This window comes from Arthrobacter sp. 01T419, from assembly GCF_056398865.1.
This window is the reverse complement of sequence record NZ_JBFTQF010000008.1, coordinates 114,725-213,173: the sequence shown is the minus strand read 5'-3', so window position 1 is coordinate 213,173 and position 98,449 is coordinate 114,725. Positions and strand designations below refer to the sequence as shown.

Genomic DNA, 98,449 nt, shown 5'->3' with positions numbered 1-98,449 from the left:
AACTTCGGCGGGATGTGCATGGGACTCGTGGCCCCGGCGAACACGATGGCCGAGATCGTGGCCGACCGGCTGCACGGCGGACAGGCAACGTTTGCGGGCTTCGACACCGCCACCAAGCTCAAGCTCTCCGGCGTGGACGTGGCCAGCTTCGGCGACGCCTTCGCCAAGACCGAACACTCCCTCGAAATCGTCTACGCCGACCCCGCCCGCGGCGTCTACCAGAAGATCGTCACCACCGACGACGCCAAGACCCTCCTCGGCGGCATCTTCGTCGGCGACGCCACCCCCTACATGAGCCTGCGCCCCCTGCTCGGCCGCGAACTCCCCGCCGAACCCGGCGCCTACCTCACCGCCGCCGGCGGCGGCGAAGCACCCGAAACCGAACTACCCGACGACGCGATCCTGTGCTCCTGCAACAACGTCCCCGCCGGGAACATCCGCGACGCCGTCAACGGCTGCGGCACCTGCGAGGGCAACGCCCCCGTCCAGGAACTCGGCGGCTGCGACATCTGCAAACCCACCATCGCCTCCATCCTCGCCAGCCAGAACAGCGAATACGTCCTGGGCGCCGGGCGCGGCACTCTGCAGGACACCAACGACCGCGCCCTGGCCAACATGCAAAAAGACGGCACCTACTCCGTGGTCCCGCGCATCGCCGGCGGCGAAATCACCCCGCAGGGCCTGGGCGTGATCGCCCGCGTTGCCGAGAAATACGGGCTCTACACGAAGATCACCGGCGGGCAGCGGATCGACATGTTCGGCGCCCGCCTCGAACAACTCCCGGAGATCTGGAAGGAACTGGTCGAGGCCGGTTTCGAGTCCGGACAGGCCTACGGCAAGAGCCTGCGCACGGTGAAATCCTGCGTGGGCTCCACCTGGTGCCGCTTCGGCGTCCAGGACTCCGTGGCCATGGCGATCAACCTGGAACTGCGCTACCGCGGACTGCGCAGCCCGCACAAACTCAAAATGGGCGTCTCCGGCTGCGCCCGCGAATGCGCCGAAGCCCGCGGCAAGGACGTCGGCGTCATCGCCACCGACAAGGGCTGGAACCTGTACGTCGGCGGCAACGGCGGTTTCCAACCCGCCCACGCCCAACTCCTCGCCCAGGACCTTGACGACGACACCCTCATCAAATACATCGACCGCTACCTCATGTACTACATCCGCACCGCCGACCGCCTCCAACGCACAGCCCGCTGGCAGGAAGAACTCGAAGGCGGCCTCCAGCACATCGAAGACGTCATCGTCCGCGACTCCCTCGGCATTGGAGCGGACCTCGAGGCCGCCATGGCCCGCCACATCGATACGTACCAGGACGAATGGGCCGAAACCCTCAAGGACCCTGAACGGCTCCGCCGCTTCCGCTCCTTCGTCAACGCCCCCGACCAGAAAGACGAAGCCATCGCCTTCGTCCCCGAACGCGGCCAGATCCGCCCGGCCACCAACGAGGAAAAAGGCGGCGTCCTCATCGCCAGCACGATCCCCGTTCGTGGCCAGGACTAAGGAGCAAGAAGCCATGCAGCTCACCATCGACCTCACAGACCGCGACGTTCTGGTCACCGGTTCGGCCAACGCCGCCCGGCAGGCCGTCCGCCGTTACGAAGCCGCCGGCGCCATCGTCTACCGTCTCAGCACGCCTGACGGTGCCGAGGGCGATGGCCCGCTGCCCGACCGCCCGTTCCTCGTCGCAGCCGTCGACGACGGTGAGCCCGGTTGGGAGCCGTTGCTCGACCGCTGCCGGGAAGCCGGGATCCCCATCGCCATCGAACCGGCGGCCGGGGAGCCAGGCCATGTCACGTTGGTCGGCGGTGGACCCGGCGCCCTGGACCTGCTCACCGTCGGCGCGGTCCACGCGCTGCGGGACGCCGACGTCGTCTTCTACGACCGCCTCGCCCCCTACCAAGAATTGGTGCGCCTCACGTCGGCGAAGCTGGTGGATGTCGGCAAGCGGCCGGGCCACCACAAAGTAGCCCAGTGCGATATTGAGAAGCTCATGGTTGATGCCGCCCTGTCTGGGAACAACGTGGTCCGCCTCAAAGGCGGCGACCCCTACGTCTTTGGCCGCGGCGGCGAGGAAGTCGCGGCCTGCGCCGCAGCCGGCGTCCCCGTCCGCGTCATCTCCGGAGTCACCAGCGCCATCTCCGTCCCAGCGGCCGCGGGCATCCCCGTCACCCACCGCGAAGTCAGCCACATGTTCACCGTGGTGTCCGGCCACGCTCCGCTGACCGAAAAGGAACATACCCATCTGGCCGGCCTCGGCGGCACCATCGTTGTTCTCATGGGCATCGGGACCCTCCCGCAGCTGGCGGCCGGGCTGCGCCGGGCGGGAATGGACGCAGGAATGCCCATGGCCGTCGTCGAACGCGGCTACCGCCCCGGACAACGCACCACCATCGCCGAACTCGGCACCATCGAAACGGCAGCCGCTGGCTGTAGCAACCCGGCCGTCCTGGTCATCGGCGAGGTGGTCCGGGTGGCCGAAGCCAACCGCAATCATGCCGAAGCCTCCGCAGAACTGAGCCGGCTCGCGGCTTCGCTCCTTGAAGCCTGAAGGAAACCCTATGACCACCCTGAACGCCTTTGATTCCGTCGATGCAGGTTCGCCGCTGGCCGCCCCTGGACCAAACGACGATGCGCCGCTGGACGGTTTCCGCATCGGAGTGACTTCGCACCGGCGGTCGCGTGACCTGATCGAGGCCCTCGAACGGCGTGGGGCCTCTGTGCTGCATGCCCCTGCCTTGAAGATCGCGCCGGTCCAGGAAGACATCACGCTCATCGAGGACACGAAAACGATCATCGCGGCCAAGCCCGATATCTGCATCGCCACCACCGCTTACGGAATGCGGCGCTGGTGCGAGGCCGCGGATTCTTTCGGCATCGGCGAGCAACTTCTCGAGGTCCTGGGCGCGTGCCGCATGTTCGTGCGGGGACCAAAAGCGCGCGGTGCCGTCCGCGCGGCGGGGCTTGCCGACGTCGGGATCAGCAGCGACGAAACCACCGCGACACTGGTGGACATGCTCCTTCAAGAGGGCGTCCGCGGAAAGACCGTCGCCGTGCAATTGCACGGCTACACCGACGTCCGCCAGCTTGAGCGCCTCCGTATGTCCGGTGCGACAGTCCTCACCGTCACCCCCTACCGCTGGGTGAAGCCCGACGGCGAAGACAAGCTGCCGCGCCTCATCGAAGCCGCCTGCAGTGGGGACTTGGATGTGCTCACCTTCACGAGCGCGCCTGCGGTAGACGCCATGTGGAGCACAGCCCACGAAATGGGCATGTACCGCCAACTGATCGAGGCCCTCAAAACCCAGGTGACCGTTGCCGCCGTCGGGCCCGTTACCGCACAACCGCTGATCGATGCCGGACTGTCCCCCCTCATCCCGGACCGCTACCGCATGGGTGCGCTCATCCGGCTCGTCACGGAACATCTGGCCCTGAACCACGTTCGCCGGCTCGACACTCCTGCGGGGAACATTGAGCTGCGTGGACGCTGTTTGAGGATCGATGGCGCGGTGGTGGAACTGGCCCCGGCTCCGTTGCTCCTGCTGCGTGCGCTCCTGGGTGCCGCCGGTGCCGTCCTGTCCCGCGAAGCGCTCTCCGACCTTTTGGAATTGCGAGGCTCCGTCCACGCCCTTGACATGACGGTGAGCCGTTTGCGGTCCTCCCTGCCGGACGGAAAGCTTGTGGAAACCGTGGTGAAGCGGGGCTACCGGCTCCGCGTCTAGGTCCTTCCCCGCGATCCTCGCTCACTTATGGGCCGGTTTCGGCCGGTCCTCCTGCAGATCTTCCGGCAAAGGCTGGCCCCCTGCACTTTTATATGCAGGGGGCTTCCGTTTCACACCGCAAATGTGCAGGAGGGTCCGGCGATTTGGGCTCATAGGTGAGCGAGGGTCTTAAGACCCGACTTCATAACCCGCGGGGACACGACTGCTACGAGCCGACGGGTGCCTGGTGTTTGTGAACCAGGTAGATGGCACCGGTGGTGACGTCTTCCTCGAGTGCTTCCAGGGTGCGGCCGCGCGTTTCGGGGACCTGCTTGACGACAAAGACCAGGGCCAGCGCCCCCACGACGGCGAAGAGGAAGAAGGTGCCCGTGATCCCGACCCCCGCGACCAGCGACGGGAAGAACAGCGAAAGGAAACCGTTGACGACCCAGAGGAAGAAGATCGAGACGCCGGTACCGAAGCCGCGCATGTGCAGCGGGAAGACCTCCGACAGGTAAACCCACACCGCGACGTTCAGGAACGTCTGCATGGATCCGACGAAGGCAACCACCAGGAAGAGAATCACGTACGGGCGGATCGGGTTGCCCACGGGCAACATCATTGAAGCGAACCCGATGAGCAGGTGGCAGCTGGTGGTCAGCGTGAGGCCGAGGATGAAGGTCTTGCGACGGTCGATCCGGTCCATCAGCGACAGGGCGATGACGCCGCCTACCACGGCGATCACGCCGGGCGCAATGTTCGCGATGAGCGCGCCGCTCTCATTGAAGCCCGACTCGACGAGCACCGTCTGGCCGTAGTACATGATCGAGTTGATGCCGGTCAGCTGTTGGGCGACGCCTAGGCCGATTCCCACGAGTAGGATGCGGAACAGGTTCTTGTTGCTAAAGACCGCGCGCCAGCCGATCTGCTGGCTCTCCTGTTCCTCCTTGGCGACGTTCTCCACCTCGCCGAGCTCCGCAAGCGCGCGGTCCTCGGAACGGACGGACCGCAGCACCGCGAGGGCCTCATCGTGCCGGCCCTTCTCCACGAGCCAGCGCGGCGACTCGGGCACGCGGAGCATACCGAAGAACAGCGCGATCGCCGGCAACGCGCAGACCGCAAGCATGATGCGCCACACCCCGGGGATGTCGCCCCACACGATGCCGATGATGGCGTTGACGACGAAGGCCGCCAGCTGACCGACGACGATCATGAGCTCGTTGCGGCCGGCCAGGGAGCCGCGGATCTCATACGGGGCCATCTCCGCCAGGAACACCGGGACCACCGCCGAGGCGCCGCCCACGGCGAGACCGAGCAGGATGCGGCCGACGACGAGCACCCCGAAACTCGGCGTGAACACGCACACCAAGGTGCCAACGAAGAACAGCACCGCCAGGAGGATGATGGTCTTGCGGCGCCCCCACCCGTCGGAGATGCGGCCGCCCGAGAGCGCCCCGATCGCCGCGGCGAAGACGAGCGAGCTGGCAACGATGCCCTCGGTGAACGGGGTGAGGCCGAGCTCGGCCGTCATTGGCCTCAGGGCGCCATTGATGACGCCCGTGTCATAACCGAACAGCAGGCCACCGAAGGTGGCGATCAGGGCGACCAGCCCAAGGCGCTTGCGATGCGGGCCGTTGGTCAGCGGAGGAAGCGCGACTGCGCTGCCGCCTCCCCTTTGACTTTGAGTAGCAGACATCAGGACTCCTTTGTCTTGTGATGCGGGTCATGTACCCGCCCTAACACCAGACTAACGCGCGAAAGATTTAAATGTAAGGTCAAACTAACAAATGACTTAATGTGGACGTCTTCGCCGTGGGAAGATGATGTCATGGGTGTTGACCGGCAGCTCCGTCCCGCAACACAGAGCGACGTGGCTCGCGAAGTCGGCGTCTCCCGCACGCTCGTGTCTTTCGCATTCCGCGATGCTCCCGGCGTCAGCGGCGAGACCAAGCAGGCCATCTTCGACGCGGCAAAACGCCTCGGGTACCGGCCCAACGCGGCCGCCGCCGATCTGGCACGCAAGCACCGCTCCGCCGTCGGACTCTACCTGATGGACATCCGCAACGAGGTCTTTGCGGACATCCTCAGCGGCGTACGGATAGCACTCCCCCAGGCCCGCAACCGACTCATCCTCAGTGTCTCCCGATCCGTCGACGGCGTGGACCCTGGGGCAGTGGAATCGCTGATCGAGGCGCGGGTGGGGATCATCATCGCCGCGACTCTGCTGGATTCCGACGAGCGAGTGCGGGAACTGGCGCAGATAGCCCCGCTCGTCAGCGTCATGCGGCCAGTGGCGGGCGTCGACAGCGTGTATTCCGACGACGAAGCCGGCGCCCGGGCTGCCACAGAACATCTCCTCAGCCTTGGACACACCCGGATCGCCCATCTCGCCGGACCCAATTATGACGGCCACACGGTCCGCCGAAGAAGCTACGAGAAGGCGATGCGCGACGCCGGAATGGTTCCCTGGACGATACCTGCCCATGACTTCACACAAGATGCCGGGCAACGCGCCGCCGCCGAACTGCTTGAGTCCGCAGACCGACCCACGGCCATCTTCACCCACAATGACCAGTTCGCCTTGGGGGCACGCGAAGCCGCGTACGCCATGGGCCTGACGATCCCCGGGGACCTGTCCTTGGTGGGCTATGACAATTCACGGACCGGCCGGCTCCACGGTATCGATCTGACCTCGGTGGATCTCCACGCGATGGAACTGGGGCGCACGGCCGGCGCGGTAGCTATGGAGCGGCTCGACGATCCCGACGCTCCCATAGTGGACAAGCGCCTCACGCCGGAGTTGGTTGTCCGCAACTCAACGGCCCGGCCGAAGAGAACCGCGAAGTAGAAAAAGAGTACGAGTTCCCGCGTAAGCAACGCATGCAATAACTCCAGATCATGGACAGATTCCCGGCCCGGTGGGAACATGGGGCCATAGTCCGCGGAGGCATCGTCCGGCTACGCCCGGGTGGCTCCAGGTCAGCTCTCCTGTGAGAGGAACGGCCATGGTTCGTCTGGGGACCAGGGAAAGTGGGGACGCGGGTTTCGGGCCTGCTTCTGATCCTCTGCGCCACGGAGATGGTGCCATCGAGACCGTCGACGCCGTGGTGGTGGGTTCCGGTTTTGGTGGCGCTGTCGCTGCGCTGAGGCTGGCTGAGGGCGGCAAGTCGGTAGTCCTCATGGAACGCGGCAAGGCTTATCCGCCGGGAAGTTTCGCCCGCACGCCCTCGGAAGTGGGCCGCAATTTCTGGGACCCGGACCGTGGCCTCTACGGATTGTTCGACGCCTGGACGTTTCGCGGGACCGAAGGCCTGGTGTCCAGCGGATTAGGCGGCGGCTCCCTCATCTATGCCAACGTCCTGCTGCGCAAGGACCCCAAGTGGTTCGTCAAGGAGTCCCCGGTGCCTGGCGGCGGCTATGAGAACTGGCCGTTCAGCTATGAGGACTTGGAACCGTTCTATGGCGAAGCCGAAAAGATGCTTCAACCTGTCCCCTATCCCTACCGGGACACGCCCAAGACCAACGCCATGGAGGCAAGCGCCGCAGCCCTGGGCCTGGCCATTACACGGCCTCCCATCGCCGTGACCTTTTCCACGGGCCCCGACGCCGAGCCGGGAAGCAACCAGCCGCTGCCCGCCGCGCCTTACGGCAGTGTCCATGGCGAGGGGACTGTCAGGACCACGTGCCTTCTCTGCGGAGAGTGCGATATCGGCTGCAACGTCGGCGCCAAGAACACCCTGGACCACACGTATCTGTCCGCCGCGAAACGCGCCGGCGCAGATCTGCGCACTTTCCACGACGTGCGCGGCATCCGCCCGCTACCCGGCAACGGACTTCAGCGCGGCGGCTACGAAGTCCGCTACGTAATCCATGATCCCCAGGACCCTGGTGCGCTGCTGCGCGAGCGGTTCATCCGTTGCCGTCGTCTGGTTCTCGGTGCGGGCACATTCGGCAGCAACTTCCTGCTCCTACGCAACCGGGGTTCCCTGCCGGGGCTCAGCGAAACCCTGGGCACAAGGTTCAGCGGCAACGGTGACCTCCTGACCCTCATCATGGATGCGAAGACCGGCGAGGCAGGCCCACCGAACGGGCGCGGTGGCACCCCGGGAGTCCGGATGCTTTCGGGCAGCCGGGGCCCGGTGATCACTACGGCCATTCGCGTTCCGGATACGGTGGACGGAGGCTCCGGCCGCGGATATTACGTGGAAGATGCCGGATATCCGGCCTTCATCAACTGGTTGATCGAAACCGCCCAACTGGGGCAAGTGGCCCGCCGTACTGCCAAAATGGCCACGCAAATCCTCAAGGACCGGCTGTTTGAAGGCCACCATTCCAACATCTCTGCAGACTTGGCCGCGGCTCTTGGTGATGGTCGGCTGTCCAGCAGTTCCGTTCCGTTGCTGGGCATGGGACGCGACATCCCCGACGGCGTGATGAGCTTGCAGGATGGCAGGCTCGCCATCGACTGGACCCTGTCCTCGTCGGAGGGCTACTTCAGCAGGGTGCAGAAAACGATGGAGGACATCGCCGGCCAACTGGACGGGAACTTCGTGGACAATCCCCTGTGGTGGGCCAAGAGGGTCATCACGGTGCACCCCATCGGGGGTTCGCCGTCCGGAAGGAATCCCTCCGAGGGCGTGTGCGATGAATACGGCGAAGTGTTCGGCTACCCCGGCCTGCACGTGGTGGACGGTGCCGCGATGCCCGGACCCGTGGGAGCGAATCCTTCCCTCACTATCGCGGCCTTCGCGGAGCGGGCGTGCCGGCACATCCTTGAGTCGGACAGCTGGCCGGGCGCCATGGGAGCCGGTCCGGTTTCCGGAGAGCGCGGAGGCATCACTCCCGTGCAGGGTCCGCCCGTGGCGGCGGCCGCCGTCGTCGACCAAGCCGAGACCGCGCCCCGTGCACTTGCCCCCGATGCGACCAAAGGCATCTCGGGCCGCAAGGAAAAGCCGGCCGCGGCCTCCGGGCCGGCGCAGCAGATTCGCGGGCTTGATCCTCATCGAGAGTTCGAAAACAAAACCACGTCCGTCAGTTTCACGGAGCAGATGCACGGCTGGTTCAGCCCTGGCATCTCCGATCCCGAAAAGGGCCGTAGCCTGGGCCGCGACCGGGGGCGCCGGATCATGTTTGAACTGACCATCACGGCGAAGGACATCGATGCCTTCGTCGCGGATCCGGCCCACCCGGCCACGGCCGAAGGTTATGTGCTGGCGGACCAGTTCGGTGGACGATTGCCCGTGGAGAGGGGCTGGTTCAACCTCTTCGTGGAAGGTGGCTCCGAAGGAGACAACGGCGACGGCACACCGAGCAGGCGCATGCTCTACCGGCTCTGGCTGCGCGATCCGGGCGGCACCCCGCTGACGTTCACCGGTTACAAGCTCATCCACAACGAGGCCGGCTTCGACGTCTGGCCGGACACCACCATCCTGTACGCCACGATTCTGCGGGGCCATGTTCCGCCGCCGGAACCGGACGCAGCGGTGAGGAAGGACGACGACGGCGACGATCCCGCCGTCGTCGGCGCCGGGATACTGCACATCAGGCCGCTGGACTTCGCCCGGCAACTCACCACTTTCCGGGCTGTGGGCCCGGCTCCCGCGGCTGGGCTCACGGCGTTTGGGAAATTGTTCCTGGGCGAGCTCTGGCAGGTCTACGGGCGAACTGTTCCCAAGATTCCGTTCCCTTTCCGGCCGCGATCATGAAGCACTGGGAGTTGGCACAACACAGCGGGGAACTGGGATTCACGCCCCGCGATACTGTCCGCTGGCTCTCGCCCATTGCCCTGGGCCGCACGGGCCTCAAGGTAGCGGCGGCAACCCTCTTCGCCGATTTCGGCGACAAGCGCGAACTCGAGGCCGGGCTCCCAGGCGAGCCGCTGTACCTTGACCGGCTCCCGCTGCCTGGCCAGGCCGCCCAGCCTGCCGTCATGGACAAGGGCTTGCCCGCGCCGGACGAACTGCGGAGCCGGGTGGAAGAACCGGCCGGAGCCCCCACGACCAAGGAATTGTGGCTTGATTTCACCGCTGACCTCGGCGACGGTTTCGACGCTACCTATTCGGTAGCGCTTCTGCTGGCCCAGGACAGGCTCGAGGTGGCTGGACATGCCCTGCCGCGGGGCAACGTCCTGGTGCTTGGCGGCGACGAGGTCTATCCCGTGGCGTCGCCGGAACGCTACGAAGACAAGATGGTGGGCCCGTACCGCAAGGCGTTTCCCGCTCCCGTGCCTGGCACTTCGGACACTCCGCCACCGAGCGCCTGTCCGCCTGCCACGTTGATGCTGGCGCTGCCCGGCAACCACGATTGGTACGACGGACTCACGTCGTTCATCCGCTTGTTCACGAGGCAGCGCAGTATCGGAGCCTGGCGAACAGTCCAGAACCGCAGCTATTTCGGCGTGCGGCTCACCGGCGGTCCCGGCAACCCGGGCTGGTGGGTGCTGGGCCTGGACAGCCAACTTGGCCAGTACATCGACGAGCCCCAGTTGGAGTACTTCTACAAGAACGTCACCACGCAGCTGCAGCCGGGCGATGCCATTATTCTGTGCTTGGCTTCTCCATACTGGATCTTCTCCGATTCCCCCTCGGCGAGCGCCTTCCGCCAGGTCAACTTCTTCGAGCAGGATTATCTGCGCCGCCGCTTCAACCCGATCACTGGCCGCTTCGAGGACACAGGCGCCATAGTCCGTCTCTGGCTCAGCGGCGACCAGCACCATTACTCACGCTTCGAACAAAGCGCCCAGGGCGCAGAGGGAGCACAAAGCAGTCCCGGCGATGGAAGCGAATCAAGCCAGCCGGGACGAACGCAGCTCATCACGTGCGGGCTCGGCGGCGCCTACCTCGCCGACACCTCCGAACTTCCCGAGGAAATCATCTTGCCGACGCACACCACGTCGCCGAACGTCTCGGCGTCGCTCCCAACGCCGGACGTCGGCTCGCTCGGCCGCAGCTTCACGCGGACTCCCACGAGCTACCCCAGTTGCGACGACGGCCGGAAAATGAGGCGTCGGCTCGCAAACCCGTTCTCACCGTTTTGGCTTCCTGCCCGGAATCCAGGCTTCGGACCTCTTCTGGGACTGATCCATGTGCTCTTCTTCCTGGCCGGATGGACCGTCTTCAGCAGCTTCCGCGGCCAGTCACTCATGGACACCCTTGGTTCCCTCGAAGGGGCCGGCCTGGCACGGCCGTTGCTCTACGGCGTGTTGGGACCGCTTGCACTCCTCGGCGCGCTGGCATTGCTCTGGAAATTGTTCGGCACCCCGTCGGTGATCCGGGACCGCAAGGGCCTTGTCACCTTCCTGCGCGGAGTGCTGTACCAACTCGCGGCGATGGGAGTGGGCCTGGTGGTCGTCGCAGTCCTGCACTGGCCTCCCGGCTGGCCTCAATTCCTGGGGGCCCTTTTCGCCCTTGCAGTCATCTTCGTGAGCGGCTGGGTCCTTGGCAGTGAGGCCTTTGCCCTCTTCATCCTGGGTACGCGAGGCGGTGAAGTGGCGTCTTGGACGATGTCCGGGCAGGCGGTGGAGGACCACAAGGGTTTCCTGCGCATCCGCCTGGCCCCGGACGGCACGCTCACGGTCTACCCTCTGGTCATCGATGAGATCTGCCGCGATTGGGCGCTGGAAACCACGGCCGACGGCGTCCGTCCAGTGCCGGCCAAGGGCGGCACTGCCGCCGGGCTCCCGACAGTCCGGCTACTTGAAACGCCCATCACCATCTCCCGGGAAGGAATTTCACCATGACTGTCACCCGGGCCGAGCACCACACCGAGGTCATCCCCTTCCTGGCCCGCGACGACACGCCGCTCAGCCTTGTGCACGTGAGTTCTCAACTGAGCCCCAGCAAGGGTCCTGTGCTGTTGGTGCATGGGTCCGGGGTCCGCGCTGAACTCTTTCGGCCACCGGTCCCCACCACGCTGGTCGATGTGCTGCTTGAGGACGGTTGGGACGTCTGGATGCTGAACTGGCGCGCCTCGATCGACCTCGACCCCCTCTCCTGGACACTAGGCGACGCCGCGGTCTACGACCATCCCGCCGCCGTCGAGCACGTCCTCCGGGCCACCGGCGCCGCGACCCTCAAGGCCGTGATCCACTGCCAGGGCTCCACATCGTTCGCCATGTCTGCCACGGCGGGCCTGCTGCCGCAAGTGGACACCATCATCTCCAACGCGGTGTCCCTGCATCCGGTGGTTCCGGCGTTCTCGCGGCTCAAGATCGACTACCTGACGCCCGTGGTGAAGCTGTTCACTCCTTATTTATCGCCGTCGTGGGCCTACAAGTCCGAGGGCTATTTCACCCGCCTCATCCGTTTCCTGGTCAAGGCCGGCCACCACGAATGCAACAACACGGTCTGCAAGATGGTCAGCTTCACCTACGGCAGCGGCAGGCCGGCCCTGTGGTCCCACGAAAACCTCGACGACGCCACGCACGAATGGCTCAAGGGCGAGTTTGCCGAGGTCCCCGTGAGCTTCTTCGAGGAAATGGGCCGAAGCATCAAGGCGGGGCACATGGTGGCAGCCGGCAACCACCCCGAGCTCCCGGAGAACTTCGTGGCCCAGGCACCCCAGACCGACGCGCGGTTCGTCTTCCTGGCCGGCATGGACAACCTCTGCTTCCTGCCCGAGAGCCAGGAACGCACTTTCGAGTTCTTCCAGGCCCACAGACCCGGCAAGGATTCGTTGCACCTCATTCCCGGCTACGGCCATCTGGACGTCTTCTTCGGCGCCAGGGCGTGGCGGGACACCTTCCCGATCATCGTCCAGGAGCTGAACTCATGAACAACGTCAACCAGCTGCTCGCATCCCTCCTCAAGCTCATGCCGTCGCCCCTCCCCCGCCGGCAGATTGACCTCACCGGCCAGTACGCAAAAGTGGACGGGATCAAGTACGTCATGCCAGTCAATTCGGACGACTCACCCGTGCTCATGGCGGCCTTCCCCATCAATAAACGCGCCGCCGCAGCGCTGCTCCCCGGAACGGAAATGCGGCCTTTCGGCCTCGGCGGCAAGGGGCTGCTGGTGGTCACCGTGGTCAACTACAAATCGACGGACATCGGCAAATACATCGAATATTCCCTGGCCATCGCCATCACCCACGGCAGCCGGCCCGTGCCGCCAATCCTGCCGCTCATTTTCCAGAAGACGTTCAAGCTCGGCCAGTTCGTGGTGGACCTGCCCGTCAGCACCGAAATCTCGGTCAAGGGCGGCAAGGGAATCTGGGGGATGCCCAAGCACCAGGCCAACCTCGATTTCGTCGTCACTGACCAAACTGTTTCGGCCCAATACGACCAGGACGGAAAGCTGGGCTGCTACATCGAAATCGAACGGCCCGAGCCGGCCGGACTCCCCTTGAAGTTGGCTGCCTCCAACTATTGCGCCTTCCGCGGGATGCTCTGGAAGTCGGATATCTACTTCGAAGCCACCGGGGACATCGCCCTTGGCAAGGAGGCCAAGGCTCGGCTCATCCTGGGTGACGCTCCCGGCGTCGCGCCCTTGAAGACCCTCCAGATAGAACCGAAACCGGTCTTCACCGCATGGCTTCCGGAAGCACATGGAGTCTTGGACGACCACTACGAGGCGTGGTTCCTCACGGCAACGACGGAAGCAGAAGCGGCAGCCCTCCGCGGCGGAGACATGATGGACAGCGTGGTAGGCCTTGGCCAAAGCCAGGAGTGGCTGGCACCCCCGGACCGCTCCCGCCCAGGCGTACGGCAATCGGCACAGCAGACGCAGACCGGCMCAGGGCAGGCATCATGAACTGGCTCCTCCTCCTGAACGCCCTGTACTTCCTCTTCGGATCCACCATGTACGTGGGCACCATGTGGGTCCTCAAATGGTTCCTCTACCCCACCTGGAAGTCCCTCTCCCGCGACAACGTGGACATGCACTTCGGCATTCCAACCCGTGCGGCCACGAAATTCTTCACAGTGGTGGTGCCCATCATGTTCGTCTCCGGGGCCATTCTGGTGTGGACGGAATGGGGCAGCATCCGGGTCGTTCCCGCCATCATCTGCCTGCTGGGCATCATCGCACTGACGGTGGTTGGCCAGGGAATCATCATCCCCATCAACATCAGGATCCGCGGCGGCGATTTCAAGGACGACGCCGAACTCCGCCAACTGCTGCTGCGCTGGATGTTCCTCAACGACATCCGCTTCTACGTCTCCACCCTCACCTGGCTCTCCATGGTCTGGCTGCTCGTAGACCGCGGCAGACTACTGGCAAGCTACTTGTGAGGTTCCCATGAGCACCGCGCACCCACAGCCGCACCCGCGCCCGCACAAAGAACACGCTCCCGGGGTCCTGAATTGGGCCACCGCCGATCCGTTGCGGGCCGTCCTGTCCGCCATCGCCATCATCACCGTCTTTTCCGGGGCAGCGCAAATTCCGTTCGGGGCGGCCATTCTCCAGCTGATCGGGGCAGAGCCAACCCCGGAGGCGCACCAACTCTTCGGCACCGTAGGGATGTTCATGGTGGTGGTAGGCGGACTGCTCCTGCACACCCTGCTCAACCCCGTAGCTTCGCACGAAGTAGTCCTGTGGTCCGGAGTGCAGAAGGCAGGCGCGTTCACCGCCGTCGGGATCGGAGTCCTGAACGGCGTCTTCGCGCCACTGGCGCTGACGGTGGCCTTCTTTGATCTTGCGACGGCGGTACTCTGCTTCATCTATTGGCGAGGCCTTGCGTCCGCCGGGAGTAGCGTTGCAGGGAGGGCTAGGACGTGAAGCGCTCCCTGGTGTTGGCCGGAGGCGGGATGCGCGTGGCTTGGCAGGCCGGAGTGGTGCGGGCGCTCGCGGAAGAAGGGCTCACGTTCGACCATGTGGACGGGACGTCCGGCGGGATATTGACGGCCGGGATGATGCTCTCCGGAGTGTCCCCGGAGGACATGTGCAGCAACTGGTCCGGCGTCAACGTCAAGGACTTCGGCTCGGCCCTCCCCCTGGGCGACTATCTGAAGGGACCGTGGTCCTTGCCTGCCATTGGCGATGCCGACGGCCTCCTCAACAAAGTGTTCCCGGCTCTGGGGATCGATGCTGCTGAGATCCGTCGCCGGGCGGCGGAACCGGGCGCCGTCGGGGGCTCCTTCAACGTGGTGGAGTTCGTGGAAAAGCGCTGCCACGCGCTGGACGCAAGCGAGATCGATCCGGAGCTCATGGCCGCCGGAATGTCGTTGCCCATCTTCCTGACACCGTTGCGGCGGGACGGAAAGATCTGGACCGACGCCGTCTGGGTGCGCGACGCCAACGTCCAGGAAGCGCTGCGGCGCGGTGCTGACGAAATCTGGCTGATCTGGTGCATCGGGAATTCCCCCTATTGGGGCGACGGTCCCCTGGAGCAATACGTCCACATGATCGAAATGAGTGCCATGGGCGCACTCCTTGCGGATTTCGAGGCGGCCAAGGCCATCGGACGCGAGTTTGTGCTCCACGTGGTGCGTCCGGAGCATCCCCTGCCGCTCGATCCCGAGTTCTACCTGGACCGGATCAACGCAGACACCTTGATCGGCATGGGCTACCGGGACGCACGGAAATACCTGGACTCGATGACCAGCGACGGCTTGGCCAAGGATTCTTCCTGTACGGCCATGACCGAGCCTCCTACCGGGGTCCGTTTCAACGACACCCTCCGTGGTGAATCCGGCGGGGAACCGCTGACGTTGACGGCCACCGTGGTGCTGCCCTCCGCCGACGCCGGAGCCGCACCACAGATGTCCGGTTTCCTTGACCACGGGCCGTTCGGAGCCCGCGTTTTCCTCGCCGACGGGCACGTTGAAACCCACGGGGAAAACGTCAGCTACAGGGCGCGAGTAAAGCTCGACGGCGGCTGGCAGGACGTGTCGGTGACCCGCACCTTCCACGACGATCCGGGACCTGACGCGTGGTCCGATTCCCGCCGCGCCCGGCTGGTGGTGGAAGGGCGGATCGATACCGAGGTCAGCATGAGCCTCGGCGACGCCGCAGGGCTCATCGCGTCGGTGGAACCCGTGGGTGCCCACGGGTTCCTTGGCCGGGCCAAAGCGGCGGAGACCTTTGTAGCCAACGGACTCCGGGACCTCCTGCAGAGGTACTGAAACGCGCGTCCTTCCCCGTGTGATCCAGCTCATTACCGGCGGGTAACCATCAGGGAACGGGCGCCTGCGAAATAGCAACAACGGGGAAACACCACCGAAAAACCCAACGCCTACGCTGGGCACAGGCAAGCACCCACAGGTCAATCCAGCGAAGGGACCCACCATGTCCATCACCCCGCCCGCAGACTCCATCCACCTCGTCATCGCAGGAGCCGGGCCCGCCGCCCAGGCGCTCGTGCGTCGGCTGACGGGGGTCAGCACACCCCACAAAAACCGGCAACAGCCGGGAACCGCAACCTTCCACGGCACCATCACCGTCCTGAGCAACCGCGACGATTGTTCCGATGCCCTCCTTGAGCTAGCTGCCCTCCCCCAGGTTTCCGTCCGTTTCGGCCAGGCGGCGAGCTTCATTGATGCCGAGGCGCGCACGGTGACCACCACCGAGGGCATGGAGTTCCCGTACGATCAGCTGGTTGTCGCCACCGGTTCCTCGCCCATGTTTCCGCCGGTCCAGGACGCTGCACGCGGCCTGAGCTACTCCACCATCGACGACGCCGAGCAAATCGGCACCGCGGTCAAGGACATTACCCGGGTCTTGGGCCGTCGCCCGCTCGGAATCCTGGTGGGCACCGGCCCGGCAGCCGGCCAAGCCGAGGCTGTGCTGCGTGCCCGCGGCGTCCGGCCCGTCCGCACCACCTTGCGCCCCGCTGCCGTCATGCCTTCCGTCGCCGGTTCGGTCTTCCCGGCCACCGGGATCGTTTTCGAAGACGGCAGCAGCATGAACGGCGATCTTGTGGTGCTCGCCGAGGAACGGCTCCCCCGTAACGAGCTCGCCGAAAGCGCCGGCCTGCAAACAGCTCCCGACGGCGGCATCAAGGTGGGGCGCGACTTCGCCACGTCCGTGGCGGGCATCTGGGCGATCGGTGACGCCGCCTCCTGGGACGGCATGCGCTTGGGCCTCGTCTTGTCTTCCGATGCCGCCGCGGCCCATTGTGCCGCCCGGCTTGAGGAAGACGCCAGGGTCCGCGCTCCGAGGTCTATACCGTCTGCAGGTTCCGCCGTCGCCGCCGCTTGAGGAGGCCTGAGGAGGCCCGACACCCAGTATTCGCGCCGGTTCAGGGCAGCCTCCACGGCGGCGTGGCAGTGTGGCAAGATGGTCATTTGACGAGCCGCGACCCTTGCGGCACGAAGCCACCGGGCCGCCACGGAAGGACCTCCATGAGCAACCAAGCCTCCACCGCACTGGACAGTAGTGCAAGCATCGCTTCCTACATCGACCACACCCTTCTCAAACCGGAGGCCAGCGAGGCCGAAGTGCGCCAGGTCTGTGCCGAGGCGGCCGAGTACAAGTTCAAATCGGTGTGCGTCAATCCGATTTGGGTTAAGACCGTCACCAAGGCCCTCAAGGGTTCCGGCGTGCTCACCTGCTCGGTGATTGGCTTCCCGCTAGGTGCCACGCCGAGCGACGTCAAGGCCTTTGAAGCGCGTGGTGCCGTGTTGGACGGTGCGGATGAAATCGACATGGTGATCAACATCGCCGCAGCACGAGCCGGGGACAAGGGCGCATTGGTGGACGACATCACGGCCGTAGCGGAGGCAGTCCACGCGGGCGGGGCTATCCTCAAGGTCATCATCGAGACCGCGCTACTTAACGACGAGCAGAAGGTCCTGGCTTGCGAAGCCTCCGTGGAGGCCGGGGCGGACTTCGTCAAGACATCAACCGGCTTCAACGGTGGCGGCGCCACAGTCGAGGACGTTGCCCTCATGCGCAAGACGGTAGGCCCGGACCTCGGCGTCAAAGCCTCCGGTGGCGTGCGTTCCCTGGCTGATGCACAGGCTATGATTGCTGCTGGTGCAACACGTATCGGTGCGAGCTCCGGAATTGCCATCGTCAAAGGTGAACAAGGTTCATCCGCGTACTGAATAGCCCCGCAGCCGCCAAAGTTTTTGAGCCCCCAGGGGCCGAGGAGGAAAGTATGTCCCAGAACGCCACGAGCCAGCCCATCGAAAAAGAGAACAACCTGGGCCAGAGCATTCTGCTCTTCGTGTTCAGCATGGTCCTGTTCCTCGGCGCGATCTATTCGCTGTCCTTCCTGACGCTGAGCAACCCGTGGCCCATGGCCGTGTGCCTCGGCCTGTTTGCGCTCGCATTCTGGATTCCACAGACCATCCTCGGCCGCTCCAACTCGGCAGGCGAAAGCTAAGAAACCAACTGCAAAAGCTGTGGCCCCGGACTTTGGTCCGGGGCCACAGCTATTTAAGTGTGACTCCACTACTTTTGACCTCCTTTCAACGCGAACGACGGCGGCGCGCCCCGAAAAAGGGCGTGTCGCCGTCGTTCCCACCAAAGAAGGTCGGAAATGGTGGTCGAGCCGGTTCGCAAACCAAGTAGTACCACTCGTTTTGACATGGGAAAGACAGGTAACACCACTCGTTGTTAGTTAAACACCCTCCATGCCAGCATTTGGTCATCGAATGAATGGGCAGTCAAAGCAGGATTGGTAATTTGCGAATTCCTTGCCGCTGTTCGCCTGTTCCGGGGAATAACAATTAACAAGGAGTCTCATCATGCGTAAATTGAGCAAAAAAGGAAAGATCTACGCGGCAGCAGCATCAATTGCCCTCGTAGCAGCAAGCGGCGGCGCAGCCTTCGCATACTGGACGAACACCGGTAGCGGTGTCGCCTCGGGCGCAACCGGCACAAATGCGCCGATCACGGTCGTCCAGACCAGCGCCGTCGGCGATCTGAAGCCGGGCGGCGCGCCTCAGGCCTTGAGCGGCAACTTCAACAACGGCAACACCAGCCCGGTTTATGTTGCCAGCGTGACGGCAAGCATCGCTAGCGTCACCCAGGCCGCCGGTGCAGTCGGGGCCTGCGACTCGAGCGACTTCACCCTCGTCTCACCGACGGTGGCCGTCGGCCACGAAGTGGCCAGCGGTATGGGTGTGGGCAGCTGGGGCGGTGCGACGATCGCGTTCAACGACAAGGCCGGCGCCAACCAGGACGGCTGCAAGGGCGCCACGGTCAACCTCACCTACACCAGCAACTAGTCAAGGGCTGGTGGGCCCGCAACGGCCCACCAGCTTGTGCTGTCCTAACAGAACCACGCAGAACAAACCCAGAGGAGGAACCGGTGCCACGCAATCCGGAGCTATTCCGCTCGCCGATCCGCACCGTTCGCACGGGAGCCAAGATGCTCCTGGCAGGCCTCCTTTTGGTGACCTTTACGTCAGGCGTCGTGCTCGCCGCCAATAGCAACGGAAATGGAACCAGCGCCCAAAACCCCGAAAAAGGCATCACCTTACAACTTGCACCTACCAGCAGGTCCGTGACACAGGGGACCTCGGCAAGCTACAACGTCGTGGTCCAGCCCACAGGCGGGTTTACTGGCAACGTCTCACTGTCAATCTCGGGGCTGCCGGCAGGCGCCATAGCAGCTTTTTCTCCCGCCGTCGTAGCCGTCGGGCCAGGATCGGCGTCGGCGGACCTCAACGTGTCCACGACGTCCGCCACGCCCTTGGGAACCTACTCCCTGAGCCTCAAGGGCAGCAGCGGAGCGGTACAGTCAGCCGTCGTCGTCGTTTCCTTGACGGTGACCGCCGGCCAGCATCAGCCGTTCACCATCTCAGGCGGTCCCGCCGAACTCCTGACGCCAGGCTCGGCCGTGTCGATTGATCTTCAGTTGGCAAACCCTAGTAATTCCAGCCTCAACGTCACCGGGCTTACTGTATCCATCACTGGAGTCACCAGAACCGCAGAGGCTGTGGCGAATAACCGGCCATGCAATCCTTCGGACTATGCGGTCACACAATTCAGCGGCAGTTATCCGATCTCTGCCCCGCCAGGCAATTCCTCGCTCTCTAAGAGCGGCATCCTGGCGGCTCGGTGGCCACAGATAAGAATGCTGGACACCTCGCTCAACCAGGACGGCTGCAAAGGCGCAACCATCCAGCTTTCCTACTCCGGAACGGGACAGGGCAACTGAAATGCGGGCAACTGACATGAAAGCGAACAGGTGGATGAAGACCGGCTCCTTGGCCGCGGCCAAGGCGGCTGTGACGGCTGCCTTGCTGAGCCTGGTGCTGGGAGTCGGATCGGCCTACGCCTATTGGTCCACCATTGGGATCGGCAGTGGCTCGGCCGCCAACGGCACCATGCAGACGGTGACCGTGGACGCTTTGGTGGCCGGTGACAGTCCCGCAACCACCCTCGTCCCTGGAGGTAGCGCGGAGGTCATCGTGCGGGCGAACAATCCAAATGCCTTCACTGTGCAGGTGTACAGCTTCATCGCCAACGGAGCCGCTACCGCGGATTCATCCCACCCGCTGTGCACTACCACGGGCGTGACGTTCAACGCCCCGGCCGCGCCACTCACTCCAACGGTGTCCATCCCGGCAAACTCCTCCGTTCTGATCACCCTGCCCGCAGCTGCGTCAATGTCGACGGCTTCGCAATCCAGCTGCCAGGGCGCCGTATTCCACCTTCCAGTGACGATGGCGGTCCGCAAATGAACAAGCCCAAGCACTCTGCAGGCCGCGGATACAGGCACGCACTCCACCGTCGCGTGACGTGGACGCTCCTGGCAGTGCTCTTCATCTCCTGGGGCGGCCCGGCAGCCAACGCCTTCTGGCAATCGCTGAGCAGCAGCAATTTCGGTGCAGCCAAAGCAGACACCATGCCGCAAGGCGGCGCACCGGCAGGCTCATTGAGCGGCACCAATGTCACGGTCAGCTGGGCTGCCGCCACCACAGCGAGCGGACACGCAGTGGCGGGCTACACCGTGGCCCGCTACTCGGCTCCTTCCGGCGGTACCAAGGTCGCCGCTGGAGGAGGCTGCACGGGGACGGTATCCGGCTTGGGCTGCATCGAGCAAAGCGTCCCCGACGGAACCTGGTATTACACCATCACGCCGATAATCTCACTCTGGACGGGTGCCGAAAGCGCGCGGAGCGCGGGCATATCCATCGATACGACTCCGCCAACCGTCAGCGTTGCGTCAATATCTCCGACGCCGAACGCGGCGGGTTTCAACAACACCAGCCCGGTGACCGTGAACCTCAGCGCCGTCGACAACCCGGGCGGCTCCGGCGTCGCGACCATCAAGTACACGATCGACGGCGGCAGCACGGTGACCGTCAACGCGGCCACAGCGGCAGTGAATGTCAGCGGCGAGGGCACCCACAGCGTCTCCTACTTCGCCTCGGACGCCGCAGGGAACACCAGCACTCCGAAGACCCAAACGGTCAAGATCGATACCATCGCGCCGGATCGCCCCTCGATCTCTGCACCGGCATGGGTGAACAACGCCAACAAGAGCAACGTTCTCGTGACTGGCACGGCGGAGGCAGGGGCCTCAGTAACCCTCACGGTCACAGACTCCGGCGGTACAAACTCGACCAGCCAGACCGTCACGGCCAACGGATCCGGTGCTTGGAGCACTAGCGGCCTAAGCCTCGCAAATCTGAATGACGGAACCATCTCGTACAGCGCCGTGGCCAAGGATGCTGCTGGCAACACGAGCCAGCCAACCACGGTTGCCTTGTCCAAGGACACTTTGGCTCCAACGGTTTCATCCATAACGATGGCCAATGGCAAATCGTCGGGCGTAGCCGATAAGGGAGACACGCTCACCATCGTCTTTTCCTCGGATATGGACGCACACACCCTGTGCAGTGCCTGGGATTCAACGTCAGCCACCCACTCCGCCACGGGCACCGTCAGCATCAGCGCCGCCAATGACACACTGACACTGACCAGCGGCGGAAGCTGCTTGGTTCCTGCTTTCGGAAGTGTGCTTCTCAACGGGGACTACAACTCGAACGCCAGCCAGGCCCGGACGTTCTCAGCCCCGATCACCTGGACCCAATCCACCGGGACACTCGTGATCACGCTCAACGACAACGGCACAAACGGAAGCAAGGGTAGCGGCGTCCCCTCGAGCCTGCCTGTTTACACCCCACCGGCAGACGCCGCGGATATCGCGGGCAATCCCCTGACAGGTACCTTCACCGCCGGGATCGCCTCCGGATTCTAGGGATCCACTGTCAACCGGCCAGGCCCAGCAAGAGGGCCTGGACGGCTGGCCACTGGCTTCGGATCAGCGTCCAGGCCGCCAAGCCAAGCCCAACCATGGCATAGCCGCCCACCGGAATCAGGACAAGCCATTCCCGACGCGAACCGGCTTTGCCGAGAAGAGGGATGGAGAATGCGCCGTTGGCCCGCCAGATTCCGCTGACGAAGGGCAGTTTGCGCCAGAATTTCGGCGGCTTGATGACGATGGGCCACAGCAGCGGTACTCCCCCGGTGGTGATCATGTCACCCACAATGTGGACAACTACGCCGGCCAGCATGGAGAGGGGCAACCAGCTCCACTGGTGCGGCGCGAACCACGTCACCAGTGCGGCCATGGCAAGGGCGAAGACCCAATTGACGAGCCAGCCGGAATTCGGGAACAGCTTGAGGGCCTTGGCGGCCAGGTTGATCATGAACATGCACAAGAGTCCGGCACCCACGGACAGACGGCCCACCGGAGTATCCAGCTGGAACTGGGCAGCCATGGCCGCGAGCACCACAAAAGCCGAGGCGCCAAGCAATGAATGGGTTCCCTGCCGGTGGCCCCCGCTGGCCTTCTCGATCCCGACGGCGATCACGTTGGACAGCGGCGGGAGCGAGTGGGCGATGGTGCTTGAGCGGTGGTCCCAGTCGCACACCAAAGCAGTTCCCGCCGTCGTCATCGCTCCGATGAGGACCCCAGTAGCGTCCAGCGGGTACCAGCCCAAGGCGTACGGGCCGGTTGAAGCAATAGCTATCCACGCCGCGGCCCCGGACGCGGCGTGGTGTCCTCCCATCATCGGTTCAGCCTGCGGTCTGCGAAGCGCTGGTTGTCGGCGAAGCCGAGAAGAAGATAGCTTCGATCACGGTGTTGGCCCACTCCAGGATTTCGGCGTCCTGCAGGTCGCGGCCGCCGATCCTCGCCGTCTTGGGCTTGGGAATCAGCACGGAGTCGAGGGCTGGTTTGACCTGCGAGCCCGGGTACATGCGGTTCAATCGCATGACCTTGGACTCGGGCAACTGTGCGGGAGAGAAGCGGATGAAATTGCCTTGGAGCGCGACGTCGGACAGCCCGGATTCGCGGGCACCTACCCGGAAGCGGGCGACGGCGATCAGGTTCTTCGCGGGCAGCGGTGGCTCACCGTAACGGTCCACGAGTTCGGCCAGCACCTCGTCGATGGCCTCGTTCGTGATGGCGGCGGCCAGCTTCCGGTAGGCCTCAAGCCGCAGGCGTTCGCCTGGCACGTAATCGTGCGGCAAGTGGGCATTGACAGGAAGCTCGATCTTCATCTCGGCCGCCTTCTCTTCGGCCTCGCCACGGTATTCGGCCACTGCTTCACCCACCAAGCGGATGTAGAGATCGAAGCCGACCCCTTGGATGTGCCCGGACTGTTCCCCGCCCAGCAAGTTGCCGGCACCGCGGATTTCAAGGTCCTTCATGGCCAACTGCATGCCGGCCCCGAGCTCGTTGTGGGCCGCGACGGCTTTCAGCCGTTCAAGGGCCACCTCGCCCAATGGCTTCTCCGAGGGATACAGGAAGTAGGCATAGGCCCGTTCGCGTCCACGGCCTACGCGGCCGCGCAACTGGTGGAGCTGCGAGAGGCCGTACTTGTCCGCGCCGTCCACAATCAGGGTGTTCGCATTGGAAATATCCAGGCCGGTCTCAATGATGGTGGTGCAGACCAGGACGTCAAAGCGCTTCTCCCAGAAGTCCACGATGATCTTTTCCAGGCGGCTCTCGGACATTTGCCCGTGCGCCACTTCAACCCGTGCTTCTGGAACGAGTTCCCGGATCTGGGCGGCGATGCGCTCAATCGAGGACACGCGGTTGTGGACGAAAAAGACCTGACCCTCGCGCATCAGTTCACGCCGGATCGCTGCGGAGGTCTGCTTGTTGGTGAACGGGCCGACATACGTCAGCACCGGGTGCCGCTCCTCCGGGGGCGTGGCCAGGGTGGACGTTTCGCGGATACCCGTAAGGGACATTTCCAAGGTACGCGGGATGGGAGTGGCGCTCATGGCGAGGACGTCCACGTTGGTGCGCATCTTCTTGAGGGCTTCCTTGTGCTCCACGCCGAAGCGCTGCTCCTCATCCACGATCACCAAGCCAAGATCCTTGAACTCGAAGTCCTTGGACAGCAGTCGGTGGGTGCCAATGACCACATCCACGGATCCGTTCTTGACGCCCTCCATGGTCTCCTTGGATTCCTTTGCGCCCTGGAAACGGGACAGCGGCTTGACGCGCAGGGGGAAGCCGGAGAAGCGCTCGGTGAACGTTTCATAGTGCTGCTGGGCGAGCAACGTGGTGGGAACAAGGACCGCAACCTGCTTGCCGTCCTGGACGGCCTTGAAAGCGGCACGGACGGCGATCTCGGTCTTCCCGTAGCCGACGTCGCCCGAGACCAGCCGGTCCATGGGGATCTCGCGTTCCATGTCGGCCTTGACCTCGTTGATGGTGGTCAGCTGGTCCGGCGTCTCGACGTACGGGAAGGCTTCCTCAAGCTCCCGCTGCCACGGCGTGTCCGGCGCGAAGGCGTGCCCGCGCGAGGCCATGCGTGCCGAGTACAGCCGAATGAGCTCGCCCGCGATTTCCTTGACAGCTTTACGCGCTTTGGACTTGGTGCTCGCCCAGTCCGCCCCGCCCATCTTGCTCAACGACGGGGTATCGCCCCCGACATAGCGGGTCACTTGGTCCAGCTGGTCCGTGGGCACGAAAAGCCGGTCGCCGGGGGCACCTCGCTTGGATGCCGCGTACTCTAGCACGAGGTACTCGCGAAGACCGGCGTCTCCCCCGGAAGGACCAGCAGAGGAGCCCGCGACCTTGCGCTGGATCAGCTCCACGAACTTCCCGATCCCGTGCTGTTCGTGGACCACGAAGTCACCGGCGTGCAGCTGGAGGGGGTCGACGGCGTTGCGCCGCTTGGAGGGCATGCGTCGCATGTCCTTCGTGGATCCGGCGGACGTGCGACCCAGGAGGTCCGCTTCCGTGAGCAGCCCCAGTTTGAGGCCGTCCAGGACAAAACCGCGTCCGACGGCGGCAGTGGTCACCTCGATGATGCCGGCCTGCGGTTCGTGGGCCAGGGATTCGACACGGGAGCACGGGATATCGGCATCATGGAACAACTCGGCGAGACGCTGGGCCGGACCGGGTCCGTCCGTGGCCACCACGATCCGCCATTGGTCACGCACGTGGGAACCGATGAATTCGAGCATCTCCGCGACATCGCCCTGGTAGCCGCGCGGTTCACGGGCGTGCAGGTTCAGGACGTCGATATCGAGGACAAGTTCTTCGTCGGTCGCCAAGGAGGTGATGGACCACCAGGAGACGCCGTGGGCCAGCGCCGCGCTGCGCGTATCAGTCAGGGATTGGAAGCTTGCCTCGTGGAGGCTGGCGGCCGCATGCGAGGCCAGATCAAGGGGCGCGGTCCCGCCGTCGGACGCTGTGGACCAAGCCGCCTCCAGGAACTCCTCATTGGTGGCCGCGAGGTCGTGCGCGCGGGTGCGGACCTTCTCCGGTTCGATGACCACACCGATGGAACCGGCCGGTAATTGGTCCACGAAAGGCACCATGGCGTCCACCAGGACCGGAGCCAGGGACTCCATGCCCTCGACGGCGATGCCGCCCGCGATCTTTTCCAACATGTCCGCGGCGGCTGGCATGTCGGCCTTGAGCTTGGCGGCCCGGGACATGACCGAGGGCGTGATGAGGATTTCCCGGCAAGGCGGGGCATGCAGTTCGGTGGGGTGATGCACGGCCGGACCGGAGAGCGACCGCTGGTCGGCCACCGCAAACCAGCGCATCTGGTCCACCTCGTCGCCGAAGAATTCCACCCTGATCGGGTGGTCCTCGGTGGGTGGGAAAACGTCTAAAATACCGCCCCTGACGGCGAATTCACCACGGTGGGTAACCATGTCCACGCGCGAATAGGCAGCGTCGGCAAGGCGGCGTACCACGTCGCTGAAGGGCATTTCCTGCCCCACCTTCAACGTCACCGGGACCAGTTCTCCAAGGCCGGCCACCACCGGCTGGACCACGGCGCGAACCGGTGCCACCACCACCCGCAGGGGACCCGCCGTCGAACTCTCCGGGTGGGCCAGGCGGCGGAGCACGGAGAGCCTGCGGCCCACCGTGTCCGAGCGTGGGGAGAGCCGTTCGTGCGGCAGCGTCTCCCAGCTGGGAAAGGCCGCCACGGAATCCGCGGGGAGGTAAGCCGCCAGCGCCTCGGTCAGGTCCTCCGCTTCGCGGCCCGTGGCCGTCACCGCCAACACCACCGCGCTGCCCTCAGGATCCCGGGAGGCCAGGCCGTCGGCCATTTCGGCGAGCAACGCCGCCCTCAAGCCTGCGGGGGCGCTGATCTGGTAGTCGCTGCTGCGTTCGCTGAACGCGCGTGCTGCCTCCGGCCTGACCCGCGCGAACGTCCGATCCTCGCCCAGGGCACGCCGCAAACCATCGAGACACGCACCGGTGCCTGTGCGGTCGATTCCGGAGTTGACCGCGGACGGCTGGCCTTTGGGGCTCATGGATGGCTCTCCTGGGGTGGGGAATGCAGCACGAAAACCCGAAATTCTCTCGAATCCCGGGGCGTTCCTAGCCTACCCCGCCCACCCCGTAGGATGTTTGGGAGCCGCAAGAGCTTTCAACCGAGATATTCCACGGAGGACCCCCATGGCCTTGAACGCATCCACCACCCTGCCCCACGGCGTCGCGCGCGTTGCAGCCACGTTCGTTGATGAAGCCTTCCTGCGTCACACCAGCGAGTACGTCGGCGGCACCTTGGAATCGTTCCAGATCGACGGCGACACCGCCGGCGCTTTCACCACCACCACGGTCCGGACCCTGCCCACCACGCGCCTGCCGGAAATCGCCCGGAAATTCGTGGGCGAGAATCTCACCGTCACGCAGACCGAAAAGTGGGAGGCCCCAACGGCCGACGGTTCCCGCACCAGCAACATTTCGCTGAAGATCTCCGGCGCCCCGCTGGATGTCACTGCAGTGCAGCGTCTCGTGGCCGAGGGCGGCAACACCCGCGTTGAGCTTGAGGGCAACGTCACGTCATCGGTTCCGTTCCTCGGTGGCAAGATCGCCGACGCGGCCGAGCCGATGGTGGGCAAGGCGCTCAACATCCAGGCACAGCAGGCCGAGGCCTGGCTCGAAAGCCACTAGCGTGCAGTTGGGACCGGTCCTCGCCACTGTGCTGATCGTCGCCGGCGCTTGGTCGCTCATCGTGTGGCCGCAGTTCCTGCGGCGCGTCATAGCGGACCCCCGTGCCCGCGACGCCAACGGGAAAGCCACCAAGTTCCTCACGGTCCACGTCGTCCTGGTCAGCATTTCCATGGTGTTTGGACTCGCGACGGCGGTCATCGGAGTAGCGGGCCTGCTCACGTAACGCTTCTTCCACACCCAGCTGACTCGCAGTCGGTGTCGTTCTGGACACTCATAGCGACGCCTACTGTTAGTTAGTTGGGTCCCTCGGCGGGGCAGCACTCCCTTCGGCTAAAGTGGAAGTCAGGTGCGCCGGGAAGTCTGGTCGGCAACAGTTTTGTCGACCCCAAGCTTCCCAACCTCCACAGGAGCCATCATGGCGAACAGCCCGCACCCGGCTGCCCCTTCCAAGGTTTTCAGCCGCTCGAGCTTCCCCGAGTACCAACGCATCCTGGCCATCCTTCGCACCGAAACCGTTGGCGGCGCACTTTTGCTCGCAACCACGGTTGCCGCCCTCGTCTGGGCAAATTCTCCCCTTGCCGACGGCTATTTCACTCTGCGCGACGTCAAGATCGGCTACGCCCCGTGGCACCTGGAATTGAGCCTGGGCCATTGGGCGTCCGATGGGCTCCTGGCCGTGTTCTTCTTCATCGCCGGGCTGGAGCTGAAGCGCGAATTCGTGGCCGGCGAATTGCGAAAGCCTGCAAAGGCGATCGTCCCGGTAGCGGCAGCCGTCGGCGGCGTGGCCCTGCCCGCGCTCATTTACGTTGCCCTCAACCTCGGTTCGGGCGCCGAAACCCTCAAGGGCTGGGCCATACCCACGGCCACGGACATCGCCTTCGCCTTGGCCGTCCTTGCCGTCATTAATACGCACCTGCCAGCGGCGTTGCGCACGTTCCTGCTGACGCTGGCCGTGGTGGATGACCTGATCGCCATCGGCATCATCGCGTTTTTCTATTCGAGTGGCCTTGAGCCGCTCCTGCTCCTGGCCGCCGCCGTGCCGCTGGCCCTCTTTACCTTTCTGGTCCAGAAGCGCGTCCGCAGCTGGTACCTCCTGCTCCCCCTTGCCGGGGCCACGTGGGCCTTCGTCCATGCTTCGGGCATCCACGCCACCGTGGCCGGGGTCCTGCTGGCCTTTGCCGTACCCGTTGTGACCTCGGGAAAGAAGGGCGAGCCTGCGGCCGGACTCGCTGAAAGTTTCGAACACCGGCTGCGTCCCTTGTCGGCAGGCTTTGCCGTGCCGGTGTTCGCCTTCTTCTCTGCTGGCGTGGCTTTGGGCGGCGCGGAAGGCCTGGGAACTGCCTTTCGGGATCCGGTGGCTGTAGGCATTGTGCTCGCCCTGGTGGTGGGCAAGACGGCGGGCGTGTTCGGCACCACGTTCCTCTTCACCAAGACCACTCGCGCACGGCTCGACGATGGCCTCACGTGGATCGACGTCGCCGGGCTCGCCATGCTCGCGGGCGTCGGCTTCACCGTTTCCCTCCTCATCGCCGAGCTCGGCTTCGGCTCCGGTTCCCCGCACGACGACCACGCGAAAGTGGCCATTCTGGCCGGTTCCCTCGCCGCGGCGGTGCTGGCCGCCGTCGTGCTCAAAGCCCGCAACGGGCACTACCGCCGCGTGGCGCGGGACGAGCAGAGGGACGACGACGGCGATGGCGTGCCGGACGTCTTTACCCGCGCCTGAGGCGCCCGGTCCACATACGAGTAGCCGACATTGCAAATCGAGTATTGCCGTTTGCAAGTGGGGTGGTTGGCACGCTATTTGAGCCCCATTGGCAGGAATACCTTGCTGCTATGGACGCGAATAGTATGGAACGAGTGTGGCATGGGGCCCACAGGAAGGCCCAAGCGAAGAACTGGTCGTTGTACTTCGTCTGGGCGGTTCTCGGTCTCATGTCGATTTCGGTGCTCATCGCAGCGGTACCCAAGTGATGCGATGGCGATGCCAACGGTACACAAAAGCTCGGACCGGCTTTCGCGGGTCCGAGCTTTTCTCTGGCTCTGCGTTCCCACGTCGTGCGGCGCGTTCCCACGTCGTGCGGCGCGTTCCCACGTCGTGCGGCCAAGCCCAGCCGTCATCGGCCCAGCTTGACTGAGTTCCAGCCTTTGCCTCAGCGGATCGCGCCCGTAAGGGCGGCAAGAATGGTTACCGCAACGAGGGCGAGCAACAATCCCACAACCACAATTTCCGCCCTGCGGACCCGATGCTGGCTCCGGCGCCATTCGCGCCTGCTCTCCAAGGTGACCATGGTTCGAGGCTAAGTCCGGCCTGCGAGTCCGCAATAGAGTGGACACTACTCGACGTCGGCCTGCCTCGCTAGAGAGCTTCGGACACCCCTTGATTGGCCTCGGCTTGGCGCAACGCGTCTTCCGCAGCCACCCATGCGAGCATGGCGCACTTTACCCGGGCCGGGTACTTGGCGACCCCGGCCAACGCGGCAGCATCCTGCAGCAGTTCCTCATCCGCTTCCAGTTTGCCGCGCGAGCGCATCAATTCGCGGAAATGGTCAATGGTCCGGCGGAGGGACGCCGGGGACATGCCTGGTGCCATTTCACTGAGTATGGACGCTGACGCCATCGAAATTGCACAGCCATCGCCATTCCAGTGAATTTCCGTGACGGCCTGTCCGTCTCCGGCGGTGCCGACACTGAGCCTCAGGGTGATTTCGTCCCCGCAGATGGGATTGAGCTGGTGACTCTGCCCTGTGCCGACCGAACCCGCGGTGCCGACCGAACCCCCTGTGCCGACCGAACCCCCTGTGCCGACCGAACCCCCTGTGCCGACCGAACCCCCTGTGCCGACCGAACCCGCTGCGGCGGCCGGCAGTTCAGCCAGGTCTCCCCCGCTGCGGATCTTGGAGTGCTCCAGGATCAGCTGTTGGTACAAGGAGTCCAGACCACTCATGACGTGGCCCCCGAAGCCGTTACTCCGAAATAGGGCCGGATCTTGGCAACCGCCTCAACCAGCAGGTCGACCTCCTCGGACGTCGTGTAGAGGTAGGTACTGGCCCTGGTGGAGGCAGTCAGGCCCAGCCTGCGGTGCAGGGGCTGCGCACAATGGTGGCCCACCCGGACAGCGATGCCCAGATCGTCGAGGTACTGCCCGACGTCGTGCGCGTGCACTCCGGCGACGTCGAACGCGGCAAGCCCGGTCCTTTCTTCTCCTGGCTCGGGACCCAACACTCGCACGCCTTGGATGGCGCTGAGGCCAGTGACAAGCCTTTGGCCAAGCTCCGCCTCACGAAGGGCCACCCGCTGCATCCCTGTCTCGCTGAGGTAATTCACCGCCGCAGCCAAGGCCACAGCCTGCGAAATAGGCTGCGTTCCAGCCTCGAAACGCTGGGGAGCGGGCAAATACCGGGCTTGCTCCATCGTCACCGTGGTGATCATGGAACCACCAGTCAGGAAAGGTGGCATCGCGTTAAGCAGTTCGCTCCGCCCGTAGACCGCGCCGATTCCCGTAGGTCCCAGCATTTTGTGGCCGGAAAATACGGCGAAGTCAACGTCCAGGGCCTTGAAGTCCAGGGGGAGGTGCGGCGCGGACTGGCAGGCGTCCAGGACCACCAAGGCACCTACTTCCCGGGCCATCTGGACCAGTACGTCCACCGGGTTGATGTTGCCGAGTACGTTGGACGTGTGGGTGAAGGCCAGGATCCTGGTTCGCGCGGTCATCAGGCGCGATGCTTCCTCGAGCCGCAGCGCACCGGCGTCGTCAAGGGGAATGTACTTGAGGGTGGCGCCGGTCCGCCGGCACAGTTCCTGCCAAGGGATCAGGTTGGCGTGGTGTTCCATTTCGGTGACAAGCACTTCGTCCCCACGCTTGAGGGCAAAGCGCTCGGCTTCCGCGCCTGCCTGGCCCACGCTGGCGTTCGAAAAAGAATAGGCCAAAAGGTTCAGGCCCGCAGTGGCGTTCGCGGTCCAGATCAGCTCATCATCCTGCACGCCCACGAAACGCGCCACGGTGGCCCGCGCGTCTTCGAAAGAGTCCGTGGCTTCTACAGCGAGGTGGTGGGCACCGCGATGGACCGCGGAGTTTCGTTGCTCATAGAATTCCTGCTCCGCCTCCAGCACACTCCGGGGGTTCTGCGAGGTGGCACCCGAGTCCAGATAGACCAGCGGCTTGCCATTGATCTCCTGCTCAAGAACGGGGAAATCATTGCGGATGCGACGGACTTCATCGTCATCGAGTGCGGAAACCTGGGCATCTCCCCACGCGGGGGTGGAAACCATCGTCAAAACCGGTGCTCCTTGATAGGAATACGTGGCAATCGCCAGCGGCTGACCGCCAGGAGTGGCGGCGTCACCTAGTAATTGTCCCACCATTTGGCTTCGCTGCCTCATCCGCGGAGCTACGCAGCCTACTCCTCCGGCTTCGCCAACTCGTCCCAGAGTTCAGAGAGCTTCTGCCGCCGCGAAACTCCGAGCTTCCCGTAAACCCGCTGAAGGTGCGCGTTGACAGTGTTCACTGCGATACCCAATCGAGCGGCTACTTCCGCGCTGCTCAGCCCGGAGGCCACCAAGGCAGTCACCTCGCGTTCACGCTGGGAAAGCTTGACGACGCCGGGAAGGATGGAGGACCCGGCCTCCGGGCCCTCCGCGTCGGGTTCGTCATAGGCAAACACCTCCTCGTGGTCGAAAGCCCGGTCTTGTTGGGGCTCACCCGTGATTGCTTCTTGTGTTCCCAGCCCTGGTCTTTGTCCCATTTCTTGTCCTGCTTCCTGTCCCGACGGCACTCCAGACTCGACACTCCACACAACTTCGGACACCCCTGGCCCCACCTGCCGGTAGCCACGGCTGCCGGTACGTGCGGCCAGGCCCAGGTTCAGCATTTCGAGGGCCCGGTGTCCCTTCTTGGCAGCCGAACCCGCAAGTTGCAAGAGCTTCCTGTGTGAATGTTCCGCACCAACCAGCACTGACCGTGCCGCGGATGAATAGCTTTCGGCGAGCTGCGACGCAAGATAGTTTCCTGAACTTCGGCGCGAATCGTAGGCCGCCAGGGCGCGACGTACCTGGTTGACATCGCCCAGCAACCACGCGGCCGCGGCAAGTCCCCCGAGGGCCGGTGGCAGAAGCCCATCGGGGTCGGCTTCGTCCAGCCGGGCCTTGGCCTGGCGGAACTGTTCACAAGCCAATTCCAGGCTCCCCTGCCTGGCAAACACCAGTGCCCTGTAGAGGTGGGCCGCCCCACCGAAATAGCTCATCCGGTTGCTGTAGCTGGAACTGCCGGCGCAGAACATTTCGGCACCACCCCATTGTCCGCGCCAGATCAAATTCGATCCGTGGATGGTCAGCACAGTGGACAGGAAGTCCACCGGGCACCGTGGCAGCCTCCCCAAACTTTCGAGGGCCGACGTCGAGAGTGCGACGGCGTCCGAGAACCGCCCGCTGACAGCCAGCCCTTGGGAGACGAGCGCCATCAAAAGCACGGCGGCCTGGGTAGGCGGTGGCGGCTCGCGCTCGGAACGCAGCCCAGGGTCGAGCAATTGGCTGCGGCAAAGCCTTTGGAACAGCTCACCACTGGCTGAAGGCCAGCTACCGTTCTGCGCATCGAGGTACAGCTGGAGGACATCCAGTTCGTCCCGGACGGCCGCCTGGTCAAGATAGGCCGGCTCGTCCGGCTGGACTGCTGCGGCGGCAGCCTCCAACCGCCGTCGGGCATCCTGTAGGACCGCCTGCAGCACCTTTGCCCCCGGAGAAGTCGGCAAAAGGGCATGCAACAGCAGCCACACGGCCTGGGCGAAGTCCATTGTCAAGACGTCAGGGGTATTGGCAACCAGACCCTTCAGGACTGTGACAGCCCCGGGGAAATCCCTTGTTTGATAGAGGGCCCTTGCCAGCTCCAGCCCGGCAACCAGTCCGAGTTCCGGCGCTCGCACCGCATCCGCGGACCGCCGGGCCCGCCGGTTATCGTGAATGTCGTTCGCCGCAATGGCCACGGCCAGCAGATCAGCGTCTGGCACCGGCAAACCGCTTTCCTGTTCGAAGTCCACCCGACGGAACAGCGTCCAGAGCGAGTCATCAGCAGCCGGGGCGGAGATCTCGTAGATGCTTCGCCGAAACGCCAGGATCCGGGCAGGTCCCAGCTGCTGCCGGGCAAGCCTCCCTTCGATGCCGTGACTGAGGGAAGCCGTTTCCCGGGTGTCCTTCTGGACACGGATGGTTCCGTCGCCCCGGAGCGCTTCGATAGCCCGCTTTTGGACAAGCTGTTCAAGGATGGCCATTGGTATCGGCTCCCCCGCTGCCAGGAGGTCCACCACCTGACGCTGCGGCACGGAGTAACCCTCAAGCCGGTGCCGGGTCAATTCGAGGGCTTGCGAACCGTCCAGTCGGATCGGTCCGGACAGCATCCAGGAATCAGCCTGTTCCACGATCTCTCCGCGCGCTGCGGCTTCGTCCAACAGCAACTTCGCGGTCTGCAAGTTCCCCCCGGTGAGGGCATGGATGTCCCGGACCAGGCTGCGCGCGGCGTGCCCGCCGAGACGGTCATCGAGGAATTCGCGAAGCTGCTCCGGCGTGAGGTCGTCGAGGGTCACCACCGAAAGCTGGCGTGAAACGACGGACTCCATCAATTCCATCCTCAACGGCCGGTCTGAGCGGTGGGTGGCAATCATGCGGATGTCCGGTTCAACAAGGAGCTGGCTTAAGAGCCAAAGGGACATGTCGTCCAGGAAATCGATGTTGTCCAGGACGAGCAAGGCCGGGGATCCGGCTGCCGAAGCGGCGCGCACTGCCTTGCGGCAAGCCGCCACAATGGAACCGGGCCACACTTTGGAGCGGGCCGGCAGCTCGGGAACAAGTGCCATGGCGATTCCAAACGGGATCTCCGCGAATGACTCGGAGACGTTGTGGGCAATCACGCTGAACGACCCGCGCAGCACTGAAGCCGCGGCGTCCAAGAGAGTAGTCATTCCCGAACCACTCGGGCCTGAGATGACTATCCCGGCTGGCTCCGGCCCTGACAGGGCAATAACAATCTCTTGAAGCTCTGCTGCCCGAATGATCGGGGGCGAGGTCTGGGTCCCTTCAGTATCGTCCATGGTCCTGTCTCATCTTTGGGCCGCCGGACACGTGTTCCTGACGGCCGCGGCACGGACCGGTGTCATTTCCAAACGTTACCCGCGGGTTTCTGTCCTGGATTGAGTGGTAACTACTTGGTTTTCCAGGGCTACTTGCACGAAATCCTCGAGCTTCCACGCGGCCTTTGGAGGGAGTTCCTGCCTCGACTCCTGACCAAATGTGTGGCCGCTGTTACCGTCCTGTGATCTGACTGTGTAAGCTGGTCTCGCAAGAGCAAGTTCAGGCTGGCTACTTCTGGGGAGTCGGAGCGCAGCCTATTTCGAAACAGCTCTGTCGTGGCACACCCCTTGGCCGTGTACGACCCTGCGGCCTTTTTGCCTGCAGATCGCCTTACCCGATTGCCTCGGTCTCATATGTCCATGTCCCCAACAGATATGTCACCCATAATATGAAACACCTGTTCACAGCACTCATCGCCGTGTTGCTCCTGGCCTTCGGCGGCCTGGCAACCATTTCAGCCGTCCAATCCTCACACAACACCTCTTCCTGGAGCGGCGACCGCGCGTCCAAGACGCCTTCCGCTTCCTCCACCCCCAAGCGAACATCGACTCCGACGCCGACGCCGACGCCGAGCAACGTTCCGGCCGCGACGCCGTCGAGCCAGCCCGCCGCGGCCACGCCGTCTTCGGCAGCAACAGCCGCCAGTGCACCCGTTGCGGCGCCTGCCCCCCTCCCAGCGACGGGCGGTACCTACCCGCTGCACACCAACATCGTGAGCACCAGCTTCTGGGTTGGGGAAATCTTCAACGCGAGCCTCTCGGATGGCTCCCAGGTCTGCTCCACGTTCAACGGCCAGTGGGCCCTCCAGCACACCGGCGTCAACCTCGGAACCACCCCCATGAGCGCGAGCGGCTGCCCCGGCAGCCCCTACGGCGGTTGCGACGGTGTCAGCTCCGGCACAGGCACGAGTTTCAAGTGCGTCACTGAAAAGCGCGTGGCCAGCAATGGATACTTCCCGTTGCACCAGCCCAAGCCTTTGCAGAACCCGTTCTACCTGGACCTGCCTTACGACGACGTCAACGACAGCGTGGCCTTCGCTGAGCGCTGCAAGGTTATTCCGTGGGCTGCCGCAGACAACGCCGCAACCGGCGTCAACCACTGCGCGGACTCGAACTACAGCTACATGAAGAACGCCTGGGTCCAGATCACCGGCCCCAATGGCAGCGTCTGCTACGGACAAGTTGAAGATGCGGGCCCCTCCAGCGGTTCCCTCTACCATGACTCCGCCTACGTGTTCGGCGCGAACAACGCCCGTCCCGCCAACAAGCAGTTCTCCGGCGACCCGAGCCAAGGCGCCGGCATGGACGTGTCCCCGGCACTGAACGGCTGCCTCGGCTTCGCTGAGTTGGACGGGGACAACGACCATGTTTCCTGGCGTTTCGTGGACCGCGCCAGCGTGCCCGCCGGCCCGTGGCTGACTGTTGTCACCACTGCGGGAGTCACCAACTAATCCCCACCGCCGCCCTCGCCTCGCAAGTCCCCGCCGGCCAGGGAACCCTGGAAGCGGGCGGACGCCCGTGTCCCAGCCGTCATGGCTGCGTGGCACGGGCGTTCGCGTGTCCGGGACCTGTCACCTCGGCTGTCCGTTGTCCTAGCCGACCCGTGCCGCCGGCGATCCGGCCACACCCATTTCCTGGGACTGGCGTTGAATCCTTCGGACCGGGCTGACCCAGACTCCGGACGAAATCGCCGAGTACGCCCTGGGCAACACCTGGAGGCAAATGATTGCATCCAGGATCCGCATCAACGGAAACAAGGGAGCCATCAGCAGGAGGCGCGGACTGCGCATCGAAACGGCGGCAAGGATTGTCAGTAAGAAATCCGGCAGGAAAACCCCGATGAGAACGTCCTGAGGCCGCAGGACACCGGAGAGGAACACAAGAACTTCCGATCGATTGCCAAAGATCCATACTTCAACGGCAGCTATGGACGATAGCAGGAAGGCTGGCACCAGGAGCACGAAGAAGATGCAGCTGGCCACGAGCTCAACGATGTATAGCCCCAGGACGAACCAGAACCTGCCGAATTGCAGTCCGTGCCGTCTGACCGTCTGCCAGAAGCCAAGGATCCACCGCCGCACTTGTTTGACGTAGTCCTTGAGATTGTCTGGATCCTGTGTGTACGCAACGGCGGCGGACGGATGGAATGCAATCCGTCCCAGTTTCTTCGCATGGATCTCAAACGTCATGTTGAAGTCTTCGATCACCAGTCCCGGCGCCAGGACCTCTATCTCGGCGAGCGCGCTGGTCCGGTACATGCTGGCGAATCCCGGAACGATCGAAACAACATTGGCGCCTCGAGCTGCTTGGCCGTATTTGAGCAGCAGTTGGACCACGATGTACAAGCGCTCCCGGTACGCCACCAGGAAGCGGCCAATCGCCGTCGGAGATGGCGGATTCATGATTGACTTGGCGCGTCCCGCGACAGCGACCACCGTGGGATCGGCAAACAGCGGCAGTCCCGTTTCGAGGTAGTCCGGGGTTGGGCGGGTGTCCGCGTCCAGAAGCATGACCACTTTGAACCGCTTGCACAGATCAAAATGGGCGATCCCCGCCGCGAGCGCGCCTGCCTTGCCCCGATTCGGTTCAAGCTCGAGGACCTTGACTCCTGCGGCCCGCGCAATAGCCGCGGTGTCGTCCGTGGACATGTCTGAGACGATGTGGATGTTGCGCCGGGGAACCAACGCTGACGCGGCAAGGATTGTCTCTTTGATGACGAGCGCCTCATTGTGGGCGGCTATGAGGACTGCGACATTCGACGGGTAGATTCGGATTCCCTTTGAACGATGACGGGCCCGTTGGCGCTGCGGGGCCGGCATCCCTCCGCCCCGCAGCAACGAAATCCACCCACGGATCCGGTTGGACCATACCTGGGCCCGCCACGACTGCTCACTCGCCAAGCGGAAGAGCCCGGCAACGGACCAGAAAATCGTGCTGATCCCCAGAACCAAAACGATTGAAAGAACTATCACGGCGACGGAGCTCCAACTGTGTCGTACATTTCGTAATCGTCGGTAGCAAGCTGGCCATCGCTGAAGAGGTTGAGTCCAAAGCTGATGGCTTCCGCTCCGGACGGAACGGGCGGCGTTTCCCAGATTGCCTGTTCGTAGCTGGTGTTTGGCGCAAACCAGGGGCTGGCTGTCCAGTAGGTCCACGTGCCCAGCTTGTTACGGTAATACAGTTCAAATTGCGTCTTCGCAGTGGACTGATACCACGCACGGAGTGAATAGCTGTGGCCCGCGGTGACACTCGGCGCGCATGCCCCTAGATCGAGGACGGGAAGCAATTTGGCGTCGCCGGACGAGTATTCGGTCACGTCCAGCCGACGCGCTATCGCACCGCTGTGTCCCGGGTTCAAGGTGCTCAGCACCACTGCATTCTTGCCGTAGGACGAAACCTGCCAGCATTGCGGCAAACCGTACTTTCCAGCGATTTCCAGCCCCGGGTTGCGAAGCGCGTTCTTGCCCTGTGCAGCCGGCGCCGCCACCGGGCCGTTCACCACCGGTTTCGCCACTCCGCCGATCACGTCATGAACCGTGCGTACAGCCATGGTCCCTTGTTGGGTCCTCGCTGCCAGCCAGGTGGCGAACTGTTCGAACAACGCGGGACTGACGGAGCGAGGACTGCCGCTGTTGTCGATGTCGTAGAAAGTCAGCTGCAACCATCCCCCCGCCTGTTCAGCTTGCACCACCGTTGCCTGGAGGTTGGCCAACGTCCAGCCGCTGCCGACCTCGGACGTTGCCCTCGTCCGGAACAAGTTGGCGGGGCGGACCGTTTCTGCCTGGGCGCAGGTGGCGCAGTCCAAGGGGCTGTGTATCTCACCGAGACCCCGGGCACTGTTGTAGCCGCACCCAGCAACGAGCTCCTCCGACTTCGCCGTTGAAGCCGCAAACGGATAGGCAAAGGAGGTGACCTTAAAGCCCCAGTCCGTGAGGTTCGCCCGATCGTCGCATATCTGGCGTGAAGCTTCATCTGGTTCCACCGCGGTCACATCGGCAAGGGTGACTGTATGGCCTCCGATTTCATTTTGGTCAGTCGCCAAACTGTGGAGATTCTCCACCGTCATGTAATCGGGTGCGCCGACAAATCCTGAGTCGATGAAGAAGGTGCCCCGAAGTCCATGGTCCTTCAGGATCCGGGCCGCCTCCATCTGGCTTGACCGGCCTGAATCAAACGTCAGGCTGACAGAAGACAGCGGGGCGGCAGAAGCCGTGGCGGCAGGCTGGGAGCCGGCCGGAGTCTGGTTTCCGTTGAGCAGCGACGTTGCGCCCGTCAACAGGAGCAACACCGAGACCCAAGAGGCGGCCCACAGGCCTGCCCGTTTCCTGGACGTGTGGACCGGGCCGGACGCGAAGTCCTTCTTCCCGGAGCTCATCGCAGAGCCTCAGTGCGCAGGCTCCCGAAGGGGCCGGTGGCGACTGGGGGAAGCCTCGGTCTCAAAGGCTTATTCACCACCGGCCCCCGTTCAGGGGCCCCCTCTATGAGGGCGTGCTGCCACGGGGCAGCACTGTCAATTGGCGATGGGTCATTGGGAGCGAACATGCCGGAACTCCCCAGAACGGGCTCGAACCCGAGCCACACGCTTTCTCGGATGATTCCGCTGGGTTCTGATGCCGCTCGGACCAGAGCATCCTTTTCCATTGTGAGACCTGTCTTCCCCCGTTGCCCTCAACCAACTGACACGTTCAGCCTAGGGAGTCGGGAGACCACGGACACGAGTAGGCTCTACCCGTCTTTACACTCAACCTTTGGGCTCCGAACAACGCGACTACTCGTGCGCCACGTACCGAATCAGCCGGAGCAAACGCCAAGACGAAAGCACGGGCGAATCCGATCTGTTCGTGGTCAAATGGTGCATCAAGGCAGTGGGGATTTCTGAGCGGGTATCAAAGGATGGCGGAAGAGAGTGTCCAAGAAACCGGGAAGCGGCACTTCCGTTGCAGCTGAGGCAGGCAACGCACGGGACGCCCGTGGCTCGTCGGACCAACCCCGCAGACGCCGCCGGCTGTCAACCGTTGCCCGTGCCTACATTGCCGCATCCTTGGTTGTAGCAGGGGCAGGGGGCTTTTTCGTGTGGCGCGTCGCCACCGACGCAAACGGCGCGTTCCAACAGCCATGGTTTTCCGGCTATGTTGATGTCACGGTGGTCCCGCAGTATCCCTTCGATACACCCCAGAGCGAGGCGACCAAGAATGTCATGCTGGCATTCGTGGTTGCAGACGCTGGTCAAGCCTGCACACCCAGCTGGGGCAGCACCTACAGCCTCGACGCCGCGAAGACTTCGCTCAAGCTCGAGGAACGCATCGCCAAGCTACGGTCAAACGGCGGCGCGATCGCTGTGTCCTTCGGTGGTTCGGTGAACAGCGAGCTCGCCAGCTCCTGCCAGAACGTCGCAGACCTGGAAGGGGCCTATCGGGCCGTCCTGGAACGCTACAATCCGGCGACCATCGACTTTGATATCGAAGGCAACAATCTGGCCGACGGCGCCGCCTGGCAGCGCCGCGCCGCGGTTGTCGCCGCGCTTCAGAAGGAGCGAAGCAATGAGGGACACGCTCTCTCTGTCTGGCTGACTCTCCCCGTCACGCCCCAAGGATTGACCGACGCCGGAACGTCCGCCGTCGATCAAATGCTCGCCGCCGGCGTCCAGCTGGCTGGTGTCAACATCATGACGATGAACTACGGCTCAAGCCGGAGTGCGTCGCAGAGCATGCTCGATGCCAGCACGTCAGCGGCCCAGGCCACCCACGAGCAGCTCAGCATCATCTATCAGCGTGCAGGAATGACACTCAACAGCGATCAGATCTGGAGGAAGATGGGGTTAACCCCCATGATCGGCCGGAACGACCTCCCGGGCGAAGTGTTTGAATTGGATGCAGCGCGCGGGTTGAACGCTTTTGCCCTCAGCAAGGGAGCGGCACGGGTGTCCATGTGGTCCCTGAACCGGGACACGTCCTGCCCACAAGACGCCGGGGAAGGGCCGGCCAGCCACATTTGCAGCGGCATCAACCAAGGAAACCAACGCTTCTCTGATTTGTTGGGCGCAGGACTCAAAGGCAAACTGCACTGACCCAGCCCCTCAACAAAGGTCACGCATGGCCGGGATGTTCCGTTCAGGCCCGTCCTTTAGCTTCGGCCGGGCGGGCAAGATGCCGGCCGTTACCGCGCCGAAACAACCTCTTAAGCCATTCCATTGATACCTCCAGTTTTCGAGCAATTATTCGTCGGGTTAAGAATCATTGGGCCTACTTCACTTGGCTGACCGTGACGATGTCCAGCCACGGCCCCGCAGGAACTTGGTCCCGCGGCACGAACTGCCAGTCGACTTTGTCCGACTCGCCGTCGAGCTCTGAAAAGCCGAGGCACCCGTTGAGCGCCGGCGAGACGTCCATACCTGCACCGTTGAAGTTCTTGTTGACGGGCCGGGCATCGTTGGAGCCAAAAACGTACTCCTTGTCGTGGTACTGGCCGGGACCGGCGTCTTCGATCTGCCCATAGCATTCATGGCCGTCCTTGCGAATCCTGACCCATTGGTTCTTCATGTAGCTGAAGGAACGGTCCTGTTCTTTACCTGCAAAGCCAGGGTCGTTGGCCCAGGGAATCACCTTGGCTCGTTCGGCAAAAGCTGTGGCATCGTTGACGTCGTCATAGGGAAGATCCAAGTAAAAGGGGTTTTGCTTCGGAGTCATACTGCTAGGCGCAAATCCCTTGGCCTGCGTTCTCGCCTCGGTGGTACAACCGTTCTTGATGACACCGTCACAGCCTCCATAGCTCTGCATCCACTGGGAATCGTAGGTGGACACCACCTGGCTGCCATCTGCCGCCTTGGGGTCGAAGATCTCCCCAACCCAAAAAGTCGTGGCCACGATCCCCGTGTGCCACGGATATCGGCCAGCCGTCGATGACTGACTCGGTCCTGGCCCCGGTGCCGGCCCGGTGCAGGCTGCCGTTAGCAGGGCCATGCAAAATGCAATGGCCACAAATGCGCGTTTTCGACGCATCTCCGTGGACCTCGCGGTGTTCACCATTCACTCCCTTGAGACCTGGCTTCGGTATTTCCCGCAGTGTACGTGGCCGTGGGCGGTCAATCTCCCGATAGCCTTCGGAGACCGGCCGCCCACACTTCCCTATGGACTGCTACCGCCGTCAGCCCTTAGGGAAATCGATGTTGTAGCGGTACAGGAACGCAGCCACGGCGTCACGGTTGATGGCGAGGGCCGGCTTGTACGTTCCGTCCGCGTAACCGGTGGTGATGCCTGTGGCCGCCAACCAGCGGATCTCGTTGTAGAACGGCGCGCCAACCGGCACATCTGGGAACGTCGGTGCGTTCGGCGGCACGGCAGGCTTACCCCTGAGACGGTAGAGGAATGCTGCCATCGCCTCGCGGCTTACAGCTTCCCAGGGATGGAAGGTTCCGTCCGGGTAGCCCGTGGTGATGCCGGCGGAAGCCAACCAGCGGATCTCGTTGTAGAACGGCGCGCCAACCGGCACATCGGAGAACGTCCGTGCATTCGCGGGAACCGCAGGGCTTCCTGAGAACCGGTAGAGGAAGGCCGCCATGGCCTCGCGACTAATGGATGTGAGAGGACGGAAGGTGCCGTCAGGCCAGCCTTGCGTGATCAGGTTGTTAGATAGCCAGCTGATCTCGTTGTAAAACGCCGTGGTGGGAGTGACATCCGTGAAATGCCTGATGCCTGATGTGTCGTAGAGTTCAAAATCGTCCGTGGTCAGGGTGCCATTGCCGAGCAGGTTCAGGCCCATGCTGATGGCCGATGCACCCGCCGGAAGCGCCGGTGAAGTCCACGTAGCGTGGCTCCACGCGGTCGACGCTGCGAAATACGGACTAGCGGTCCAGTATTGCCACGTGCCCAAACCCGTGCGGTAATACAGTTCGAATTGCGTCGTGGTAGTGGACGTGTACCAAGCCTTCATGTCATAGGTGTGGCCAGGGGTTGCACTTGGCGCGCACTCTCCCAGGTCGAGGGTCGGCAAGAGCTTGGCGTCCCCGCTGACATAGGCGGACATCACGAGCTGCTCGGCGTGGGTCCCCGCCGTACCTCCGTGGCCAGGGGTTACCGTGGTGAAGGTCGCCGTGTGGCTGCCGTAGCTGCCCTGTGCCCAACACTGTGGCAGCCCCGAGGCTACCGGCCCGGCAGTCTCCATACTGGCGTTCTTGATCAGGTTCCCCGCAGTGACCGCGGGCGGTGCCGCCGGCCCGGGGACAAGCGGTTTGGTTGCCCCGCCAAGGGTTTCCTGGACGGTTTGGACGGCGATCCGGCCAGCTGCCTTCTCTGAGGCCAGGAATTGCACAAACTCGGTGAAAAGCGCGGTCGACACCGTCAGCGGGTCTGCGATCTTAGAAACTGGATCGATGCCTGTGCCGATGTGGTGGAACGTCACTTGTACCCAGCCGCCGCCTGGCTCAGCCTTGGTGACCAGATTATGTAGGTCGGTCGTGGTCCAGGTGTTGTCCACCTCGTCCGGGGCCTTCGTGCTGTAAGGGTCAGCAGGGGGAAGTGTTTCGGCAAAGCCAAGCCCGGCGCTTCCGGGTACCTTGCTTTCCAGGTCACCGAGCCCCCGGGCGCTGTTGTATCCGCAGGCGGCCACGGCGCTCTCTACCGCGGGGGTAAAGGATGCAAAGGGGTACGCGAAGCTGGTGACGTTGTGGAAGCCCATATTGTAAAGGTTGACTCGGTCATTGCAGATCTGGCGGGCCACTTCGTCCGGACCCATCTGGGCCAGGTCGGGGTGGGTCACCGTGTGGCCGCCGATCTCGTTGCCATCCGCCTGCAGGTTGAGCGCATCCTGGGTTGTCATGTAGTTGGGAGCATTGAGGTAGCCCGACGGCGTAAAGAACGTGCCCTTAAGCCCATTGGTCTTGAGGATTCCTGCGGCAGCGACTTGATCTGCGTTGGCGTCGTCAAACGTCAGGGTGATGATGGTGTTCGGCGCCGCGTGGGCGGCCGGTGCCACTATTCCGAAGACAGACGTTGACATCAGCACGCTTACAACCCCTGCGAGCCAGCGCGATGTGCCCGGCGGCCGCAACCGTTCAGCCTTGTGACGAGGTCGAGCCGAGACCGTGACCTTTCCCTGTAAATGTTGCATTGAGCTCAACCTTTCCTTCCAAGGTACTTGTTCAGTTGAACGACGCCGCCCCAGCCGACGCGGCACCTCTTTGTCGTGCATCAGGAAGCCAGGGTGACCTTCCAACCCGAGGGATCCAGCACTTTTGCCGGCTTATAGTCAGCGGCGACGTTGAGGATGATTTCATCCAGGGTGGTCTTCGGGTCGAAGCCAACAAGCTCGAAAGACTTGCTGTTGTCCGGGACGCGCCGGCGCATGTCCTCGTACCCCTCCGAGTAAGCCTGTTCGTAGGGAACCAAGGTGATGGGACTTTCGCTCCCCAGGAGTTCAACGATCCGTTGGGCCAGCGTCAGGATGGAAATCTCGTAGCTGCCGCCGAGGTTGAACGCGTTCCCGTAAGCAAGCGGTTCCTCGGAAATACGGGTGATGGCGGGAACGATGTCACCCACGTAGGAGAAGCACCTGGTCTGGTTGCCGTCTCCATACACCGTCAAAGGCTCACCGATGAGCGCCTGGCGCACAAGTCGCGGAACGACCATTCCATAGCGGCCTGTCTGGCGAGGTCCTACCGTATTGAAGAGCCGCACAATAGCAACCGGCAAGCCGAATTGGCGCCAGTATGCATGCGCAAAGGCCTCGTCAATGCCCTTGGCCGCAGCGTAGGTCCACCTGGACTTGAGCGCCGACCCCAGGATGCGGTCCGCTTCCTCCGAAAGGCTGTCCGAAGTGTTCTTACCGTAGATCTCGCTCGTCGATGCCAGCAACAGGGAGGCGTGCGACTCCAAGACAGAGTCCAGGACCACCTCGGTGCCATGGATATTCGTGCGGAGGCTCTCCAAAGGGTGGTCGACAATCAGGTTCACGCCAACGGCGGCCGCAAGGTGGAAGACCCGGTCTGCGCCTGCCACAACTTTGTCCACTGCGTCCCGATCGAGAATGGTGCCCTCCACGAAGTGGAAGTTCCTGTGGCCGATCACGCCCTTGAGATTCTCGAGGCGCCCTGTCGACAAGTTGTCCAAGACCGCGACTTCGTCGCCAGCCGCCAACAAATGCTCAACGAGGTGGCTGCCTATGAATCCGGCACCGCCGGTGATTGCTGTTTTCATTACTCCTGCTTCCGTCGAAAACCTGCTGGATTTAGAGCCGGGTTACGTTGTCGGCCTTGGGCAAGCGGTACGTTGTGTCCAGGACTGCCGGTGCTCCGGCCAGCCAGTCAAGGTCCACCTCGCTGTGCCTCGTGTGCAGGATCACCAGATCCGCACCCCAATCAGCAGGCGACAGCTCGGAATGGAGTGTGCTGCCATGGCCGTCGGGCGCCGTCTGGCACCAGGGATCGGAGTACGCGACTTCCGCTCCGTCGGCGATCAAGGCCGCGATGATCTCCAACGCCGGGGACTCCCTGAGATCTTCGACATCGGGCTTGTAGGCAACCCCAAGCACCATCACGCGGGCGCCGGAAACACCGTGGTTGCGGTCCGACAGGATACGGCGGGCCTTTTCCACTACCTGGTGCGGCCTGCCCGCAATGCCTGCCATCGCCTGCTCAATCACTGGTGCCGTCAAGCGGGCTTTGCGCAATTGCCACAGCAAATAGTGGGGGTCGCACGGGATGCAATGTCCGCCGACGCCAGGACCAGGGGTGAAAGGCATGAATCCGTAGGGCTTGGTAGAAGCCGCATCGATGACATCCATGACCTCCATGTTGAGTTCATGGCAGATATCAGCGAATTCGTTCGCCAAGGCGATATTGACGGCCCGGAAGGTGTTTTCCACGAGCTTGGTCATTTCGGCGACGTCCGCGGACGGAACGACGTGAACCAGCTTGGTGCTGGCGCTCAGAAGCCGCTCCGCAGCTTCACCGCAGGCCGGGGTCACGCCGCCAACTACCCGGGGCACGTCTTCGTGCGAGAACGAGTCCACCCCGGGATTGATGCGTTCTGGCGAGAATGCAACGAACACGTCCCTGCCCGGGATAAGCCCCTTGGCAGCCAACGGCAAAGCCAGAAGGTCACGCGTGGATCCCACATACGTCGTCGAGGTCAGCATCAACAATTGGCCAGTGGTGGCAAAGTCGACTACGGAGGCACAGGCCGCCCGAAGAATACCGAGGTCCGGGACCAAATACTCGTCAACCGGGGTAGGAACACAAACAACTACTGCCGCCGCATGGGCAAGCAATGACAAGTCGCTGCTCAACATGAACGTCGGGTCAAGCAGTGCGTTGCTGAGCCGTTCCTTGTCGGAATCCAGAAGATCTGCCCGTTGCTCGCGGATCACGGCCAGCCGGGCATCTGACACATCCAGGCCCAAAACGCGGCGGCCGGAGGCGTTGATAGCCAAGGCCGTAGGCAGGCCTACATAGCCCATGCCTACGATCGCCACGTCGAACGTGAATGTCTGGTCTTGCGTGGTTGTGGTCTGCGTTGAGCGGCCCTCCGGCCACGCCGGTGCCGGCGCGTGCACGGACTGAGAGCTTCCGTTGAGCTCCTTCTTGAGGGTCTTTACCTTCGTGTTCGGTGCCATGGTCAGTCGACCTCCCGGTGCCTGTTGTCTCCAGTGTGAAAAAAAGCCGGCGACGAAACGGGGTGTGCCCTGGTCTCAGAAGGCACGCGACCGCGCGTCGCCGGCTCGCTTGTGGGGGTACCCGCAGAATGCGGGAGACCGGTCGCATTGGAGCTGATTTCTCGCCGGATTACCGGTTGGTTTTCCTGTAGCAAAGAATTCTTCCTGCGTTTCATCTCGAGACCCACTTATCCCCAATTGAGTGGCGGTTGCCATCAAGAAGAGCGTATTAACCAACCCCTAGGGCGGGCGCGAGTGGGCTCTACCCGTCTTTGGATGCGCTGTCCCGTCCGAGGGCGTTGACTACCCGTCCGAGCACTTTTAACCACTCGATTCAGTACTCGTTTTTGGCCCACACGGCCTCGAATCCCGCGCAGAGCGCTTCGGACAGCGCCCGCATCGCCGCCGTACCCGAGGTATCGGGAGTTTGGGAAAGGCGAACGACGGCGGAAGGAGACGACGGGAAGCGCGGTCACCGGAGTGGAGTGGCCGCAGTGCAGTGGCCCCCGGTCCGGGGGCGGCTAGCCCAGGCTCTCCATACCGTGGGCACCGTTCATCAAGTCTTCACGATGGCTAATGCCGAGCTTGGCAAACATCCGGTAAAGGTGGCCTTCCACGGTGCGCAATGACAAGCCCAAGCGGACGGCAATGTCCTTGTTGCTTGATCCCGATTGCACAAGTGTCGCGATTTCCTGCTCGCGCCGGGTGAGCTTCTGGAGATCGGGTGAGCCCCCCTCAACAGACGGACCGGCCTTGTCGAGGGCAGCGGTGCGGCGCTTGAGAAGTCGCTGTCCCTCAAGCTGGCGCGCTTTGTCCCCCCTGCTTTCCAGGATCCGGAGGGCATGGGCGGCGCAATCAGCTGCTGCAAGTTCCAGGCCCTCCCTGGCGGCCGATTCACTCAGCTCAATGAGGCGATCCGCGTCCTTGTGTGCGAGTGCCAGCCCAACACTCAGGGCAAACTCCGCAGCTCGGCCTTCACTGCCCTCGGCTACAGTTGTCAGCCGGCGCGCCACGCTCGGGTCTCCCAGTCTCAGGACCAACATCAGGATGTCGATCTCGGCGCCTATTGCTCCGTCCGCGGCTGCCGAATCCGCAAGGGACATGAGCCTCGAGATCGCCGTCTGCGAGCCGGTCTGTTCGGCTCTCGCAACTGCAACATGTCCTTGGGCCAGCAGCGACGGATGCACACCTTCCCGGATCATTGCGTCGTACTCGCTTGAGTACGACGCAGCAGTATCGCGGCGTTTCAGGATCGACGCCGCATACGCGGCGGCAGCAACGGCGTCGGGCAGGTCACTACCGATGTCGGAGACCCGCAGCATGCTGACCGCTTGGCGAAGCCGCGGCAGGGCCACGCCCAGGTCTCCCCTCCGCAGGTCCACCATTCCGGCCGCCAAGTGGAGCATCCCGCCCGAATAGATCAGCGAGTTCGGTGCTTGGGAAACATGATTCCGGAGGAACACGTCGAGGACGTCAAACTCACCCGCCTGTTGCAGGGCCTGGATGTAGCTGCGCATGACAAAGCCCGCATACTGGAGGCTCCAGTCGCCGCTCGTAGCGACCATCTCCTGTATTCCCATCAGAATCTGGAGGGCAGAGAGAGGCCTCCCCGTGACAGCCAAGGCCTCTGCCAGCAGGGTGCCCGCAACCAGCCGGGACTCGTCGTCGTCGGTTTCGTTCCACATCTGGCGGAGCTCACGTTCCGTCTCGACATAGTGGCCCTCGGCTTGAAGGCCTTGCAGGGAAAGGAGCCTGCTGCCCACCTTTCCGCGCTCCAGTTCCCCGGGGTCGATGCCTTGCGGAGACTCAGCGAGCCTGGCGAGGGCCGCCTCCCATTCGTAAGCTGCCTGCTTGATGGCGTTCGGCCCCAGGCCTTGACGCCCGGCGAGTTGGGCCGCCAACATCGATGCCTGCCGGATCGTCCGCGGATCATTCGTCCGATCCACCACCCCGGCGAGCGACGACACCGATCCGCGGATGTCGCCGCGGTACCATTTTGCCCGTGCCACCTCCACTTGCGCAGCCAGCCTCAGGGACGGATCCTTGATCGCACCGGCCACTCGTTCCACGTAACTGGGGATGAACAGCCGATTGGCCAGTTGTGTCGCTTCAAGGATGTCGGCATCCGGAACCTTGGTGCCGGATTCCAATCCCCACGAGACGTAGCGCAGCAGGCCGTCCATGGTCTGCGGTTTTGCCTCCATCAGGTCCACGATGCGCCGTCGGATGGTCATGCTGTGCGCAGTGGGAACCAACTGCCGGATGACTTCGCCGACCAGCGGCTGGGCCAGACGGACATGCCGGGCAGGGTCGGATCCGATCTCTATGAAATGCAGCTCCTGCAGTTCGTCCACGGCGTTCGAATCGCTTGCCTGTTGCACCACGCTCAGCGGAACGGGCTCTGCCAAGGCCACGGTCTCCAGAGTTTCACGCTGTTCGGGTTCCAGCATGAGGATCTGGTTCCTCACGAGGTCCATCAAACGCACGCTGGTTCCCCGAAGCTCACCTGAAAGCATCCAAGCGTCGTTACGGCAAACCAACTGGCCTAGCGATTTGGCGTGGTCAATGAGCTCCAGCAGGAACATCGGGTTTCCGCCGGAGTACTTGCAGAGGACGGCGCTGGTGCCTTGGACGACGGGCCCATCCAAGGCTTGGGCGCAAAGTTGGTTGACCTCCTGCTCGTTGAGTGGCTGCAAGTCGAATCGGTCCACGAGTCCCTCGGACCACATCGAAAAGACCTCTGCCGGCGGCGCAGGATATGGACGGCACAAAAAGACGACTTTGGCGGCTTCCGCTGCCGCCAGTTGCGCCAGGACAGCCACGCTGCTGTCATCGATGTGATGTGCGTCTTCCACGATCAGCACAGCGGGGGCAGGGTGGGGCTGGCCTGCCGGGTTCAACGCCGCGACGACGGCCCTGAGGACGGACAGCGGTTCGTTGATCTGGCTCGGGGTCAAAGCGGTCAGCAGTGGTGCCAAAGCGGCAAATGGGACCGATGACAGGGTGGGGCCGGCGAAGACCCTGAAGGGACGGACTCGCTGCCCCAGTTCATGGACCACTTCGTTAATCAAGGCCGTCTTGCCGATGCCTGCGTCGCCGAAAAGCAGCACACCCGGGCCGTTGACATCAAGAAGGCAGTCGACGACGGCGGCCATGACGCTGAATCGTCCAACCAACGGTTCGGTGGAAACCATCTCAGTCATAGCGCACCGCCTTCAACGCTGCCAAGGGCAAAGCTCAGCTCCGAGCGCTCTACGATCTTCAACTTGCCGAAGATCTGATAGAGGTGCCCCTCCACCGTGCGTACTGAAACGTGAAGCTTCGCGGCGATGCCCTTGTTGCTTTCACGTTTCGCCGCCAGTTTGGCGATCTCCAGCTCGCGTGCTGTCAGCTTCAATCCCTCTTGGGGGCCGCTTTGCGGTGTACGCAAACGCTGCCGGCACGTCTCGGCGAGCTGACGCGCCTTCCGGATAACCGTCTTGTCCAGCTGGCCCTGTTCCCGGTGCAACACAGTCTCGGCGATATCGAAGGCGAACCTGTCGTTCTGCATGTCTTCGGCCAACTGTGCCGCGTCAAGAAGAAGCTCAGTGCTTCCCGATATCGTCGCCCGCGCATACGCGGCGCACAGCTCAGCGAATCGCCCCTGGCAGCTGAGTGCCGAATCCAGCAACCGTGGAGCGGCGGCCACCGCTCCCAGCCGAACGGCCGAACTAAGGCAAAATATCTCGTGACCGGGAGCACCCTCGTTCCGGTCGGCGTCGGCCAGGCGCAGAAGCTCCTCGACGGCGGTGTCCGGGCCTTGGAGCCGCTCCCGGGCCAAAGCTGCGAGGTACTTTTGCGTCCGTTCTTTCCGCCACGTCGGCCGGCGCTGCTGGGTAGACGCTTCCTTCAGGTAGCGCAAGGCCTGGTCGTGCTCACCCTGCAATGCCGACGCGTAGGCGGCCGCGGTGCAGGCGATATCCAGCATGCCTTCGTTGTCCTGGACACGCAGCTGGCTTATCACGGGAATGAGCGCTTCCATGCCGTCTTGGGCCCGTCCTTGGAGGCAACGGAAGATCGCTTTGGGAAGGTCAATCGCCGTTGGCAGTGCCTCGGCGGACGAAACCAGGGCATCGTCGTCCGGCTGGACTATTTCCCCGGCCTTGTCCCACCTTCCGGCAAGGACGAAGGCGAACCTGAGACGCGATGTCGCACGGCGGGCTGCAGCGATCGAGACAGCAGGATCATGACAGTCGGCCATCAGCTGTTCCGCCATGTCCGCAGCCTCGGATTGCCGACCCGTCAATGCCCATGCCTCGCACAGCCAGCTTCCGGCAAGGAGACGGAACTCCGCACCGTGGGACTCAAAGTCTTGAAGTACTTCCTCCAGCTTTGCTGCCATCTCTGCGTAGGAACCCGAATAGCTGGCTGCTTGGGATTCGGCCAGGACAAGTTCTTCCCGCAGCCCGGCGAGGTCCTGTCTGGCGACGTCCTGCCCGCCACGGGCCGTCGTGGTTCCGTCGAGGCGCTGACGGACGTGTGCCAGCGTCTCGCAAGCCTGCGCGGTGGTTTCGGCTCGGGCCAGGAGGACTGAGCTTTCGGCCAGTTTGAGCCGTACCCACTCGGACAGGGTGGCTTCAGCCCCGGGTCCTTCCTGGTGTTGCTTCAGGACGTTCCGGGCCCCGGCGACGTCACCGAGTGTCAGCAACGCGTGGGTTTCCTCGGCTACTGCCACGGGCATCCGGGAGTGGTTTGGAATGGAACGGACCAAGCGCAGGGCCAACCGCGCATCAAGTTGCCGATTCGCCACGGAGGCAGCTTCAAGGGCTTCTTCCGTGCCGAGTTTGGCTCCGCAATCCAGTGCCCAAGCAGCCATGTGTAGCAGCATCGAGCGCTGGTGAAGGGATGGACTCGTCGCTTCGGACAACATATCCCGTAGTTCGTTGCTGCGACCGGGAGGAACATTTGCCCTGACCACGTCACCCACGAGTTGGCTTTGCAGCCTGGCCATCCTTGGCAGCGAATCATCGACCACAAGGACGCCCCGTTTCTCGAGGGAATCCGCATCGTCCGGTGACGCAAGCGCCAGCAGCGACTCCAGGGGGACGGCCTTTGCCAGTGAGAGGATCTCCAGGACTTTGCGCTCGCCGCTGCCCATCCGGCCAAGCCGCGTGGTGATGAGATCCGTGATTGCCCGGCCGTGGAGTTCACTCCGTGACGTGAGAACCCAGACGCCGTCGCGCTTCAAAAGTGCACCCGATTCGGCGAGCTCGGCAGCAAGCATCTTGAGGTAGTGGGGGTTGCCTCCGCTAGCTGCCCAAAGGGCATGGGCACCCGATGGCGAGACCTTTGCTCCCAGCCCTGCCTCGAGCCAGGAGTGGGATTCCTGGAAAGTCAGTGGTTTGAGGTCTATTCGATTCAGGAAGCCGTCGCCGCAGAGGCGCGTAATCTCGCCACAGAGCCGCTGCGGGTCCGTGCAGGTCAGGACAAGCTGTGCAGTGCCGTTCCGCGCGAGTTGGGCCACCGTCATTGCCGCCAGCTCATCGAGCTCTGCCGCATTTTCAATGACCAGGTAGACTGGCTTTCCCTCGGCACGCTCCCTGAGCAGAGCGGTGAGAGCTGACAGCACCAAGACGGGATGGGCCAAGTATCCCGGGTCAAGATCGCTCAACAGAATATTGAGGGCGCCGTACGGTGATCTCGCCAGCGCGGCGCTGCCACGAACGACGACGACGAATGAACGCCCGCGAATTTCGTTCACCGCGCGGGTGGTCAAGTAGCTCTTGCCGCTCCCGGACGGCCCCGTAACGAGTACGCCACCTTTGGATGCCGCGAGCGCGAGTGCTATGTCGTCAACAGCGGCCCTGGGTCCAATCGGCGGCCACGCCATCGGGACCACCGACTTGCCCTCCGCACCCTCCGGTGAGGATGGAGACGAAGAGGTGTCGAGTGCCTGGTACCGTGACCCGTTTCCGGGCCGAACGGCGTGGACCGTAGATGCACTGCCTGCTGTCAACATGAGCGAGACCCCCAGTGATCGAGTGGTGACACCCCCCAATTAACCAGCTAGCAGCCAGCCCTACACCAGTAGTGAGTACTCGACTTTCATACTGGCCGATACTCGTATGCGGGTATGAGTACCCCTACAGCGGGTGGTGGCTACTCGGCGCCGGCAGTGGCGTTCCGTCGAATCGAGAGTGCACTACTAATGCCCTGCGTCCTCTGCTGTCCCCCGCGCGCCGGCCACAGCCCCGGCGAGTTCGTCCCTGCCGGTGATCCCCAACTTGGAGTAGCACCGGTACAGATGTCCTTCGACAGTGCGGACCGAGATAAGCAGCGTGTCCGCAATCTGCCGGTCGCTGAGGCCTTGGACCGCCAGATTTACGATGTCCCGTTCCCTCTTGGTCAGTCTTGGAGTCACCGATTCGTGCTGGGATTCCTCGCCCCCTTGGCCCAGTTCTTCGTTGCAATGCGCCAGCCCCGCGCGCGCGACCGCAGTGAGCTCTTTGGTCCGGCCGCGGTCCGGGGCATCCAGCGCCAAGCTGTAGGACCGCGCGGCCAGGTGGTAGACAGCGGCCGATTGAAGCTTCTCCCCCGCGGACAAATACCGGGCAGCACCCCCGAATTTGAGTGCCATCCCGTACTCAGCGAGGGCTTGGGCCCATGCGCCCTCCGTTGCAGCCGCAATTTCACAAAACCGATCCAGCCTGCTGGTGTCTCCTAGGCCAAGCGCAAGCTCCAGGGCATGTAGTTCAAGGAAGGTGGCGCCTTCTTTCGCTGCATCGTCAGCGTTGGCATACAACCCCGAGATGCCGGAGCCGTCATCTTTGAGGAGTTCAATCGCGGCTTCGAAAAAGTTCCTGGCTTGGGCCGCAAGAAGATGCATGCCGTGTTTCCCCCAGGACTTGTATTCCGCCCTGAAACGTTCGGCTTCAGGCAATCCTGCGCCAGCTGCTGCATAGAATGCCAGGGCGGCACAAAGACCGAAGAGATTCTGCGGATCGCTGTCCCTCAGGGCTTCGAGGCCGGCCGTGAGCAGCGGCAAGGCCTCGCCGGCTTTTCCCTGCCTGATGGCAATATAGCCGAGCACTACGTAAGCTGCCCCCCCGAAGGAAGCCGTGGCGACGCCTGACGATTCGTAGTAGCTGTCAAGAAGCAACTGAGCATCGGCCCAGTCCCCGTCAGCCAAGGCGCAAATGACATGACGGGCGGCGATGAACTCGGGGATGAAGAATATGTCGTTCTCCTGGGGCTGTGCTACCGCGGCAGCCTCCAACGCCCGCTGTTTCCCTTGGCCGCCGAAGCCGAGGGCGCAGAGCCGCTCGGACTCCAGGGACAACGCCAGGGCCTTGAACAGTACTGCCAAGGAACCTTCGACGGATCCATGCTGAAGGAGGACGCGTTCCAGCTCGGGGCCCATCCGCCGGTATTCGCCGTCCAGGGAACCAGCGATCACCTTCATGAGGGCAACTGCGAGCGGCACCGCGGCTTTCGCGTCCGGTGCCTGCTGACCCTGGAGGCCTGGCTGCTGCTCGCCCCATTTACGGAATACTTCGGTATCGGCCAGGATCAAAGAGGCGGATTGCCCCACAGCGGCACGCGTGACCGCGCGAAGCAGGCTGCCGAATATTACGTGAGAAGGTCCGGCGTCGCCGTCCAGTGTTTCTTGGGTCAGGACTGCCGCAGCTTCGTCGCGGCGGCCTAGGTTGAAGTACGATCTCGCCATGACGGCCTGGGCAACCGTTTGCCACTGCATATCCTGAACTGCGGTCGCCATGCGCAATGCCGTCTCACTTTGAAGAAGCCTCCCGGCGAGGACCGCGGCCCTGATCAAGAGACGATCGGGCACGTCTGCCCCGCAGTCAAGGGACCATGTAACCATCCGGAGGAGGGAATCCGGGTTGTCTTCCAAAACATCCATCCGGGAAATCAACTGCCGGTGCAATTGCAGGCTCTGGGCAGCAGGGACGACGCTGCGAAGCACCTCTCCATAGATGGGAGAGACGAGCCGGAGGGTCGGCAACCCATTGCCGGAGGGCTTGATCAAATGCTGGTCCACTAACTCCTGGACGGCACTTTCACCGGCGACAACGTTGATCAGCTTCTCGTCCACTGGCTCGGCCAGCGCAATCAAGCTCAGGGCATCCCGGCCCGCTGCCGAAATGCGCATGAGCTGAAGCTTGACCACGGCTTCCAGCTTCACAGTGTGGATCGGAGTTGCGGCTGTCTTGAGCCAAACACCGTGTCGTTGGACAAGCGAACCCGAGCTTTCGGCTTCCCGCACAAGCGTCTTCAAGAGCAGGGTATTGCCTCCGGCCTCTGTCCAGAATCCATGGCTGGTGCTGTTCAGGACGACTCCACCCAACAATGCTTCACACAGTTCATGGCCTTGTTCGGCCGTCAAGGGCTCCAGGTCAAACCACTCGGCAGTCCCCTCGTGCCACAAACGCAAGAGTGGCCCCGGAACCCCCGGCTGGGGGACGCATGCCGCCACGATCTTGGCCCATCCTGCTTGAACAAGCTCAGTAAGCATCCCGCAGGTGGCATCGTCCAGGTAGTGCGCATCATCGACCAGGAGCAACGCTGGTCCGGTACCTATGCGGACGCTCTCGAGGTGAGCCCAGAGGGCGCGCAGCACGGCGACGCGGGAGGAAATGTCGGCAACGGAAAGTTGGGCAAGATACGGTGCCAAGACTCCATAAGGGACTGCAGAAAGCGATGGACTTCCATGAATCGGGACTTCCGCAAACTCCTTGCCAAAGATGCTGCCGAGCTGGGCTAGCAGGGATGACGCGCCGAGGCCGGAATCGCCCACGATGAAGACGGCCGAACAGTCATCCGCACGGATTGCGGCCGTGATTCCAGGGAGCAAGTGCCCAAAGTCCAGCCAAGGTTCAAGCGGCCTGGTACCACTTTCTCCGACAGGCCCATGCACCGCCGCAGCGTTGTCATGCCTGCGCGGTTCCTTCAAGCTCGCTCCTTGATGAGATGCCCATTTTCGTGAAGATCTGGTAGAGGTGGCCTTCAACCGTTCGGACGGAAACCTGCAGCTGGTTGGCCACCTCCTTGTTACTCAACCCTTGACTGGCCATCTTTGCAACCTGCCGCTCCCTTTCAGTCAGTTCGGGTCCGAAAGTATGCGGTGTCAGGGGCAGTACCGGCACCGTGCCGACCAAGCGGTCCAAGCGTTGCTGAGCGAGCCTGGCGGACGATGAATCGCCAGCTTCCCGGGCGATGTCGAGTGCCAGGACGGCACAGCGCGACTCCACTGCGTCCAAATTGAGCTCCTGGGCAACGGAAGCGGCAAGCAGCAGGGTCTTCGGGTCCTTCTTCCGGCTTCCTTCGGCCACCATCCGGTTTACGGCCGCCATCTTGCCTTGGCGACGGGATGAGACCTGCTCCAGAAGCAAAAGCTCCTCGTCTGTGCCGTGGACGGTGGCTCCGAAGAGGCTGATGGACGCCGTTGTGGTCCGCCCTTGCTCCAAGTCCCGGTTGGCCGACTCGATCAGACTCTGCTTCGCCCCGGGATCCTTCAACCAGCGCCGTGCCATCTTGACGCAGAATTCAGCCATCCATGCGGGAAACCACGCCGTTTCCCCTTGCCCTTTTTCCGCCAATTCGAGAAACGTCCGGGCTTCCTTTACGTCGCCCGCCTGCGCATAGGCGAAGGCCAACGCAGAGTAGGCCAGTGCGGGTCCGTAGTAGTTGCGTCTGATTTCCAACTGCGCTTGGGCTCCCAGCAGGGTGTCGATCGCCACTGCGGCCCGTCCGGCGTAGGTGTAGGAAACGCCCAAGGCGAGCTCTGCGGCGCCCCCCAGATAATGGATGTTCTTCGGCTGCTGGTCCAGCGTCGCCGTCAGCATACGGGCTAGTTCTTCCCACTGTCCGCTGCACAGGAGGGCGGCAAACAGGCCTTCGGACAACCAGTTGTGGAGGCGCGGCCGTGCCTTGGCGCGCTGTATCTTGTGTTTCAGCTCGCGCGCCAGTTCGATTGCTTCCATCTCCCGGCCAAGTACCGCCCAGGCCATCGTCAGCAGGCTTCCGCAACTCAATCTTTGTTGAAGGTCACTGCCTTCCCGGTATTCCTGCTCCAATGCCTCGGCAACTTCCAAATACTCACCCTGATGGACGTGAAGCTCAAAGCTGGCGAGCTTGAGCATCCCACGTGCTCGTTCAAGTTCGCCGGCGTCAGTGCCACCTTCTTGCGATCGGCGGGCAAGATCCTCCCCGGCCTCGGCGACGAGACCAGGTATTTGAAGGTGGCCACCTGGAACCCATAACAGCGCGCTGCATAGCTCCTGGACATAGTCCGCATAGTCGTACGCCGGGAGGCGCCGAAGTTGCTCGGGTGTCACGTCCTTCAAAGCTGCGACCGCAGCCTCGTGCTCGGCCAGGATGACGTGGGAAACACAGCGTTGCTGGGCCGCGGCCACCCATTCCTTGTCTTCCCGCCCAATCTGCCGGGCGCATTCCAAGGCAAACCAAGGATCGAATTGCCTGTTCGCGGCCGTCGCAGCGGCGAGGGCCACGGCCGGTTCCAACGTTTCGCGTACGTTCAGCGTGGAGGAGGCAAAACCTAGGAGGGCCTCGGCGTCCAGGTCCCGGGTAATGCTGCCGATCACCCCGGCGGCCAGCCGGCGAAGTTCGTTCCGCCGTGGCAGGTCCATCCACCCGCGAATGACCTCACCCATGTACTCGTCGCGCAGCGCCACGCGGCGGGCGCCTGAGGGTTCGATGCGGAGATAGCCGGACCACTCCATCTCGGCAACCACTTCAGGTTCCAGGACGTCCAACAGCACGGCGAGCGGGGCGGTCCGAATGAGTGCAAGCAACTCCAGTGCTTCCTGGATCGCGGGGCTCTCCCGTGCAAGTCGGGAACGGACCAGATCGGTCAGAACTTCTGCGGAAGAAAGATGGATTTCGCCTTTCATCGCCCAAACTTGCCCGGCCAGGTGCAAGTTGCCCGAGCGAAGCTGTTCGGTGACGATGGCTTGGAGCACCAAGGGATTTCCACCGCTGGACGCATGCAAGGCGCTTGCAGCAGTTGCGGTCACTCGTTTTCCAAGGACGCCAGTGAGCAATTTAGCCACTTCTGCCCGGGAAAAGACCTGAAGCTGGACTTCGTGGAGCAGTCCATCCTTCAGCAACCTGATCAGGTCTTCCGGCATGTCAGTGACTTGGCGGACAGTAACGAGGACTTTTGCCGTTCCACTAATTAACAAGTGCACTAAAACGGCCGTGCTCATGCTATCCAAAGCAGGAAGTTCCGAAAGGACCAGCAGCACTTCGCGTCCCGCAGCGTCCGAACTAATCATTTGCGATATGCCGTGGATGATGGCCCCGGGGGAATCTGCAGCTTCAACGGGCAGGCGGGCCACCAGATGTGCAAGGGACCCGAAAGGAGTTGTGGCGTCCGTTGAACCGTGGACGTGCAGTACGTGGGTCCTAGGGGTGAGCCTTGCCTCTACGGAGCGCGCGAACGTCGCTTTGCCAACGCCCGGTGCTCCAACTACCACCACACCATACAAAGATGGTTCGCCGAGCGCGTCAATAACCGTGTTCTGGAGATCCTGCCGGACTAGCGACGACCATTTCCGACGTTCTGCAGCGCCAAGGGCTTGCCGCTCCGTCGGGTGCCGCCCTATTTCAGATTCCGGTGTTGCTCGCAATTTAGATCACGCTACCTTCGTAGCTCTGGCGGACGTGACGTTCAGCGGGTCGTTTGCTTTGGTATTTCCCTTCAACCCCAGCAGTGATTTGCAAAGTATCATAGCGATCCCCCCGAATCAATTAGTCAGCCAGCGCACCATCAGCGTACTTGTTAAACAATTGAAATGAGTACTCGCGATTCACCTGAACTCCAGGAATCCCCTCGCGGGCATACTGCCAAGATCAGCGTCTCCAAAGCCACCCGGTGGGCCCACGCCGCCGGGGTTCCCTGGCCGAGCGAAGCGAGGCAAGGGGGGCGGTGGGGCCTAGGCCTTGACGGGGTGAAACTTCTGCTGGGCGGCGAGCAGCCCCTCCGTCATCAATACTTCAACTGCGTCCGCCGCTTCATCAAGGAGGAATGGCAACTCTTTCTTTTCCGTGGATCCAAAATCCCTGAGGACGTAATCCGCGGTGTCCATCCGGCCCGGCGGCCTGCCGACGCCCACGCGGACCCGTAAGTAGTCCTTGGTTGCCAAAGCCTTGGAGATATCCCGCAGGCCGTTGTGGCCACCTTCGCCACCGCCGATCTTCAACTTGACGGTGTTGAAGGGAATATCAATTTCGTCGTGCACCGCAATCACGTGGTCCGGAGCGATATCAAAGAACTTGGCAAGGCCGGAAACCGGCCCGCCGGAAACGTTCATGTAGCTCATTGGCTTCGCGAGCACCACCCGCGGGCCCCCTATTCCGAGCCTGCCCTCTACGACTTGAGCCCGCGACTTGTGGGCCTTGAAACTTCCGCCCATGCGCGAAGCAAGTTCGTCCAAGACCATCTGGCCGACGTTGTGGCGGTTGTGGCTGTATTCATTGCCGGGATTGCCAAGGCCGACAATCAGCCAAGTGTCTGTCATGGAGTCATCCTAGGGAATCAAAGAGGGTTGAACGAAAAAGAAGTGGCCGGGACCCGAAGGGACCCGGCCACTCGCAACGGCTTACGCCGCGTCTAGTCGAAACGACTACTCAACGTCCCGACTACTCAGCGGCAGGAGCGGCCTCTTCTTCGGCCTCCGAAGCGGCCTCCGAGATGTTGATGATGAGCGTCTCGGGATCCGTCAGCAGTGCCGAACCGCTCGGAAGGACGATGTCCGAAGCGTGGACGTGCTCGCCGGCCTTGCGGCCTTCGATGCTGATTTCAACGAAGGTCGGCAGGTGGGTAGCCTCGGCTTCGAGGGAAACCGTGGTGGCTTCCTGGTTGGCGACGGCGCCGATCGCAGCTTCACCAATAACGTGGACGGAAACGTCAACGGTGACCTTTTCGCCCTTGCGGACGGTCAGGAGGTCGATGTGCTCGATGATCTGCTTGATCGGATCGCGCTGGATGTCCTTGACCAGGGCCAAGTGCTCTTCGCCGTTGATGTCCAGGGACAGGAGGGCGTTCGAAACGCGGACAGCCAAGGTGGTAGCGCGGCCCGGCAGGTTGATGTGGATGGGCTCTGCGCCGTGACCGTAGATGACAGCCGGGATCTGGCCGGCTGAACGGGCGCGGCGGGCGAAACCCTTGCCGAATTCGGTGCGCAGTTCTGCTGCGAGCTTCTGCTCAGACATGTGTACTCCTTGATTACTGTGGCGCCGGCAAAATGCCAGGCAAGTCGATCAGCAAGGGCGGAGGTCTGTGGTGACCTTCCACGCCCGGCGGAATGCCAGCTACAAGAGCAGCCAGTCCGCCTTCGTTGAAGGAGATTCAGACCCAGTCGATAACGGAGACCCGCAATCCGGCATTAACCCGGATGTGCTCTCCCTCGCCAAGGTATCCCCAAGAGTTTAGCAGTCGCGCCGCGATTGCCGAAAACCAAAGAAGCCGTTAGGCCTTGCCGTCGAAGAGGCTGGTGACGGAGCCGTCGTCGAACACTTCGCGGATGGCGCGTGCAATCAACGGCGCGATCGACAGCACGGTGAGCTGGGGGAAGCGCTTGTCAGCCGGAATCGGCAGCGTGTTGGTGACAACAACCTCGCGGGCGCCGGAATCTGCCAAGCGCTGCGCCGCCGGTTCGGAGAACACTGCGTGCGTGCAGGCGATGATGACGTCCTTGGCACCGGCGTTCTTCAGGACTTGGACGGCGCCGGAGATCGTTCCACCGGTGTCGATCATGTCGTCGATCAGGACGCACGTGCGTCCTTCGATCTGCCCGACGACGGTCTTCGAGACAGCCTGGTTCGGCACCGTGAGGTCGCGGCTCTTGTGGACGAACGCCAGCGGCGCGCCGCCCAAGCGCTCGGCCCACTGCTCGGCCACACGGACGCGGCCGGTATCGGGTGAAACAACGGTGATGTTGTCTGCTTCGACCTTCGTGCGGATGTAGTCGGCCAGCAGCGGGATCGCCATGAGGTGATCCACCGGGCCATCAAAGAACCCCTGGATCTGGGACGTGTGCAAGTCAACCGACATGATCCGGTCCGCACCGGCAGTCTTGTAGAGGTCCGCCACGAGGCGGGCGGAAATCGGCTCACGGCCGCGGCCCTTCTTGTCCTGGCGGGCGTAGGGGTAGAACGGCGAGACTACGGTGATCCGCTTGGCAGAAGCGCGCTTGAGGGAGTCGATCATGATCAACTGCTCCATGAGCCAGTTGTTCAGCGGGGCAGGGTGGGCCTGGATGACGAAGGCATCAGTGCCCCGGACGCTCTCCGCGGAACGCACGTAGATTTCACCGTTGGCGAAGTCGTAGGCGTCGATAGGCAGGAGTTCCGTTTCCAGCTCCTTGGCGATTTCCTGCGCCAGCTCGGGGTGCGCCCGTCCGGCGGCGAGAACCAGTTTCTTCTCGCCGCGTGCGGTAATTTCGCTCATGCCTTTGTGCCCTGTTCTGTGGTTGCCGGAGTACTTGAGGAATCGGGGATGGCAGCGGAGCCCTGCGCGGCTTGCGCAGCCTGCGCCAGCCGGGCCGAGTTGCTGCCCTGCCGGTTGGCGATGACCCAGCCTTCGGAGTTCCGCTGAGGAGCAACACTCAGGGTGAGGGCTCCGGCGGGAACGTCTTTGCGGATAATGGCGCCAGCGCCGCTGTACGCGCCGTCGCCAATCGTCACGGGGGCCACGAAGACGGTGTTGGAGCCAGTCCGCACTCCGGAACCGATCACCGTGCGGTGCTTCTTCTCGCCGTCGTAGTTGGCCGTGATGTTGCCGCAGCCGATGTTGGTGTCCTCGCCAATCTCGGCGTCGCCGGCATAGCCGAGGTGGGACAGCTTGGAGCCCCGGCCGATGGTCACGTTCTTGGTTTCATAGAAGGCGCCGATCTTACCGGTCTCCCCCAGGACCGTGCCCGGGCGCAGGTACGTGAACGGGCCCACACTGGCCCTGGCACCGATCGTTGAGCCTGAGCCGTGGGTGCGGATAACCTTCGCGCCTTCGCCAACCGAAACATCGGTGAGGGTCGTGTCGGGGCCGACGACGGCGTCGCGCGCCACAGTGGTGGCGCCGTGAAGCTGCGTGTTCGGCAGGAGGCGGACGTCTTCGTCCAGGGTCACGGTGGCATCGATCCACGTGGTGGCGGGGTCAACCACGGTGACGCCGGCACGCATCCAGGCTTCGACGATCCGGCGGTTGTGCTCGGCTCCGAGCGCGGCCAGCTGGACGCGGTCGTTGGCACCTTCCACCTGCCAGCGGTCTTCGGTGACGACGGCGGAAACCCGGCCGCCGGCGTCGCGCGCCAGTTCGAGGACGTCAGTAAGGTACTTTTCACCTTGGATATTCTCGGTGGTCACCTTGTGCAGCTGGTCACGGAGAACCCGTGCGTCAAAAGCGTAGATACCGGAGTTGACCTCGCGGATGGAGCGCTCGGCGTCGCTGGCGTCTTTGTGTTCGCGGATGCCCAGCACAGTGGAGTCTTCGGCACGAAGGATGCGGCCGTACCCATTGGCGTCGTCGAGGATCGCAGTCAAGACCGTCACTGCGTTGCCCTGGGACTCGTGCGTTGCGACGAGCTCGGAGAGAAGGGAGCCGGTCAGCAACGGAACATCGCCGTACGTGACCACGACCGTTCCGGTGAGTTCGGCCTTCGCGTCCAGGGCGTCAAGGGCTACCTCGACGGCACGTCCGGTTCCGGGAACATCGTCCTGGTCCACAATGACGGCGTCGGGGTCGATCAGTTCAATGTGCGCGGCGACGAGGTCCCGCTCGTGGCGGACTACCAACGCCAGCTGCTGGGGCTCGATGGAACGTGCGGCAAGGATGGCGTGTGCCACCATGGAACGTCCACCGATTTCGTGGAGAATTTTGGGAGTTCGCGACTTCATGCGCGTACCGGCTCCGGCAGCTAGAACGATTACAGCAGCGGGGCCAGTAGTATCGGGGCTCACGAAGTCGCTCTCCTTGCTCGGTAACGTCCGGGCGAACCCGGCTGCGGCATCTGCTCTATCCTACTCTTGCCGATTCACAGCCTTCCGCGCAGCCAAGGGACGGCTTCGGGAGAGACAGTGCCTTCAGAGGCGGTGCCGGCAGACCACCGACAAGTTCCGCCCATAGGATTCGAACCTATACTCCACGGCTCCAAAGGCCGGGGTGCTGCCATTACACCAGAGCGGACCGTGTGCGCGGCCCTTGCGGACACGAGGCCCGCGGGGTTCCCGATCGACCGGGTCGCACACACAAGAATCTAGTTTGCCATGACCGTTGCGATGTTCGCGACTTGGCGCATCACCGAGTCCTTTCTGCGGGCGCCGACCGGCCCTCCAGGAGCCGCTTCACCCTTGACATGAGGCATGATGGATGCGTGAGCAACAGCACAGGGATTCCCCGGCAATCGACGGGTTCGAGGGTGATCAACCACGCACCCGCAGGCCAGGTTGCGCGTGCCCGGATGACAGGCTCCCAGCGCCGCTCCCAGCTCATCGAGATTGGCCGGGGCCTCTTCGCGGTCCGCGGCCTCGACGCAACCACGATTGACGAAATCGCAGCCGCCGCAGGAGTATCCAAGCCGGTAATTTACGAGCACTTCGGCTCGAAGGAAGGCCTCTACACGCAGGTTGTGGAGTTCGAATTCCGGATCCTGCTCGACGCCATCAACGAGTCCCTCGCCGCCGAAGCCAAACCACGCGTCCTCGTTGAACAGGCGGCCCTCGCCTTGCTCGGCTACATCGAAGAGCGGAGCGACGGCTTCCGGATCCTCATGCGGGATGCCCCACCATCCCAACCCGAAGGCGCCTTCTCCACCTTGCTCGCCCACGTGGCAGACCGCGTGGAAAACCTCCTCGCCGACGAATTCTCCCGGCGCGGATTCAGCTCTGCCGACGGCGCCATGTACGCCCAAATGCTGGTAGGCATGGTGGCCATGACCGGCCAATGGTGGCTGGACCACCGCGAGCCCGACAAACGCGCAGTCGCCGCCCACCTGGTCAACCTGGCATGGAACGGCCTGACTGGCCTGCAAAAGGAGCCGGAGCTGCGGAGCGAGGGCTAGGGGTTCTGGTTGCCTTGGCTTGTTGCATCTCGGTCGCCTCCGCAGTGCAACGGCCCTTCGCCGTCGCTTAGACACAAGTCATAGGGACACCTGCGGTCGCTGAGCGACCTCCGGTGCCCGATGACTCGCGATGCGCTCCTACCCGAAGGCCCGAAGCGCCGCTCGTGCCAATCTTCCGTTCGGGATTCACCCCTCTATGCGCGCCTTATTTCCGACGCCCACTAGCCCTCTCGACACGCAAAATCCCTGTCGACACCGGAATCCGCGCATCGGATTCCTCGATGTGCGTCGCGGGCACATTTGGGTGTCGAGAATCGCCCACGATTCACCAAGATGTCCCAATGGGGTCACTCCCCCAGCACCTCGGCCGCCTCGAGCCATTCGAGCTCCAAGCCTTCTTTTTCTTCGAGGAGCTCCTGGAGCTTGGCGTTGAGTTCGCCAAGGGCGTCGAAATCGCCGGATTGGGACTTGGCCGCCATCTGAACGTGGAGTTTCTCTTCTTGCTGGGCGATTTTGCCTAGCTGCCGGTCGATCCTGTTCAGGTCCTTCCGCGCTTCGCGCTTCTCTGCCTCGCTCGGGCCGGAAACGGGAGCAGCCGAGCCGCTAGCCGCCGTCGGGCTACTGCCACCGCCCGCGCCACCGCTTCCGCTCGACGCGCCGCCGGTCACCGCGCCGCTCGCAAGCGCAGCTTCGCGCAACTCCAAGTACTGGTCCACTCCGCCCGGAAGCCCGCGCAGCTTGCCGTCGCCCAGGAGTGCCATTTGGGAATCCGTGACGCGTTCCAGCAGGTAGCGGTCGTGGCTGACAACGACGAGCGTGCCTGGCCAGCCATCCAGGACGTCCTCGACGGCTGCCAGAGTGTCGGTGTCGAGGTCGTTAGTGGGTTCGTCGAGCATGAGGACGTTGGGTTCGCCCACCAGCAGGCGCAGGAGTTGGAGCCGGCGCCGCTCCCCACCGGAAAGGTCGGTCACTGGCGTCCACTGCTTTTCCTTCGTGAAGCCCAGCTGCTCCACGAGCTGGCCAGCCGTGAATTCCTTGCCACCCACGCTGAAGGAGCGCTTCTCGCGTTCGATGACCTCGATCACGCGAAGGTCCGAGACGTCGTCGAGCTCCTTGACATCCTGGCTGAGGACGGCGGTGACAACAGTCTTGCCGCGCTTGACCTTGCCGGAAGTCGGGGCGATCTCGCCGTTGAGCAGCCGCAAAAGTGTGGACTTCCCGGCACCGTTGACACCCACCAGCCCGAGCCGCTGCCCCGGCGCCAAGCGCAGGGTGACGTTGTCGAAGAGCTTCTGGCCGGCGTCGCCGCCCAGAAAATCCAGGGAGACGCCTTCAAGGTCCAGTACATCCTTGCCGAGCCGCGCGGTTGCCATCTTGCTCAAGGCCACGGAGTCGCGCGGATCCGGAACATCGGCGATCAGCTCGTTGGCGGCTTCGATGCGGAACTTGGGCTTCGACGTGCGGGCCGGGGCGCCACGACGCAGCCACGCCAGCTCCTTCTTGACGAGCTGCTGCCGTTTGCTTTCGACGACGGATGCGCTGCGGTCGCGCTCGGCGCGGGCCAGTACGTAGGCCGCGTAGCCGCCGTCGAACGGGTCAACCATGGCGTCGTGCACTTCCCAGGTTCGGTTGCAGACTTCGTCCAGGAACCAACGGTCGTGGGTCACCACAAGGAACGCGCCCTGGTTGGCCCGCCAACGGGTCTTCAAGTGCCGGGAGAGCCAGGCGACGCCTTCCACGTCGAGGTGGTTGGTGGGCTCGTCGAGCATGATCACATCGTGGTCTTCGATGAGCAGCTTGGCCAAGGCGACCCGGCGCTTTTGTCCGCCAGAGAGGGCATGCACGTTTGCGTGCCAGTCGACGTCGGCCACGAGGCCGCCCATGATTTCGCGGATTTTGGGATTGGCGGCCCATTCGTGGTCGGCTTGGTCGCCGACGATCGCGGCCCCGACCGTGAGGTCGCCGTCGAGCACGTCGGACTGGTCGAGGTAGCCGACATTCACGTCGCCACGTTTGGTCACACGGCCGGAGTCCGGCGTCGAGCGCAATGCCAGCAAGCGCATGAGCGTGGATTTACCGTCACCGTTGCGCCCGACCATGCCGATCCTGTCGCCGTCCTCCAAACCAAGGGTTACGCCGTCGAGGATGGTGCGGGTTGCGAACGAAACGGTGAGGTTTTCACCGCCGAGCAGGTGGGCCACTGGGTACTACTTTCTAGTGTGAATAATCAGGGGAATTGCTACTGGTCGAATCGCCAGCGCGAGTTGTCATAGGAGGGTATCGGAGATAATCCGGGCGCCAGGAACCGGGCCGTGAACAGCAAGGGCGTTGTGCCCCAGATGCCGCAGGTCGTCGGCGAGGCCCTGGGCCGCGGAAGGGTTGTGCGCCAGCAGGGCCACAGTGGGGCCGGAGCCGGAAACAATCCCGGCGAGGGCGCCGTTCGACTCCCCTAGCCCGATAGTGTCCCGCAATTGCGGTGCCAGCTCGATCGAGGCGCGCTGGAGGTCGTTGATGAGGACCTTGCTCAGGGCGTCTGGATCTCCGTTGCGCAGCGCCTGCAGGATCTTGGCATCGACCTCCACCGGTTCGGGGATGTCGAGTCCTTCCGCATTCCGGAGCCTGTCCAGGGTATGGAAGACCTCGGGTGTGGAGAGTCCGTAGTCGGCGCAGACGAGGACCCAGTCCATCTGCGCTTTTGCGAGGGCCGGGGACAGGTCGTCGCCGACGCCAAGCCCGACGGCGGTGCCTCCAAGCAGCGAGAACGGCACGTCCGCGCCCAACTCAGCCGCAAGATGGGCCAGTTCTTCGCGTGACAAGCCACTGTTCCAGAGGGCGTCGCAGGCCAAGAGGGTCGCCGCTGCATCAGCGGAGCCACCTCCCATGCCTCCCGCCACCGGGACGCGCTTGGTGATTTCCAAATGCACGCCCGTGGCCTTCTCCGAGACGTCCCTCATGATGGCGGCAGCCTTGTGGGCCAGGTTCCGCTCATCCAGGGGAATGTCCACCCCATCGAGGTCCAAAGTGCTTGCCGGACTAATGCTGACCGTGATTCCCGGCCCCTCAGTACTCGTAGCGGCTACTTCCTCGTACAGGGACACCGCGAGATACACGCTGGCGACCGAGTGGTAGCCGTCGGGCCGCAACGGGCCAACGTTGAGGGAGACGTTCACCTTGCCGGGCGCACGGACCCGTACAGTCCGTGCGACGAAGCGGCCGCGGTTCACACCGCTGATTGCCGGATTCATGCGTCCAGGGGGTGGCGGGCCTCGGCGATCCGGACAAACGCGTTGATATCGAGGACCTCTCCGCGGGCAGTTGGATCGACGCCGGCGGCCACAATGAAACGTTCGGCCTCGGCGGCGCTTCCAGCCCAACTTGCCAAGGCCGCCCGGAGCGTCTTACGGCGCTGGGCAAACGCGGCATCGATGACCGCGAAAACCTGCTCGCGGGTGGCGTGCGTCGCCGGAGGGGCGCCACGCGTGAAGGACACCAGTCCGGAGTGGATCTTCGGGGCCGGCCAGAAGACATTCATGCCAATCACTCCGGCCTTGCGCATGTGGCCGTACCACGCAGCCTTGACCGAAGGGACGCCGTAGATTTTGGAACCCGGGCCCGCGGCCAGCCGGTCCGCCACCTCGTCCTGGACCATGACGAGCCCGTGTTGCAGGCTCGGGAAATGCTGGAGCAGGTGGAGGACCACGGGCACCGCCACGTTGTAGGGCAGATTGGCCACGAGGGCGGTGGGCTGAACAGGAAGTTCCGTGACCTTCATGGCATCGGAGAGGACAAGGTGGAAATCATCCACGGCGTCCGGGCGCCAGGCGCGCACCGTCTCCGGCAACTTGCCGGCGAGTACCGGATCGATTTCGACGGCGACAACAGTTTTGGCGGCGTCGAGCAGGCCCAGCGTCAAAGAGCCCAGTCCTGGCCCGACTTCCAAGACGGTTTCCTGGGGGTCAATACCGGCGGCCGAGACGATTCTCCGGATGGTGTTGCCGTCAATGACAAAGTTCTGGCCCAGTGTTTTGGTTGGGCGGACACCGATTTCTTCGGCGAGCCGTCGGATGTCCGCAGCTCCCAGGAGGGGTGCGACGGCGGCGTGTTCGGAATTCGGTTCAGTCACCTAGGTATCGTATCGTCTGCCCGACTCGCGGCAGCGCCCTTCCGCCATCTTCGCTTGCGAAAAGGCCGGGCCCGGAGATTCCGGACCCGGCCAATTTCACCGATGCTTTAGCGGGAAGCTGCCCAACCGCAGCCCCAGGGAGAAAGGCCGCGCTGCGCGTAGACGCGGTTGGCGATGTCGATCTGCTGGGCCTTGCTGGCCTGGCTTGCGTTGGGAGCATACGCGCCACCGCCGGAGCCGATCCAGGTCTGGATGTCGAACTGCAGGCCGCCGTAGTAGCCGTTGCCGGTGTTGATGGCCCAGTTTCCACCGGACTCACACTGGGCGATCTTGTCCCACATGGCCTCGTTCGGCGCGCCGGTTGGTCCGGAGGCGACTGCCCCGGCGGGCTTGGGGCGCTCCTTGGTACCGACGGTCACCTTCGCGGAAACCGGGTTGACCGTGACGTCCGAGGAGACCAGGGTCCGGGATGCTTCACGACCATCGACCAGGACAAGCTTGAACTTCTTGCTGAGCAACCCGAGGACGCCTTCCTGGGTCACGGTTTTCTGGTCAGTGAACTGGGCCGGGTCTTCCGTGGTGACGGTATCGAATGGAACGTTTTCCGTCTCAGTGGCGGTCTTGCTGGTGTCCACACGGGAAACCTTGATCACCATGTTCTGGACAACGGGGGCCGAGTTGGGCTGAGAAACTCGGTCGTTGGGGCCGAGCACGACGCCGGCATCGCCGAGGACGGTGGCGACGTCCGCCGCCGTCGTGGTCTTTGCCGAGCTCTGCCCGTCCACGATCAGGCTGACGGTCTTGGGGGTCATGATCGAGACGAACGATCCGGAAACTGCCAGCTGGGTGTCTTTTGGCTGGGAGACGGCCGAAGCGCTCGCGACGCCGAGCTCGGAAACGAGCCCCTCGACGTTGGGGGCCGTTGTGTTGACCGTCCGCTGTGCCCCATCAAGGCTGACAGTGACGGCCTTGGCCAGGTTGACGTTGATGATGGAGCCGTTCTGCACCGAGGTATCCAAAGCCGGGGAAACCCGGTCTTCGGCCTTCAGATCGACCTTGGCTGCCTTGACCACTTGGTCAACGGTGTTGCCGAAGGTCTGGACGGAACTCACTTTGCCGTCGACGTTGAGGGTGACTGACTTGTTGTTGCCTGTGAAAGCAACCACTCCGAGCACCAATGCCGAAAGCACCAGCAGCTGCGCACCGACTTTGACGAAACTGAACTTGCCGTCCGTGGTGAAGAACTTAACCATGTTTGCCCGTAACTTTTGGACCATCCGGGCACGGGGAAAAGCGCACAGGGGCCTCCTGCCGCGGTCCTTGAGTACAGGCCGAAGCCATGCACGAGGACTGCAGCGGAGTTGTGCGCCGCCACACTCAATTCAACTGAAAACACCCATTGCGAACGGAGTTAGTTGTCCGAAGGCCTTCCCCGACCCCGGCTACTTGTTACCCACTGTAACCGAAGCGTTATAAAGTGACCAAGATTTTTACATACTGAGTATGCAGGTCGATTGCAGCTCAATCCCATGATCCGTAAGTTGCCACAGTGTTTTGAGCCAGTTGGGAACATAACGTGGAGAGCTCGGTTCCTGTCACCTCAGCCATGGAACGAACGGTGTAAGGCACCATGTAACTCGCGTTGGGGCGGCCCCGATGGGGATGCGGCGTCAGGAACGGGGAGTCGGTTTCGACGAGCACGAGTTCCGGATCCGCGATGGCGAGCGCGTCCCGCAGGTTTGCAGCGTTCTTGAAGGTCATGGTGCCGGCAAAGGACATGTACCAGCCGTTCATATTGCAGATCCGTGCCAGTTCCGCATCACCCGAGAAGCAATGGAATACTACCCGCTCCGGGGCGCCCTCTTCCCGGAGAACTTGGACGACGTCGTCGTGGGCATCACGGTCGTGGATCTGGAGGGTGAGATCGAGTCTCTTCGCGATGTCGATGTGGCGGCGGAAAGAATGGCGCTGGTGCACCAGGCCGTCGCCGTGCGTGCGAAAGAAATCAAGCCCGGTTTCGCCGATCGCGCGGACCCTGGGATGGGCCGCCAGTTCTTCGATCTCGGCGAGCGCTGATTCCAGCTCTCCACGGCCCGCGTAGACAGGGGCGTCGTTGGGGTGAATGGCGACTGCACCGAGGAGACGCCGGTCCGCGTCCAGCGCTCGGACCGTGAACCGCGATGACTCAAGGTCGCAGCCCACCTGCACCGCCCCTTGGACACCCACGGCCTCGGCGGCGTCCAAGGCATCCGCGACCGCTATTTCCAGCAGACCGTGCCGGAAATCGAGATGCGTGTGGTTGTCCATCACCGGGACCGGCAACGGCTCGGGAGCCGGCGGGTATTCCTTGCGGGAATCGCCGGTTTCAGGCGCGCGGTAGGGTGCCGGCGGGAGGGAATTGCACATGCTCCCACCCTATCTTTCCTTCCTGAAACCCTCCGGATCCCCCCTGTATCCCTTCCTGACCCGGCTCATATCCCTTCGCGACCCTCCTTGCGGGATCTACCTCTGTCTGCGGCGGGCCTAGGCTGGGTAGTCTGGTACAAAAGGCGGTATTTCCCGGCCAGGGCACCGCGGCCCGGCAGGGGTTCTGTCATGGCTGAGGGGTTGTCCATGGATTCAAAGCGACACGGTACCGTTGATGAGCCATTGCTGCGGGACGAGGCTGTTGTTGCCTTGCCGCCCGAACGCGAGACGTTCAACGGTCACAAGCCGCCGGTCATGGATCCTGCGCAATTCCACGCTGCCAGCGAGAAAATCTTGGCGGCAATCAACAAAGTCATCGACGGCAAAGCCGAAGCCGCCAAACTTGCCTTGACCGTGCTCTTGGCCCAAGGCCACCTGCTCGTGGAGGACGTTCCGGGGGTCGGCAAGACCCTGCTCGCCAAAACCCTCGCGCGCACCATCGATTGCAAAGTCAGCCGGATCCAGTTCACCCYGGACCTTCTTCCTTCAGACGTCACGGGCGTCTCCATCTACAACCAGTCAACACGGCAGTTCGAGTTCCGGATGGGCGCGGTGTTCGCCAACATCGTGATCGGAGACGAGATCAATCGGGCCTCGGCCAAGACCCAGTCCGCCCTACTCGAATGCATGGAAGAGCACCAGGTGACGGTGGACGGGCATTCCTACCAGTTGGCTGAGCCGTTCATGGTGGTTGCGACGCAGAACCCCATTGAGATGGAAGGGACGTATCCCTTGCCTGAAGCACAGCGGGACCGGTTCATGGCTCGAATTTCCATGGGCTACCCTGACAAGCTTTCCGAGATCGAGATGCTCGAGACGCACCAGGCGGTCTCACCCCTCGCGAAAGTCACTCCCGTGGTCACTTCTTCGGATGTCGCCGCAATGATCGCCTCGGTGCAGCAGGTCTTCGTCTCCCAATCCGTCAAGGAATATACGGTTGCCTTGGGCCGGGCGACACGGGACAGCGCCCGCCTCCGTCTCGGAGCCAGCCCGCGCTCCCTCTTGCAACTACTGCGGGCGGCCAAGGCGACTGCCGCTCTTGACGGACGGGATTTCGTCCTTCCGGACGATGTCATGTCCGTGGCCGAATCGGTGTTGGCGCACCGCATTATCCTTGACCGGAAGGCCGCGAGTTCCGGTGACACACCACAGAGCATCATCCGGGCGATCCTGGGCTCCCTCCCCGTCAGCCAGGATGCTGGCGCGGAACACCGCGGCAGCTAGGCGGGCGTCCAGAGGGGGCACACATGGCACTGATGGATCTACTTCCCAAGCATCTGTTCACCACCCGTGGCTGGGGGCTGCTGGCCAGCGGGGTGGGTTCCCTGCTCCTGGCCCAAATCATGGGCAGGCGCGACCTTCTGGCCCTCGGCATCCTCCTGATAGTGCTGCCGCTGGTATCCCTTGCCGGGGTTCGCGTCCTCAAGCCGCGCTTTCAGGTTTTCCGCGAATTCAACCCGTCTTCCGTTGAAACGTCCTCCACGGCAACGGTGCGGCTGGCCGTGGCACGGACGGGCGCAGCCACGGGGCCGGTGATCATGGAGGAGCAGTTGCCGCCGCGCTTCGGTGAACCTCCGGCCTTTCGGTTTCCGGCCCGTGCCGCTTCCGGCGGCACCAGCCGGTATGAGTACCATTTGCGTTCCGGCAAGCGCGGCCAGTTCAGGATCGGCCCGGTCACGGCTGAGTTCTGCGATCCCTTCGGCTTGTCGCTGCACCGGCACGCGATCGACGACGGCGACATCCTCACCGTGACACCTGCCGCCGTCGAGCTCCCCGCCACGGGCCTCGCGGGCGCGCGCGGAAACGACGGGGTGACTGCCACCCGAATCCGCGCGAATCCCAGCGACGACGACGTCATGACCCGCGAATACCGTCATGGCGACCCTATGCGGCGCGTCCACTGGGCAGCGACCGCGCGGCATGGGGAACTCATGGTGCGGCAGGAAGAATCCGTTACTACGCCCGAGGCGACCATCATCCTGGACCAGCGCTATTCCGCCTTTGTGTCGGGTTCCGGGGCCACGTTCGGTCCCGCCCACGAAGACGCCTTTGAACTGGTCAGCAGCGACAACTTCGAGTGGGTAGTGACGGCGGCCATGTCGATCAGCGCCCACCTTGCCGATCGGAACTACTCGCTGAGGTTCCTCGATGCAGCGGGTAATCCTGCGTTCCGTAGTTCCCACTCTGCCCCGGACCCCGAAACCGAGGAATTCAGCGGGTTGGGCGGCCTGCAGTCCATTGGCGAGAGCCTTGCCGCAATACAGCTCACTGGCCCCCGGCACGTCCATGGTGAACACCGCAAGGAAGCCTCCGGCGTCGTTGACGGTCCTGAGGCGCCCTTCGACGACCACCTGATGGACAAACTGGCAGCACACCGCTTGCGTGGCCCCATTCTCGCTTTGCTCGGCAATATGCCGCTCGCCGAGGCCCGGGCGTTGGCGCCCGCCGCTGGCTACGGAGCCAATGCCTTTGCACTGGTGGTCACAGACCATCCCCGCCATGCCCAGCCGATCATCGACGCCTTGAAGCTGGGCGGCTGGCGGGCAGTCGCCGTCAACTCGAGAACCGACCTTCCCGCCGCATGGGCCGGTTTCGATCAAGGAGAGATCCTCGCCGCGGCTGCCGCAGCGATGGACGTCAGGCGCGGAGCGGCGGTACCGCGATGACCACCACATCCCGGCACGAGACGCCGGGACGGACCCCGAGCGCGGCGTCGGCGAGCACCGGTGACGCTTCGCGCCGTGGCCGAGGACAGGCGCCCCGCACACGAAAGCCGGGGCCGGGAGCCTACCCGTGGACGATGTCCGCAGCCATCGCCATCGCCGTGCTCGGGACGGCGCTCTCACTCAATGGAGTCTTCAGGGGCTGGGCGTGGTTGGTTCCAGCGATCACCATAGTGTGCACCGTCGCAATGACGTTGGCTGTTCTCCGTGCATTGAGGGCGCATTCGTTGCTCACCACGTTGGGCGGGCTCGTCTCCTTGGCGTTCATCCTGGCCTTCACCTTCTTCCGGCAACAGAGCATCGCGGGCTTCGTCCCCTCCGGTGAGACATTTGACCAGTTCGGCAAGTTCCTGAAACGCGCGGGCGAAACGGTCGTCTCGGAGACTGCCCCCGTGGCCCCGAACGCCGGAATCGTGTTTGTCGCGTGCGCGAGCCTTGGCCTGGTGGTTGTCCTCATCGATGCTTTGGCGGTGCCGCTAGGGATGCCTGCCACGAGCGGTTTGGGCCTCCTGGCCGTCCTCGTTTTCCCGGCCACGATCAAGCCGCAAGGCGCGGGGTTGCTCGGATTCCTTGCCGCGACCATCGGATTCATCTTGATCCTGGGGTGCAGCCAGTGGTTCGCACCAGATTCGCGGTTGCAGACGGACAACGCGCGCGGCACAGGGCAGCTCAAACGATCGATGGTGATCGGTGCCGTGGCCCTGGTCCTCGGGCTCCTGTTGCCTCTGGCGATTCCAGGCTTCGAGCGCGGAACGTTTCCGGTGGGCTCGCGCCTGAACCCCTGGGGCGTCTCCAACGGCTTGAACCCGATGATCACGCTCGGCAACAGCCTGAGGAACCCCACTGGCGATGGCCGCATCACCTACGCCACGAGTTCCACGGCCCCCGTGTACTTGCGCTCCGTCACCATTGACAGGTTCGACGGCGATACCTGGGCGCCGGACGACCGTGAAGCTTCCCGGCGCCTCGGACCAGGCCGCATGGCACCGGACTACCCACTCCCCTCCGATTTGGTGCGCCAACTGACGGTGATCGATACCGGGCAGTTCACCAGCCCTTATCTGCCGGTTCCGTATGCCCCAACGGCCGTGAACGGACTGAGCGGACGCTGGTCCTGGGATCCCGAAACCCTCAGCATCCGCGCCGAGGACACCAACACGAGGAACCAGCAGTACACGGTGTATTCGGCGCTGCCCACGCTGACGTCGGCGTTGCTCAGCCAGGACAATGCCCGGCCCACCTCCATTTCGCAGGATTTCATCCAGTTGCCAAGCAATGTGCCTGACATTGTGAAGAACACCGCCAAGACCGTCACTGCAGGCGCCAATGGTAACTATGCCAAGGCGATGGCGATCCAGGACTATCTACGCTCCCCGCAGTTCAGCTACTCGCTACAGGCTCCGGTCCAAGGCGGCTATGACGGCAACGGCTTGTCCGTGCTGGCGGATTTCCTCGAACAGAAGAGCGGCTACTGCGTCCACTTCGCCTCTGCCATGGCGGTCATGGCGCGGCTCGACGGAATCCCGAGCCGCATCGCCGTCGGCTACGCGCCGGGCCATGCCACCGGGGTTACCGTCGCCGTCGCAGGACAGGAACCCCTGCCGGAGTTCGAGGTGGATGCCCGTGACGCCCATGCCTGGCCTGAACTCTATTTCGAAGGAGTGGGTTGGGTCGCGTTTGAACCGACCCCTTCACGCGGCGTGGTCCCGCCCTATGCATCCGAACCGGCGTCGGCGGGCAGTCCGAGCACCAACCTGCACGACGAAAACCTGACCCCGGGATCCTCGACCCCGCAACCGAGCGCTTCGGCGGTCCCGCCGCTTGCGGGGCCTGGCGTCGGAACGGGCACGTCCACCGGCTTCGGAACTGTCTTGTACGTCGTCGCCGGGGCGCTTCTTCTCGCCGTGATGGCAGCCTCCCCGCGGCTGGTCCGCTCCGCCATCAGGGCGCGGCGCCTGAAGCCGCCACGGGCCGGGCAGATCCGTTCCGAAGGCGGCGCCGGGCCGGCCCCATCCGGGGACGGCCCTGCCCTGGCCTGGGCCGAGCTTCAGGATCTTGCCACCGACTACGGCATACCTCCCGTGCCCAGCGAAACGCCACGGCACTTCGCGGCACGATTGCGCAACTCGGCTGTGCTTGGGGCACCGGCCGCTGCGCTGGCGGGTGCTGCTGACGAGACTGCCGCCGACGACGCCGGGCAGCAGGCGGTTGCATCGCTCACCGGCGATTTCGAACGGCAGCGTTACGGTCCCCCGGGCGATCCCGCAGCGAATGGCGCAGCGGAGCAAGCGAACGCGGCCGCAGCCCGGATCGTGGCGGTCCGTGCCGCGTTCCGGCGCAACGCCTCCTGGATCGCGGTCCTCCGTGCGGACTGGTTCCCGCCGTCCTTGATGTCCAGGTGGTTCCAGCTCTTGTGGTCACCTTTCCGCTGGCTGGGTGGCATTTTGGCGACGGCAGCACGCCGGGTGGCAGCATCCTCGCAAAGGCTTTTCGGCTCCATCCGCTGGCGGCGCTGACCCAACTGACTGGCAGCAGGTGTCGTTCTGGGCCCCGAAAACGACAACAACTGTGAGTCAGTTGGGTTTGGAACGGCAAAGGCAGGGCACCGAAACCCTGGGGTTCCGGTGCCCTGCCCTCACTCAGCGGCAGTTCCCCGTTGCGAGAGGTCCGCCGAAGTTCTACTAGTCGGCGTAAGGATCCGCGATGCCGACGTACTGCGTGGTGAGGTATTCCTCGATGCCTTCGAAGCCGCCTTCACGGCCCAGACCCGACTGCTTGACGCCACCGAAGGGTGCCGCGGCGTTGGAAATGACACCGGCGTTGAGGCCGAGCATGCCGGTCTCGATCTTTTCGCTCACGCGCAGGCCCCGGTTGAGGTCCTTGGTGTAGACGTAGGCGACCAGCCCGTATTCGGTGTTGTTGGCCAGCTTGATGGCTTCGTCTTCGCTCTTGAAGGTGATGATCGGGGCCACCGGTCCGAAGATTTCTTCCTTCAGGATGCGGGCGTCCGCGGAGACATTCTTGAGCACGGTGGGCTGGTAGAAGTAGCCCGGGCCATCTACCGGGGCACCGCCGGTGACAGCAATTGCGCCGTTGGCAACGGCGTCGGACACCAGGGCGTGCACGCCGTTCCGGGCCTTGCCATCGATCAACGGGCCGACTGTGGAGTCCGGCTCGGTACCGCGCGCTGTGTTAAGTGCCGAGATCTTGGCGGCGAATTTGTCGGCAAAGGAATCGGCGATGGAGTCGTGCACGATGAAGCGGTTGGCTGCCGTGCAGGCCTCGCCCATGTTGCGCATCTTGGCCGCGACGGCGCCTTCGACGGCCTTGTCCAGGTCAGCGTCCTCGAAGACCACGAACGGTGCGTTGCCGCCGAGTTCCATGGAACTGCGCAGGACCTTATCCGCGGCTTCGCGCATGAGGGCCTGGCCGACGGCGGTGGAACCTGTGAAGGAGATCTTGCGCAGGCGGTCGTCCTTGATGAGGGGCCCGGTGACTGCGCCTGCCGTGGAGGTCTGGATGACGTTGAGCACGCCAGCCGGGAGGCCGGCTTCCTGCATGACCTGAGCGAAGAGCAGGCTGGTCAGCGGGGTCAAGTTGGCGGGCTTGAGCACCATGGTGCAGCCTGCTGCGACGGCGGGGGCGATCTTGCGGGTAGCCATGGCCAGCGGGAAGTTCCACGGGGTGATCAGCAGGCAGGGTCCAACCGGCTTCTTTTGGACCAGGATGCGGTTCTTCCCGTCCGGGGCGGCAGAGTAGCGACCGCTGACGCGGACGGCTTCCTCAGAGAACCAGCGGAGGAACTCGGCTCCGTAGGCTACTTCGCCGCGGGCCTCGGCCAAGGGCTTGCCCATTTCCAAAGTCATGAGCAGCGCGAAGTCTTCGGCCCGTGCCGTGACCAGTTCGAAGGCACGGCGCAGGATTTCGCCACGCTCGCGTGGAGCGGTGCGAGCCCAGGAGGCTTGCGCGGCGGCAGCAGCGTCCAGTGCGGCGGCGCCATCCTCTGCTCCGGCGTCGGAGATGCTCACGAGCACCTTGCCCGTGGCGGGATCCTCGACGTCGAACGTCTTGCCGGATGCCGCAGGCAGCCACTGGCCGTTGATGAGCAGCCCCGTGGGAACGGAGGCGAGAAGTTCGCTTTCGCGATCGGCGGTAACAGTCACAGTGACTCCTTCGTCAGTTGGGGCACGTTGTAGAGATGCACCAACACTTGATTTTGTGGAATTACTGTCACGGTACTGCCCCCCGCGAAGCAGTGTCTACGCCTTCGCGCACTGCCGCGGGAGCAAGAGTTTGTGCAGTTGCACAGCTATGGCTTGAAGCGCGGACTAGCACGCGGAGAGCCCTCTCCAACGCGGAGAGCCCCTCTCCAACGCGCGAGCACAGCCCTAACGCGCCGCGAGCACAGCAGAGTACAACTCACGCTTGCTGATGCGGGCCTCTTCGGCAACGGCAGCCACCGCTTCCTTGAGCCTGACGCCCTTGGCCATGAGTTCGTTGACCGCGGCGACGTGGTCTTCAGGCTTGCCCGGCGCCTGTTCGGGTGCGCCTGCGACCACTACGGCAATCTCCCCCCGAACCTCGTTGTTTTCAGCCCATTCGAGCAATTCCCGGACGGTTCCCCGGATGACTTCCTCATAGGTCTTGGTCAATTCGCGGCACACGGCGATGCGTCGGTCCGAACCGAACCGCTCGTGCAGGGCGCGGAGCATGGGCTCAAGCCGGTGTGGTGCCTCGAAGAACACCATTGTGCGGCGTTCGTTGCCAAGGTCCGCAAGCCGGGAACTGCGTTCGCCCGCTTTGCGCGGCAGGAATCCTTCAAAGCAGAAACGGTCCGTGGGCAGCCCCGAAAGCGCCAGAGCGGTCAACACGGCGGACGGGCCCGGAAAGGCGGTGACGAGGAGCCCGGCTGCCACTGCGCCCTCCACGAGGCGGAAGCCGGGGTCGGAGACGGCCGGCATCCCGGCGTCGCTGACCATAATGATGGTCTTGCCGGCCCTGACGTGATCCAGCAGTTCCTCCGTCTTGGCGGCCTCATTGTGCTCGTGGTAACTAATCACACGGCCAGACACGGTGATACCGAGCGACTGGACCAGCCGGTGCAAGCGTCGGGTGTCCTCCGCCGCGACGATGTCGGCGGTCTGCAGCAACTCGATGAGCCGGCTGGAGGCATCGCCGACGTTCCCGATGGGGGTGGCGGCCAGAACGATCCGGCCCACGCCGTCGGGAAGCGCGGGAAGGGGCTGTGGCTCAACGGGCTCCGCGAGGGTTTCCACGGGCTCCCCAGGGGCAGGATCGAGGGCTTCATCCGGGGAGCTCAGCTGTTCAGTCACCCGTCCAGCCTAACCCCGCTTTCGATGAGCGCGACCCGCGCCCTGCGTAGGACTGGCTTCCCGGGCTCTGCGACCGGCCCCGTGCCACTTCCAGGGAGCTATCGGAGGAAAAAGGTAGCATGGGCCGAGTGATCGATACCTCCGTGCGCCCCGCACCGCAAACCTGGTTGGCACGGCCCCGCGAGGCGTTCACCGCCGAGGCCCTGCGTGCGCGGCTCATTGGCAGCATCCAGAGTTGGCGGGACTACCCGCCCTCCTTGAGACTGTGGTTCTGGTTGATCCCCACCATCACTTCCGTGCTCGGCGGGATCCTGCGTTTTGTCCGCTTGGATGCCCCGCATAGCCTCGTGTTCGACGAGACCTACTATGTCAAGGACGCCTACTCGCTCCTGGTCAGCGGGTACGAGCGGGCCTGGCCGGATAAGGCCAATGATGCCTTCAACGCGGGCAACCCCAACGTCCTGCTCAACTCCCCCGAATACGTGGTACATCCCCCGGTAGGAAAGTGGATGATCGCCTTCGGGATGTGGCTCTTTGGTTCGGATAATTCCTTCGGCTGGCGATTCTCCGCAGCTTTGACGGGTACCCTCTCCATCGCCCTGATCGCCCTGATCGCCCTGAAGCTGTTCCGTTCCCACATCCTGGGCGCGGCCGCGGGGTTGCTGCTCGCCGTCGACGGCCACCACTTGGTCATGTCGCGCACTTCCCTGCTGGACATCTTCCTGATGTTTTGGCTGCTCGCGGCGTTTGGTGCCCTCTTGATGGATCGCGACGACGGCAGGCGCCGTCTGGCAGCACGGCTTGCCGCGCTTGCGGGCACGTCGAAGGACGGCCGGCCAACGCCGTCGCAACTCGCCTCAGGGCCGTGGCTCGGTTTTCGATGGTGGCGCCTGGCGGCCGGTGTTTGCCTCGGCCTTGCGGTTGGCACGAAATGGTCGGCATTGTTCTTCGTGGCCGGTTTCGGCTTGATGACGGTCTTTTGGGACATGAGCGCGCGGCGCATCGCGGGCATTCGGAGTTGGCCGAGCTCCGCGATCCTCAAGGACGGCGTGCCGGCGTTCTTGACCATGATCCCGGTGGCCGGAGCTGTGTACTTGTCCACGTGGACCGGCTGGTTCCTTTCCAAGGACGCCTACTACCGGCAATGGGCGGAATCGAATCCGTCTGCCACCTGGGGATGGATTCCCGGACCGTTGCGCTCACTTGCTTACTACCACATGGAGGCCTACAACTTCCATCAGGGCCTCAGCTCACCCCACCCGTATCAATCGAGTCCGTGGAGTTGGCTGGTCATGGGGCGGCCCACGTCGTTCTACTACGAGTCCCCCAAACAAGGGACGCCCGGCTGCGAGCTCCCTAATTGCACCTCGGCAATCCTGTCCGTGGGCAACCCGGTGATCTGGTGGGGCGCGACGATTGCACTCTTCGTGGTGCTTTTCTGGTGGGCCGGACGGCGCGACTGGCGGGCCGGGGCCATCCTGGCAGGGGTCGCCGCAGGGTATCTGCCGTGGTTCATGTATCCGGACCGCACCATGTTCTACTTCTATGCCCTCTCCTTCGAGCCTTTCCTGGTGCTGGCCCTCGTCTATGGACTGGGGCTTGCCCTGGGCCGGAGCGACGCTCCCCCGTGGCGCCGTCGCTCCGGACTTTACGTGGTGGGCCTTGTGGTGGTTCTTTCCGTGTTGCTGTCGGCGTTCTTCTATCCGGTATGGACGGCGGAAGTGATCAGCTACCAGGACTGGCGCATGCGTATGTGGATGCCGTCCTGGATCTGAACCGCTGACTCCGCGCCGCCTGTACTCTCGCGGACAGGACGGCGCCCACGCAAGAAAGCGCCCCCGGGAACAGACGTTCCCGGGGGCGCTTTTTCGTTATTGCCGTGGTTGCTACTTCTCCAGCGTGCCCATTGCGGTGGCGTCCTCCGAAGAGGCGGCCTTCGCGTCCGCAGGGTCTTCTGCGGCTGGACCGTTCTTGGCCGGCAGTCCGCGACGGCGGCGGGTGGGCCAGGTGAAGATGAGGGTCAGCAGGGCGGCGAGGAACACCAAAGCGCCGATCACCATTCCCGCGTCCATCCAGAACTGTCCGGGGAACAATCGGATCAAGGTGTCGTCGAGCGAAAAGGTCCAGGTGCCGTTCGCGAAGAAGATCTGGTGGAACTCCGTGAAGAACTGTTGCCAGCCAAGGGCGGCAAGCGTGCCCAGCCCCAGGATGAGCACAAGGGTGACGATCGAACCCGCGAACAGGCCGCGCCGGATTCCGCCCGTGCTTCGCTTGCGCAGGTACAGCATGGCGATAATGCCAATGATGATCATGAGGGCGCCGGCGCCGAACGCTGAAAGCATCACGGTCTTGACGTCGGCCATGTGGGAGACTTCGCCCTCTTTGAACAGTTTCTCGCCGTTCCGATTGACGAGCTCGCCCAAATAGCGCGGACCTGACCAGTTGCTGAGGTAGTCCACGGCATAAGAACCGTACGTCATCCGGTCATCGGCGTTGAAGCCATAGCCGTCTCCCGGGAACCCCGGCCGGTAGTACTCCACCCACAAAAACAACGGGCTGGCCACGGCACGGATTGCCAGCACCAGAAGGACCACCGGGTAAAAGACGGCCAGCAGGACCTGGAAAATGCGCGGCGCCACGGGTTTGGCGTTGGCAGCCTGCTCGCGTTCGTGGTTGCGACGTTCCACCTCGGATTCCGGAGGGCGGACTTGAAGGGCCGACGTCGGCAGGGGCTCGGCGAAGAGCGCCGGTTCCGGTCCGGCTTCGGCCGCCTCGGCAGCCTTGCGGTCAGCCCGGCTCTCGGGCTGGCCGGACACGGATTCAGCCGCCGGCTTGCCCTCGGGTACCGGCTTCACAGAAGAGTCCTTGCCTCCATCAGCAGCCGTTGCCGGGCGTGCGTCCGGTGCCGTGGACTTGGGGGCAGGCTTCATCCAATCGAACGCCGGCTCATCGCCGTCGCCGTGGATATCCGCGTCCGGGTCTTTGGGGATCGGGCTCTTCTCGGTCACTTGAATGTCACTTCCGTAGGATTCACATGCCGGTACGGGAACGGTCCGCTGGCAATCTTCTCTATCTTCGAGCCTACAGTCCGCCTCCGCGGAGAGACGAGGAGCCACCCCGGCGGACGCCGGATTGCCCCCGGACCCGCGTGCGGCTAGGCGGCTATCTCGCGGTAGCCCGCGTCGTTGCTGTCCAGGTCGCCCGTGGCGCCGGCACGGAACGCACGTCCACCCAGCACCAGCGCATAGACCCAGTATGCCGCGAGGACCAGTGAACCGATCAGTATCTTGGCCCACACCGGAAGCGGGCTGGGCGTCACGAAAGCCTCAACGAGTCCGGAAACGAACAGGACAATCACCAAGCCCAGAGCCACTGTGATCAGTGCGCGCCCCTCGTCCGCCACAGCCTGCATCCTGCGACGCGGCCCGGGCGAAACCATGGCCCAGAAAATGCGGAGACCGCCTGCGGAAGCGATGAACACGGCGGTCAGTTCCATGAGGCCGTGCGGGAGGATGTAGCTGAAAAACACATCCATCTTGCCGGTGGCGGCAAAGACACCCGCAGCAACCCCCACGCCCTGTGCGTTCGAGAACAGCATATATGGCACCCAGAAGCCGGTGATGCCCAAAGCCACGGACTGCGCCCCGATCCAGGCATTGTTGGTCCAGACCGCCCCCGCGAAGGACGCAGCGGGATTCTCCGAGTAATAGCCAACGAAATCTTGGTCGACGTACTGTTTGACGGCGCTGCTGCTTCCCAGGGCCCTCAACGCCTCCGGCGACGTCGCGATCCACAGCGTGTATCCCGCAGCGACAAGGCAGAAGAAAACCCCGCACCACACGGTCAGCCAGCGCAACCGGTAGAACGCGGCTGGCAAGGACACAACGAAAAAGCGCGCGAGGTCTTCCATGAAATTCGACCTCGCCCCGGTGAATCGGGTGCGGGCCTGGGCCAGGGCTGCCGACAAGGACGCGGACAGTGCGCTCTCCGGGGCCACGGATCGGATGAGAGACAGGTGTGATGACACCACTTGGTACAACCGCAAAAGCTCGTCAGCTTCGCTGCCGTCAAGGCGTCGTTTGTGCGCGAGCTCGTGCAAACGGGACCATTTGGTCCCGTTCACTACGGAGAAGGCATCCATGTCCACGGCACTACCCTAATGCCAACGCTTCCAAAGCAGGGCCAGCGCTTGAAAAGCAGTGTCAACGCTTCCAAAGAGCCGCAGCAGCCCCTGCTGCACATCAGTCCTGACGGCTAGACTCGACCCAGCGGGATCCGACCGGTCCCGCCCAGATCGTCGGGGTACGTGGCAGTTTTGGGGGACGGCTTGAGTTCGATCATTACCGGTGAGGCCGTGGTCCTTGAGTTGCGGCCGGCATCGTTCGGAGCGAGGGCCCTAGGGCTCATGCTCGACGTCGTGGCGCACGTCCTGCTGCTGCTCGGTTTGCTGTTTCTGCTCAGCTTCGTGGCACCTGACGTGGACGAAGCCGCCGGCCGCGCTATGGTCCTGTCCAGCGTGGTGTTGTGCCTTGTGGTCGTCCCCATTGCGGTGGAAACGCTGAGCCGTGGCCGCTCGCTGGGCAAGCTGGCTACCGGGCTCAGGATCGTGCGCGACGACGGCGGATCCATCCGCTTCCGGCACGCGGTAATCCGCGGGTTGATCGGTTTCCTGGAAATCTACGCGACGTTCGGCGGACTGGCCATCGCGGTGGCCCTATTCAACGACAAGTCAAAGAGGCTCGGAGACGTCGTGGCGGGAAGCTATTCCCTCAGGCAGCGCGTTCCCGCTGAACGCAAGATCCTCCCCTACGCCCCGCCACACCTGCAGGCTTGGGTGGCAATCGCGGATATCGGCAGGGTGCCGGACGGCACGGCGCGGCGCGCTTCACAATTCATCCAGCAGGCGTCCCGGATGGCTCCGGAATCACGCTCCAGGCTGGCTGCGGCCCTCGCCACCGAACTGGCAACCCAGGTCGCCCCGCCACCGCCTCCCGGAACCACGCCGGAAGACTATTTGCACGCAGTGTTGTGCGAACGGCGAAACCGGGACCTGGAACGGTTGCGTCGCGCAGAGCAACGCAGCACGATGGTCGGCGCCCGGCTCAACAGGCTCCCGTTCACGCGCTAAGGCGAGCAACCGGCGTCGCGCGCTTGCTAGGCCGCTCAGCGCCTCGCGTAGCTGGACCAGGCAACATTCCAGTCCCCAAAGCCTTCAAGGGGCTCCACCGCGGGGGCACCGGTATTGAGGACCTGTACCACGTCCCCGGTCCGCATGTTGTTGAAGAACCAGGCGGCGTCAACCGGGAGCAGGCCGACGCAACCATGCGAGACGTTATACGCGCCAACGGCTCCGTAGGCTGACGGAAGGGCCTGGTGTACATAGACCCCTGAGTTTGTGAGCCGGTTGGCGTGCTCCACGACGAGCGGCGCGTAGTAGCCTTTGTCGCCGGGTTTGAGCCCGATGCTGCCTGCGTTGAACTTGGAGTGCCGTTCTTGCTCCATGATGACGGCGTACCCGGTGGGCGAGAGCCAGTCCGGGCTGCCGAGGGTGACGGGAGCCGTTTTGACGAGTGCACCGTCGATAAACACCTTCATGGTTTTGGTGGCGTCGTCCACTACCGCTATCCGCTGCGGACCGGTCTTGAAAGTGGCCTTGACGTTGGAGTTGCCGATCATGCCGTTGCCGAAATCCTTGCCGAACAGAGGCAAGTCAACGGTGACGCTCGTGTTGGCTGCCCAGAAATTCTCCGGGCGGATGCGCACTTTCCGGTCCGAATACCATCGCCAGGCCACTTCCTGGCCTGAGGAAACGCTGATCTTCACAGCCTTCTCCATGGCGGCCTTGTCCGCTACCGGCTCGCTGAAGTTGATTTCGATGGGCTGCCCCGAACCCATGGTGGATCCATCTTGGGGGAACACGGCGGCGTCGGCTTCATTGGGTGTGGACACCGTGGTGAAGGTCTGTGTTTTCCGGGTCTCCCGGCCCGCGCCGTCAACAACGGTGAAGCCGTAACGGTACTCGGTGTTGAACGCCAAGGGCTCCAGCGTCGACCAGGTGCTGCCATCGGCGCTGATGGTGCCCCCGACGGCCGTGCCGCCTCTGACCGGTACCAGTTCAACGTCCTTAAGCGTGCCGTGGACGGCCTTGACGGAAGGCCCGACGGCGGGATTCACTTCGCGGGCGCCATCAAGTGGAGTGATGCCCAGTTCCACCGCCTTGACGATGGCGGACGCCAGCCCGGCGTCCGTGCGCTGCGGTGATCCCGATTCGGACTCCACGACAGTGCCCGGCCACGTAGGCACGGTGGCCGCACCGAAACCTCCGGCCGCAACGCCAGCACAAATCCCGATGACTCCGAGAATTTTCCCGGCCTTGCGCTTCCTTTGACGCACCATAGTGCAACTCCACATCCCCCAGCAGAAGGCCAGTCCCCAAGACTGACCCGTCAATTCTAGCGGGAGGAGTGGTGCGTACTGATCAGTGCTGGCCTATCGTTTGGCGTACTGCGCCCAAGGGATGTTCCAATCGCCAAAGCCGTCATCGTAGTTGGCGTAATCTCCCTCGGTGTTGACGACCTGGACGACGTCACCGGTGCCCATGTTGTCGAACACCCATTTGGCCCCGTCCGGACCCAAGCCGATGCAACCATGGGAAAGGTTAGTGACGCCGATGTACGGCATGGCTGTGTCCGTGGCTTGGTGGATGAACTCCCCGCTGGGCGTCAGGCGCGTGGCGTAGTTGACGTCAAGCTGCCCGTAGTAGGCAGGGTCCCCAGGTTTGAGACCGATGGTGGAGGCATCCATGTGCTCCACCCGGTACTTTTCCATGAGCACCAGGTACCCCCGTGCGGAAGGGAACCTTGTGTCGCCCATGGTGTCCGGCCACTGGCCAACCTGCTGATCGTTGACGCTAACCGTGAAGGTGTGGGCGACCGCGTCAGCTATGGCGACCTTCTTGTCTCCGATCTTGAAGGTGTTCGTCTTGTTGAAGTTGCCGATCTGGCCGTTCCCAAAGTCCACACCGAACAGCTTGAGGTTCACTGTCACGGTGCTGTTCGCTGCCCAGAAGTTCTCCGGGCGGTAGCGCACCATGGTGTCGCTGAACCAGTGGAAGGCTCCGACTTGGCCCGACGTGGACGTGACCTTGATGGCCTGCTCGACGGCGGCCTTGTTGACCACGGGTTCGCTGAACGTGATCTGGAGCGGCTGCGCGACGCCTACTTTGGACCCATCCAAGGGGTACATGGCGGCGTCAGCCTCGTTCTGCGTGGAAACCGTCGTGAAGGACTCGGTTTTTGACGTAGCGCGGCCCGCAGTGTCCGCCACGGTGTAGTTGAAAGTGTAGGAGGTGTTGAATTCGAGGGGCGTAGTGGCGGTCCAGCTGAGACCGTTCGGGGTCAACGCGCCTTCGATGGTCTTTCCTTTGGTACTCGTCAAGGAGACCCTTTCCAGGGTTCCGTCCTTGACGGTGATGGTGACGGGCGCTGCGGGATTCACCTGTTTGGCCCCACTCGCAGGTGAGACAACCACGGTGGGGGGCTTCACGACGGGCAGCACTGCACCCGCCTCGCTGCGTTCCCCGGATGATCCTTCGGACTCGATCGCCGCATTGGCCGCATGCGGCGCCACGGCAGCAAAGGTCCCGCTGAGCGCAGCAATAAGGCACACAACCACAATCCAGGCCACCTTCCGGAACCTGCTTCGCTTCGTGTGCGCATGGACAGTGCCAGGGTCCGTGTGTTCTGCGGCGTCCGCGTGCTCGAAGGCGTCCCAGCGCTCAGTGGCGTCCCAGCGCTCAGTGGTGTCCCGGTGATCAGGGGCGTCAGCGTGCCCGCTGTCAGGATTAAGACCCATGTTTGATTTCTCCAAAAACTCACGCCCCCCAAAAAAGTCACGCCCCACAGCCGCATTCTAAGGGGCGTGGCTTGATATTGGCTGGGAACTCGCTGGTCTGCGCGCTCCCAGCCGGAGCTCTCAGTACCGGTAGTGTTCGGGCTTGTACGGCCCGGCAACATCAAGATCCAGGTATTCGGCCTGTTCCTTGCTGAGTTCGGTCAATTCCACACCCAACGCGTCCAAATGGAGGCGAGCGACCTTCTCGTCGAGGATCTTCGGCAGCACGTAAACCTGGTTCGAATATTCACGCTCGGCCTTGGGCTGGTCCTTCTTGGTCCACAGCTCGATCTGGGCGATCGTCTGGTTGGCGAAGGAGTTGCTCATGACGAACGAGGGATGGCCGGTCGCGTTGCCCAGGTTCAGCAGCCGGCCTTCGGAAAGTACGATGATCGAGCGCTCGTCGCGGCCATCAGCTGCCGGGAAGACCCACTCATGCACCTGCGGCTTGATTTCGACCTTCTGGACACCCGCGAGCTTTGCCAGACCGGCCATGTCGATCTCGTTGTCGAAGTGGCCAATGTTGCCCACGATCGCCTTGTTCTTCATCCGGAGCATGTCGGAGGCCATGATGACGTCCTTGTTGCCTGTGGTCGTGATGAAGATATCGCCCTGTTCCAGGACCGAATCCAGCTTGGCTACCTGGTAGCCGTCCATGGCTGCCTGGAGTGCGCAGATGGGGTCGATCTCGGTCACAATGACGCGTGAACCTTGGCCACGGAGTGCTTCAGCAGCGCCCTTGCCGACGTCGCCATAACCGCAGACCACGGCGACCTTGCCGCCCATAAGGACATCCGTGGCACGGTTGATGCCGTCCGGCAAAGAGTGGCGGATGCCGTACTTGTTGTCGAATTTGCTCTTCGTCACGGAGTCGTTGACGTTGATCGCCGGGAAGAGGAGCTTGCCCTGCTCTGCGAGCTGGTAGAGGCGGTGCACGCCCGTGGTGGTTTCCTCGCTCACGCCACGGATGCCGGCAGCAATGCGGGTCCACTTCTTGGGGTCGGCGGCAAGGCTCTTGCGCAGCACGTCCAGGATAAGTGCGTACTCTTCAGGATCGCTTTCCGTAGCGGTCGGCACCGCACCTGCGGCTTCGAACTCGACGCCCTTGTGGACCAGCAACGTGGCGTCGCCGCCGTCGTCGAGGATCATGTTGGGGCCCGACTCCGGGTTGGCGTCCGCGCCGGGCCAGCTGAGGATCTGTTCGGCGGTCCACCAGTATTCCTCAAGGGTCTCGCCTTTCCAAGCGAAGACGGGAACGCCTTGGGGATCTGTGACGGTCCCCTTGCCGACCACGACGGCGGCTGCGGCCTCGTCCTGCGTGGAGAAGATGTTGCAGGAGGCCCAGCGGACCTCGGCGCCCAGGGCTGTCAGCGTCTCGATGAGCACAGCGGTCTGCACGGTCATGTGCAGGGAGCCCGCGATGCGTGCTCCCTTGAGCGGCTGGCTCGGACCGAACTCGGCGCGCAGCGACATGAGGCCCGGCATTTCGTGCTCGGCCAAGCGGATCTGGTGGCGCCCGGCTTCTGCCAGGGAAATGTCGGCAACCTTGTAGTCGAAAGTCATGGAAGTCCTTAAAAGTACCGAATGGTTGAAGTCAGGAGGGGCTCAGGCGCGGCGGGCACCGTCGTGCTGGTCCGAGGCAGCGGCGTTGGCGGCCGCCAGCAGCTCCGGAGGCAGCAACAGGGGGATCCCATCCTGGATGGCATAGCGGATCTTTTCACCCGAGGCGGCCGCCGCCGTCGAGACAAGCTCCTCGCCGTCCTGCTCCAGCGGGGACCCGGTGACGGGGCAACGCAGGATGGACAACAATTCAGGACTGACCTTTGGCATGGTTTGAAGCTCCCTGGATGGCACCATCACAGGCGCCGCTTTGGACTGATATGCAGCTTCCAGCGTACAACCCGCTGACCCACGGAACCTTGTCACAAAGGGGGTAACGACACACTGAGTCAGACGCCGCGCGGTTCGCGCTGCGTCCAAGGCAGTTCAGGAAGGATCGCGCAGGATGCGAAGATGACGCCTAGTTGTTCCCTCGGCAGGCGGTGGTCCATCAAAGGGGGCGCGGACCGTGCGCTGTTCCGGTGCCGGTGCCGAGGCCGCTTCACGCACGGCATTGGCCAGTGCAAGGAGGTCGTCCGGTCCGGGCTGGGGCGGCGAGGACGGCATGGCGAGTCGCATGACTTCCCAGCCCCTCGGTACGGTCAGCGATTCTGCATGCTGCGCGCACAGGTCGTAGGAATGGGGCTCGGCATACGTAGCCAAAGGACCCAGCACTGCCGTCGATTCGGCGTAGACGTACGTCAAAGTGGCCACCGCGGATTGGCGGCAAGCTGATCTGGAACACTGGCGAATTGCACCCACAACATCCCAGATTAGCCCCACTTCGCCGCGGCGCGGTGCATTGCCTCTTAGCGGGCATTATGTCGCGTTGGCGTAAGCACGGGTCTAAAGTCGATATATGCAGTCACAGCACCACGTTCCGGGCTTCACAGTCCATTTGTCTGATACCGAGGACAGCCAGGAAACGACGACGGCGGGCACGTCCGTACGCGGCTTCAGGCAGCGCCGCAGAAACCGCCACGGGCGGGGGTTGCGCGGTGAAATCATGCTTCCCAACGTTCCCGGATACAGGACGCGTGGGGAAAAGTTTGACGACCTCGTGCTGGATTCCGCCGAACGGCTGCAGGACATGTGGGGCAAACGGCTCGACGGCGTCTCTTTCGCCGTGGACGAGATCCCGCCAAACCTGGAGGAGCTGGTAGCCCAAGGTACGGCGGCACCGTTGGGCTCATATACCCCGGCAGCCCACGGCGCGGGACCAGTCATCACCATCTATCGCCGCGTCGTCGAGCACACGACCGGTGGCCGCGAGGACCTCCAAGACCTGGTGCACGACGTCGTCGTCGAATACACGGCCGAGATGCTCGGCGTACCGCCGGAGACCCTGGACCCTGTCTATCGCCGTCGTTATCAGTAAGCTGCCACCCAGCAGGCCGGTGCTCAGTAACCCAGGGTGACCTGTACTTTTTCGTGGCCCGCCGTGCCATCTTGGATGGTTAGGACCGAGACCCCGGATTGATCGGCCTGACCAAGCACGAGTGCGCCGTAGGCCGCGTCCCCTGCTGCTGACACGATGTAGCCGGTGATCGTGGCGCCGTCGGATTTCTCTGGTACCCCGATGACTGAGGTAGTTCCCCCGGCGATCTCCACCGTTTCCGTCTTGTGCACCTTGCCGTCCGACGTGACCGGCGCATAGCTGACGGTGGCGCGCCCTGCCGGCACGCCGAAGCTGAGGAAGCGCGTGCCGCCTTGGGGCACCGCCATCACGTGCTGGCTGCCCAAACGGACCGCGGCGGGAGACCAGGCGAAGTCGACCGGATCCTCAGCCTTGAGTCCTCGTGTGACGCGAGTGGACGCGGCGAAAGGAACGTCCGAGGTGGCGCTGACTGTGTACATGCCAGCGGGCACGCCCGTGAGCGGCACTTGGGTCACCGAACCAGCCTTGGCAGTCACCGCTCCCCCTCCGGGAAACGCGCGCTGCCCGTTCGGCCCGAACAACCGAACATCGAGTACCGCATCCGCAGGCCCCGGGACGGTAATCTGCAGCGCTGGAACGGCGTCGGAAAAACCTGCCTTGGCGGCGAGCGACTTCACGGCGGCCGGGTCCTGGATATCCACCCCGGTCATGACTTGGGAGTCGGCGGCCGCAGCACCGGGTGTCATCAGCTCGACACCACCGGCCGTCAGGCCACGGAGAATGCTCTGCTGAATGCTTGACGCAACGGGCCCGCCGCTGCTGCGCAGGTGCACCGATAGCTGGCCTTCGTTCGGGGCCAGGCCGGCTAAATTGATAGACCTGGTGGTTCCTGGCGAAACCAGCAAGCCGCGGCTATCCGATGCTTGGATCTGGCCACGGGCACCGTATAGGTCAAGATTGACCGTAGCCGGGGTCCCCGAAGCATTGCTGATATTCAAAACCGCCGTTCGTCCCAGTGCCGTGCTGGCACCGAGGAGCCAAGCATCGTTGCCAGGTTGCTGGCAGGGTGCCGCCGCAAGCCCGCGGAGATCGCCGTCGCTGGCGGTGTAGCTCATCAGTCCTGCCACAGCGGCCTTTTGGCCGCCGATGGGATCCGCTCCCACCACAGTTACGTCATTCGCCGGCCGCTGGGCCACGACGCCCGCCTTGAGGATGGGAGGCCCCGGTACAGGAGTCTGGGCGGCGGCAGGGGCCTTGGCGATTTCGGCAATAGCGGCGCCACCCAGGGAGGCGAGGCTGCTTCCGGGAACAGATCCGGCAGCATCGCTGAGCACTACTGCATCCAAGAAGCTCTTGGCCGAACGCGAAACGGGGCTGAACTGGGTGTCGGTGCCCGCGGCGGTTCCCTCAGGGAGGCGGGGAGGCGCGGGACACACAGGGGTCGCCTTGCCTGCTGGGACATCGGCCAGGGACATGTCCAAGGTCTTGTTCCCTGCCGGTGCCGGCACTATTGATGCCGCCGAGACTATGCCCGCCCCTGCCGCAAGAAGCATTGCGGCCGAAAGCACTCCGAACACGACGGCATTGTTCTTTTTGCGGTTCTTGTTCCCGGCTTTGCGCTGGCCGCGTTCCCTTGTCCCGCCACTTCCCGGCTCCGCGCTACCCAGCCGGGCGGGCGTCCCTGACGTAGGTTCTTGGTTGTCAGACACTGCTGTATTCCTTACGGAGAGTTTTTTGTTCCTTCAGGAGGCCGGCCTTCGGCCTGCGGGCAGGCATGGGAATGGCTAGCAAGATGGTCAAACCAATCACTACGGCCTGCAGAACGCCGAGCCAAGGCTCCCAAACCGTGGTGTAACGGATCTCGACCTTGCCCCCTGCAGGCGGCAAGGCGAATGCTTGGGCCCATCCTGAGGTGGTCGGGCTCAGCCGGCGGCCATCCAGCCAAGCGCTCCAGCCGGAATCCGCCCGCTCAGCGAGCACCACCAAGCGGCCATCCCCGCCTGCCGGGATGTCACCCTCGGCAGACGTCCCGAGGGAAGGCAAGAGGGCAACAACGGCTCCCTTGGCATCCACCACCCTGACCCGGTGCGCCGTTTCGGCGTCCGCCGCAGCAGCCCGGTTCAGCGGCGTGACACGCCACAGCCACCCCGAGTCGGTCTTTCCCACAGCGACCAGGCCAGGAACGGAATCTATCCGGTTGGCGGTCAGCTGTGCAGCGGTATCGACTGACTTCAGGACAACGAATCCAGCACCGAGCTGCTCAAGGCTGGGCCGCGGGTCCACGCCCGTTCCCGCGACAATAGTAGCTACCGCGTTCCGGATGGACGCGGTCGCGTCGTCATCGGCCGCGAGGCGTTCTTGGCCAGCTGAGCCCATGATGGAACTGGCGGCGGCCACGGTGGAGAGCGAGTCCAGCGTGGTCCCGGCCCCACGCATCAGGGATGACGTGTAGCCACCGTTCTCACCCGCCGTGATAACCAGAGTGCGGGTCTGCTCAGGCCCTTGGCCGTGGTCGACGGCGGTGGCCGGAAGCGTGTTCTGCCCTGTCGGCTGGACCAGGCGCGTGGCACCGAGGGCACCGCTGGCCGACGGCGCGGTATCCGCATTGCTCATCATGTTCTGAGTTGCCCAAACGCCCATGCTGGCCAAGGGTCCGGCAACCAGGAGAACGGTTGTCAGAGCAGACAGGACCCGCACTGCAGCGCGCCTGGCCAGCCTGCCGTCTTCCGCCTTGGCCGTGAGCTGGAGGAGGTTTTCGGCTCCAATCAGCGCGGCTCCCAGCAGGGCGAACCAGGCAGCGGAAACTGCCGGTCCCGTGAAGGGTGCTACGAGCATGTTGCCGTTGGCGGCTGTCGCCACGTGCCCGGCGAGCCAGGCCCAGGCCAAGAGCAGGAGGGCCCCCGCCCAAAGGAAACGCGTGACGCGTGAGCGCCGTCCGGGCACGAAGAGGGCTGCGATCGACAGCAGGAGGACCGGTGCGCCAACCAGCACGGCAAGCAGTAGCGCCCACGGCGCGCCCGACGGGCCAAACAGCGCCAAGCCGGCCAATCCGCCATCGACGTCGAATTTCAGGGGCTGGCCCAGCAACTGCTGCCACAACGGCGCGGCTTCGAAACCGAGCGGGACGCCCGGATCGGCCAGCATGGCACGTGGCCGCTCGAGGACCGAGAGCACATACGGCGCAAACAGCGCGGCGCTTGGAAGCAACGACCACCAGACGGTCCGCCCGCGCCGCCCCAGAGCGATACCGCAAAAGACAACGAGGACCGCGATGGGGGGTAGCAGGGACGGCGCAGAGGCCGTCACTACCGCCAGAGCAAGTCCGGCCGCAGCAGCAGCCGTCCAGGACGGCGTGCCGTTGATGCCCGGTTTCCCCGGCAACGGCTTGGCCGTGGTGGCGCTGGACAGCCGGAGTTGATCCTGAAGCCGGTTCTGGTTCAACGTAGTCCCGTCGCGACCAAGCGCCGATCCAGTAGCCCGCAAGAGTGCCAGGACCAGCAAAGGAATCACCATGTGGGCCAGGAGGGCTCCGAGCCTTCCCTGGTTCAAAGCGACTTGAAGAACGGGGGCACCGGCCCAGAGCAGTGCAGCGATGAAACGGTAACGGCGCAGCGTAGTCATTGCGCCGGCGGCAAACCAGGCACCCAGTCCGGACAAGGGCATGGCCAGGAACAACAGCCATACGATGGAGGCATTGGAGTCCCCTGCTCCGAGCATCGACAAGAGCCACAGTACGTAGGCGAAGGGATCACCGTGACCGGGCAGTCCAACGCCCAAGCTGATCCACCAGCTGGAGGCTGACCGCCAGATGTCCGCGGCCGCGGCCACCGGCAGAAGTCCGCCGCCGGTCACCCCACCCGCGCCCACGAGTCCCAACAGACCTACGAAGGAAGCAACCAGGGCAACGAACCCGGCAGCTACGGCACCTGAGCCGACCCAGCCTCGCTCATTCGTGGCAAGGGCCGCGAAATCATCGCCGGCATCGCCGCTCGGTTCCGGTGCAAGGGAATCCGGGGCCTCCCGGAAGTCGTCTGCGCCAATCGCTTCCACGAGGGAGCGGCGGTGCGCCCAAACCTCGCGCCGCGGAGTCTGCAGGCCCTTGATCACGGAACGCCGCACCCGCCGTGTCCGGGCAGCATTCCTCCTGGCGCGCCAAATCGCCCTGGGACGGCCGAGGGCCGCAAGCGTGGCACCAAGCTGGGATATTCCGTAGCCCGGTTCCTTGACAAGAATGCTCAAGACTAGCCGCAACAGGCTTCCGAGCAGGGCGCCGATCGCGTGCAATGGAACCTTCCACGGCGAGGCATGGGTGAGCCTCAAGTGGACCTGGCTCTTGCGGGCAGCCGCGGGTGTCGCCAGGCTGTGGGGCCGGTGCTCGACGTGGAACATACGTGCCGCCGGGACCACCACTACCCTGTTGCCCGCAAGCCAGTTACGCCAGCAAAAATCGACGTCGTCTCCCACACCCGGGAGCGCAAGGTCAAAGCCACCCAATTCCTCCCACGCGTCGCGCCGGATCAGCATGCCCGCGGAATTCACGGCGAAAGTGTCGGTCCGTCCGTCGTACTGGCCCTGGTCGAGTTCGTCGGCCTCGATGAGCGTGAGCCGCTCGGCCCACCGGCTCGTGGACAGGCCGGCGTCGATAAGCCTGCGTTCGGTGTCCCAGGCAAGCTGCTTGCAACCCGCCACCGTCACCGAGGGAGCGCGCTCGACTGCCTGAAGCAGCTCAGCGAGTGCCTCAGGGGCGGGGGCGGCGTCGTCGTGCAACAACCAGATCCATTCCGCGGTTCCCGGTTCCTTGGAAGGAGCCGAACGGGCCAGGCCAGCCATGACAGCCGCGCCGAAGCCCACTTTGGATTCACCCGTGTTGGTGACATTGCCCTCGCCGAGGGCCCGCCGCAGCAACGCTGCGGACTTGTCACGGGAACCCGTATCAATGCCAATGGCGGCATCCGCCGGACGCGTCTGGTCCAGCAGAGCCGCCAGGGTTCTGGGGAGATAGTTACCACCGTCATGCGAGACGACGACGGCGGTAACGTGCACTGCCTTGAGAATCAGACCGCTCGCTTCCTCAGCCTGCGGCGTTCACGCTCAGAGAGCCCGCCCCAGATACCAAAACGTTCATCATTGGCGAGTGCGTATTCGAGGCACTGCGAACGTACGTTGCACGCTCCGCAAACCTTCTTGGCATCCCGCGTGGAGCCACCCTTTTCGGGGAAGAACGCCTCAGGGTCCGTCTGGGCGCACAGGGCGTCCGTCTGCCAACCGAGTTCGCCTTCGTCGTCGAAGTCCCCTTGGCTCGGAAACCCGATCCACACCGGCTGGGCCGGGTTGTCGAACGGACGGCGCAGCTCCATGGGAGGATCGTCCAGATCGTCCTCCGGATCTACCGGCGCGTCCCCCACGAGAGCCTCGTGTGCAGCAAGAAGGGCTGTTGCCTGATCTTCCAGCGACTCACGAGTGGTCTCTATATAGCGGTCCGCCGCCTGCGGGTCTGCCGGGTCAATATACCAATCCCCCGGAACTTCCCGCGAGCGGTACTTCACCGACGCGTATTCCGCGACGACTGCATCTTCCTGGATACGCAACGCTTGCCCCATGGCGTCCCTCCTGATGTTGCAGCTGCTGCCGTGCTCATTCGGTACTCGGTTATGTACCCGATACTCCCGCAGCGGCGTTCGATATCTAATTACACGCGTGTAACTACCAAGCCGTCAAGCCGCGCCGGGATAATAATCAACTTTCCGCACTAACTACTGCCGCGCCACGCCCGGGATTTTTTCGAACCACCCGCGCGCGTTGTCGAAAAGCGGATGCGCCGAATCAGTTAATATGTATTTTCGCTGAATTTCAGGGAAATCATGAGACTCCCGGATCGTCAGTGCACTCGACGCCAAGCGGCCCGGTGTGGCGCAATTCACATACCCTGGCGCCTGCCCGAGCGCCCCGTGGCAAGATGTAGCCATGAGCACCCCTGCGATGAATCTGATGGCAGCCCTGCGTTCCGGGCACGCTACATCACCCCGCCTGACTTGGTACGGACCAGACGCAGAGCGGGTGGAGCTTTCAGGCCGGGTTCTGGACAATTGGGTTGCAAAGACCAGCAACCTGCTCCAGGACGAGTTCGACGCTGAGCCGGGCATGACCTTGCGCTTGGACTTGCCGGCCCATTGGAAGTCCCTTGTGTGGGCGCTGGCCGGCTGGCAATTGGGCATGGAATTGGTGCTCGACGGCGGCAGCGCCGATCTCCTCGTCACAGACGCTCCCGACGTCGGTGCTGGCGCGGACTTTGATGCCGTGGTCGCGGTGCCGCTGGCGGCACTCGCGATGCGCTGGCCCGGAGAACTCCCGGCCGGCGTCGTCGACTACGCAGCAGAAGTCCGCTCCCACGGTGACGTCTTCATGGCCCACGCCGAACCGGACGCCGGGCTCCCTGCTCTGCGCCGCCCTCAGGCCGGACACTCGCACGACGAATTGCTGGACGGTTTTGCCAAAGAACACGAGACCGGCGTTCGACTGCTGGTCCGTGCGGCCGATGGCTTGGAATCAGCCTTGGCGGACGCGCTAGGCGCGTGGAAGGAAGACGGCTCAGTGGTGCTGGTTCACCCCGATGTGGAAATCACCCAGCATTTGCTGGACAACGAGCGCGTCAGCGGCGCTTGACCGCTTCTTCGCCTTCATCGGAGCCAGCGTCGGCGCTAGTGGCGTGGATGGCCTTCGCCTTGGCCCTGTGGTGGGCCTCGATGAGCTCGTGGTCATGCGAGAAGGCCGGCTCTTCGTCGAGCTCTTCGTTGAAGACCCAGAACCGGTAGGCAAAGAACCGGAAAATCGTTCCGAGAATCAGTCCGACCACGCTGCCCGCGATGAAGAGCGATGGCTTGTCATTCAGACCCAGCAGGTACTTGGCGACCCACACACAGCCCGAGGCGATCAACAGCCCGACGATGTTCATCACGGCGAACAGCACAGCCTCACGGACCACGTTGGCTTGCTTGCGGTGACGGAAGGTCCAGAACCTGTTGGCAACCCAGGAAAACACGCTGGCCACGACCGTTGCGATAGCCTTGGCCCAGACCTCGCTGCCGTGCATGGGGCCGGAGAACAGCCAGATGTACACAGCTGAATCTATGACGAACGCAACACCGCCGACAGCGCCGAACTTGGCTACTTCGCGCCAAAAGAGCGAGGCAAGCCCGCGGATGCGATCTGCAAGTGTGTTGATCATGACCCTCCATGGCCGTTGTTCTAGGGGGCCGATGGGCCGAAGCCTCCATTTTAGCGCCGATTTCTTGGAGCTTGCCGAACGGTTCCGCAGAAAAGCCCCCGCACGGGAACCCTCTCGGCGGCCCGGCTGTGCGGGTGCGGCCAGCAGAATCTAGGAACGGGCCGCTGGTTCGGTAGGCTGAACCTTGTGACTTTTCCTGTAATTGGCGTGGTGGGCGGCGGTCAGCTCGCACGAATGATGGCTCCGGCCGCAACTGCTCTTGGCTTTGAGCTCCGTGTCCTTGCTGAAGGTGAGGACGTTTCCGCGGTCCAGGCCGTGGCAACGGCTCCCGTTGGCGACTACAAGGACCTCTCGGCCTTGCTCGAGTTCTCCAAGGGATTGGACGTCATGACGTTCGACCACGAGCACGTCCCCACGGAACATCTTCGCGCCCTGATCGAGGCCGGGGTCAATGTCCAGCCGGGCCCGGATGCCCTCGTGCACGCCCAGGACAAACTGGTGATGCGTGCGGCGATCGATCGCCTGGGGCTGCCCAACCCGGAGTGGGCTGCCGTCCACAGCGTAGAAGACCTTGTTGCTTTCGGTGAGCAGACCGGCTGGCCGATCGTCTTGAAGACCCCCCGCGGCGGCTATGACGGCAAGGGCGTTCGAATCGTTGACTCTGCCGACGACGCCCGGACCACCATGGACTGGTTCGAGGCCATGAGCCCGCTGCTGGCCGAGGCGAAGGTTGAGTTCAGCCGCGAACTATCTGCGCTCGTGGCAAGAACCCCCGACGGCGAATCCCGTGCCTGGCCGGTTGTCCACACCGTCCAGGTGGATGGCGTCTGCGACGAAGTCATTGCGCCGGCCCAGGACATTCCCGTGGAGGTCGCCGCGGCCGCCGAAGAGGCAGCGCTCCGGATCGCCAATGAACTCGGCGTCACGGGAGTCATGGCGGCGGAGCTCTTCGAGACTCCCGGAGTCGGGGTTGGGTTCCTGGTCAACGAGCTCGCAATGCGTCCGCACAACACCGGCCACTGGACGCAGGACGGCTCCGTCACCAGCCAGTTTGAGCAGCACTTGCGGGCAGTCCTCAACCTCCCCCTCGGCGCCACTGATGCCTTGGGCGCGGTGGTGGTCATGAAGAACTTCCTGGGTGGCGCCAACCAGGATCTCTTCAGCGCCTACCCGAAGGCCCTCGCCTACGAGCCCGCTGCGAAGGTCCACTGCTACGGGAAATCCGTTCGTGCCGGCCGTAAGATCGGCCACGTGAACCTCGTCGGGAACTCCACCGCAGACGTCGATTCCATCCGGCATCGCGCGACTGTTGTGGCCGACATCATCCGTGACGGCCGCATGCCGGCAGAGACCACCACCGAGGAGACCGCATGAGTGCAGAAAACATGGGTGCCGGGAACCCCGCCCCGATCGTTGGCCTGGTCATGGGCTCCGACTCCGATTGGCCCGTCATGGAAGCCGCGGCGGACGCCCTGGCCGAATTCGGCATACCTTTCGAAGCAGACGTGGTCTCCGCCCACCGCATGCCAACGGAAATGATCCGCTACGGGCAGAGCGCACATGAACGCGGTATCCGCGTCATCATCGCCGGAGCAGGCGGCGCTGCCCATTTGCCGGGCATGCTCGCCTCCGTCACCCCACTGCCCGTCATCGGCGTCCCGGTCCCCCTGAAGACCCTGGATGGCATGGACTCCCTCCTGTCCATCGTGCAGATGCCAGCGGGCGTACCCGTGGCAACCGTTTCGATCGGCGGCGCCCGCAATGCCGGCCTCCTGGCCGTGCGCATTCTTGCCTCCGGAACCGATGAGCTGGCCGGCAGGCTTCGGCCCGATCTGCTCGAATTCGCCCAGGAACTCAACAACACCGCCACGGAAAAAGGGGCCAGGCTCCGCGACAAGGTGGCCGAAGTGTTCTCCAAGGCCAACGTCTCCGCCCGGAGCAGCCGCTAAGAGGGCGTTTCCGTGTCTAGCAACCAGTCCAACAGCCAGCCCGGTCAGAACCAGCCCGGTCAGAACCAGCCCAGGACGAACCAGCCCAGCACGAACCTGACGGACCCCTTGCGGTTCCCGGCGGGAGCCAGTGCGACGCTCCGTACCAAACGCGCCTTCGTACTGCTCCTCCTGACCCTGTTTGTACCCGGCAGCGCCCAATTGGTGGCAGGCAACCGCAAGCTTGGCCGGACGGCCCTGCGCTTCACCTTCACGGCCTGGGCCCTGGGGATCGCGGCACTCCTCCTCGCGATATTCAACCGGCCCCTGTTGCTGAATATCGCGACGCATCCCGTGGCGTCCTTCGCCTTGATCCTGGTCCTGGTAGCCCTGGCCATAGGCTGGGCCCTGCTGTTCATCAACACGCTCAGGATCATCCGGCCCGTGCTGCTGGCGCCCGGAATGCGGCCCATCGTGGGAGTCGCCTTGCTCGTGTCCTTGATCGCCAGCAGTGGAACCCTCGGGTACCTGGCCTATGCCTTGAACGTCGGCCGCAACGCGATCGGAGACATTTTCGCCAATGGTCCTGCGATCGACCCCGTTGACGGCCGCTACAACTTCCTCATGTTCGGCGGCGATGGTGGCGATGACCGCACGGGCCGCCGGCCGGACAGCCTTTCGGTCATCAGCGTCGATGCCATCACCGGATCGAGTTCCATCATCTCGATCCCCCGTAACCTCCAGAATGCCCAGTTCAGCGCTGATTCGCCTATGCGGGCTGTGTACCCTGACGGCTACAACTGCGGCGACGAATGCCTCATCAATGCCATCAACACCGATGTCACCAACAACCACAAGGACCTCTATCCAGGCGTCGCGGATCCCGGAGCCCAAGCCACCTTGGAAGCCGTCTCGGGCACGCTGGGCATCAAAGTCCAGGCTTATGTGCTGGTAGACATGGACGGCT

The 98,449-nt window shown here is 63.7% G+C and carries 74 protein-coding genes and 1 tRNA gene (1 of these 75 only partly in view); 35 read left to right on the top strand and 40 right to left on the bottom strand.

Translation table 11 applies throughout. The features are described from left to right. The 3 genes from AC1DLO_RS14010 to AC1DLO_RS14000 form a co-directional block, all read left to right on the top strand. A partial coding sequence (locus tag AC1DLO_RS14010; protein ID WP_476914501.1) for a nitrite reductase large subunit NirB family protein occupies positions 1-1,503 on the top strand: 1,503 nt, incomplete at its 5' end. 13 nt (positions 1,504-1,516) lie between these two features. Next, positions 1,517-2,551, top strand: a complete 1,035-nt coding sequence (gene cobA / locus AC1DLO_RS14005; RefSeq protein WP_476890354.1) for a uroporphyrinogen-III C-methyltransferase — start codon at positions 1,517-1,519, stop codon at positions 2,549-2,551. A 10-nt stretch (positions 2,552-2,561) separates the two neighbouring features. Beyond that, positions 2,562-3,722 (top strand): uroporphyrinogen-III synthase, encoded by a 1,161-nt coding sequence (locus AC1DLO_RS14000; RefSeq protein WP_260404750.1) that lies wholly within the window; start codon positions 2,562-2,564, stop codon positions 3,720-3,722. Positions 3,723-3,927: 205 nt separating this feature from the next. On the opposite strand, the gene AC1DLO_RS13995 is transcribed toward AC1DLO_RS14000, so the two are convergent. After that, complete coding sequence (locus AC1DLO_RS13995; protein ID WP_476890353.1) at positions 3,928-5,397, bottom strand: sugar porter family MFS transporter; 1,470 nt, start codon at positions 5,395-5,397, stop codon at positions 3,928-3,930. A gap of 132 nt (positions 5,398-5,529) precedes the next feature. On the opposite strand from AC1DLO_RS13995, the gene AC1DLO_RS13990 reads away from it, so the two are divergent. The 15 genes from AC1DLO_RS13990 (at position 5,530) to AC1DLO_RS13920 (ending at position 21,797) form a co-directional block, all read left to right on the top strand. After that, positions 5,530-6,549 carry a LacI family DNA-binding transcriptional regulator gene (locus tag AC1DLO_RS13990; RefSeq protein WP_476890352.1) on the top strand — a complete coding sequence of 340 codons (1,020 nt, stop codon included), beginning with the start codon at positions 5,530-5,532 and terminating at the stop codon, positions 6,547-6,549. A gap of 157 nt (positions 6,550-6,706) precedes the next feature. After that, positions 6,707-9,406 carry a GMC oxidoreductase gene (locus AC1DLO_RS13985; protein WP_476890351.1) on the top strand — a complete coding sequence of 900 codons (2,700 nt, stop codon included), beginning with the start codon at positions 6,707-6,709 and terminating at the stop codon, positions 9,404-9,406. Between the two features lie 11 nt (positions 9,407-9,417). After that, positions 9,418-11,439, top strand: coding sequence for a hypothetical protein (locus tag AC1DLO_RS13980; RefSeq protein WP_476890350.1), 2,022 nt, complete (start codon positions 9,418-9,420; stop codon positions 11,437-11,439). Continuing rightward, positions 11,436-12,473, top strand: coding sequence for an alpha/beta fold hydrolase (locus AC1DLO_RS13975; protein WP_476890349.1), 1,038 nt, complete (start codon positions 11,436-11,438; stop codon positions 12,471-12,473). The genes AC1DLO_RS13980 and AC1DLO_RS13975 overlap by 4 nt, the downstream gene beginning before the upstream one ends. Further along, the gene (locus tag AC1DLO_RS13970) at positions 12,470-13,450 is read left to right on the top strand and encodes an acetoacetate decarboxylase family protein (protein ID WP_476914500.1); all 981 of its coding nucleotides are present in this window, start codon (positions 12,470-12,472) and stop codon (positions 13,448-13,450) included. Before AC1DLO_RS13975 ends, AC1DLO_RS13970 begins: the two co-directional genes overlap by 4 nt. Beyond that, a complete protein-coding gene (locus tag AC1DLO_RS13965) occupies positions 13,447-13,929 on the top strand; it encodes a hypothetical protein (protein WP_184736267.1) in 483 nt (160 codons plus the stop codon). Before AC1DLO_RS13970 ends, AC1DLO_RS13965 begins: the two co-directional genes overlap by 4 nt. Before the next feature lie 7 nt (positions 13,930-13,936). Then, on the top strand, positions 13,937-14,416 hold the full coding sequence (locus tag AC1DLO_RS13960) for a hypothetical protein (protein WP_476890347.1): 480 nt from the start codon (positions 13,937-13,939) through the stop codon (positions 14,414-14,416). Beyond that, positions 14,413-15,762, top strand: coding sequence for a patatin-like phospholipase family protein (locus AC1DLO_RS13955; RefSeq protein ID WP_476890346.1), 1,350 nt, complete (start codon positions 14,413-14,415; stop codon positions 15,760-15,762). Before AC1DLO_RS13960 ends, AC1DLO_RS13955 begins: the two co-directional genes overlap by 4 nt. A gap of 163 nt (positions 15,763-15,925) precedes the next feature. Next, positions 15,926-16,837 (top strand): FAD-dependent oxidoreductase, encoded by a 912-nt coding sequence (locus tag AC1DLO_RS13950; protein ID WP_476890345.1) that lies wholly within the window; start codon positions 15,926-15,928, stop codon positions 16,835-16,837. Positions 16,838-16,980: 143 nt separating this feature from the next. Next, positions 16,981-17,685 carry a deoxyribose-phosphate aldolase gene (gene deoC / locus AC1DLO_RS13945; RefSeq protein ID WP_184736272.1) on the top strand — a complete coding sequence of 235 codons (705 nt, stop codon included), beginning with the start codon at positions 16,981-16,983 and terminating at the stop codon, positions 17,683-17,685. A 53-nt stretch (positions 17,686-17,738) separates the two neighbouring features. Next, the gene (locus AC1DLO_RS13940) at positions 17,739-17,966 is read left to right on the top strand and encodes a hypothetical protein (RefSeq protein ID WP_476890344.1); all 228 of its coding nucleotides are present in this window, start codon (positions 17,739-17,741) and stop codon (positions 17,964-17,966) included. Between the two features lie 364 nt (positions 17,967-18,330). After that, entirely contained in the window at positions 18,331-18,813 is a 483-nt protein-coding gene (locus tag AC1DLO_RS13935) for a hypothetical protein (protein ID WP_476890343.1), read from the top strand. Positions 18,814-18,896: 83 nt separating this feature from the next. Beyond that, entirely contained in the window at positions 18,897-19,748 is an 852-nt protein-coding gene (locus AC1DLO_RS13930) for a COG1470 family protein (RefSeq protein ID WP_476890342.1), read from the top strand. Positions 19,749-19,764: 16 nt separating this feature from the next. Beyond that, on the top strand, positions 19,765-20,274 hold the full coding sequence (locus AC1DLO_RS13925) for a hypothetical protein (protein ID WP_476890341.1): 510 nt from the start codon (positions 19,765-19,767) through the stop codon (positions 20,272-20,274). Continuing rightward, the gene (locus tag AC1DLO_RS13920) at positions 20,271-21,797 is read left to right on the top strand and encodes an OmpL47-type beta-barrel domain-containing protein (protein WP_476890340.1); all 1,527 of its coding nucleotides are present in this window, start codon (positions 20,271-20,273) and stop codon (positions 21,795-21,797) included. Before AC1DLO_RS13925 ends, AC1DLO_RS13920 begins: the two co-directional genes overlap by 4 nt. Positions 21,798-21,807: 10 nt before the next feature. Here the strand turns inward: AC1DLO_RS13920 and AC1DLO_RS13915 are convergent, their stop codons facing one another. Together AC1DLO_RS13915 and mfd are read right to left on the bottom strand one after the other, a co-directional pair. Next, entirely contained in the window at positions 21,808-22,614 is an 807-nt protein-coding gene (locus AC1DLO_RS13915; RefSeq protein ID WP_476890339.1) for a metal-dependent hydrolase, read from the bottom strand. A gap of 4 nt (positions 22,615-22,618) precedes the next feature. Next, entirely contained in the window at positions 22,619-26,335 is a 3,717-nt protein-coding gene (gene mfd / locus AC1DLO_RS13910; RefSeq protein ID WP_476890338.1) for a transcription-repair coupling factor, read from the bottom strand. Between the two features lie 145 nt (positions 26,336-26,480). Between mfd and AC1DLO_RS13905 the strand changes: the two genes are divergently transcribed. The 4 genes from AC1DLO_RS13905 to AC1DLO_RS13890 all read left to right on the top strand — a co-directional run bounded on the left by AC1DLO_RS13905 (position 26,481) and on the right by AC1DLO_RS13890 (position 28,949). Further along, positions 26,481-26,978: a DUF2505 domain-containing protein gene (locus AC1DLO_RS13905; RefSeq protein WP_476890337.1), complete on the top strand. Its 498-nt coding sequence runs from the start codon at positions 26,481-26,483 to the stop codon at positions 26,976-26,978. Between the two features lies 1 nt (position 26,979). Continuing rightward, positions 26,980-27,201 (top strand): SCO4848 family membrane protein, encoded by a 222-nt coding sequence (locus AC1DLO_RS13900; RefSeq protein WP_476890336.1) that lies wholly within the window; start codon positions 26,980-26,982, stop codon positions 27,199-27,201. Positions 27,202-27,393: 192 nt separating this feature from the next. Further along, a complete protein-coding gene (gene nhaA, locus AC1DLO_RS13895) occupies positions 27,394-28,701 on the top strand; it encodes a Na+/H+ antiporter NhaA (RefSeq protein WP_476890335.1) in 1,308 nt (435 codons plus the stop codon). Positions 28,702-28,811: 110 nt separating this feature from the next. Then, positions 28,812-28,949, top strand: coding sequence for a hypothetical protein (locus AC1DLO_RS13890; protein WP_184736290.1), 138 nt, complete (start codon positions 28,812-28,814; stop codon positions 28,947-28,949). A 179-nt stretch (positions 28,950-29,128) separates the two neighbouring features. Here the strand turns inward: AC1DLO_RS13890 and AC1DLO_RS13885 are convergent, their stop codons facing one another. The 4 genes from AC1DLO_RS13885 to AC1DLO_RS13870 all read right to left on the bottom strand — a co-directional run bounded on the left by AC1DLO_RS13885 (position 29,129) and on the right by AC1DLO_RS13870 (position 34,054). Then, positions 29,129-29,266: a hypothetical protein gene (locus AC1DLO_RS13885; protein WP_476890334.1), complete on the bottom strand. Its 138-nt coding sequence runs from the start codon at positions 29,264-29,266 to the stop codon at positions 29,129-29,131. A 68-nt stretch (positions 29,267-29,334) separates the two neighbouring features. Then, the gene (gene sufU, locus AC1DLO_RS13880) at positions 29,335-29,922 is read right to left on the bottom strand and encodes a Fe-S cluster assembly sulfur transfer protein SufU (protein WP_476890333.1); all 588 of its coding nucleotides are present in this window, start codon (positions 29,920-29,922) and stop codon (positions 29,335-29,337) included. Then, the gene (locus AC1DLO_RS13875) at positions 29,919-31,253 is read right to left on the bottom strand and encodes a cysteine desulfurase (RefSeq protein ID WP_184736296.1); all 1,335 of its coding nucleotides are present in this window, start codon (positions 31,251-31,253) and stop codon (positions 29,919-29,921) included. The genes sufU and AC1DLO_RS13875 overlap by 4 nt, the downstream gene beginning before the upstream one ends. A gap of 122 nt (positions 31,254-31,375) precedes the next feature. Further along, complete coding sequence (locus tag AC1DLO_RS13870) at positions 31,376-34,054, bottom strand: LuxR C-terminal-related transcriptional regulator (protein ID WP_476890332.1); 2,679 nt, start codon at positions 34,052-34,054, stop codon at positions 31,376-31,378. A 428-nt stretch (positions 34,055-34,482) separates the two neighbouring features. On the opposite strand from AC1DLO_RS13870, the gene AC1DLO_RS13865 reads away from it, so the two are divergent. Beyond that, positions 34,483-35,544, top strand: coding sequence for a hypothetical protein (locus tag AC1DLO_RS13865; RefSeq protein WP_476890331.1), 1,062 nt, complete (start codon positions 34,483-34,485; stop codon positions 35,542-35,544). A 141-nt stretch (positions 35,545-35,685) separates the two neighbouring features. Here the strand turns inward: AC1DLO_RS13865 and AC1DLO_RS13860 are convergent, their stop codons facing one another. Both AC1DLO_RS13860 and AC1DLO_RS13855 read right to left on the bottom strand, forming a co-directional pair. Beyond that, positions 35,686-37,065, bottom strand: a complete 1,380-nt coding sequence (locus AC1DLO_RS13860; protein WP_476890330.1) for a glycosyltransferase family 2 protein — start codon at positions 37,063-37,065, stop codon at positions 35,686-35,688. Beyond that, the gene (locus tag AC1DLO_RS13855) at positions 37,062-38,468 is read right to left on the bottom strand and encodes a polysaccharide deacetylase family protein (protein WP_476890329.1); all 1,407 of its coding nucleotides are present in this window, start codon (positions 38,466-38,468) and stop codon (positions 37,062-37,064) included. Before AC1DLO_RS13855 ends, AC1DLO_RS13860 begins: the two co-directional genes overlap by 4 nt. A 531-nt stretch (positions 38,469-38,999) precedes the next feature. Between AC1DLO_RS13855 and AC1DLO_RS13850 the strand changes: the two genes are divergently transcribed. Further along, positions 39,000-40,160 carry a chitinase gene (locus tag AC1DLO_RS13850; protein ID WP_476890328.1) on the top strand — a complete coding sequence of 387 codons (1,161 nt, stop codon included), beginning with the start codon at positions 39,000-39,002 and terminating at the stop codon, positions 40,158-40,160. Between the two features lie 175 nt (positions 40,161-40,335). Here AC1DLO_RS13850 and AC1DLO_RS13845 read toward each other — a convergent pair whose 3' ends face one another. The 13 genes from AC1DLO_RS13845 to AC1DLO_RS13785 all read right to left on the bottom strand — a co-directional run bounded on the left by AC1DLO_RS13845 (position 40,336) and on the right by AC1DLO_RS13785 (position 61,940). Continuing rightward, positions 40,336-40,956: a hypothetical protein gene (locus AC1DLO_RS13845; RefSeq protein WP_260404754.1), complete on the bottom strand. Its 621-nt coding sequence runs from the start codon at positions 40,954-40,956 to the stop codon at positions 40,336-40,338. Positions 40,957-41,236: 280 nt separating this feature from the next. Further along, complete coding sequence (locus AC1DLO_RS13840) at positions 41,237-43,087, bottom strand: S-layer homology domain-containing protein (protein ID WP_476890327.1); 1,851 nt, start codon at positions 43,085-43,087, stop codon at positions 41,237-41,239. A 191-nt stretch (positions 43,088-43,278) separates the two neighbouring features. After that, the gene (locus AC1DLO_RS13835; protein ID WP_476890326.1) at positions 43,279-44,283 is read right to left on the bottom strand and encodes a dTDP-glucose 4,6-dehydratase; all 1,005 of its coding nucleotides are present in this window, start codon (positions 44,281-44,283) and stop codon (positions 43,279-43,281) included. Positions 44,284-44,314: 31 nt separating this feature from the next. Further along, positions 44,315-45,700: a nucleotide sugar dehydrogenase gene (locus AC1DLO_RS13830; protein WP_184736312.1), complete on the bottom strand. Its 1,386-nt coding sequence runs from the start codon at positions 45,698-45,700 to the stop codon at positions 44,315-44,317. A gap of 560 nt (positions 45,701-46,260) precedes the next feature. After that, positions 46,261-48,942 (bottom strand): LuxR C-terminal-related transcriptional regulator, encoded by a 2,682-nt coding sequence (locus AC1DLO_RS13825; RefSeq protein ID WP_476890325.1) that lies wholly within the window; start codon positions 48,940-48,942, stop codon positions 46,261-46,263. Next, the gene (locus tag AC1DLO_RS13820; RefSeq protein ID WP_476914499.1) at positions 48,939-51,608 is read right to left on the bottom strand and encodes a LuxR C-terminal-related transcriptional regulator; all 2,670 of its coding nucleotides are present in this window, start codon (positions 51,606-51,608) and stop codon (positions 48,939-48,941) included. The genes AC1DLO_RS13825 and AC1DLO_RS13820 overlap by 4 nt, the downstream gene beginning before the upstream one ends. 315 nt (positions 51,609-51,923) lie before the next feature. After that, on the bottom strand, positions 51,924-54,689 hold the full coding sequence (locus AC1DLO_RS13815; RefSeq protein ID WP_476890323.1) for a LuxR C-terminal-related transcriptional regulator: 2,766 nt from the start codon (positions 54,687-54,689) through the stop codon (positions 51,924-51,926). Further along, positions 54,667-57,234 (bottom strand): helix-turn-helix transcriptional regulator, encoded by a 2,568-nt coding sequence (locus tag AC1DLO_RS13810; protein ID WP_476890322.1) that lies wholly within the window; start codon positions 57,232-57,234, stop codon positions 54,667-54,669. The genes AC1DLO_RS13815 and AC1DLO_RS13810 overlap by 23 nt, the downstream gene beginning before the upstream one ends. Positions 57,235-57,693: 459 nt before the next feature. Further along, complete coding sequence (pth, locus tag AC1DLO_RS13805; RefSeq protein WP_476890321.1) at positions 57,694-58,278, bottom strand: aminoacyl-tRNA hydrolase; 585 nt, start codon at positions 58,276-58,278, stop codon at positions 57,694-57,696. A gap of 121 nt (positions 58,279-58,399) precedes the next feature. After that, entirely contained in the window at positions 58,400-58,972 is a 573-nt protein-coding gene (locus AC1DLO_RS13800; RefSeq protein WP_461835922.1) for a 50S ribosomal protein L25/general stress protein Ctc, read from the bottom strand. Positions 58,973-59,228: 256 nt separating this feature from the next. Further along, positions 59,229-60,209 carry a ribose-phosphate diphosphokinase gene (locus AC1DLO_RS13795; RefSeq protein ID WP_184736334.1) on the bottom strand — a complete coding sequence of 327 codons (981 nt, stop codon included), beginning with the start codon at positions 60,207-60,209 and terminating at the stop codon, positions 59,229-59,231. Then, positions 60,206-61,714 (bottom strand): bifunctional UDP-N-acetylglucosamine diphosphorylase/glucosamine-1-phosphate N-acetyltransferase GlmU, encoded by a 1,509-nt coding sequence (gene glmU, locus AC1DLO_RS13790; RefSeq protein WP_476890320.1) that lies wholly within the window; start codon positions 61,712-61,714, stop codon positions 60,206-60,208. Before glmU ends, AC1DLO_RS13795 begins: the two co-directional genes overlap by 4 nt. A 154-nt stretch (positions 61,715-61,868) precedes the next feature. Further along, a tRNA-Gln gene (locus AC1DLO_RS13785) sits at positions 61,869-61,940 on the bottom strand. A 274-nt stretch (positions 61,941-62,214) separates the two neighbouring features. On the opposite strand from AC1DLO_RS13785, the gene AC1DLO_RS13780 reads away from it, so the two are divergent. After that, entirely contained in the window at positions 62,215-62,814 is a 600-nt protein-coding gene (locus AC1DLO_RS13780) for a TetR/AcrR family transcriptional regulator (protein WP_476890363.1), read from the top strand. A 347-nt stretch (positions 62,815-63,161) separates the two neighbouring features. On the opposite strand, the gene AC1DLO_RS13775 is transcribed toward AC1DLO_RS13780, so the two are convergent. The 5 genes from AC1DLO_RS13775 to AC1DLO_RS13755 form a co-directional block, all read right to left on the bottom strand. After that, complete coding sequence (locus AC1DLO_RS13775) at positions 63,162-65,015, bottom strand: ABC-F family ATP-binding cassette domain-containing protein (protein WP_476890319.1); 1,854 nt, start codon at positions 65,013-65,015, stop codon at positions 63,162-63,164. 66 nt (positions 65,016-65,081) lie between these two features. After that, positions 65,082-66,059, bottom strand: a complete 978-nt coding sequence (locus AC1DLO_RS13770) for a 4-(cytidine 5'-diphospho)-2-C-methyl-D-erythritol kinase (RefSeq protein ID WP_184736340.1) — start codon at positions 66,057-66,059, stop codon at positions 65,082-65,084. Then, positions 66,056-66,937 carry a 16S rRNA (adenine(1518)-N(6)/adenine(1519)-N(6))-dimethyltransferase RsmA gene (rsmA, locus tag AC1DLO_RS13765; protein ID WP_476890318.1) on the bottom strand — a complete coding sequence of 294 codons (882 nt, stop codon included), beginning with the start codon at positions 66,935-66,937 and terminating at the stop codon, positions 66,056-66,058. Before rsmA ends, AC1DLO_RS13770 begins: the two co-directional genes overlap by 4 nt. Before the next feature lie 107 nt (positions 66,938-67,044). Further along, on the bottom strand, positions 67,045-68,190 hold the full coding sequence (locus tag AC1DLO_RS13760) for a transglycosylase family protein (RefSeq protein ID WP_476890317.1): 1,146 nt from the start codon (positions 68,188-68,190) through the stop codon (positions 67,045-67,047). 268 nt (positions 68,191-68,458) lie between these two features. Further along, entirely contained in the window at positions 68,459-69,343 is an 885-nt protein-coding gene (locus AC1DLO_RS13755; protein ID WP_476890316.1) for a TatD family hydrolase, read from the bottom strand. Positions 69,344-69,550: 207 nt separating this feature from the next. On the opposite strand from AC1DLO_RS13755, the gene AC1DLO_RS13750 reads away from it, so the two are divergent. Genes AC1DLO_RS13750 through AC1DLO_RS13740 form a run of 3 tightly spaced genes read left to right on the top strand, consistent with a single transcriptional unit; the run spans position 69,551 to position 74,642 of the window. Then, positions 69,551-70,627: an AAA family ATPase gene (locus AC1DLO_RS13750; protein WP_476914498.1), complete on the top strand. Its 1,077-nt coding sequence runs from the start codon at positions 69,551-69,553 to the stop codon at positions 70,625-70,627. A 23-nt stretch (positions 70,628-70,650) separates the two neighbouring features. Continuing rightward, complete coding sequence (locus AC1DLO_RS13745; protein WP_476890314.1) at positions 70,651-72,069, top strand: DUF58 domain-containing protein; 1,419 nt, start codon at positions 70,651-70,653, stop codon at positions 72,067-72,069. Beyond that, positions 72,066-74,642, top strand: coding sequence for a transglutaminase TgpA family protein (locus tag AC1DLO_RS13740; RefSeq protein ID WP_476890313.1), 2,577 nt, complete (start codon positions 72,066-72,068; stop codon positions 74,640-74,642). Before AC1DLO_RS13745 ends, AC1DLO_RS13740 begins: the two co-directional genes overlap by 4 nt. 165 nt (positions 74,643-74,807) lie before the next feature. On the opposite strand, the gene AC1DLO_RS13735 is transcribed toward AC1DLO_RS13740, so the two are convergent. After that, positions 74,808-76,289 (bottom strand): NAD-dependent succinate-semialdehyde dehydrogenase, encoded by a 1,482-nt coding sequence (locus AC1DLO_RS13735; protein ID WP_184736354.1) that lies wholly within the window; start codon positions 76,287-76,289, stop codon positions 74,808-74,810. A 225-nt stretch (positions 76,290-76,514) separates the two neighbouring features. Then, entirely contained in the window at positions 76,515-77,402 is an 888-nt protein-coding gene (rsmI, locus tag AC1DLO_RS13730) for a 16S rRNA (cytidine(1402)-2'-O)-methyltransferase (protein ID WP_476890362.1), read from the bottom strand. Positions 77,403-77,587: 185 nt separating this feature from the next. Here rsmI and AC1DLO_RS13725 point away from each other — a divergent pair, with 185 nt between their 5' ends. Then, positions 77,588-79,234, top strand: a complete 1,647-nt coding sequence (locus tag AC1DLO_RS13725; RefSeq protein WP_476890312.1) for a dolichyl-phosphate-mannose--protein mannosyltransferase — start codon at positions 77,588-77,590, stop codon at positions 79,232-79,234. 111 nt (positions 79,235-79,345) lie between these two features. Here AC1DLO_RS13725 and AC1DLO_RS13720 read toward each other — a convergent pair whose 3' ends face one another. Continuing rightward, positions 79,346-80,467 (bottom strand): TIGR01906 family membrane protein, encoded by a 1,122-nt coding sequence (locus AC1DLO_RS13720; RefSeq protein WP_476890311.1) that lies wholly within the window; start codon positions 80,465-80,467, stop codon positions 79,346-79,348. Positions 80,468-80,613: 146 nt separating this feature from the next. Then, positions 80,614-81,606, bottom strand: a complete 993-nt coding sequence (locus AC1DLO_RS13715; protein WP_476890310.1) for a stage II sporulation protein M — start codon at positions 81,604-81,606, stop codon at positions 80,614-80,616. Between the two features lie 180 nt (positions 81,607-81,786). On the opposite strand from AC1DLO_RS13715, the gene AC1DLO_RS13710 reads away from it, so the two are divergent. After that, complete coding sequence (locus AC1DLO_RS13710; protein WP_184736368.1) at positions 81,787-82,587, top strand: RDD family protein; 801 nt, start codon at positions 81,787-81,789, stop codon at positions 82,585-82,587. A gap of 35 nt (positions 82,588-82,622) precedes the next feature. Here the strand turns inward: AC1DLO_RS13710 and AC1DLO_RS13705 are convergent, their stop codons facing one another. The 5 genes from AC1DLO_RS13705 to AC1DLO_RS13685 all read right to left on the bottom strand — a co-directional run bounded on the left by AC1DLO_RS13705 (position 82,623) and on the right by AC1DLO_RS13685 (position 87,713). Further along, on the bottom strand, positions 82,623-83,855 hold the full coding sequence (locus AC1DLO_RS13705; RefSeq protein ID WP_476890309.1) for a L,D-transpeptidase: 1,233 nt from the start codon (positions 83,853-83,855) through the stop codon (positions 82,623-82,625). A gap of 93 nt (positions 83,856-83,948) precedes the next feature. After that, positions 83,949-85,313, bottom strand: a complete 1,365-nt coding sequence (locus AC1DLO_RS13700; protein ID WP_476890308.1) for a L,D-transpeptidase — start codon at positions 85,311-85,313, stop codon at positions 83,949-83,951. Positions 85,314-85,433: 120 nt separating this feature from the next. After that, the gene (gene ahcY, locus AC1DLO_RS13695; RefSeq protein WP_476890307.1) at positions 85,434-86,915 is read right to left on the bottom strand and encodes an adenosylhomocysteinase; all 1,482 of its coding nucleotides are present in this window, start codon (positions 86,913-86,915) and stop codon (positions 85,434-85,436) included. A 42-nt stretch (positions 86,916-86,957) separates the two neighbouring features. Then, positions 86,958-87,182: a Trm112 family protein gene (locus AC1DLO_RS13690; RefSeq protein WP_476890306.1), complete on the bottom strand. Its 225-nt coding sequence runs from the start codon at positions 87,180-87,182 to the stop codon at positions 86,958-86,960. Positions 87,183-87,338: 156 nt separating this feature from the next. Further along, a complete protein-coding gene (locus AC1DLO_RS13685; protein WP_184736378.1) occupies positions 87,339-87,713 on the bottom strand; it encodes a DUF3499 domain-containing protein in 375 nt (124 codons plus the stop codon). A 97-nt stretch (positions 87,714-87,810) separates the two neighbouring features. On the opposite strand from AC1DLO_RS13685, the gene AC1DLO_RS13680 reads away from it, so the two are divergent. After that, positions 87,811-88,329 carry a metallopeptidase family protein gene (locus AC1DLO_RS13680; protein WP_184736380.1) on the top strand — a complete coding sequence of 173 codons (519 nt, stop codon included), beginning with the start codon at positions 87,811-87,813 and terminating at the stop codon, positions 88,327-88,329. 23 nt (positions 88,330-88,352) lie between these two features. Here AC1DLO_RS13680 and AC1DLO_RS13675 read toward each other — a convergent pair whose 3' ends face one another. The 3 genes from AC1DLO_RS13675 to AC1DLO_RS13665 are packed head-to-tail and all read right to left on the bottom strand — an operon-like array spanning position 88,353 to position 93,929. Further along, positions 88,353-90,038, bottom strand: coding sequence for a DUF5719 family protein (locus AC1DLO_RS13675; RefSeq protein ID WP_184736382.1), 1,686 nt, complete (start codon positions 90,036-90,038; stop codon positions 88,353-88,355). After that, a complete protein-coding gene (locus AC1DLO_RS13670; protein ID WP_476914497.1) occupies positions 90,031-93,372 on the bottom strand; it encodes a glycosyltransferase in 3,342 nt (1,113 codons plus the stop codon). Before AC1DLO_RS13670 ends, AC1DLO_RS13675 begins: the two co-directional genes overlap by 8 nt. 11 nt (positions 93,373-93,383) lie before the next feature. Next, positions 93,384-93,929, bottom strand: a complete 546-nt coding sequence (locus tag AC1DLO_RS13665) for a WhiB family transcriptional regulator (RefSeq protein WP_476890304.1) — start codon at positions 93,927-93,929, stop codon at positions 93,384-93,386. Positions 93,930-94,293: 364 nt separating this feature from the next. Here AC1DLO_RS13665 and AC1DLO_RS13660 point away from each other — a divergent pair, with 364 nt between their 5' ends. Then, positions 94,294-94,992, top strand: a complete 699-nt coding sequence (locus tag AC1DLO_RS13660) for a TIGR03089 family protein (protein WP_184736386.1) — start codon at positions 94,294-94,296, stop codon at positions 94,990-94,992. On the opposite strand, the gene AC1DLO_RS13655 is transcribed toward AC1DLO_RS13660, so the two are convergent. After that, on the bottom strand, positions 94,979-95,554 hold the full coding sequence (locus AC1DLO_RS13655) for a GtrA family protein (protein ID WP_184736388.1): 576 nt from the start codon (positions 95,552-95,554) through the stop codon (positions 94,979-94,981). The two genes, AC1DLO_RS13660 and AC1DLO_RS13655, sit on opposite strands and share 14 nt — an antisense overlap. A 186-nt stretch (positions 95,555-95,740) precedes the next feature. Between AC1DLO_RS13655 and AC1DLO_RS13650 the strand changes: the two genes are divergently transcribed. The 3 genes from AC1DLO_RS13650 to AC1DLO_RS13640 form a co-directional block, all read left to right on the top strand. Next, entirely contained in the window at positions 95,741-96,928 is a 1,188-nt protein-coding gene (locus AC1DLO_RS13650) for a 5-(carboxyamino)imidazole ribonucleotide synthase (RefSeq protein ID WP_476890303.1), read from the top strand. Next, positions 96,925-97,503: a 5-(carboxyamino)imidazole ribonucleotide mutase gene (gene purE, locus AC1DLO_RS13645; protein ID WP_476890302.1), complete on the top strand. Its 579-nt coding sequence runs from the start codon at positions 96,925-96,927 to the stop codon at positions 97,501-97,503. The genes AC1DLO_RS13650 and purE overlap by 4 nt, the downstream gene beginning before the upstream one ends. 96 nt (positions 97,504-97,599) lie before the next feature. Then, a protein-coding gene (locus AC1DLO_RS13640) for an LCP family protein (protein WP_476890361.1) crosses the window boundary here: on the top strand, positions 97,600-98,449 show its 5' portion. It continues 731 nt past the right edge of the window; only the first 850 of its 1,581 coding nucleotides appear in the window; the start codon lies at positions 97,600-97,602; the stop codon falls past the right edge of the window.

Coding starts and splice junctions, on each gene's coding strand:
- cobA (WP_476890354.1), top strand. CDS start 1,517: ATGCAGCTCACCATCGACCTCACAGACCGCGACGTTCTGGTCACCGGT.
- AC1DLO_RS14000 (WP_260404750.1), top strand. CDS start 2,562: ATGACCACCCTGAACGCCTTTGATTCCGTCGATGCAGGTTCGCCGCTG.
- AC1DLO_RS13995 (WP_476890353.1), bottom strand. CDS start 5,397: ATGTCTGCTACTCAAAGTCAAAGGGGAGGCGGCAGCGCAGTCGCGCTT.
- AC1DLO_RS13990 (WP_476890352.1), top strand. CDS start 5,530: ATGGGTGTTGACCGGCAGCTCCGTCCCGCAACACAGAGCGACGTGGCT.
- AC1DLO_RS13985 (WP_476890351.1), top strand. CDS start 6,707: ATGGTTCGTCTGGGGACCAGGGAAAGTGGGGACGCGGGTTTCGGGCCT.
- AC1DLO_RS13975 (WP_476890349.1), top strand. CDS start 11,436: ATGACTGTCACCCGGGCCGAGCACCACACCGAGGTCATCCCCTTCCTG.
- AC1DLO_RS13965 (WP_184736267.1), top strand. CDS start 13,447: ATGAACTGGCTCCTCCTCCTGAACGCCCTGTACTTCCTCTTCGGATCC.
- AC1DLO_RS13960 (WP_476890347.1), top strand. CDS start 13,937: ATGAGCACCGCGCACCCACAGCCGCACCCGCGCCCGCACAAAGAACAC.
- AC1DLO_RS13950 (WP_476890345.1), top strand. CDS start 15,926: ATGTCCATCACCCCGCCCGCAGACTCCATCCACCTCGTCATCGCAGGA.
- deoC (WP_184736272.1), top strand. CDS start 16,981: ATGAGCAACCAAGCCTCCACCGCACTGGACAGTAGTGCAAGCATCGCT.
- AC1DLO_RS13940 (WP_476890344.1), top strand. CDS start 17,739: ATGTCCCAGAACGCCACGAGCCAGCCCATCGAAAAAGAGAACAACCTG.
- AC1DLO_RS13935 (WP_476890343.1), top strand. CDS start 18,331: ATGCGTAAATTGAGCAAAAAAGGAAAGATCTACGCGGCAGCAGCATCA.
- AC1DLO_RS13925 (WP_476890341.1), top strand. CDS start 19,765: ATGAAAGCGAACAGGTGGATGAAGACCGGCTCCTTGGCCGCGGCCAAG.
- AC1DLO_RS13920 (WP_476890340.1), top strand. CDS start 20,271: ATGAACAAGCCCAAGCACTCTGCAGGCCGCGGATACAGGCACGCACTC.
- AC1DLO_RS13915 (WP_476890339.1), bottom strand. CDS start 22,614: ATGATGGGAGGACACCACGCCGCGTCCGGGGCCGCGGCGTGGATAGCT.
- mfd (WP_476890338.1), bottom strand. CDS start 26,335: ATGAGCCCCAAAGGCCAGCCGTCCGCGGTCAACTCCGGAATCGACCGC.
- AC1DLO_RS13905 (WP_476890337.1), top strand. CDS start 26,481: ATGGCCTTGAACGCATCCACCACCCTGCCCCACGGCGTCGCGCGCGTT.
- nhaA (WP_476890335.1), top strand. CDS start 27,394: ATGGCGAACAGCCCGCACCCGGCTGCCCCTTCCAAGGTTTTCAGCCGC.
- AC1DLO_RS13890 (WP_184736290.1), top strand. CDS start 28,812: ATGGACGCGAATAGTATGGAACGAGTGTGGCATGGGGCCCACAGGAAG.
- AC1DLO_RS13885 (WP_476890334.1), bottom strand. CDS start 29,266: ATGGTCACCTTGGAGAGCAGGCGCGAATGGCGCCGGAGCCAGCATCGG.
- sufU (WP_476890333.1), bottom strand. CDS start 29,922: ATGAGTGGTCTGGACTCCTTGTACCAACAGCTGATCCTGGAGCACTCC.
- AC1DLO_RS13870 (WP_476890332.1), bottom strand. CDS start 34,054: ATGGACGATACTGAAGGGACCCAGACCTCGCCCCCGATCATTCGGGCA.
- AC1DLO_RS13865 (WP_476890331.1), top strand. CDS start 34,483: ATGAAACACCTGTTCACAGCACTCATCGCCGTGTTGCTCCTGGCCTTC.
- AC1DLO_RS13855 (WP_476890329.1), bottom strand. CDS start 38,468: ATGAGCTCCGGGAAGAAGGACTTCGCGTCCGGCCCGGTCCACACGTCC.
- AC1DLO_RS13840 (WP_476890327.1), bottom strand. CDS start 43,087: ATGTCAACGTCTGTCTTCGGAATAGTGGCACCGGCCGCCCACGCGGCG.
- AC1DLO_RS13835 (WP_476890326.1), bottom strand. CDS start 44,283: ATGAAAACAGCAATCACCGGCGGTGCCGGATTCATAGGCAGCCACCTC.
- AC1DLO_RS13830 (WP_184736312.1), bottom strand. CDS start 45,700: ATGGCACCGAACACGAAGGTAAAGACCCTCAAGAAGGAGCTCAACGGA.
- AC1DLO_RS13825 (WP_476890325.1), bottom strand. CDS start 48,942: ATGACTGAGATGGTTTCCACCGAACCGTTGGTTGGACGATTCAGCGTC.
- AC1DLO_RS13820 (WP_476914499.1), bottom strand. CDS start 51,608: ATGGCGTGGCCGCCGATTGGACCCAGGGCCGCTGTTGACGACATAGCA.
- pth (WP_476890321.1), bottom strand. CDS start 58,278: ATGACAGACACTTGGCTGATTGTCGGCCTTGGCAATCCCGGCAATGAA.
- AC1DLO_RS13800 (WP_461835922.1), bottom strand. CDS start 58,972: ATGTCTGAGCAGAAGCTCGCAGCAGAACTGCGCACCGAATTCGGCAAG.
- AC1DLO_RS13795 (WP_184736334.1), bottom strand. CDS start 60,209: ATGAGCGAAATTACCGCACGCGGCGAGAAGAAACTGGTTCTCGCCGCC.
- AC1DLO_RS13780 (WP_476890363.1), top strand. CDS start 62,215: ATGACAGGCTCCCAGCGCCGCTCCCAGCTCATCGAGATTGGCCGGGGC.
- AC1DLO_RS13770 (WP_184736340.1), bottom strand. CDS start 66,059: ATGAATCCGGCAATCAGCGGTGTGAACCGCGGCCGCTTCGTCGCACGG.
- AC1DLO_RS13760 (WP_476890317.1), bottom strand. CDS start 68,190: ATGGTTAAGTTCTTCACCACGGACGGCAAGTTCAGTTTCGTCAAAGTC.
- AC1DLO_RS13755 (WP_476890316.1), bottom strand. CDS start 69,343: ATGTGCAATTCCCTCCCGCCGGCACCCTACCGCGCGCCTGAAACCGGC.
- AC1DLO_RS13745 (WP_476890314.1), top strand. CDS start 70,651: ATGGCACTGATGGATCTACTTCCCAAGCATCTGTTCACCACCCGTGGC.
- AC1DLO_RS13740 (WP_476890313.1), top strand. CDS start 72,066: ATGACCACCACATCCCGGCACGAGACGCCGGGACGGACCCCGAGCGCG.
- AC1DLO_RS13705 (WP_476890309.1), bottom strand. CDS start 83,855: ATGGTGCGTCAAAGGAAGCGCAAGGCCGGGAAAATTCTCGGAGTCATC.
- AC1DLO_RS13700 (WP_476890308.1), bottom strand. CDS start 85,313: ATGGGTCTTAATCCTGACAGCGGGCACGCTGACGCCCCTGATCACCGG.
- ahcY (WP_476890307.1), bottom strand. CDS start 86,915: ATGACTTTCGACTACAAGGTTGCCGACATTTCCCTGGCAGAAGCCGGG.
- AC1DLO_RS13690 (WP_476890306.1), bottom strand. CDS start 87,182: ATGCCAAAGGTCAGTCCTGAATTGTTGTCCATCCTGCGTTGCCCCGTC.
- AC1DLO_RS13680 (WP_184736380.1), top strand. CDS start 87,811: ATGCAGTCACAGCACCACGTTCCGGGCTTCACAGTCCATTTGTCTGAT.
- AC1DLO_RS13665 (WP_476890304.1), bottom strand. CDS start 93,929: ATGGGGCAAGCGTTGCGTATCCAGGAAGATGCAGTCGTCGCGGAATAC.
- AC1DLO_RS13660 (WP_184736386.1), top strand. CDS start 94,294: ATGAGCACCCCTGCGATGAATCTGATGGCAGCCCTGCGTTCCGGGCAC.
- AC1DLO_RS13655 (WP_184736388.1), bottom strand. CDS start 95,554: ATGATCAACACACTTGCAGATCGCATCCGCGGGCTTGCCTCGCTCTTT.
- purE (WP_476890302.1), top strand. CDS start 96,925: ATGAGTGCAGAAAACATGGGTGCCGGGAACCCCGCCCCGATCGTTGGC.